This window comes from Sphingobium sp. TomTYG65 (genome assembly GCF_055395525.1).
Window position 1 is genome coordinate 270,667 of sequence record NZ_AP027330.1, and the last position, 112,284, is coordinate 382,950.

General features: G+C 63.1%; 108 protein-coding genes and 2 tRNA genes (1 of these 110 only partly in view). 64 read left to right on the forward strand and 46 right to left on the reverse strand.

Features of this window, described 5'->3' with window-relative positions; genetic code table 11:
- The 9 genes from ACZ5Y5_RS01425 to ACZ5Y5_RS01465 all read right to left on the reverse strand — a co-directional run.
- A protein-coding gene (locus ACZ5Y5_RS01425) for a DMT family transporter (RefSeq protein WP_464810438.1) crosses the window boundary here: on the reverse strand, positions 1–79 show its start. 758 nt of this gene lie to the left of the window's left edge; only the first 79 of its 837 coding nucleotides appear in the window; the start codon lies at positions 77–79; its stop codon lies off the left edge, out of view.
- A gap of 147 nt (positions 80–226) precedes the next feature.
- Positions 227–1,048, reverse strand: coding sequence for a class I SAM-dependent methyltransferase (locus tag ACZ5Y5_RS01430; protein ID WP_464809442.1), 822 nt, complete (start codon positions 1,046–1,048; stop codon positions 227–229).
- Positions 1,049–1,149: 101 nt separating this feature from the next.
- Complete coding sequence (locus tag ACZ5Y5_RS01435; protein WP_464809443.1) at positions 1,150–2,676, reverse strand: CpaF family protein; 1,527 nt, start codon at positions 2,674–2,676, stop codon at positions 1,150–1,152.
- 207 nt (positions 2,677–2,883) lie between these two features.
- A complete protein-coding gene (locus ACZ5Y5_RS01440; RefSeq protein ID WP_464809444.1) occupies positions 2,884–3,138 on the reverse strand; it encodes an ATP synthase F1 subunit epsilon in 255 nt (84 codons plus the stop codon).
- A 182-nt stretch (positions 3,139–3,320) separates the two neighbouring features.
- Entirely contained in the window at positions 3,321–4,766 is a 1,446-nt protein-coding gene (atpD, locus tag ACZ5Y5_RS01445; RefSeq protein ID WP_464809445.1) for a F0F1 ATP synthase subunit beta, read from the reverse strand.
- Between the two features lie 24 nt (positions 4,767–4,790).
- Positions 4,791–5,675, reverse strand: coding sequence for a F0F1 ATP synthase subunit gamma (locus ACZ5Y5_RS01450; RefSeq protein WP_464809446.1), 885 nt, complete (start codon positions 5,673–5,675; stop codon positions 4,791–4,793).
- 114 nt (positions 5,676–5,789) lie between these two features.
- On the reverse strand, positions 5,790–7,319 hold the full coding sequence (gene atpA / locus ACZ5Y5_RS01455) for a F0F1 ATP synthase subunit alpha (RefSeq protein ID WP_464809447.1): 1,530 nt from the start codon (positions 7,317–7,319) through the stop codon (positions 5,790–5,792).
- 2 nt (positions 7,320–7,321) lie between these two features.
- The gene (locus ACZ5Y5_RS01460) at positions 7,322–7,876 is read right to left on the reverse strand and encodes a F0F1 ATP synthase subunit delta (protein WP_464809448.1); all 555 of its coding nucleotides are present in this window, start codon (positions 7,874–7,876) and stop codon (positions 7,322–7,324) included.
- Between the two features lie 181 nt (positions 7,877–8,057).
- On the reverse strand, positions 8,058–9,605 hold the full coding sequence (locus tag ACZ5Y5_RS01465; protein WP_464810439.1) for a S1C family serine protease: 1,548 nt from the start codon (positions 9,603–9,605) through the stop codon (positions 8,058–8,060).
- Positions 9,606–9,710: 105 nt separating this feature from the next.
- Between ACZ5Y5_RS01465 and ada the strand changes: the two genes are divergently transcribed.
- Together ada and ACZ5Y5_RS01475 are read left to right on the forward strand one after the other, a co-directional pair.
- Positions 9,711–10,772 (forward strand): bifunctional DNA-binding transcriptional regulator/O6-methylguanine-DNA methyltransferase Ada, encoded by a 1,062-nt coding sequence (gene ada, locus ACZ5Y5_RS01470; protein WP_464809449.1) that lies wholly within the window; start codon positions 9,711–9,713, stop codon positions 10,770–10,772.
- Positions 10,773–10,849: 77 nt separating this feature from the next.
- Positions 10,850–12,364 (forward strand): hypothetical protein, encoded by a 1,515-nt coding sequence (locus tag ACZ5Y5_RS01475; protein WP_464809450.1) that lies wholly within the window; start codon positions 10,850–10,852, stop codon positions 12,362–12,364.
- Here ACZ5Y5_RS01475 and ACZ5Y5_RS01480 read toward each other — a convergent pair.
- Genes ACZ5Y5_RS01480 through ACZ5Y5_RS01490 form a run of 3 tightly spaced genes read right to left on the reverse strand, consistent with a single transcriptional unit; the run spans position 12,336 to position 15,385 of the window.
- Positions 12,336–12,488, reverse strand: a complete 153-nt coding sequence (locus ACZ5Y5_RS01480) for a DUF1289 domain-containing protein (RefSeq protein WP_464809451.1) — start codon at positions 12,486–12,488, stop codon at positions 12,336–12,338. The two genes, ACZ5Y5_RS01475 and ACZ5Y5_RS01480, sit on opposite strands and share 29 nt — an antisense overlap.
- A gap of 14 nt (positions 12,489–12,502) precedes the next feature.
- A complete protein-coding gene (locus ACZ5Y5_RS01485; protein WP_464809452.1) occupies positions 12,503–14,674 on the reverse strand; it encodes a primosomal protein N' in 2,172 nt (723 codons plus the stop codon).
- A gap of 45 nt (positions 14,675–14,719) precedes the next feature.
- Positions 14,720–15,385, reverse strand: a complete 666-nt coding sequence (locus ACZ5Y5_RS01490; RefSeq protein ID WP_464809453.1) for a DUF2490 domain-containing protein — start codon at positions 15,383–15,385, stop codon at positions 14,720–14,722.
- 141 nt (positions 15,386–15,526) lie between these two features.
- On the opposite strand from ACZ5Y5_RS01490, the gene fsa reads away from it, so the two are divergent.
- Together fsa and ACZ5Y5_RS01500 are read left to right on the forward strand one after the other, a co-directional pair.
- Positions 15,527–16,180 (forward strand): fructose-6-phosphate aldolase, encoded by a 654-nt coding sequence (fsa, locus tag ACZ5Y5_RS01495; RefSeq protein WP_464777802.1) that lies wholly within the window; start codon positions 15,527–15,529, stop codon positions 16,178–16,180.
- A gap of 87 nt (positions 16,181–16,267) precedes the next feature.
- Positions 16,268–16,618, forward strand: coding sequence for an antibiotic biosynthesis monooxygenase family protein (locus ACZ5Y5_RS01500; RefSeq protein ID WP_464809454.1), 351 nt, complete (start codon positions 16,268–16,270; stop codon positions 16,616–16,618).
- A 103-nt stretch (positions 16,619–16,721) separates the two neighbouring features.
- Here the strand turns inward: ACZ5Y5_RS01500 and ACZ5Y5_RS01505 are convergent.
- Positions 16,722–16,798, reverse strand: a tRNA-Arg gene (locus ACZ5Y5_RS01505).
- Positions 16,799–16,885: 87 nt separating this feature from the next.
- Here ACZ5Y5_RS01505 and ACZ5Y5_RS01510 point away from each other — a divergent pair.
- Entirely contained in the window at positions 16,886–17,605 is a 720-nt protein-coding gene (locus ACZ5Y5_RS01510) for a queuosine precursor transporter (RefSeq protein ID WP_464809455.1), read from the forward strand.
- 38 nt (positions 17,606–17,643) lie between these two features.
- Here ACZ5Y5_RS01510 and truA read toward each other — a convergent pair whose 3' ends face one another.
- Together truA and fmt are read right to left on the reverse strand one after the other, a co-directional pair.
- A complete protein-coding gene (gene truA, locus ACZ5Y5_RS01515) occupies positions 17,644–18,381 on the reverse strand; it encodes a tRNA pseudouridine(38-40) synthase TruA (protein ID WP_464809456.1) in 738 nt (245 codons plus the stop codon).
- Positions 18,382–18,522: 141 nt separating this feature from the next.
- Positions 18,523–19,431, reverse strand: coding sequence for a methionyl-tRNA formyltransferase (fmt, locus tag ACZ5Y5_RS01520; protein ID WP_464810440.1), 909 nt, complete (start codon positions 19,429–19,431; stop codon positions 18,523–18,525).
- A 185-nt stretch (positions 19,432–19,616) separates the two neighbouring features.
- Between fmt and recR the strand changes: the two genes are divergently transcribed.
- The 4 genes from recR (at position 19,617) to ACZ5Y5_RS01540 (ending at position 21,561) form a co-directional block, all read left to right on the forward strand.
- A complete protein-coding gene (recR, locus tag ACZ5Y5_RS01525) occupies positions 19,617–20,213 on the forward strand; it encodes a recombination mediator RecR (protein WP_464809457.1) in 597 nt (198 codons plus the stop codon).
- A gap of 31 nt (positions 20,214–20,244) precedes the next feature.
- On the forward strand, positions 20,245–20,775 hold the full coding sequence (gene def / locus ACZ5Y5_RS01530) for a peptide deformylase (RefSeq protein ID WP_464809458.1): 531 nt from the start codon (positions 20,245–20,247) through the stop codon (positions 20,773–20,775).
- A 162-nt stretch (positions 20,776–20,937) separates the two neighbouring features.
- Complete coding sequence (locus ACZ5Y5_RS01535; protein ID WP_464809459.1) at positions 20,938–21,327, forward strand: four-helix bundle copper-binding protein; 390 nt, start codon at positions 20,938–20,940, stop codon at positions 21,325–21,327.
- 15 nt (positions 21,328–21,342) lie between these two features.
- Positions 21,343–21,561, forward strand: coding sequence for a hypothetical protein (locus ACZ5Y5_RS01540; protein ID WP_464809460.1), 219 nt, complete (start codon positions 21,343–21,345; stop codon positions 21,559–21,561).
- Between the two features lie 9 nt (positions 21,562–21,570).
- Here the strand turns inward: ACZ5Y5_RS01540 and phoB are convergent, their stop codons facing one another.
- The 7 genes from phoB to ACZ5Y5_RS01575 all read right to left on the reverse strand — a co-directional run bounded on the left by phoB (position 21,571) and on the right by ACZ5Y5_RS01575 (position 28,892).
- On the reverse strand, positions 21,571–22,272 hold the full coding sequence (gene phoB, locus ACZ5Y5_RS01545) for a phosphate regulon transcriptional regulator PhoB (protein WP_464809461.1): 702 nt from the start codon (positions 22,270–22,272) through the stop codon (positions 21,571–21,573).
- Between the two features lie 2 nt (positions 22,273–22,274).
- Positions 22,275–22,970 (reverse strand): phosphate signaling complex protein PhoU, encoded by a 696-nt coding sequence (phoU, locus tag ACZ5Y5_RS01550; protein ID WP_464809462.1) that lies wholly within the window; start codon positions 22,968–22,970, stop codon positions 22,275–22,277.
- 17 nt (positions 22,971–22,987) lie between these two features.
- Entirely contained in the window at positions 22,988–23,776 is a 789-nt protein-coding gene (gene pstB / locus ACZ5Y5_RS01555) for a phosphate ABC transporter ATP-binding protein PstB (RefSeq protein ID WP_464809463.1), read from the reverse strand.
- A 5-nt stretch (positions 23,777–23,781) separates the two neighbouring features.
- Positions 23,782–25,026 carry a phosphate ABC transporter permease PstA gene (gene pstA, locus ACZ5Y5_RS01560; RefSeq protein WP_464809464.1) on the reverse strand — a complete coding sequence of 415 codons (1,245 nt, stop codon included), beginning with the start codon at positions 25,024–25,026 and terminating at the stop codon, positions 23,782–23,784.
- Complete coding sequence (pstC, locus tag ACZ5Y5_RS01565; RefSeq protein WP_464809465.1) at positions 25,026–26,420, reverse strand: phosphate ABC transporter permease subunit PstC; 1,395 nt, start codon at positions 26,418–26,420, stop codon at positions 25,026–25,028. Before pstC ends, pstA begins: the two co-directional genes overlap by 1 nt.
- A 9-nt stretch (positions 26,421–26,429) precedes the next feature.
- Positions 26,430–27,485 (reverse strand): substrate-binding domain-containing protein, encoded by a 1,056-nt coding sequence (locus ACZ5Y5_RS01570; protein ID WP_464809466.1) that lies wholly within the window; start codon positions 27,483–27,485, stop codon positions 26,430–26,432.
- A gap of 153 nt (positions 27,486–27,638) precedes the next feature.
- On the reverse strand, positions 27,639–28,892 hold the full coding sequence (locus ACZ5Y5_RS01575; protein WP_464809467.1) for an ATP-binding protein: 1,254 nt from the start codon (positions 28,890–28,892) through the stop codon (positions 27,639–27,641).
- 98 nt (positions 28,893–28,990) lie between these two features.
- Between ACZ5Y5_RS01575 and ACZ5Y5_RS01580 the strand changes: the two genes are divergently transcribed.
- Genes ACZ5Y5_RS01580 through ACZ5Y5_RS01595 form a run of 4 tightly spaced genes read left to right on the forward strand, consistent with a single transcriptional unit; the run spans position 28,991 to position 31,605 of the window.
- Positions 28,991–29,425: a hypothetical protein gene (locus ACZ5Y5_RS01580; protein ID WP_464809468.1), complete on the forward strand. Its 435-nt coding sequence runs from the start codon at positions 28,991–28,993 to the stop codon at positions 29,423–29,425.
- A gap of 58 nt (positions 29,426–29,483) precedes the next feature.
- Positions 29,484–29,762, forward strand: a complete 279-nt coding sequence (locus ACZ5Y5_RS01585) for an HPr-rel-A system PqqD family peptide chaperone (RefSeq protein ID WP_464809469.1) — start codon at positions 29,484–29,486, stop codon at positions 29,760–29,762.
- The gene (locus ACZ5Y5_RS01590) at positions 29,759–30,622 is read left to right on the forward strand and encodes an HprK-related kinase A (protein ID WP_464809470.1); all 864 of its coding nucleotides are present in this window, start codon (positions 29,759–29,761) and stop codon (positions 30,620–30,622) included. The genes ACZ5Y5_RS01585 and ACZ5Y5_RS01590 overlap by 4 nt, the downstream gene beginning before the upstream one ends.
- Positions 30,619–31,605 carry a nucleotidyltransferase domain-containing protein gene (locus ACZ5Y5_RS01595; RefSeq protein WP_464809471.1) on the forward strand — a complete coding sequence of 329 codons (987 nt, stop codon included), beginning with the start codon at positions 30,619–30,621 and terminating at the stop codon, positions 31,603–31,605. The genes ACZ5Y5_RS01590 and ACZ5Y5_RS01595 overlap by 4 nt, the downstream gene beginning before the upstream one ends.
- Positions 31,606–31,674: 69 nt before the next feature.
- Here the strand turns inward: ACZ5Y5_RS01595 and ACZ5Y5_RS01600 are convergent, their stop codons facing one another.
- The 5 genes from ACZ5Y5_RS01600 to ACZ5Y5_RS01620 form a co-directional block, all read right to left on the reverse strand.
- Entirely contained in the window at positions 31,675–32,247 is a 573-nt protein-coding gene (locus tag ACZ5Y5_RS01600) for an arsinothricin resistance N-acetyltransferase ArsN1 family B (RefSeq protein WP_464809472.1), read from the reverse strand.
- A gap of 24 nt (positions 32,248–32,271) precedes the next feature.
- Positions 32,272–33,627 (reverse strand): amidohydrolase, encoded by a 1,356-nt coding sequence (locus ACZ5Y5_RS01605; protein WP_464809473.1) that lies wholly within the window; start codon positions 33,625–33,627, stop codon positions 32,272–32,274.
- A 197-nt stretch (positions 33,628–33,824) separates the two neighbouring features.
- Complete coding sequence (locus tag ACZ5Y5_RS01610; protein ID WP_464809474.1) at positions 33,825–34,379, reverse strand: opacity protein; 555 nt, start codon at positions 34,377–34,379, stop codon at positions 33,825–33,827.
- Between the two features lie 114 nt (positions 34,380–34,493).
- Positions 34,494–35,285 carry a 3-hydroxybutyrate dehydrogenase gene (locus tag ACZ5Y5_RS01615; RefSeq protein ID WP_464809475.1) on the reverse strand — a complete coding sequence of 264 codons (792 nt, stop codon included), beginning with the start codon at positions 35,283–35,285 and terminating at the stop codon, positions 34,494–34,496.
- The gene (locus ACZ5Y5_RS01620) at positions 35,282–36,460 is read right to left on the reverse strand and encodes a patatin-like phospholipase family protein (RefSeq protein ID WP_464809476.1); all 1,179 of its coding nucleotides are present in this window, start codon (positions 36,458–36,460) and stop codon (positions 35,282–35,284) included. The genes ACZ5Y5_RS01615 and ACZ5Y5_RS01620 overlap by 4 nt, the downstream gene beginning before the upstream one ends.
- Before the next feature lie 144 nt (positions 36,461–36,604).
- On the opposite strand from ACZ5Y5_RS01620, the gene ypfJ reads away from it, so the two are divergent.
- Positions 36,605–37,468 carry a KPN_02809 family neutral zinc metallopeptidase gene (ypfJ, locus tag ACZ5Y5_RS01625; protein ID WP_464809477.1) on the forward strand — a complete coding sequence of 288 codons (864 nt, stop codon included), beginning with the start codon at positions 36,605–36,607 and terminating at the stop codon, positions 37,466–37,468.
- 12 nt (positions 37,469–37,480) lie between these two features.
- On the opposite strand, the gene ACZ5Y5_RS01630 is transcribed toward ypfJ, so the two are convergent.
- Entirely contained in the window at positions 37,481–37,816 is a 336-nt protein-coding gene (locus ACZ5Y5_RS01630; protein WP_464809478.1) for a hypothetical protein, read from the reverse strand.
- A 67-nt stretch (positions 37,817–37,883) separates the two neighbouring features.
- Positions 37,884–38,069 carry a hypothetical protein gene (locus ACZ5Y5_RS01635; protein ID WP_464809479.1) on the reverse strand — a complete coding sequence of 62 codons (186 nt, stop codon included), beginning with the start codon at positions 38,067–38,069 and terminating at the stop codon, positions 37,884–37,886.
- A 74-nt stretch (positions 38,070–38,143) separates the two neighbouring features.
- On the opposite strand from ACZ5Y5_RS01635, the gene ACZ5Y5_RS01640 reads away from it, so the two are divergent.
- The 7 genes from ACZ5Y5_RS01640 (at position 38,144) to ACZ5Y5_RS01670 (ending at position 44,768) form a co-directional block, all read left to right on the forward strand.
- On the forward strand, positions 38,144–40,864 hold the full coding sequence (locus ACZ5Y5_RS01640) for a bifunctional [glutamine synthetase] adenylyltransferase/[glutamine synthetase]-adenylyl-L-tyrosine phosphorylase (RefSeq protein WP_464809480.1): 2,721 nt from the start codon (positions 38,144–38,146) through the stop codon (positions 40,862–40,864).
- Positions 40,848–41,309, forward strand: coding sequence for a thioredoxin-dependent thiol peroxidase (bcp, locus tag ACZ5Y5_RS01645; RefSeq protein WP_464809481.1), 462 nt, complete (start codon positions 40,848–40,850; stop codon positions 41,307–41,309). Before ACZ5Y5_RS01640 ends, bcp begins: the two co-directional genes overlap by 17 nt.
- On the forward strand, positions 41,306–42,115 hold the full coding sequence (locus ACZ5Y5_RS01650) for a ferritin-like domain-containing protein (RefSeq protein ID WP_464809482.1): 810 nt from the start codon (positions 41,306–41,308) through the stop codon (positions 42,113–42,115). The genes bcp and ACZ5Y5_RS01650 overlap by 4 nt, the downstream gene beginning before the upstream one ends.
- Before the next feature lie 108 nt (positions 42,116–42,223).
- Complete coding sequence (locus ACZ5Y5_RS01655) at positions 42,224–42,946, forward strand: M23 family metallopeptidase (protein ID WP_464809483.1); 723 nt, start codon at positions 42,224–42,226, stop codon at positions 42,944–42,946.
- A gap of 79 nt (positions 42,947–43,025) precedes the next feature.
- Positions 43,026–43,352, forward strand: a complete 327-nt coding sequence (gene erpA, locus ACZ5Y5_RS01660) for an iron-sulfur cluster insertion protein ErpA (protein WP_464809484.1) — start codon at positions 43,026–43,028, stop codon at positions 43,350–43,352.
- A 66-nt stretch (positions 43,353–43,418) separates the two neighbouring features.
- Positions 43,419–44,192, forward strand: coding sequence for an exodeoxyribonuclease III (gene xth, locus ACZ5Y5_RS01665; protein WP_464809485.1), 774 nt, complete (start codon positions 43,419–43,421; stop codon positions 44,190–44,192).
- Positions 44,193–44,258: 66 nt separating this feature from the next.
- On the forward strand, positions 44,259–44,768 hold the full coding sequence (locus tag ACZ5Y5_RS01670; protein WP_464809486.1) for a DUF2239 family protein: 510 nt from the start codon (positions 44,259–44,261) through the stop codon (positions 44,766–44,768).
- Between the two features lie 6 nt (positions 44,769–44,774).
- On the opposite strand, the gene ACZ5Y5_RS01675 is transcribed toward ACZ5Y5_RS01670, so the two are convergent.
- On the reverse strand, positions 44,775–45,656 hold the full coding sequence (locus ACZ5Y5_RS01675) for a metallophosphoesterase family protein (RefSeq protein ID WP_464809487.1): 882 nt from the start codon (positions 45,654–45,656) through the stop codon (positions 44,775–44,777).
- A 72-nt stretch (positions 45,657–45,728) separates the two neighbouring features.
- Here ACZ5Y5_RS01675 and ACZ5Y5_RS01680 point away from each other — a divergent pair, with 72 nt between their 5' ends.
- Positions 45,729–46,619, forward strand: a complete 891-nt coding sequence (locus ACZ5Y5_RS01680) for a diacylglycerol/lipid kinase family protein (RefSeq protein WP_464809488.1) — start codon at positions 45,729–45,731, stop codon at positions 46,617–46,619.
- Between the two features lie 89 nt (positions 46,620–46,708).
- On the opposite strand, the gene ACZ5Y5_RS01685 is transcribed toward ACZ5Y5_RS01680, so the two are convergent.
- Entirely contained in the window at positions 46,709–47,866 is a 1,158-nt protein-coding gene (locus ACZ5Y5_RS01685) for a GNAT family N-acetyltransferase (protein WP_464809489.1), read from the reverse strand.
- Positions 47,867–48,010: 144 nt separating this feature from the next.
- On the opposite strand from ACZ5Y5_RS01685, the gene ACZ5Y5_RS01690 reads away from it, so the two are divergent.
- On the forward strand, positions 48,011–49,078 hold the full coding sequence (locus tag ACZ5Y5_RS01690) for a fatty acid desaturase family protein (RefSeq protein WP_464809490.1): 1,068 nt from the start codon (positions 48,011–48,013) through the stop codon (positions 49,076–49,078).
- Positions 49,079–49,181: 103 nt separating this feature from the next.
- Here ACZ5Y5_RS01690 and lptG read toward each other — a convergent pair whose 3' ends face one another.
- Both lptG and lptF read right to left on the reverse strand, forming a co-directional pair.
- The gene (gene lptG / locus ACZ5Y5_RS01695) at positions 49,182–50,282 is read right to left on the reverse strand and encodes an LPS export ABC transporter permease LptG (RefSeq protein WP_464809491.1); all 1,101 of its coding nucleotides are present in this window, start codon (positions 50,280–50,282) and stop codon (positions 49,182–49,184) included.
- A 4-nt stretch (positions 50,283–50,286) separates the two neighbouring features.
- Positions 50,287–51,498 carry an LPS export ABC transporter permease LptF gene (gene lptF, locus ACZ5Y5_RS01700; protein ID WP_464809492.1) on the reverse strand — a complete coding sequence of 404 codons (1,212 nt, stop codon included), beginning with the start codon at positions 51,496–51,498 and terminating at the stop codon, positions 50,287–50,289.
- Between the two features lie 136 nt (positions 51,499–51,634).
- Between lptF and ACZ5Y5_RS01705 the strand changes: the two genes are divergently transcribed.
- Both ACZ5Y5_RS01705 and ACZ5Y5_RS01710 read left to right on the forward strand, forming a co-directional pair.
- On the forward strand, positions 51,635–52,132 hold the full coding sequence (locus tag ACZ5Y5_RS01705; RefSeq protein ID WP_464809493.1) for a DUF2141 domain-containing protein: 498 nt from the start codon (positions 51,635–51,637) through the stop codon (positions 52,130–52,132).
- A 4-nt stretch (positions 52,133–52,136) separates the two neighbouring features.
- The gene (locus tag ACZ5Y5_RS01710; RefSeq protein WP_464809494.1) at positions 52,137–53,105 is read left to right on the forward strand and encodes a diacylglycerol/lipid kinase family protein; all 969 of its coding nucleotides are present in this window, start codon (positions 52,137–52,139) and stop codon (positions 53,103–53,105) included.
- A 96-nt stretch (positions 53,106–53,201) separates the two neighbouring features.
- Here the strand turns inward: ACZ5Y5_RS01710 and ACZ5Y5_RS01715 are convergent, their stop codons facing one another.
- A complete protein-coding gene (locus tag ACZ5Y5_RS01715; RefSeq protein ID WP_464809495.1) occupies positions 53,202–54,050 on the reverse strand; it encodes a methyltransferase domain-containing protein in 849 nt (282 codons plus the stop codon).
- A 44-nt stretch (positions 54,051–54,094) separates the two neighbouring features.
- Here ACZ5Y5_RS01715 and ACZ5Y5_RS01720 point away from each other — a divergent pair, with 44 nt between their 5' ends.
- From ACZ5Y5_RS01720 to ACZ5Y5_RS01740, 5 genes are all read left to right on the forward strand, one after another.
- Positions 54,095–54,844, forward strand: a complete 750-nt coding sequence (locus ACZ5Y5_RS01720) for a double zinc ribbon domain-containing protein (RefSeq protein ID WP_464809496.1) — start codon at positions 54,095–54,097, stop codon at positions 54,842–54,844.
- A gap of 44 nt (positions 54,845–54,888) precedes the next feature.
- Positions 54,889–55,146 carry a glutaredoxin 3 gene (gene grxC, locus ACZ5Y5_RS01725; RefSeq protein WP_464809497.1) on the forward strand — a complete coding sequence of 86 codons (258 nt, stop codon included), beginning with the start codon at positions 54,889–54,891 and terminating at the stop codon, positions 55,144–55,146.
- A 5-nt stretch (positions 55,147–55,151) separates the two neighbouring features.
- Complete coding sequence (locus tag ACZ5Y5_RS01730; protein WP_464810441.1) at positions 55,152–55,982, forward strand: carbon-nitrogen hydrolase family protein; 831 nt, start codon at positions 55,152–55,154, stop codon at positions 55,980–55,982.
- Positions 55,979–56,455, forward strand: a complete 477-nt coding sequence (locus tag ACZ5Y5_RS01735; RefSeq protein ID WP_464809498.1) for a DUF1178 family protein — start codon at positions 55,979–55,981, stop codon at positions 56,453–56,455. Before ACZ5Y5_RS01730 ends, ACZ5Y5_RS01735 begins: the two co-directional genes overlap by 4 nt.
- A 34-nt stretch (positions 56,456–56,489) precedes the next feature.
- Positions 56,490–56,566: transfer RNA gene (locus ACZ5Y5_RS01740), tRNA-Arg, on the forward strand.
- 191 nt (positions 56,567–56,757) lie between these two features.
- On the opposite strand, the gene ACZ5Y5_RS01745 is transcribed toward ACZ5Y5_RS01740, so the two are convergent.
- Positions 56,758–58,089 carry a recombinase family protein gene (locus ACZ5Y5_RS01745; RefSeq protein WP_464809499.1) on the reverse strand — a complete coding sequence of 444 codons (1,332 nt, stop codon included), beginning with the start codon at positions 58,087–58,089 and terminating at the stop codon, positions 56,758–56,760.
- A 326-nt stretch (positions 58,090–58,415) separates the two neighbouring features.
- On the opposite strand from ACZ5Y5_RS01745, the gene ACZ5Y5_RS01750 reads away from it, so the two are divergent.
- The 4 genes from ACZ5Y5_RS01750 (at position 58,416) to ACZ5Y5_RS01765 (ending at position 63,795) form a co-directional block, all read left to right on the forward strand.
- Positions 58,416–59,123, forward strand: coding sequence for a hypothetical protein (locus ACZ5Y5_RS01750; RefSeq protein WP_464809500.1), 708 nt, complete (start codon positions 58,416–58,418; stop codon positions 59,121–59,123).
- A 349-nt stretch (positions 59,124–59,472) separates the two neighbouring features.
- Positions 59,473–59,781, forward strand: a complete 309-nt coding sequence (locus tag ACZ5Y5_RS01755; protein WP_464810442.1) for an alkylphosphonate utilization protein — start codon at positions 59,473–59,475, stop codon at positions 59,779–59,781.
- A gap of 527 nt (positions 59,782–60,308) precedes the next feature.
- Positions 60,309–61,154, forward strand: a complete 846-nt coding sequence (locus tag ACZ5Y5_RS01760) for an SMP-30/gluconolactonase/LRE family protein (RefSeq protein ID WP_464809501.1) — start codon at positions 60,309–60,311, stop codon at positions 61,152–61,154.
- Between the two features lie 172 nt (positions 61,155–61,326).
- A complete protein-coding gene (locus ACZ5Y5_RS01765) occupies positions 61,327–63,795 on the forward strand; it encodes a TonB-dependent receptor (protein ID WP_464809502.1) in 2,469 nt (822 codons plus the stop codon).
- A 232-nt stretch (positions 63,796–64,027) separates the two neighbouring features.
- Here the strand turns inward: ACZ5Y5_RS01765 and ACZ5Y5_RS01770 are convergent, their stop codons facing one another.
- The 4 genes from ACZ5Y5_RS01770 to ptsP are packed head-to-tail and all read right to left on the reverse strand — an operon-like array spanning position 64,028 to position 70,634.
- Positions 64,028–65,413, reverse strand: a complete 1,386-nt coding sequence (locus ACZ5Y5_RS01770) for a carbohydrate porin (RefSeq protein ID WP_464809503.1) — start codon at positions 65,411–65,413, stop codon at positions 64,028–64,030.
- Positions 65,414–65,458: 45 nt separating this feature from the next.
- Positions 65,459–67,150 (reverse strand): PTS fructose transporter subunit IIC, encoded by a 1,692-nt coding sequence (locus tag ACZ5Y5_RS01775; RefSeq protein ID WP_464809504.1) that lies wholly within the window; start codon positions 67,148–67,150, stop codon positions 65,459–65,461.
- A gap of 23 nt (positions 67,151–67,173) precedes the next feature.
- Entirely contained in the window at positions 67,174–68,115 is a 942-nt protein-coding gene (gene pfkB, locus ACZ5Y5_RS01780; RefSeq protein ID WP_464809505.1) for a 1-phosphofructokinase, read from the reverse strand.
- A complete protein-coding gene (gene ptsP, locus ACZ5Y5_RS01785; protein WP_464809506.1) occupies positions 68,115–70,634 on the reverse strand; it encodes a phosphoenolpyruvate--protein phosphotransferase in 2,520 nt (839 codons plus the stop codon). Before ptsP ends, pfkB begins: the two co-directional genes overlap by 1 nt.
- Before the next feature lie 148 nt (positions 70,635–70,782).
- Between ptsP and ACZ5Y5_RS01790 the strand changes: the two genes are divergently transcribed.
- The 3 genes from ACZ5Y5_RS01790 to ACZ5Y5_RS01800 all read left to right on the forward strand — a co-directional run bounded on the left by ACZ5Y5_RS01790 (position 70,783) and on the right by ACZ5Y5_RS01800 (position 73,990).
- On the forward strand, positions 70,783–71,793 hold the full coding sequence (locus tag ACZ5Y5_RS01790) for a LacI family DNA-binding transcriptional regulator (protein WP_464809507.1): 1,011 nt from the start codon (positions 70,783–70,785) through the stop codon (positions 71,791–71,793).
- Positions 71,794–71,888: 95 nt separating this feature from the next.
- The gene (locus tag ACZ5Y5_RS01795) at positions 71,889–72,911 is read left to right on the forward strand and encodes a class 1 fructose-bisphosphatase (RefSeq protein WP_464809508.1); all 1,023 of its coding nucleotides are present in this window, start codon (positions 71,889–71,891) and stop codon (positions 72,909–72,911) included.
- A gap of 842 nt (positions 72,912–73,753) precedes the next feature.
- The gene (locus ACZ5Y5_RS01800) at positions 73,754–73,990 is read left to right on the forward strand and encodes a hypothetical protein (RefSeq protein WP_464809509.1); all 237 of its coding nucleotides are present in this window, start codon (positions 73,754–73,756) and stop codon (positions 73,988–73,990) included.
- 681 nt (positions 73,991–74,671) lie between these two features.
- On the opposite strand, the gene ACZ5Y5_RS01805 is transcribed toward ACZ5Y5_RS01800, so the two are convergent.
- Both ACZ5Y5_RS01805 and ACZ5Y5_RS01810 read right to left on the reverse strand, forming a co-directional pair.
- Positions 74,672–75,184, reverse strand: coding sequence for a DinB family protein (locus tag ACZ5Y5_RS01805; RefSeq protein ID WP_464809510.1), 513 nt, complete (start codon positions 75,182–75,184; stop codon positions 74,672–74,674).
- A gap of 392 nt (positions 75,185–75,576) precedes the next feature.
- On the reverse strand, positions 75,577–76,683 hold the full coding sequence (locus tag ACZ5Y5_RS01810) for a Coq4 family protein (RefSeq protein WP_464809511.1): 1,107 nt from the start codon (positions 76,681–76,683) through the stop codon (positions 75,577–75,579).
- A 358-nt stretch (positions 76,684–77,041) separates the two neighbouring features.
- Between ACZ5Y5_RS01810 and ACZ5Y5_RS01815 the strand changes: the two genes are divergently transcribed.
- Entirely contained in the window at positions 77,042–77,536 is a 495-nt protein-coding gene (locus ACZ5Y5_RS01815) for an aminoacyl-tRNA deacylase (protein ID WP_464809512.1), read from the forward strand.
- Positions 77,537–77,638: 102 nt separating this feature from the next.
- Here ACZ5Y5_RS01815 and ACZ5Y5_RS01820 read toward each other — a convergent pair whose 3' ends face one another.
- On the reverse strand, positions 77,639–78,082 hold the full coding sequence (locus ACZ5Y5_RS01820) for an SPFH domain-containing protein (protein ID WP_464809513.1): 444 nt from the start codon (positions 78,080–78,082) through the stop codon (positions 77,639–77,641).
- Positions 78,083–78,183: 101 nt separating this feature from the next.
- On the opposite strand from ACZ5Y5_RS01820, the gene ACZ5Y5_RS01825 reads away from it, so the two are divergent.
- Complete coding sequence (locus ACZ5Y5_RS01825) at positions 78,184–78,867, forward strand: response regulator transcription factor (RefSeq protein ID WP_464809514.1); 684 nt, start codon at positions 78,184–78,186, stop codon at positions 78,865–78,867.
- Positions 78,864–80,201 carry a HAMP domain-containing sensor histidine kinase gene (locus ACZ5Y5_RS01830; protein ID WP_464809515.1) on the forward strand — a complete coding sequence of 446 codons (1,338 nt, stop codon included), beginning with the start codon at positions 78,864–78,866 and terminating at the stop codon, positions 80,199–80,201. The genes ACZ5Y5_RS01825 and ACZ5Y5_RS01830 overlap by 4 nt, the downstream gene beginning before the upstream one ends.
- A 54-nt stretch (positions 80,202–80,255) precedes the next feature.
- Here ACZ5Y5_RS01830 and ACZ5Y5_RS01835 read toward each other — a convergent pair whose 3' ends face one another.
- The gene (locus tag ACZ5Y5_RS01835) at positions 80,256–82,817 is read right to left on the reverse strand and encodes a TonB-dependent receptor (RefSeq protein ID WP_464809516.1); all 2,562 of its coding nucleotides are present in this window, start codon (positions 82,815–82,817) and stop codon (positions 80,256–80,258) included.
- Positions 82,818–83,476: 659 nt separating this feature from the next.
- Here ACZ5Y5_RS01835 and ACZ5Y5_RS01840 point away from each other — a divergent pair.
- The 6 genes from ACZ5Y5_RS01840 to ACZ5Y5_RS01865 are packed head-to-tail and all read left to right on the forward strand — an operon-like array spanning position 83,477 to position 88,196.
- Positions 83,477–84,235 (forward strand): DUF2334 domain-containing protein, encoded by a 759-nt coding sequence (locus tag ACZ5Y5_RS01840; RefSeq protein WP_464809517.1) that lies wholly within the window; start codon positions 83,477–83,479, stop codon positions 84,233–84,235.
- An 8-nt stretch (positions 84,236–84,243) separates the two neighbouring features.
- Positions 84,244–85,404, forward strand: a complete 1,161-nt coding sequence (locus tag ACZ5Y5_RS01845) for a glycosyltransferase (RefSeq protein ID WP_464809518.1) — start codon at positions 84,244–84,246, stop codon at positions 85,402–85,404.
- Positions 85,401–86,348, forward strand: a complete 948-nt coding sequence (locus tag ACZ5Y5_RS01850; RefSeq protein ID WP_464809519.1) for a hypothetical protein — start codon at positions 85,401–85,403, stop codon at positions 86,346–86,348. The genes ACZ5Y5_RS01845 and ACZ5Y5_RS01850 overlap by 4 nt, the downstream gene beginning before the upstream one ends.
- On the forward strand, positions 86,345–86,848 hold the full coding sequence (locus ACZ5Y5_RS01855; protein ID WP_464809520.1) for a DUF2141 domain-containing protein: 504 nt from the start codon (positions 86,345–86,347) through the stop codon (positions 86,846–86,848). The genes ACZ5Y5_RS01850 and ACZ5Y5_RS01855 overlap by 4 nt, the downstream gene beginning before the upstream one ends.
- 3 nt (positions 86,849–86,851) lie before the next feature.
- On the forward strand, positions 86,852–88,024 hold the full coding sequence (locus ACZ5Y5_RS01860; protein ID WP_464809521.1) for a glycosyltransferase: 1,173 nt from the start codon (positions 86,852–86,854) through the stop codon (positions 88,022–88,024).
- A complete protein-coding gene (locus tag ACZ5Y5_RS01865) occupies positions 88,014–88,196 on the forward strand; it encodes a hypothetical protein (RefSeq protein WP_464809522.1) in 183 nt (60 codons plus the stop codon). Before ACZ5Y5_RS01860 ends, ACZ5Y5_RS01865 begins: the two co-directional genes overlap by 11 nt.
- 32 nt (positions 88,197–88,228) lie before the next feature.
- Here the strand turns inward: ACZ5Y5_RS01865 and ACZ5Y5_RS01870 are convergent, their stop codons facing one another.
- Both ACZ5Y5_RS01870 and ACZ5Y5_RS01875 read right to left on the reverse strand, forming a co-directional pair.
- On the reverse strand, positions 88,229–90,448 hold the full coding sequence (locus ACZ5Y5_RS01870; RefSeq protein WP_464809523.1) for an amylo-alpha-1,6-glucosidase: 2,220 nt from the start codon (positions 90,446–90,448) through the stop codon (positions 88,229–88,231).
- Positions 90,449–90,458: 10 nt separating this feature from the next.
- Positions 90,459–91,559, reverse strand: coding sequence for a glycosyltransferase family 4 protein (locus ACZ5Y5_RS01875; protein WP_464809524.1), 1,101 nt, complete (start codon positions 91,557–91,559; stop codon positions 90,459–90,461).
- A 272-nt stretch (positions 91,560–91,831) separates the two neighbouring features.
- Here ACZ5Y5_RS01875 and ACZ5Y5_RS01880 point away from each other — a divergent pair, with 272 nt between their 5' ends.
- From ACZ5Y5_RS01880 to epsC, 9 genes are all read left to right on the forward strand, one after another.
- Positions 91,832–92,395, forward strand: a complete 564-nt coding sequence (locus ACZ5Y5_RS01880; RefSeq protein WP_464809525.1) for a hypothetical protein — start codon at positions 91,832–91,834, stop codon at positions 92,393–92,395.
- 77 nt (positions 92,396–92,472) lie between these two features.
- Complete coding sequence (locus tag ACZ5Y5_RS01885; RefSeq protein ID WP_464809526.1) at positions 92,473–92,910, forward strand: hypothetical protein; 438 nt, start codon at positions 92,473–92,475, stop codon at positions 92,908–92,910.
- Complete coding sequence (locus ACZ5Y5_RS01890) at positions 92,907–93,617, forward strand: response regulator transcription factor (RefSeq protein WP_464809527.1); 711 nt, start codon at positions 92,907–92,909, stop codon at positions 93,615–93,617. The genes ACZ5Y5_RS01885 and ACZ5Y5_RS01890 overlap by 4 nt, the downstream gene beginning before the upstream one ends.
- A gap of 133 nt (positions 93,618–93,750) precedes the next feature.
- Positions 93,751–94,449, forward strand: a complete 699-nt coding sequence (locus ACZ5Y5_RS01895) for a carbonic anhydrase (protein WP_464809528.1) — start codon at positions 93,751–93,753, stop codon at positions 94,447–94,449.
- Positions 94,450–94,452: 3 nt separating this feature from the next.
- Positions 94,453–95,949 carry a SulP family inorganic anion transporter gene (locus ACZ5Y5_RS01900; RefSeq protein ID WP_464809529.1) on the forward strand — a complete coding sequence of 499 codons (1,497 nt, stop codon included), beginning with the start codon at positions 94,453–94,455 and terminating at the stop codon, positions 95,947–95,949.
- 300 nt (positions 95,950–96,249) lie between these two features.
- Positions 96,250–97,086, forward strand: coding sequence for a TorF family putative porin (locus tag ACZ5Y5_RS01905; RefSeq protein ID WP_464809530.1), 837 nt, complete (start codon positions 96,250–96,252; stop codon positions 97,084–97,086).
- Between the two features lie 196 nt (positions 97,087–97,282).
- Positions 97,283–97,993, forward strand: a complete 711-nt coding sequence (locus tag ACZ5Y5_RS01910) for a response regulator transcription factor (protein ID WP_464809531.1) — start codon at positions 97,283–97,285, stop codon at positions 97,991–97,993.
- A complete protein-coding gene (locus tag ACZ5Y5_RS01915; RefSeq protein WP_464809532.1) occupies positions 97,990–99,321 on the forward strand; it encodes an ATP-binding protein in 1,332 nt (443 codons plus the stop codon). The genes ACZ5Y5_RS01910 and ACZ5Y5_RS01915 overlap by 4 nt, the downstream gene beginning before the upstream one ends.
- A gap of 110 nt (positions 99,322–99,431) precedes the next feature.
- On the forward strand, positions 99,432–100,430 hold the full coding sequence (epsC, locus tag ACZ5Y5_RS01920; protein WP_464809533.1) for a serine O-acetyltransferase EpsC: 999 nt from the start codon (positions 99,432–99,434) through the stop codon (positions 100,428–100,430).
- Positions 100,431–100,527: 97 nt separating this feature from the next.
- On the opposite strand, the gene ACZ5Y5_RS01925 is transcribed toward epsC, so the two are convergent.
- The gene (locus tag ACZ5Y5_RS01925; RefSeq protein ID WP_464809534.1) at positions 100,528–102,177 is read right to left on the reverse strand and encodes an alkaline phosphatase family protein; all 1,650 of its coding nucleotides are present in this window, start codon (positions 102,175–102,177) and stop codon (positions 100,528–100,530) included.
- A gap of 79 nt (positions 102,178–102,256) precedes the next feature.
- On the opposite strand from ACZ5Y5_RS01925, the gene ACZ5Y5_RS01930 reads away from it, so the two are divergent.
- From ACZ5Y5_RS01930 to ACZ5Y5_RS01970, 9 genes are all read left to right on the forward strand, one after another.
- Positions 102,257–104,278: a protein-disulfide reductase DsbD family protein gene (locus ACZ5Y5_RS01930; protein ID WP_464809535.1), complete on the forward strand. Its 2,022-nt coding sequence runs from the start codon at positions 102,257–102,259 to the stop codon at positions 104,276–104,278.
- Positions 104,278–105,015, forward strand: a complete 738-nt coding sequence (locus ACZ5Y5_RS01935) for a TlyA family RNA methyltransferase (protein ID WP_464809536.1) — start codon at positions 104,278–104,280, stop codon at positions 105,013–105,015. The genes ACZ5Y5_RS01930 and ACZ5Y5_RS01935 overlap by 1 nt, the downstream gene beginning before the upstream one ends.
- Before the next feature lie 89 nt (positions 105,016–105,104).
- Complete coding sequence (locus tag ACZ5Y5_RS01940; RefSeq protein ID WP_464809537.1) at positions 105,105–106,169, forward strand: efflux RND transporter periplasmic adaptor subunit; 1,065 nt, start codon at positions 105,105–105,107, stop codon at positions 106,167–106,169.
- Positions 106,170–106,184: 15 nt separating this feature from the next.
- On the forward strand, positions 106,185–109,289 hold the full coding sequence (locus ACZ5Y5_RS01945) for an efflux RND transporter permease subunit (protein WP_464809538.1): 3,105 nt from the start codon (positions 106,185–106,187) through the stop codon (positions 109,287–109,289).
- Positions 109,290–109,312: 23 nt separating this feature from the next.
- Positions 109,313–109,861 (forward strand): TspO/MBR family protein, encoded by a 549-nt coding sequence (locus ACZ5Y5_RS01950; RefSeq protein WP_464809539.1) that lies wholly within the window; start codon positions 109,313–109,315, stop codon positions 109,859–109,861.
- Between the two features lie 47 nt (positions 109,862–109,908).
- Positions 109,909–110,208: an accessory factor UbiK family protein gene (locus tag ACZ5Y5_RS01955; RefSeq protein WP_066524502.1), complete on the forward strand. Its 300-nt coding sequence runs from the start codon at positions 109,909–109,911 to the stop codon at positions 110,206–110,208.
- A gap of 109 nt (positions 110,209–110,317) precedes the next feature.
- Complete coding sequence (locus ACZ5Y5_RS01960) at positions 110,318–110,824, forward strand: type III secretion system chaperone family protein (RefSeq protein WP_066528600.1); 507 nt, start codon at positions 110,318–110,320, stop codon at positions 110,822–110,824.
- Positions 110,825–110,835: 11 nt separating this feature from the next.
- Positions 110,836–111,648 (forward strand): pyrroline-5-carboxylate reductase, encoded by an 813-nt coding sequence (gene proC / locus ACZ5Y5_RS01965; protein WP_464809540.1) that lies wholly within the window; start codon positions 110,836–110,838, stop codon positions 111,646–111,648.
- Between the two features lie 70 nt (positions 111,649–111,718).
- On the forward strand, positions 111,719–112,219 hold the full coding sequence (locus ACZ5Y5_RS01970) for an asparaginase domain-containing protein (protein ID WP_464809541.1): 501 nt from the start codon (positions 111,719–111,721) through the stop codon (positions 112,217–112,219).
- The last annotated feature ends 65 nt before the right edge of the window (positions 112,220–112,284 follow it).

Below are 112,284 nucleotides of genomic sequence, written 5' to 3' on the forward strand. Positions count from 1 at the left end.
AGAAGAGCAGCTCGCCAAGATGCACGCCGCGCGTGCCCACGACTTTGCCCAGCGCGAACATCGCCGCCAGGAAGGCCATGGCGACGAGGCGCAGTCCGATGCCGGTGAGTGGCCGCTCCTCCCGCAGAGGGGGGGGCGGCGGAAGCTCCTCCGGGGGGCTGGTGGGGGCAGGCGGTTGCACGCGCCCGCTTTAGACATGCGCCGAGATGAGGCAACCGCCGAGATGTTATTTAGCGGGTTTCCGGAATTTCAATGTCATGCGGTCGCTTTCGCCGATCGCGAGATATTTCGCTTTGTCGACTTCGCCGTTGGTAAGAGAGGGAGGCAGGGTCCAGACGCCCTTCGGCCAATCGGCCGTATCCCGCGGATTGGCGTTGATTTCGGACGCGCCCACATATTCGAAACCGGCCGCTTCGGCCAGGCGGCGAATGGTCGAGACCTTAAGATAGCCGCTGCTCTTTTCCAGCGCGACGTCCCGGCCTTCGGGCAGGCGGTGATCGACGATGCCGAGCGTGCCGCCGGGTTTCAGGAGATCGTAGAAGGTCTTGAAGGTCGCTGCCTCTGTTCCCGCCATCACCATATTGTGGACGTTGCGGAAGGTGAGCAGCGTATCGACGCTGCCGGCCGGTATCATCGCGGTCTGGTCGGGGAAGGGGACCAGCTTCACCTTGTCATAGACGTCAGGCTTGGCGGCAAGGAAGTTCCGATAGCCGTCGAGATAGCGGCCGGAGGGTTGGAGGGCATAGAGGGTGCCCTTCTCGCGGAGGAGCGGGGCCAGGATTTCCGTGTACCAGCCGCCGCTGGGGCTATATTCCACCACGGTCTGCCCGGGCGAGACGCCGAAGAAGGCGAGCGTTTGCGCCGGATGCCGATATTTGTCGCGCGCCATGTTGGCCGCGCTCCGGGTGGGCGCGGCGACTGCGGCGGCGATGGGATCGGCTGGCTGGGCAGGCTGGTGGCCTGCATGACCGGCATGCTGTGCGGCGAGCGGCAGGGCGGGAACAGCGATAGCGGTCAGCAGCAGACCGGCGCGCGCGATACGGTTCATCGGAAATCCTCTCCTTCATCGGCGAGGGAAACAGATGTGCCGTTTGCGCTGGCGGAGCGCAAGCTGCTGGCGGGACCCTAAGCCCCGCCAGTCATGATTTGTTACAGGCAGGCTTCGAGGAAGGGCTGGTCGAAGCCGAACTGCCGCGCTTTGTCCAGCGTGTAGGGACGCAGGCCCATGGAGCGATATTCGCCGACGATGCGGCCGCTGTCGTCCTCGTCATGATATTCGAATTTGAACAGTTCCTGGGTGACGATGACGTCGCCTTCCATGCCGATGACTTCGGTCACATTGGTGACCCGGCGCGAGCCGTCGCGCAGGCGCTTGACCTGGACGATGAGGTCCACCGAGTCGGCGATCTGCTTGGAGATGGCTTCCTTCGGGATTTTGATGTCGCCCATCAGGATCATGTTTTCCATACGGCCCAGGCACTCGCGGGGCGAGTTGCTGTGGAGCGTGCACATGGAGCCGTCATGACCGGTGTTCATCGCGGCGAGCAGATCGAAACATTCCGCACCACGAATTTCGCCCAGGATGATACGATCGGGGCGCATACGCAGGGCGTTCTTGACGAGATCGCCGATGGTGATCGCCCCTTGCCCTTCCAGGTTCGGGGGCCGGGTTTCGAGCGGAAGCCAGTGCGGCTGCTGCAGGCGGAGTTCGGCTGCGTCCTCGATGGTCAGCACGCGCTCGCCCGGGTCGATCATCTTCGACAGGGCGTTGAGCATGGTGGTCTTGCCCGAGCCTGTGCCGCCCGAGATGACGATGTTCATGCGGCAGGCGCCCGCGATCTTGAGCGCGGTGCACATTTGCGGGCTCATCGCGCCCCATTGCGCCAGCATGTCGAGCGTGATCGGCTTGGCGGAGAATTTACGGATCGAGATGGCGGTGCCGCGCAGCGAGAGCGGTGGCACGATCACGTTGACGCGGCTTCCGTCGGGCAGGCGGGCGTCGGCCAGCGGCGTGGTCTGGTCGACGCGGCGGCCGACCTTGTTCACGATGCGCTGGGCGATCTGGAACAGATGCTCTTCGTCGCGGAATTTGATGGGCGCGATCTGGAGCTTGCCCTTCTTTTCGATATAGGTCTGTTCCGGGCCGTTGACCATGATGTCGCTGACGTCCGGGTCGGCCAGCAATTCCTCTAGCGGGCCAAGGCCGAGCAGTTCATCGACCAGCACCTTTTCCAGGGCGAACTGTTCACGCCGGTTGAGGGTGAGCTTGAGTTCGGCAAGCACCTCCATGATGATCGGGCGGAATTCTTCCGCCAGTTCATCCTTGCTGAGCGTGGCTGCTGCTTCGGGATCGACGCGTTCGAGCAGGCGAGGAAGGACCTGTTCCTTGATCTTGTGGACCGATGCTTCAAAGCCCTGCGGCCCCGCGTCGGGCACATGTTCGGCATTGGCGCGATCGGACAGGCGCTGCAAGGCGTCGGCGTTGCGCTGCATCTGGCCGGTAGGCGCGGAAAGCGGATCGATCGGTGTTTCGGCGGGCAAGGGCGCCATGTCCAGCGGCGGGAACTGATCGCCTCCCCGCGCTTCGTCGCGAGGCGCTCCGCCCTGCATCGGCCGGGCTACGCCGAATCCCGGCTTGATGCCGGCAGCTCCATTTTTCCGTCCAAACGCGCTCATAATTCTCCGCCGGGATGTTCCAATCGGTCCAGCCAACCACAAAGAGACCGATCAAATATGGCTGGAAATGGTGAATAGGGCGGAAACTTTGACAAATGGCTAATGGATCGGGAGGCTCGTGTCCCAGGCGCGCCACAGCAAAAAGGCCGCGCTCCGAGGTGTGGAGCGCGGCCTTCCCAATTTACGTGAGAGCAGTTGTTGCGGCCGTCAGCCGGCATGCTCCGCAAGGACGGTAAGACCCTTTTCATTCACTTCCGCAAAGCCGCCCTGGACAGGGATGATTTCGGGTGTGGAACCGGCGCTGGCGAAGATCTGGATCGCGCCGTCGCGGACGGTGGACATGAAGGGGGCGTGGCCTTCCAGCACGCCGAAGTCGCCATCGGTGCCGGGGACGACGACCTGATAGACCTCTTCCGAACGGACGAGCTTTTCGGGGGTCACGAGTTCGAAATGCAGTGCCATCTTTAACTCTCCCCCCTCCCTTTCAAGTCTTAGGAGGGGCACGGGACCCTCCTAAGAGGGCAGGGGGTGGGTGCGATTGCGTAAGCAATCGCCTGCAGCCTGTCGGGATGGGTTAGAAGCTCGCTGCGCGAGCTACCCACCCCAACCCCTCCCTTGAAAGGGAGGGGTTAGTTTTGTTCAGCTTACGCCGCTTCAGCGGCCAGCTTCTTCGCCTTTTCGATGGCTTCGTCGATGCCGCCGACCATGTAGAAGGCGTTTTCGGGCAGATGGTCATATTCGCCTTCGACCACGGCCTTGAACGACTTCACCGTGTCTTCGATCTGGACGAACTTGCCCGAGATGCCGGTGAAGACTTCGGCGACGTGGAAGGGCTGCGACAGGAACTTCTGGATCTTGCGGGCGCGGGCGACGGTCAGCTTATCTTCTTCGCTGAGTTCGTCCATGCCCAGGATCGCGATGATGTCCTGAAGCGACTTGTACTTCTGCAGGATCGACTGCACCGCGCGGGCGGTGTCATAATGTTCCTGGCCCACGGTGCGCGGCTCCAGCACGCGGCTGGTGGAGTCGAGCGGATCGACCGCCGGATAGATGCCCAATTCCGAAATGGCGCGGTTGAGAACGGTGGTGGCGTCCAAGTGCGCGAACGAGGTCGCGGGCGCCGGGTCGGTCAAGTCGTCCGCGGGGACGTACACGGCCTGCACCGAGGTGATCGAACCCTTGTTGGTCGAGGTGATGCGCTCCTGCAGCGCGCCCATGTCGGTCGCGAGGGTCGGCTGATAGCCCACGGCCGAAGGAATACGACCGAGCAGAGCGGACACTTCCGCGCCCGCCTGGGTGAAGCGGAAGATGTTGTCGACGAAGAAGAGCACGTCCTGGCCTTCCTGGTCGCGGAAATATTCCGCGATGGTGAGGCCCGACAGGGCGACGCGAGCGCGGGCGCCCGGGGGCTCGTTCATCTGGCCGTAAACCAGCGCCACCTTCGAACCTTCGCTGATCGCGTTGCCGTCGGCGTCCTTGGCGATAACGCCGGCGTCGAGGAACTCGTGATAGAGGTCGTTACCTTCGCGGGTACGCTCACCGACGCCCGCGAAAACCGAGGTGCCGCCATGGCCCTTCGCGATGTTGTTGATCAGTTCCTGGATGAGCACGGTCTTGCCGACGCCAGCGCCGCCGAACAGGCCGATCTTGCCGCCCTTTGCGTAAGGGGCGAGAAGGTCGATGACCTTGATGCCGGTGACCAGGATCGAGCTGTCGGTCGACTGATCGACGAACTCGGGAGCCTTGGCGTGGATCGGGGCGGAGAGGGTGGTTTCCACCGGGCCGCGCTCGTCGATCGGCTCACCGACGACGTTCAGGATGCGGCCGAGGGTAGCCGGGCCGACGGGAACGCTGATCTGCGCGCCGGTGTCGGTCACTTCCTGACCGCGGGTCAGACCGTCGGTCGAGTCCATCGCGATGGTGCGGACGGTGTTTTCACCCAGATGCTGGGCGACTTCCAGCACAAGGCGCTGGCCGTTGTTGCTGGTTTCCAGCGCCGAGAGAATGGCGGGGAGTGCATCGGGGAAGGTCACGTCGACGACAGCGCCGATGACCTGCGAGATGCGGCCTACATTGTTGGTGGTTGCCATGACTGCTTCCTTGCGTGCGTGATCTTAGAGGGCTTCGGCGCCCGAAATGATTTCGACCAGTTCGGTGGTGATCGCTGCCTGACGGCTGCGGTTATACTGAATGGTCAGCTTGTTGATGAGGTCGCCGGCATTGCGGGTCGCATTGTCCATGGCGGTCATCGAAGCGCCCTGTTCGGACGCATTGTTTTCGAGCAGCGCCTTGAAGAGCTGGACCGTGATGTTGCGCGGCAGCAGGTCGTCGAGAATCGCTTCCTCGCTCGGCTCATATTCCACCGTCGCGCCGATGGCGTTGCGGTCAGCGTCTTCCGGGATCTTGACCGGGATGATCTGCTGTTCGGTCGGGATCTGGGCGAGAGCCGACTTGAACTGCGAATAAAAGAGATGCGCAACGTCGAACTTGCCGTTCAAATACATCTCGGTCAGTTCGCGCGCGATTTCCTGCGCCTGGTCAAACCCGGGCTCCTTGGCTCCGGTGGTGTCGAACTGGGCGACGATCATGCCGGGGAAGGCGCGGTTGATGACCGGACGGCCCTTGCGGCCGATCAGGTAGAAGCGGACGGTCTTGCCCTGCTCGATCAGCTCATCAGCCTTGGCACGCGCGGCCTTGACGATGTTGGCGTTGAACGCGCCAGCAAGGCCTCGGTCGGAGTTGGCGACGACCAGCAGATGGACATCATCCTTGCCGGTGCCCGCGAGCAGGGGCGACGCGCCTTCGCCCGAACCACCCGCGATCTTCGAGGCGAGGCTGGCGACGACCGCTTCGAGACGGCTGGAATAGGGGCGAGCGGCTTCAGCAGCGGCCTGCGCCTTGCGCAGCTTCGCCGCGGCGACCATCTGCTTCGCCTTGGTGATCTTCTGGGTCGATTTCACCGACCCGATGCGGAGCTTCAGTTCCTTGAGGCTGGCCATGTACCGTCTCGTTCAATCCTGTTCCGTCATGCCAGCACAAGCTGGCATCTCACGCCCCCAGGTCGGACCTATCCGGCCTGAGACCCCAGCTTGCGCTGGGGTGACGGCTAAATATTAGGCGAAGGTCTTGCCGAAGCTGTCGAGCGCGGCCTTCAGCTTGCCCTTGGCATCGTCGCCCAGATCCTTGCTGTCGCGGATCGCGGCGAGGACGTCGGCATGGTCGTGGCGCAGATAGGCGAGCATCAGCTCTTCGTAACGCGTCACATCCTTGACGGCGACATTGTCCAGATAGCCGTTGGTGCCGGCGAAGATCGACGCGGTCTGCTCTTCGAAGGGCAGCGGCGAGAACTGGGCCTGCTTCAGCAGCTCGGTCAGGCGCGCGCCACGGTTCAGCAGCTTCTGGGTCGAAGCGTCGAGGTCCGAACCGAACTGGGCGAAGGCCGCCATTTCGCGATACTGGGCCAGCTCCAGCTTGATCGAGCCGGAAACCTTCTTCATCGCCTTGGTCTGCGCGGCGGAGCCGACGCGCGACACCGACAGGCCCACGTTAATGGCCGGACGGATGCCCTGGTAGAAGAGGTTGGTTTCGAGGAAGATCTGGCCGTCGGTGATCGAGATCACGTTGGTCGGAATGTAGGCCGACACGTCGCCCGCCTGCGTTTCGATGATCGGCAGGGCGGTCAGCGAGCCAGCGCCGTTCGCGTCGTTCATCTTGGCTGCACGCTCCAACAGGCGGCTGTGCAGGTAGAACACGTCGCCGGGATAGGCTTCGCGGCCCGGAGGACGACGCAGCAGCAGCGACATCTGACGATAGGCGACGGCCTGCTTGGAAAGGTCGTCATAAACGATCACGGCGTGCATGCCGTTGTCGCGGAAGAATTCGCCCATGGTGACGCCGGTGTAGGGCGCCAGATACTGGAGCGGAGCGGGCTCCGAAGCAGTCGCGGCGACGACGATCGAATATTCCATCGCGCCATTTTCTTCGAGCTGCTTGACGATCTGCGCGACGGTCGAGCGCTTCTGGCCGACGGCGACGTAGATGCAGTAGAGCTTCTTGCTCTCGTCATCGCCCGCGTTGATGCCCTTCTGGTTGATGAAGGTATCGATCGCGACGGCGGTCTTGCCGGTCTGGCGGTCGCCGATGATCAGTTCGCGCTGGCCACGGCCGACGGGGACGAGGGCGTCGATCGCCTTGAGGCCGGTCTGCACAGGCTCGTGCACCGACTTGCGGGGGATGATGCCCGGCGCCTTGACTTCAACGCGCTTGCGCTCGGTGTAAGCGATCGGGCCCTTGCCGTCGATCGGGTTGCCGAGGCCGTCAACGACGCGGCCGAGCAGGCCCTTGCCGACCGGAACGTCGACGATGGTGCCGGTGCGCTTGACGGTGTCGCCTTCCTTGATCTCGGCGTCCGAGCCGAAGATCACGACGCCGACATTGTCGGCTTCGAGGTTGAGCGCCATGCCCTGCACGCCATTGGCGAACTCGACCATTTCGCCCGCCTGGACGTTGTCGAGGCCATGGACGCGGGCGATGCCGTCACCCACGGTCAGCACGGAACCGACTTCGCTCACCTGCGCTTCGGTGCCAAAATTGGCGATCTGGTCCTTGATGACCTTCGAAATTTCTGCGGCGTTGATATCCATGTTCAGCCTTTCATCGCCAGGGCGAGACTATTCAAACGGGTGCGGATGGAGGAATCGATCATCTGGCTGCCGATCTTGACGACCAGCCCGCCGAGGATCGCGGGATCGACCTTTGCATCGACCGCGACTTCGCGGCCGACACGGGCCCGCAGGCTCTGCTGCAGGGCGGTGAGCTGATTTGCGTCGAGCGGATGCGCGCTCGTCACTTCGGCGCGGGTTTCGCCCTTGTGATTCGACAGCAGCGTCTCATAGGCGCGGATGACGGCAGGCAGCTGCGCGAGGCGGCGGTTCTGCGCCAGGACGCCCAGGAACTTGGTGGTGAGTGAGTCGAGGCCCATCGACGCCGCAACGGCCGCAACCGTCTTGCTCGCGGTATCGCGGCTCAGCACCGGATTATTGATGAGGCCCTTGAAATCCGCCGATTCGGCGAGTGCCGCCTTGATCGCGCCGAGGCTGCCCGCCACGGTGTCGAGGGCGTTGCCGTCGCGAGCCAGATCGAACAGCGCAACCGCGTAGCGGCCGCTGAGGCTAGCCTGAATGCCGCCGGTAGTCTCCACGCGCTTACCGTCCTCCACTTGATTTGCCGGTCATGCAAAAAGAGGGGAGCAGTAGCTGCCCGTTCCCCTGTTGCCGGGCCGGTTAGCAGCGGGATTATGACTATGCAAGTCATGGAACGCGATTCCGTCACAAGGATGGAATCAAGGCGATTTGCCGGCGCGTCCTGCCGCCGGATTCCCGTCAGTTGGATAGATCGGACGGGGCGAGGCGGCCCTTGCGGCAATGATAGACTAGCCGCTCATTGGGCTGGGCAGGCAGGAGCGTGGCGAGATCGGACCGCAGTCCGGCGATTTTCGCGAGCAGGTCGGATTCGCTGCCGCATGCTTTGATGGGGCCATCCTTCAGCAGCGCGCGTGCCTTGTCCATCGTGTCGCTGTCCGGCAGCCAGCGCTGGACGCGCAATGTGCCCGTTGCAGGGTCAAAGCGGCTGACCGTGATGAAATTGCCGGAATCGGGCACGCTGGCCCGTTCCCACTCATTGCCTGCGGCAATATATTGGCTGTTGCCGTTGACGCAGCCGCTCTGGCTCCAGTGGAAGGGAATGTCGTTTGCTTCGGAGATGGTGAGGCGGCTGCGGTTGAGATCGATGCGGCAGATATTGTCGCCCTCCCACGCATAGGCATTGTTGCCCGTGACGCGGTTGTCGTCGGGTAGCTTCACCCTATCGTCGATGCTGGAAAAGCTGGGTTTCAGGAAGAAGATGGCGAAGGCGCCCAGCAATAAGAGGCCACCGCCGGCCAGGAACCAGGTTGCGCGCCGTTCACGGCCCTGGCTGTAGAAAAGCCCGCCTGCGCCCAAGCCGAGGACGGCGAGGGCGAGGAGGACCGCTGCCCCAGCCATCGCATTTTCGCGCGCGGAGATGACGTCGCGCTCGGCGGTGTCGCGGGCTTTTTCGAGGGCGGCTTCGCGCGCATCGGCCTTGGCGCGTTCGGATTGTTCGCTCTGCTGCGCCTCACGCTGGGTGAGGGCTGCCTCGGCTGCGTCGGCTTCGGCCATGGAGCGGCAGGGCACGACCGTGTGGAGGGAGGAGACTCCCGCCTGACGGAGGAAGGAGGCGACTTCGCGCCAGGAGACGGCGAATCCGAACTCGGCGTCATTGCCGTCCGATACGGAGCCGAAGCTGTTGACGCCCAGCACCCGGCCGCAATCATCGACCAGCGGGCCGCCGCTGTTCCCGGCGGCGAGCGGCGCGGTGTGGAGGATGGTGTCGAAGCTCTGGCTGGAGCGGCCGGAGGATATGTTGCCGCTGGTCTTTACCGTGCTGAGCGGCTCTACCATCTGCTTGAGGCCAAGGCCCTGCGCGCGATCGACGGTGCCGGGGTAGCCGATGGCGGTGACATGCTGCCCATCGCTGACCGCGCCTGCATAAAAGGTGCTGACGGGAAGGCGGCCTTCCTCCAGCTGAATGAGCGCGAGGTCGTTGCCGGGCGAATAGGCGATGACGCGGCCGCCATAGCTTTTGCGGCCTTCGGACGGGATGACGCCGATGACGAGATTCTTCTCCTCGCGTGTCAGCTCCACCACATGGGCGTTGGTGATGACCTTGTCCGGCGCGATGGCAAAGCCGCTGCCATGGCCGACGAAATAGGCTTCGCTGCCATCGGTCGCGACGATGGCGATGCGGACCACGCCACGGGCGGCAGCGGCGATATCCTGCTGTTCCGCCAAGGCCGTAGCAGGCAAGGCGAGCGCGAGCAGGAGGCAGAGGCGACGAAGAAGAGCGACCATGGTTGCGCGCATTCATATGCGATGCCCGCACATAGGCAATGGGTGAAATGCTTTGACCGCAAGCCGCGGGAAGGCTGGCCCGCGCCGCTCTGCTACTCCATAAGCATGAACCAGATGACCGACCTTTACGCCTCGACGAAGACGCCGATCGATCCTGAAGCCTGCTGGGACGCTTTTCTGCGCCGCGACCGGGCGATGGACGGGCAGTTTGTCGGCGCGGTGCTGACGACCGGCATATATTGCAAACCCAGTTGCGCAGCGCGGCATCCGCGGCGGGAGAATATGATCTTCCTGCCCGATCCGGAAGCGGCGCGGGCGGCGGGATTTCGCGCCTGCCTGCGCTGCCGGCCCGATGAAGTGGGACGGGACAGGCTGGCAGTGGAGGCAGCAAAGCTGTTCATCGGTGCGGCAGAGACGCCGCCTTCGCTGGAGGAGGTTGCGGCCCATGGGGGCTATGCGCCGCATCATTTCCATCGGCTGTTCAAGCGCGAGACGGGGCTGACACCGGCGGCTTACGCCAGGTCGCTGCGCGCGGAGAGGCTGAAGGCCGCGCTGGAGGAGGGCACCAGTGTGACCAGCGCGATCTATGATGCGGGCTATAATGCGCCGAGCCGCGCCTATGCGGATGCGGAGCGGCATCTGGGGATGACGCCCAGCGCGTGGAAGGATGGCGGACGGGGCGTCATGATCCGCCATGTGGTGGTGAAGTCGAGCCTAGGTCCGGTGCTGGTCGCTGCGACCGCCAAGGGGCTGTGCCGGATCAGCTTCGACGAGGATGAGACGGATTTGCGGCGTCGCTTTCCGAAGGCAGAGATAGCGGGCGGCGACGTAGCGTTGGAGGGGCTGGCTGCGCAAGTCGTCCGCTTGATCGAGGAGCCTGGGCAGCCGATCGATCTGCCCCTCGATGTGTGCGGCACCGCGTTCCAACAGGCGGTGTGGGCGGCCCTCCGCGCGATTCCTCCGGGCGAAACGCGCAGCTATGGCGAGATCGCGGCGGCGGTCGGGAAGCCCGGCGCCGTGCGGGCGGCGGGCACGGCCTGTGGCGACAACGGCCTCGCGGTGCTGATCCCCTGCCATCGCGTCTTGCGGAGCGACGGGAGTTTGGGTGGCTATGCCTATGGGTTGGAACGGAAGAAGGCGCTGCTGAAGCGGGAAGGGCGCGATTGAGGGCGCTGTTTGTTCTTCCATTTGGGTCATGAGTGCGGCAGAAAATAGCGGGGATAAACGCCTTTGGGGGTAGGGTGATGAAGAGGGGATATAAGGGGCTGCTGGCCCTGCTTTTGTGCCTGTCGGCGGTGGTGCCCGGAGCGGCGCATGCGGCCTGGTTGCAGGCGAAGAGCAAGCATTTCATCATCTATAGTGAAGGCAGCGAGGGCAAGCTGCGCGATTTTGCGCAGAAGCTGGAGAAATTCGATTTCCTGCTCCGCCACATCACCCGCATCGATGATCCCGAGGCGGGCAGTCCGGTGCATGTCTATCTGCTCAACAGCGACCTCCAGATCATGCAACTGGCGCGCAATCGCAACGCCCGGGGCCTTTACGACACGTCAGACCGCTTCGCTTACGCGGTGCTGCCGCGGGACGGGAAGGCCGACGAGTTCGACCTGGGCGCGCAGGAGATCCTGTTCCACGAATATGCCCATCATTTCATGCTGCACCATTTCCCGGCCGCTTACCCGGCCTGGTACATAGAGGGGTTCGCCGAGTTCTTCTCAGCCATCAAATTCCCGAAAGATGGCGCAATCGAGTTCGGCAACATCCCCATGTATCGCGCGCCGGGCCTGGTATATGCGTCGCCCTATCCTCTGAAATTGCTGCTGGCCCGCAATGCCGAGAAGCTCGGGGCGATGGACGGCGACCGCTATTATGGCACTGCCTGGCTGCTGACCCATTATTTTCAGTATCGGCCGGATCGGCGGGCGGAAATCTCCCATTACCTAATGGATATCGCCAAGGGCGTGCCGGACATGAAGCTGGACAGCTACTTCGCCGGCGGCATCAATGGTCTGGAGAAGGATCTGCGCGCCTATATGAAGAAGCCGCTGGCAGCGTCCCGGTTGGCGCCGCAATCTCGGACGATCGAGGAAATTACCATCGGCCCGGTTGATCCGGTACAGGGTGCCCTTGTCGACAATGAGTTGCGGCTGATGCGCAAGGCGAAGCCCGAAGAGCTTACCGGCATCATCAGTTCCATCCGCCAGACTGCTGCGAAATATCCCGGCAATGCCTATGCGCTTGCGGTACTGGCGGAAGCCGAAGCTGCGGCGGAACAGAATGATGCTGCGCTGGCCGATGCCGACCGGGCGATCGCGATCGATCCCGCGCTGTCGCGCGCCTACAGCACGCGTGCGCGGCTGTTGCTGAACAGGGCGAATGACAGTGGCAAGGAGGAGGATTGGGCCGCGGCGCGCGCGTCGATTGTCAAAGCCAACCGGGCCGATACCGAAGACCCAGTGCCGCTGGACCTATATTACCGTTATAATGTGATGAGGGGTGGGCCGGTGCCGGAAGTCGCCATCGATGGGTTATACAAGGCATTCGAATTGTTGCCGCAACATGATGACTATCGTGTCGCCCTGTCCCATGCACTCGCGGGGCAAGGGAAATATGTGGCAGCTTCAAGGCTGCTCGACCCGATTGCTTATTCTCCACACGCGTCGGAGTCGCGGGACGCCGCGCTGCAGTTGAAGGCGCAATATGATGCGGCAGCCAAGGCGCAGCCCGAACCGGCTAAGAAGAGCGCTTCAGCCGCTCAATGATGGCGCGGCGTTCGGCCTTGCTCATGCCGCGCCACCGGCGGATTTCGTCGATGGTGCGGCCGCAGCCGGTGCAGATGCGGCCTGCCTTGTCCAGCTTGCAGATGTTGACGCAGGGGCTTTCCACGGGCGTTCAGGCCGTCACATGAAGCTGTAGGGATCGACGTCCACGGCGACGCGGGTGCCAGATTTCCAGGTGAGATCGCCGAGCCATTCGCGGATGGCGGCCTGCACGTCCATCGCCCTCGTGGCATGGATCAGCAGGCGGTGGCGGTGGCGGCCGCGCAGGACCGAGAGGGGGGCGGGCGCGGGGCCATAGATGCGCATGCCGTCGATCATCGGGGCGGACTTGCCGATCAGCCGGGCGACCTGGGCAGCTTCATCGGCATCCTCGCTCGACACGATGATCGCGGCGAAGCGGCCGAAGGGCGGGGCGTTAGCGCGGCGGCGATTTTCGGTTTCGACTTCGTAGAAGCGTTCCGAATCGCCTGCGATCAAGGCCTTGATGACTTCGGCTTCGGGCATGCGGGTTTGGATGAAGACGCGGCCCGGCTTCTGGCCCCGGCCAGCGCGGCCTGCGACCTGGACGATCTGCTGGAAGGTGCGCTCCGACGCGCGCAGGTCGCCGCCTTCCAGGCCGAGGTCTGCGTCGATCACGCCTACCAGCGTGAGGTTGGGGAAGTGATAGCCCTTGGTGACGAGCTGGGTGCCGATGATTATATCGACCACGCCCGCTTCGACCGATTTCACGAATTCGGCGACCTTGGCGGGGGACCAGAGCGTGTCGGAGGTGACGATGGCGGTACGGGCCTGGGGCCAGAGCGCCTTCACCTCGTCCGCGATGCGCTCGACACCGGGGCCGCAGGCGACCAGGCTGTCCTCTTCCTTGCACTCCGGGCAGAAGCGGGGCGAGGGGATGACATGGCCGCAATGGTGGCAGGCGAGGCGCTTCGTCAGGCGATGCTCGACCATCCAGCTGGTGCAATTAGGGCATTGGAAGCGGTAACCGCAATGGCGGCAGAGGGTGAGCGGCGCATAGCCGCGGCGGTTGAGGAAGAGGAGGCTTTGTTCGCCCTTTTCCATCGTCTCGTCGATCGCCTTGACGAGCGGCGGCGCGATCCAGCGGCCCCGTTCGGGCGGGTCGGTGAGGAGGTTGATGCCTTCTATCCCCGGCATTTCCGCGCCGCCGAAGCGGGAGGGAAGCTTGATTTCCTGATAGCGGCCAAGTTCGACCTGATGGCGCGTTTCGATCGCGGGCGTGGCGGAGGCGAGGATGACGGGGAATTTCTCAATGAGGCCCCGCATTACCGCAACATCGCGGGCATGGTAGTGTACGCCATCCTCCTGCTTGAAGCTGGCTTCATGGGCTTCATCGACGACGATCAGGCCAAGATTGGGATAGGGGAGGAAGAGAGCGGAGCGGGCGCCGACGACCACGGCGGCTTCCCCGGCCGCTATGGCGCGCCAGGCGCGGCGGCGCTCGGATTGGCGCAGGCCGCTGTGCCAGTTGACGGGGACCGTGCCGAAGCGCTTTTCGAAGCGTTCGAGGAAAGGTTCGGTGAGCGCGATTTCGGGGAGCAGGACGAGGACCTGACGGCCCTGCCGGATGGCGGCGGCGATGGCCTCGAAATAGACTTCCGTTTTGCCGGAGCCGGTGACGCCGTCGAGGAGGAAGGGTGCGAAGTTGCGATCCTCGACCGACTGGACGAACTGGTTCGCCGCTTCCGCCTGCTTGTCCGACAGGACGGGCGGTGCGTGGTCCGGGTCGGGCGCGGGGAAGGGCGTGTCCACGCTGACCTCCACCGCTTCGAAAGCCCCGGCCTTGACGAGACCGCGGATGACGGCGTCGCTGACGCCGCCGATCATCGCCAGTTCGCGGATCAGGCCCTGCCGCTCGCCGATGCGCTCCATCGCCTGTGCGCGTTGATCGGTCATGCGATCCGGAAGGTCGCCGGTGGCGCGATATTCGATGACCGTGCGCGCACCCTCGAGCGCGCTCATCGAGGCGAGCGTCATGCGCAGCACAGCGGCGATCGGGGCGAGATAATAGTCGGCCGTCCATTCGATCAGGCGGCGGAGCGTTTCCGGGACGGGCGGGGCATCGACGACGCTGGCGAGGTTGCGGAGGCGGTTGTCGCCCACGGTTTCGATTTCGGGGAAGGCGTCTTCATCCCACACCACGCCGATCAACTGGCGCGGGCCAAGCGGGGCGACGACGATGCTGCCAGGCTTGACGCTCATGCCGTGCGGCACGCGATAGTCGAGCGGGCCCAAAGCAGCGTTCAGGAGGATGACACGGGCGCGCGAACTCATCTGCCCCTCCCTATCGCCTGGGGGGCGGGAGGCAAGGCGGCGCGTTCAGATTTTCCAGTTGAGGGTCAGCCAGGGGACGTACGCTACGGCGTCGGGGCGATTGTCGCGGAAGGTCTGCTGGCGCATGAAAAGCAGCTGGGCGTCGAGCTTTTTGGCAAGCGGCTGACGCAGGCCGATCTGCTGGCGCATGACCGCGAGCCCGGTCTTGTCGCTGGGACGGGCGCGGTTCAGGTGGAAGAAAAATTCGGTGCCGGCGATCAGGGTCGGCGCTTTGGGCGAGCCGAGTGGAATAGCGGCTTGAAGCCGCTGGCGCAGGCGCCAGCTTGCGCGATCGGCGGTGTCGAAGAAGCGCTGCTCCATCCGTGTGCGGGCAAGGAAGACGCCGCGGGTGAAGGTGGCTTGCTGGAACAGGCGTAGTTCCTGTTCCGGGCCGGAGTGGAAGAAGGAAAAACCGCCGCCGATCTGGACTCCCTTTGCGATGCGATGATCGAGCAGGACGCGGGCGGTCTGCTGGTCGCCGTTCGAACTGTCGCGGCGGAAGCGTTGGCTGACGTCGAGCGAAACGGTGTCAGCGGGGGTTGCGGCTATGGTGAGGGACTGGGTGACCCAAGCCTGCGTTTCCTCGGTTTCCGCGGCGGCGGGCATGGCGGCTGTTGCGGCCGATAGGGCGAGCGCGCCCGGGATGTGGCGTGGGCGCAGGAAGCGGGGCATGGATGGGTCCTTTGGAAAGGTGCCGCCGTCATAATGTTGCGAAGCTGTTTCCGTAAAGCCTGGGCGCTGGCAATAATGGCTTATCGGGACATCAGCGGCTAAAGGGGTGGCGATTCGCACATCCCGCCCGGAGCTATTCCCATGAAGTTCTTCGTCGATACCGCCGACACCAACGAAATCCGCGACCTGGCCGCCACCGGCCTGCTGGACGGCGTCACCACCAACCCGTCGCTGATCCACAAGTCGGGGCGCAAGTTCATGGAAGTGGTGGAAGAAATCTGCGGCATCGTCGACGGCCCGGTGTCGGCCGAGGTCGTCGCGCTCGACCATGAGACGATGATGAAGGAAGCCGAAGTGCTGCGGAAGATCGCGGACAATGTCTGCATCAAGGTGCCGCTGACCATCGATGGCCTCAAGACCTGCAAGGCGCTGACCAGCGAAGGCACGATGGTCAATGTGACGCTCTGCTTTTCGGCCAATCAGGCGCTGTTGGCTGCCAAGGCGGGCGCGAGCTTCATCTCGCCCTTCGTCGGGCGGCACGATGACAATGGCTTCGATGGCATGAAGCTGATCGAAGATATTCGCCTGATCTACGACAATTATGCGTTCGACACCGAAATCCTGGTGGCGAGTGTACGGCACCCGATCCATGTGCTGGAAAGCGCGAAGATCGGCGCAGATGTGATGACGGCGCCGCCTTCGGTGATCAAGGCGCTGTTCAACCATGTGCTGACTGAAAAGGGCATCGCGGGCTTCCTGGCGGATTGGGAGAAGACCGGGCAGTCGGTTCTCTGAGCCATTGACGGGGGAGGAGAGTTCGATCTCTTTTCCTGTCGCAACCTCTGGCCGCGCGCGTCATTCTTTCCATAAAGGAGAGAGGCCATGTTCGTCGCGGTCTATTGGTGGCGGGTCCATCCGGGGAAGGAAGAGCAGTTCCGCGCGGCGTGGCGGCGTGGGACTGATCTGATCCGCGAGAAATATGGGAGTTACGGGTCCCGTCTGCATCGCGATGCGGAGGGGCGCTTCGTCGGCTATGCGGAGTGGCCGGACGAAGAGACGTGGCGCGCCGCGTTCGACCAGAAGATGGTCTATGATGAACCGGAAACGCGCGCCGCCTTTGTCGATGCAATCGCCGAAGTGCCGCCGGATGCGGACCCGATCTTCACGATGACAGTGACGGACGACCTGCTGATGCGGGGGCGGCCGTTCGACAGCGCGCTCGATGGCGAATAGGGATGGCCCGGACTGGGGCTTTGGCTTCCTGGCCTTCACGATACTGATCGCGGGGCTCATCATGTTGATGATGGGCTGGCGCCTGTGACGTGGCGAAAGCAGGTGGCGACCCCGACAGGATTCGAACCTGTGACCATTCGCTTAGAAGGCGAATGCTCTATCCAGCTGAGCTACGGGGCCGCACTGGCGCTTCGATAGCGGGGCTTGCGGGCGCGCGCAATCATGCGCGGCATTGCATTTGCGCGCCGGGCGGATATGCAAGTGGCCATGACCGATATGGGGGTTCGGAAAATCGATGCCGCGGCGCTTTCTGAGCGGCCAATGCGCTATTTCGATTTCTTCATCGCAGCGTTCGTCGCGATCCTGCTGCTGTCCAACCTGATCGGCGCGGCGAAGCTTTCGACGCTGTTCGGCTTCACCTTTGGCGCGGGCATCCTGTTTTTTCCGCTGGGCTATGTGCTTGGGGACGTACTGACCGAGGTCTATGGCTATGCGCGCGCGCGGCGCTGCGTGTGGGCCGGCTTTGGCGCGATGCTGTTCATGGCGCTGATGAGCTGGGTGGTGGTGAAGCTGCCCCCGGCGGAAGGCTGGCCCGATCAGAAAGCCTATGAGGCTGTGTTCGGCAGCACCTGGCGGATCGTCTTCGCTTCGCTCGCCGCCTTCTGGGCGGGGGAGTTCGCCAACAGCTTCGTGCTGGCGAAGATGAAGCTGCTGACACAAGGCAAGCATCTATGGATGCGGACGATCGGATCGACAGTCGTTGGGCAGGGGGTGGACAGCCTGCTGTTCTATCCGCTTGCTTTCTACGGCACCTGGACCACGGATCAGGTGCTGACGGTGATGGTCACGAACTGGATGCTGAAGGTTCTGTGGGAAGCGGTGCTGACGCCGGTGACCTATATGGTGGTCAATGGGCTGAAGCGCGCCGAGGGGCTGGATGTGTATGATGAGCATACCGACTTCACGCCGTTCCGGACGCGGCTCTAGGATTTGAGATCCCAGCTTTCGCTGGGATGACGAGAGCTTTAATAGGTGGCTCGCACGAAATAGAGGCCGTCAGGCGGGGCGTTCAGGCCCAGCGCGGCGCGGTTCTTGGCGTCTCGGGCGGCGCGCATGTCGTCGATCGACCAGCGGCCCATGCCGACCAAAGCGAGGCAGCCTACCATCGAGCGGACCTGATGATGGAGGAAGGAGCGCGCTTCGGCATGGATGGCGATGCGGTCGCCCTGGCGCTCAACATCCAGCCGGTCGAGTGACTTCAGCGGGCTTTCGGCCTGGCAATGGGCGGAGCGGAAAGTGGTGAAGTCATGGCGGCCGACGAGGAGTTGCGCCGCTTCCTGCATGGCGTCCATGTCGAGCGGCTGGATGACGCGCCATAGGAGGCCGCTCTCCAGCGTCAGCGGGGCGCGGCGGTTGGCTATGCGGTAGATATAGGCGCGGCCGATGCAGGAGAAGCGGGCGTGCCAGTCGTCGGGTACGACCTCGCAGGCGAGGATGGCGACCGGATGCGGGCGCAGGCGGGCGTTCATCGCTTCCATCAGGCGGAAGGGCGTGAGTGGCTTTTCTATATCTGCGTGCGCGCGCATGGCGAGGCCGTGGACGCCCGCGTCGGTGCGGCCAGCCGCGTGGATCACGGCCTGTTCGCCGGTGATGGCGTGGATGGCGTCTTCCAAGGCTTGCTGGACGCTGGGGCCGTGCGCCTGGCGCTGCCAACCCATGAAGGGGCGGCCGTCAAATTCTACGGTGAAAGCGAAGCGGGTCATTGGAGCAAGCCGTGTGAGCGGAAGTGTTTCTCGACTTCGCTCGAAACGAACGGGTGACGGGTGAAGAGGCTGGGGTTCAGGCTCGCTGCGCTCGCACCCACCCCAACCCCTCCCTTGAAAGGGAGGGGCTTGATATGGGGGCTAATCATCAACGCGACTGCCCGCTGGCATGTCGTAACCGCGCAGCAGTTCGCCCGGCGACATCGCGCCCTTGCCTGCGCGCTGGATGAGGGTGGGGCGGATGGCGCCATGGCCGCAGCCGATGAGCAGGCTGTTGTCGAGCAATTCGCCCGGCGTGCCGTCATGCTCCTCCACATGGGCGGCGAGGATGCGGAAGCGTTCGCCGCGATATTCGAAGAAAGCGCCGGGGAAGGGATTGAAGGCGCGGACCTGCCGCTCGATCTGGTGCGCGTCGCGGGAGAAGTCGATGCGGGATTCGGCCTTGTCGATCTTCGACGCATAGGTGACGCCTTCTTCGGGCTGAGGCACGCGAGGATGCGCGGTAAGATCGTCCAGCACTTCAACCATCAGCTCCGCTCCCGCCAGCGCCAGTTCCTCGGTCAGCGCGCCTGCGGTCTTGTCTTCGATCGGCGTGACGTGCTTTGCGCGCATCGGGCCGGTGTCGAGCCCGGCTTCCATGTCCATGATGGTGACGCCGGTGACATTGTCGCCCGCCAGGATGGCGCGCTGGATCGGTGCTGCCCCACGCCAGCGCGGTAGGAGGGAGGCGTGGATGTTCAGACAACCAAAGCGCGGCGCTTCCAATATGGGCAGGGGAAGGATCAGGCCATAGGCGGCGACTACCGCTACATCGGGCTTGAGCGCGGCGAAGGCGGCCTGCACCTCGGCGTCCTTCAGGGAGAGCGGGATGCGCACTTCGATGCCCATCTTTTCGGCCTGGCTGTGCACGGGGGAGGGGCGCAGCGCCTTGCCGCGTCCGGCCGGGCGGGGCGGCTGGCTGTAGACCGCCGCGATCTCATGGCCCGCCTTGGCCAGCGCGGTGAGCGCGGGGACGGCGAAATCAGGGGTTCCCATATAGATGATGCGCATGGCGGGCCTTTTATTGGGTTCCGGCACCGGCCCGCTCCCCCACCCGGCCACCCATATGATGCTGCCGTTGGGTGGCCGGGTGGGGGAGCGGGCAGGCGCCGCATCCGAAATACGCTTGAGGCGCATTTCCAAGGACGTCTCTCAACTCTTTTGACCCCGGACTTGCAAGCCCCTATCTCGGTTCCATGGCTTCTCCCGAGATCGAAGCGCTGACGCAGGCGCTGTCCCGCCTGCCCGGCCTTGGCCCGCGTTCCGCGCGGCGCGCTGTGCTGCATCTGCTCAAGAAGCGCGAAAGTGCGCTGGAGCCGCTGTTGCGCGCATTGGACGCGGTGAATGACCGGCTCGTGACCTGCGGTATATGCGGAAATGTCGATACGGTCGATCCTTGCGGCATCTGCGCCGATCCACGGCGGGACGCGCGGGCGCTGTGCGTTGTTGAGGATGTCGCGGACCTGTGGGCGCTCGACAAGTCGCGGCTTTTCCCGGGGCGCTTCCACGTGCTGGGCGGCCGCTTGTCGGCGCTGGAAGGGGTGCGGCCGGAGGACCTTTCCATCGACGGACTGGTGGCGCGGGTCGAGGCGGGCGGCATCGACGAGGTGGTGCTGGCGATGAACGCGACGCTGGAGGGGCAGACGACCGCGCATTATCTGGCCGAGCGGCTGGAGCGCTTTCCAGTGCGGCTGACGCAGCTGGCCCATGGGGTGCCGGTCGGGGGCGAGTTGGACTATCTGGACGAGGGCACCTTGGCGCAGGCATTGCGCGCGCGCCGTCCGGTCGCTTGAAAAAGCCCGTCGTTGCGGCTATTTTAACCACATGGCCATTCTTCCTATCCTGGAGGCGCCCGATCCGCGCCTGCGTACGATTTCGTCTCCGGTGGAGGCGATCGATGACGATCTGCAGCGTCTGATCGATGACATGTTCGAGACCATGTATGACGCGCCGGGCATTGGGCTGGCGGCGATTCAGGTCGGCGTGCCCAAGCGCGTATTGGTAATCGACCTGCAGGAACCCGAATCGGATGAAGAGGGCGCGCCAGCGGTCAAGAAGCCGATGGTGTTCATCAATCCCGAGATTCTCGAAACGTCCGAGGACCTGTCCGTCTATAATGAGGGCTGCCTGTCGGTGCCCGAACAGTTCGCCGAAGTGGAGCGTCCCGCGACCATCCGCGCCAGCTGGATGGATCGCGATGGGCGTATTCATGAGGAACGGCTTGAGGGCCTGCTCGCGACCTGCCTGCAGCATGAGATGGACCATCTGCAGGGCGTGCTGTTCGTCGATCACCTGTCGCGGTTGAAGCGGGACATGCTGCTCAAGAAGCTGAGCAAGGCGCGCAAGGCGGCCTGACTGAAACTACGATATCGCATGACATGCCCTGGCCGAAAGGCTGGGGCATTTCTGTTTGGAGCGGGGCCATTATCCTGGATCAGTCATTGGTCGCGCGGGAGGAACCCTCACCGAACGGGGCGGTTGCCGTGGGATCGGGCACGAACCACGGGACGCCAAGCCATGTCGATTCACAAGATGATCGCTCTTCACCCTGATGTCGCCGGGCAGCTGAACGAGCAGCTCGCCAACGCGGCGCGCCACGCCATGTTCTGCAGCCTGATGTGCACATCCTGTGCGGATGCCTGCGCCGCCGAGCAGATGGATATGCGGCAGTGCATCCGCAGTTGCATGGATTGTGCGGACATCTGTGCCGCCACGGCGAAGGTCGCAACGCGCAGGACCGCACACAATGTCGAGGTTCTGCGGGCCACGCTCGAACTATGCGCCCGGACTTGTGAATTATGCGCTGAAGAATGTGCGCGTCACGAGCATGAGCATTGCAAGCTATGCGCGGACATGTGCCGGGAATGCGCGCAGGATTGCACGACCGCAGTACCGACGGTGCAATAACATGAGGAGAGTGTGTTGCGCGACAATAGCGGTAAGGGCAAAGGCGAAAACAACCTGCGTGACCCCACGCTTAGGGAGCATGAGGGCAAGGGCCACCATGAACCCCAGCCCGCACCGGGGGATGAGGCACAGATCGGCGGGAATGTTCGCCAGCGGGGTGAAGATCCGTCGCCAGATAACCGCAAGAGAGGCGAAACGTCCGGTGCGGACAAGGCACCGCCGGTGGATCGTTGAGGCGACGCGTCAGCCCACCCCATCCGTATCCAGCGCATAGCCCGCAGATCGGACCGTGCGGATGATGTCGCGATATTTGCCGTCCGCGTTGATCGCCTTGCGCAGGCGGCGGATGTGGACGTCGACCGTGCGCAGTTCGATGTCGCTGTCCTGCCCCCACACGCTGTCCAGCAGCCGTTCGCGGGAGAAGACCCAGCCGGGATGCTCCAGGAAATGCTTGAGCAGGCGGAACTCGGTCGGGCCGAGCGGGATCACCTGACCGCCGCGCCGGACCTTGTGCCCAACCGTATCCATTTCCACGTCGGCGAAGGTCAATGTCTCACCGGCGAGGGCCGGGCGCACGCGGCGCAGGACTGCGCCGACGCGGGCGACCAGTTCGCGGGGGGAGAAAGGCTTTGTGACATAATCGTCCGCGCCCGTTTCCAGGCCGCGCACCCGATCTTCCTCTTCACCACGAGCGGTGAGCATGATGATCGGGATATTGGCCGTGCCATTCATGCGGCGCAGGCGGCGACAGACTTCGATGCCGGACAGGCTTTCCACCATCCAGTCGAGCAGGACGATATCGGGAACATTTTCCTGTGCCAGGAGCAGAGCCTCCTCACCATCGACGGTGTGGGCGACCTCGAAATCCTCGCGCTTGAAGTGCCAGATGAGAAGTTCTGCGAGCGCCGCGTCATCTTCGACCAGAAGCATCTTGGCTCTCGCCATAATCAGTTCTCCAGGGGCTGGGTGCCGCCGCGTTCGCGCTCCGGAGCCATCTGGCCGGTCGCGGCGTAATAGACCATCTCGGCCACGTTGGTGGCGTGGTCGCCGATCCGTTCGATATTCTTGGCAATGAAGAGCAGGTGCGCGCACTCGCTGATGGTCTTGGGATTTTCGACCATGTAGGTGACGAGGCTGCGGAAGACGCTGTTGTAGAAATCGTCCACCACCGTGTCGCGCTCGATCACTGCGGTGGCGAGATCGGCATCGCGGGCGGCGAAGGCGTTGAGGGCGTCATGCACCATTTCCGCGGCAACCTGACCCATGGAGGGCAGGAGCGAGACCGGCTCCAGCGTGCGCTGGTTGGCGGCGATCAACGGCACGCGCTTGGCGATGTTCTTGGCATAGTCGCCGATGCGCTCGACCACGCCGACGATCTTGAGCGCGGCGATGACATCGCGAAGGTCGTTGGCCATGGGCGCGCGCAGGGCGATGACCTGGATCACCAGCTTTTCGACTTCCGCCTCGATCGCGTCGATGCGCTTGTCGTCGGCGACGACCTGGGCCGCGAGCGACTTGTCCTGACGCTGCAGGGCCAGCATCGCATTTTCGATGGCGGCTTCCGCGCGCCCGCCCATTTCGGCGATGAGGCCGCGCAGCTTGTCGATTTCTTCGTCGAACGCCTTGATCGTATGTTCAGCCATGTCTCGTCTCCCCCGGTTCAGCCGTAGCGTCCGGTGATATAGTCCTTGGTCCGCTCCTGGCGGGGATTGGTGAAGATGTCCGATGTCACGCCATATTCGACCAGTTCGCCGAGGTGGAAGAAGGCGGTGCGCTGCGACACGCGGGCGGCCTGCTGCATATTGTGGGTGACGATGACGATCGCGTAGCGCCCGCGCAATTCGTGGATCAGTTCCTCGATCTTTGCAGTGGCGATCGGGTCGAGCGCCGAGCAGGGCTCGTCCATCAGGATCACTTCCGGTTCGACCGCGATGGCGCGTCCGATGCAGAGGCGCTGCTGCTGACCGCCCGAAAGCGCGGTGCCGCTGTCGTGCAGGCGGTCCTTGACCTCGTCCCAGAGACCTGCGCGGCGCAGCGACTTTTCGACGATGACGTCCAGGTCAGCCTTGCCATGGGCCAGGCCGTGAATGCGCGGGCCGTAGGCGATGTTCTCGTAGATCGACTTGGGGAAGGGGTTGGGCTTCTGGAAGACCATGCCGACCCGGGCGCGCAGCTGCACGACGTCCATGCTGGCGGCGTAGATATCTTCGCCATCCAATGTGATCGTGCCTTCGACCCGCGCCGAAGCGACGGTGTCGTTCATGCGATTGAGCGTGCGCAGGAAGGTCGACTTGCCGCAGCCCGAGGGGCCGATGAAGGCAGTGACATTGTCCATATCGACGTCGATGGAGACGCCCTTGATCGCCTGCTTTTCGCCATAGAAGACCTTCACATCGCGCGCGGTCATCTTGGTTTGGGTGGCTGGCACCAGGGTTTGCGGTTCGTGCATCATTGTTACCACCGTTTTTCGAACTTGTTACGCAGGTAGATGGCGAGGCCGTTCATCGCGAGCAGGAAGACCAGCAGGACGATGATGGCGGCGGAGGTCTTTTCGACGAAGCCCTTCGAGACTTCGTCGGACCAGAGGAATATCTGCACCGGCAGCACGGTCGCAGGGTCAGTGATCCCGCCCGGCGGCGTCGCGATGAAGGCGCGCATGCCGATCATGAGCAGCGGGGCCGTCTCGCCAAGCGCGCGGGCCATGCCGATTATCGTGCCGGTGAGGATGCCGGGCAGCGCGAGCGGCAGAACATGGTGGAACACCACCTGAACCGGGCTTGCCCCGATGCCGAGCGCCGCGTCGCGGATGCTGGGCGGCACCGACTTGATCGCATTACGTCCCGCGATGACGATGACGGGCATGGTCATGAGCGCCAGCGTCATGCCGCCGACCAATGCGGCGGAGCGCGGCAGGTGCAGGAAATTGAGGAAGATCGACAGCCCCAGCAGGCCGAAGATGATCGACGGGACCGCGGCAAGATTGTTGATAGACACTTCAATGATGTCGGTCAGCCAGTTCTTGCGCGCATATTCCTCCAGATAGAGGGCGGTCGCGACGCCGATCGGGAAGCTCAATGCCAGCGTCACCAGCATGGTCAGCAGCGACCCTTTGAACGCGCCCCAGATGCCGACCTGCGTCGGATCGGTGCCGTCGCTGGCCGACAGAAAGTTCCAGTTGATGCCGGTCGAGAGCAGGCCAGCCTTATTGAGACGATCCACGGCCGTTTCCGCTTCGGGCGAGCCATTGCCCTTCGCGGCAAGATCGATTCCGGTGGAGGCGGGCAGGGCGATCGTTTCCGTGCGGGAGAGGATTTTGGGGTCCGCCTTGATCCGGTCGCGCAGGACAGTCCAGGCGGTGGGCGATACCCATTCCTCCGCGTCCGCGCCCAGCGCCTTCTTCACCACCTCGCCCGTCACCATCGGCAGGTTGGCGTTGGACAGCGACTGGTCGGTGATGGCGTTGGGGTCGAGCAGCAGCGGCGAGGCGGGGAAGTCGATCTTCACCGCGATTTCCGTGCGGGTGAAGCCGCGCAGGCCATTGCCTAGCATGGTAAAGAGCAGGAAGGCGAGGAATGCGGCGGACAGCATCACGGCAAAGAGGCCGGCCAGCTTGAAGCGGCGCTCGGCCGCATAGCGGCGGGCGATCCGCTTGCGCATTGCGTCCGACTTCCAGTCGGTGGGGAGGCGCTTCACGCTCATTATTCGTAAGCCTCGCGATATTTCTTCACGACCCGCAGGGCCACGATGTTGAGCAGCAGGGTGACGATGAAGAGCACAAGGCCGAGCGCGAAGGCCGCAAGCGTCTTGGCGCTGTCAAATTCCTGGTCCCCGGTCAGCAGCTGGACGATCTGGGTCGTGACAGTCGTGACGCTGGCGAACGGGTTCAAGGTGAGGTTGGCGGACAAGCCCGCCGCCATCACCACGATCATCGTTTCGCCGATGGCGCGGCTGACGGCCAGCAGCACGCCGCCGACGACGCCGGGCAGCGCCGCGGGGATCAGCACCTTGCGGATCGTCTCGCTGGTCGTCGCGCCCATGGCGAGGCTGCCGTCGCGCATCGATTGCGGAACGGCGGCGATGCTGTCGTCGGCCATGGAGGACACGAAGGGGATGATCATCACGCCCATTACGAGGCCCGCTGCCAGTGCGCTTTCCGAGCTTGCACTGTGGATGCCGATGCTGACGGCGAAATCGCGGAGCGCAGGGGCGATGGTGAGCGCGGCGAAATAGCCGTACACCACGGTCGGCACGCCAGCCAGAACCTCCAGGATAGGCTTCATCCACTTACGAACCCGGGGCTGCGCATATTGGGTGAGATAGATCGCGCTCATGAGGCCGAGAGGGATCGCGACGATCATGGCGATGATCGCGCCGATGAAGATCGTGCCCCAGAAGAGCGGCACTGCACCGAACGCATCGTCATTGCCATAGCCGAGCGCAGCCGACTGCGGGCTCCATTTGGTGCCGAAGAGGAAGTCGATCGGGCTGACCATGGAGAAGAAGCGGAAGCTTTCCCACAGCAGCGATGCGACGATGCCCAGCGTCGTGATGATCGCCAGCAGCGAAGCGATCAGCAGCGCCGCCATGACAAGCCGTTCGACCCGCGTGCGAGCCCGGAAGTCAGGACGCACGCGGGTGAAGGCATAGGCGCCACCGGCAAAGGCGAGGGCCAGCGCAAGGGCCGCGCCAGCCATTCCATATTTGCCGAGAGCGTTTTTATAAGGTTCGACAAGGCCCTGCGAAAGCGGGTTGAACGCCCCGGCTTGCTGGCCCGTCGCGATCGCCCGCGCCTCACCCAGGATGGCGGAGCGGGAGAAGGCGTCGGCGGGCAGGCTCTGCGCTGCCGGGCTGCTCAGCACATCCTGAGTGACGAGGCCGGGGGCGACATTCGCCCAGACCGCCAGGAAGATGGCGGCAGGGATGAGCGTCCACAGCGCGACATACCAGCCGTGATATCCGGGCAGGCTGTGGACGGCGTCGCGGCGGCCGGACGCCCGGGCTGCGGTTTGCAGCCGCAGCGCACGGGCGCGGGCGCTGACCCAGGCGATCGCGCCAAGGCCCGCCAGCAGCAGGAAGATTGCAGGACCTGTCATCTGTCTTTCTTATTTCAGCTGCGAACCGTCGAGAACGGCCAGCGACTTCACCGTTTCGGCGCTCGCCTTCCGGACATCGTCAGGCGCCGCGACCATGCCGCGCTTGGTCAGCGCGCCATTGGGGTTCCAGTTGGCCGCGAAGCTATTCAGATAAGCCTGAAGACCGGGGATCGCGGTCATGTGCGCCTTCTTCACATAGATGTAGAGCGGGCGCGCGCCGGGATATTTGCCCGTGGAAACGGTTTCGTAGGTCGCTTCGACGCCGTTGATCGAGACGTCCTTCAGCGTATCCTTATTCTCTTCCAAATAGCTGAAGCCGAACACGCCCAACGCGTTGGGGTTTGCCGCCAGTTTCTGGACGATCAGATTGTCATTTTCGCCCGAGTCCACATATTTGCCGTCCTCGCGGATGCGGGTGCAGGTGGCCTTGAACTCGTCCTCGCTCTTCTTCTTGAGCTCTTCCATCGCCGGATCGGTTTCGCAGCCCTTGGTCAGGATCAGCTCAGCAAGAGAGTCGCGCGTGCCGCTGGTGGACGGCGGGCCAAAGACGCTGATCGGCGTGGCGGGCAGGCTGGGATCAACGTCTTTCCAGGTCTGAGCTTTGTTCGGTCCCTTGCCATAGGGGTTGGCGGCCAGCGCTTCATAGACGATCTTGGGCGTCAGCTTGAAGCCGGGGCCCTTGTTCGATTCGGCGAAGGCAAGGCCATCGACGCCGACCTGGATTTCGACGATGTCCTTGACGCCATTCTTCTGGCAGTCCTCGAATTCCTTCTTCTTCATGCGGCGCGAGGCATTTTCGATGTCGGGATATTGGGCGCCGACGCCCGCGCAGAACAGCTTCATGCCGCCGCCAGTGCCGGTCGATTCGATGATCGGCGACTTCATGCCGGGATTACCCTGCACGAACATTTCCGCGATGGCAGTGGCGAAGGGATAGACGGTGGAGGAGCCGACCGCGCGGATTTGGTCACGGGTGCCGCCGGCCGAACCGCCGGACTGGTCACCGCATCCGGCGAGAGTGAGCGCAGCCGCGGCGGTCGCGGCGAGCAAGGCGAAATGCTTCACGGGGTAATCTCCTTTGTCAAAAGGCCGCGATTCGCAGTCGCCGCCCCCCTCTGGGCACGCGCCGTAGCCGCGGTACGTCGCGCCTTTGTGACAATCCAATTGCACTTTTATGACATAGCGGGCTGGAGCCATAGCCAAGGCGCAAATTTTTATTCAATGCTTTGAGGCGACGGCCTTTTCTTCAGCAGGCATCGGCGGCAGCAAAACCGTGATGCTCGTGCCCTTGCCTAATGTGCTGGCGATATCGAGCCGGCCACGATGCCGTTCCACGATATGCTTGACGATGGCGAGGCCGAGTCCGGTGCCGCCAATGGCTCGGCTGCGGCCCGAATCCACACGGTAGAAGCGTTCTGTCAGGCGCGGCAGGTGATCCGGCCCGATGCCTTCGCCTTCATCGGCGACGCTGAGCCGGGTCATGCCGCTTGGTCCTTCGGTCAGGGTGACGCGGATCGGCGTGCCTGCCTTGCCATATTTGACGGAGTTTCCGATCAGATTGTGAAGCAACTGTGAGAGCTGCGCCCGATCGCCGGCCACTGCGGGGAGGCCGGTAGCGATTTCCATCTCTACATCGCGACCGCGATCGCCATGGCTGGTGCGGAAAACGCCGACCACCTCCGCCACCAGCCCGGACAGATCGACGGGACTGTCGGGAATACGATATTTCTCTGCCTCGATGCGCGAGAGAGAGATGAGGTCGTCGATCAGCCGCTGCATGCGGCGGGCCTCGCCGTCCATGATTTTCAGGAAGCGTTGCCGGGTTTCGTCATCCTTGCCGAGATCCGGGTCGGCCAGCGTTTCGATAAAGCCCAATATCCCGGCGAGCGGCGTGCGCAGTTCGTGGCTGGCATTGGCGACGAAATCGACGCGCATCTTTTCGGCGGCATGCGCACCGCTATGGTCGGCGAGGTGGACGAGGCGTCGGACGGAGTCGCCGCTGCCTACTGGCGCGATCCGCATCTGCCAGCGTTGGTCGCGGGTTCCCAGGCCCACCAGTTCCAGCATCACCGGCTCTGCCATCGGGGCGAGGCTGGCCAGCCGTTCCGCAGCAGCGGGGTGGCGGATGGCGATGCGGGCGTCTTCCCCTTCGATATGAGTGCCTAGCAGGCGCTGCGCTGCGCGGTTGGCGCGAATGATCCGTCCGCGCTCGATCAGCATCAGCGGATCGGCGATGCCCTCCAACAGGTCCGGAAAGTCGGGATGGGTCACGATATCGGCCACATCGTCGGCAGGTGACGGCGGGCCTGGCTTGGGCGCAGGCCCTTGCGCCGCGATCAGGAGGACCGCGAATCCCGCAAGGACCGGCAGGGCGATGGCCCAGAGCGCTGCGCCGGTCAGCAACGCGCTGCCAGTCGCCAGAAAAAGCACGGCGAGCGACGCGGTGATCTGCGAAATGGTCAGTCGATTCATGGTTACCGTGCTGGATTATTGGCCGTTTTGCTGCGATGGCTGGCGCAATAGCGTGGATTCTTTACGCTTTGGCAAGGGCGATAGCGGATCAACAGGATATGAGCGAGCAATTGCCAGGAGCGAATGTTTCCGATTCTGCCCCCGTCGACGCGGTGGACGAAAGCAGCTTCGTGCCGTCCCGCCGTCAGCTGCTGATGGGCGGAGCAGTGGCCGCGTCCGCGATCGTGTCCATTCGTCCAGCGCTGGCGAATACGGCTGCGTCCGTACTGAACTGCACCATCCCTGTGCCGGATCAGGGCCGGGCGGGCAATTATGTCGCCCCGAACGGCCAGTTGGTCCCCGCGGGAACGGCCGGCGCTTTCCCGGCGCAGGGCCGCAGCTATACGGGTGAGCAGGTCAAGCAAGCGCTGCGCGGCGGACGGCTGCCCGGCACCAGCTATGAACAGAATCAGGCTTATCTGAACTATATCCGCCGCCTTCAGTCGGGAACGAGCGGCTTTACCTGCTACGCTTCATTGCAAATGCCGCGTTAGGCACCTGCTTACTCCTGTGCTGTAGAGCGAACGCAGCCAGGGAGTTCAAGGGCAGGCCGTGACCGCAGAGCGCCGTTATCATCAGGACAGCAATGCCGCGCTTTGCGTGCTGGAGGATATCACCCTCCTCTACCATCGCGCGTCGGGGCAGACGCATATGGTCATCAGCCCGGTTCCGGAGATATTGGATGCGCTGGGCGATAACCCTGCAACCGCGGCAGAGCTGCATACGCGGTTGGAGCAGCGCTTTGATCTGGGGGAGCCGGAGCAGGCTATAAGGGAGATTGAGGAGCATCTGGCCGGGCTGACCGCGCTTGGGATGGTGTGGCGGGCGTGAGGCATCAGCTTTCCCTGAAAATCGGTCCTGCGTCCTTTCGTATCGGATCGGCTTGGCGGCAGCCGGTTGAGCAACTGGCGCGGCTCTATGCAAACTATCCTTCCGCAGATAGCGAGGTGGCCGATTTTACGGTGCGTCTGGAGCCTACCAGCCCGCTGCGGCGGTGGGTGAGGCCTTCAATCTTCATCACCGGCGACCATGGTCTTGCTGACGCGGCGCCGATGAGCCTGGCCCACGGCCTGCTGGCGGCGGAGATGGGCATGAACCTGCAGATGGCGCTCGGATGGCGGCGGCATCTTCTGTTGCATGCTTCGAGCGTGGAGAAGGACGGGCGCGCACTGGTGATGACCGGCGAATCGGGGTCGGGCAAGTCGACGCTGGCAGCGCAGTTGGGCGAGCGGGGCTGGCGGTTGATGGGGGACGAGTTCGCCCTGCTGGACCTTGTCACCGGCGCGGTATTTCCTTTCCCCCGCCTGATCTCGCTGAAGAATGGCGCGATCAGCGTGATCGCGGGAGAGGCGTCGGACGAACGGATGGGGCCGTTGCTGGCGGGAACGGCGAAGGGCGACATTCGGCATCTGGTGCCGCGAGGAGATGCGGTGGCGCGGATGCGGGATGGGGCGAAGCCTGCACTGCTGCTGTTTCCTCGCTTCGGCCATGGGGCGGACGTGCGGCCGGTGGGTCAGGGCGAAGTCTTCATGCGGCTGACCCAGGCGTCCACCAATTATGTGGCGCTGGGGGAGGCAGGTTTCGGCGCGCTGACCCGCTTCGTGCAGGATGTTCCGGCACGGGCGATCGACTTTCCTTCTGGCGAGGCGGCAATTGCGCTGGTCGAACGGCTTTGGGAAGAGCTGGCGTGAGCGGGGCTGCGCTGGTGCGTGTTCTGCGGCAGCCTGGAACGGTGGCCGAGCTGGATGCGGCGGGGTGGAACGCCCTGATCGCGGCTGCGCGGGCGGAGCGGTTGATCGGGACGCTGGCGTTGCGGGTGCAGGATGTGCAGGCGCCCCAAGCGGTCGCGCCGATATTGGCGGATGCGCGGCTGGATGCGGAGCGGGAGGCGCGGCAGGCGCTTTGGGAGGCCGATCGGGCGGCCGAGGCGCTGGGCGGGCCGGTGCTGCTGCTGAAGGGCACAGCCTATGTCGCGGCGGGACTGTCGGCGGGTGAGGGGCGGTTCATCGGTGACCTGGATATACTGACACCGCGCGAAACACTGAATGAAGTAGCGGATAGATTGATTGCGGCGGGTTGGGAGTGGGTGAAGGAGGACGCCTATGACGACGCCTATTACCGGCAATGGATGCATGAACTGCCGCCGATGATCCATCGAGAGCGGGACCGGATGATCGATGTGCATCATACCATCCTGCCGATGACGGCGCGGCAGAGGCCGGATGCCGCGGCGATGCTGGCCGACGCCGTTTCGATAACGGAGCGGTTATCGATGTTGTCGCCGGAGGACATGGTCTGTCATTCGGTGGCGCATCTGCTCGCCGACGGGGACATGGCCGGAGGTTTGCGCAACCTGTGGGATATTCATTGTCTGCTGGGAAAGGCGGACCTGCAGCGGCTCGCGGAGCGGGCTGAGCGGCATGGGATCGGCCGCCATGTTGCACAGGCTCGGCGGTTGGCGGCGGCGGTTTATGGGGACCGGCGGGGCGAGCGGCTCAGCTTATGGGACCGGGCGGTGATGTGGCGCTTGATGGCGCGCGATGGTTGGGGGCGTGAGACGCGCAAGCTGCTGCGCTTTGCTTTTTATGTGCGGTCGCATTGGCTGCGCATGCCGCCGATGATGTTGGCGCGGCACCTGTTCACCAAATGGCGCAAGGGGCACCGGCCGGTTTAGATTGCCCCGGTCCTTTAGACGGAGTTGTTGAAGCTGCCCTTCGACAAGCTCAGGACGAACGGGAGTCTTTCAGCCGGCCAGATGGAGCAAGATGTCCTGAAGGTTGGTCAGCGCGGAAAAGGGCGTGGGCGGCGCTGTCGGCTCGGTGCGCGGAGAGATGGTCATGCCCATCCACATCACATCATGCCACTGGCCGAATTTGAAGCCGACTTCCCGATAGACGCCGACTTCGCGCATGCCGATCGCGCTGTGGATGGCGACGCTCGACTGGTTGGGCAGGGTTATGCCTGCGAATAGCGCATGATAACCCTGATGTCGCAGCAGCGCGATCAGGGCGTCATAGAGGCTGCGGCCGATGCCGCGGCGGTGATGATCGAGCGCGAGATAGACAGATATGTCCGCCGACCAACTATAGGCGGCGCGGCCACTATGCGGGCCAGCATAGGCATATCCGGCAGGTTGCCCGTCCACCTCGGCAACGAGCCAGGGATAGTTGGGCAGGCAATTTGCTATCCGGCCGCCAAACTCTTCAGCGGTGGGCGGTACGGCCTCGAAGGAGATGACGGTGTCCGAGACATAGGGAGCGTAGATCGCGGCCAATGCGGCGCCATCCTCCACCACGGCCTTGCGTAACGTCAGCATCGCATCTTGCCCCCCCGTTCCGGATCAGCGTTTCAATATATCGAGCGCCATCAGGGCCATGGCTTCGCTGGCGGTCGCGATGACTTTGTCGGCTTCCGGCGCCCAGAAGGGGCTGTGGAGCGAGGGAAGCGTCAGTTGGCCGGCGGCGGCCTTCGCCATCTGGTCTGCGGGGACGCCGCCGACCCAGAAGATGAAGCTGTTGATGCCCTTGTCGGCCCGATAGTAGCGGCCGAAATCTTCGCCGCCCATGGAGGGTTTGGCTTCTACGACGCGGCCTTCGGGGAAATGGGATTTGAGCAGGGACGCCATCTGATTGGCGAAGGCGGGCGGGTTGTAGGCGGCGGGGGTGAATTCGTCCTTTACCGACACGATCGGCATGCGGTTTTCGGGCACGCCTGCGGCAATCGCTTCGCCGCGCGCGATGCGTTCGATCCCGCGCAGGAGGCGGTCGCGCGTTTCGTCCGAATAGCTGCGGACGGTGAGCAGCAGCTTCGCCTCGTCAGGGATGATATTATGCTTGGCCCCGCCCACGAAGCTGCCGACGGTGACCACAGCGGGATCGAGAGGGTCCTGTTCCCGGCTGACCAGCGTTTGCAGCGCGCCGACGATGCGCGCACCCAGCACGATGGGGTCCTTGGCCGTTTGCGGATAAGCGCCATGGCCGCCCGTGCCGCGCACCACTATGTCGACGCTATCGACATTGGCGAGGGTATAGCCCGGCGTATAGCCGATCACGCCCGCTGGCAGATTGGCCGCGTCGTGGAAGGCAAGGGCGTGGGTCGGGTGCGGGAAGCGGGTGAACAGGCCGTCCTCCAGCATCAGGCGCGCGCCACGGCCGACTTCCTCGGCGGGTTGGAGGATCATGACTAGCGTGCCCTGCCACCGATCCTTCATCGAGGAGAGGAGGCGCGCGGTTTCGATGAAAGCGGTCATGTGCGTGTCATGGCCGCAGGCGTGCATGACGCCGGTCTCTATGCCCTCGGCCGTCTTCGTGCGGACCCTGGAAGCGAAGGGAAGGCCGGTCTGTTCGGTGACGGGAAGCCCGTCCATGTCCGCGCGGATGAGGAGGACGGGACCTTCGCCATTCTTCATGACGGCGACGACGCCGTTGCCGCCGACCTTTTCCGTAACATCGAACTTCATCGCCTTGAGACGGCGGGCGAGCTTGGCGGCGGTTGCGCTCTCCTGCTCCGACAGTTCGGGATTGGCATGAAGATCGCGGTAGAGCGTCATCAGGCCATCCATATCGCGGGCGATGGTGGCGGCGATCTCGCCGGATGGCGCAGGGGATGGGGCCGGAGCGGACGAGGTTCCGGTCTGCGCCGTGGCGGCAGACGAAAGGCTGGCGGCGGCCATGATGGCCCACAACGCATGACGCACTGGCAATTCTCCCTGTTATGCGGGGAGCATAGGGGGAATTTTCCGGCTGTTAAGGGGGTGATGGCGTTGGCGCGCGCGGCAGCTTCGACATGCTCAGCCCGAACGGAGGTTGGGGAGCAGCCAGTTGCATGCGCTGCATGAAAAAAGCGTCCGCCCCGTGCAGGACGAACGCTTTTCCCTGATCGCTATGGGAGGGATCAGAAGTGGAAGATCACGCCAGCGGTCGGACGGAAGCTGTCGAAATCGTAAGTTTCGGTCTGGAAGCGCAGGCGGATGCCGCTGTTGCCGGTAACGCCGCCCAGGCCAATGTCCTTGGGGCCGACTTCAACGCCCAGGCCATACATCCAGTCGGCGCGGTCGGGCCAGCCCTGCTTGCCCTTGACCCACTGATAGCCCGCCGAGGCGAAGATCATACCGCTTTCACCAGCACGCGCGCCGAAGCGGCCCTTAACGCCATATTCCCAATCGATGTCGGACCAACCCTTGGTCGCATTGCCTTCGACACCGACGAAGACTGGGCCGAGCGGCACGTTCACGCCTGCCACGCCGCTGAGGATCGCGCCGCTCATGATGGTTTCGCCGGGTACGCTGCCGAATTCGGAACGGCGATCGAAGCTGTGCCAGCCGCCAAGGACGCCGACATAGGGTTCGATGCCGAAGGCGGGGGTGCCGTCAGGGGCGGTTTCTTCCTGCGCGTGGGCGAGCGAGGGCAGCGCCGCGAGCATCGCGGCTGCGAAAATATATTTCTTCATGTGAGGCGACTCCCTTGAGCCTTGTTCAAATCGCTGGAGGGAAACGGAGCCACAGGCGATAGTTTCCGCCCAACAAAACAAAAGCTTCCGGGCGTGGCATATTTGCCACTTTGTTTATTGCGCGGTCCAGCCGCCGTCGATGCTCATATTGGCGCCCGTAATATTGGCCGCAGCGTCGCTGCACAGGAACAATGCCATGGCGGCGACTTGATCGACTGTGACAAATTGTTTCGTTGGCTGACCGGCGAGCAGCACATCATTCATGACCTGCTCCCGCGTCATGTTGCGCGCCTTCATCGTGTCGGGAATCTGGTTTTCGACGAGCGGCGTCCAGACATAGCCAGGCGAGATGCAGTTGGCGGTGATGCCGAAGGTCGCGAGTTCCAGCGCCAGCGTCTTGGTGAAGCCTGCCAAGCCATGCTTGGCGGTGACATAGGCGCTCTTGAAGGGCGAGGCGGTCAGCGAATGGGCGCTGGCGGTCTGGATGATGCGGCCCCATTTTTTCGACTTCATATAGGGCACGGCGAGGCGCGATGTGTGGAAGGCGCTCGTCAGGTTGAGCGCGATGATGAGGTCCCATTTGTCGACCGGGAAATCTTCGACCGGGGCGACATGCTGCATGCCCGCATTGTTGATGAGGATATCGACGCCGCCAAATGTGTCGGCGGCTTCCTTCATCATCGCCTCGATCTCGGCGGCTTTGGTAAGGTCATGGCCGCTGTAGAGGGCCTTCGCGCCGCTCGCCTGCTCCAGCGCCTGACGTTCCTGCTCGATCGCCTGCGCGTCGCCAAAGCCGTTGATGACGACGTTCGCGCCCTCGGCCGCCAGCGTCTTCGCATAGGCAAGGCCGATGCCGGAGGTGGAGCCCGTGATGAGGGCGGTCTTTCCAGCGAGGGACTTGCTCATGCGTTTTTCTCCTTGAGATGATCGGGCGCGTCGAGGTCGAAGGTAGCGCTTTTGCCGTTCATGATGTTGCGGGCGATAAGGTCGCCCTTGTGCATCACTTCCTCCACCGCGTCGCGGCCCTGGCTCCAGTGATCGAGCATGGTGGAGCGGGAAAATTCGAAATCGCGCGCGCCGCTTTCCCAGGCGCGGCTGCGGTAGATGAGGTGGACGATGTTGATCGAGCCGCGATCCAGATATTGGCGCAGGCGCTGGGCGTCGGGATCATCCTTGAGGTCGGGCGGCAGCTTGTCGAGCAGGGCCTTGATCGCCTTATGCTCCCGGCGCAGGCGCAGATATTGATCGGGCACCTGACGCGTGCGGCTGGAATATTGAATGTCCTTGGCGCGCGAATAGACGTCCGTCATCTGGCGCGGTTTGGGACCTTCGGCGGGGAAGAGATCGACCTGGAAGACGAGCATGTCCTCTGTCTGATGTTCCAGCACATGGGCAAGCGGCGTGTTGGAGACGAGGCCGCCGTCCCAATAGCAGCGGCCGTCAATTTCGATCGGCGGAAGGCCCGGCGGCAGCGCGCCCGAAGCCATGATATGGCGCGCGTCGATGCGGGTACGGCCATGGGGGCCGCGCGTGTCCCAATAAGCGAAATTGCCGCTTTCCACATCCACCGCGCCGACCGAGAGGCGTACCGGGCCATCGTTCAGCAGGTCCCAATCGACACAGGCGTTCAGCGTGTCCTTCAGCGGGGCGCTGTCATAGAAACTGATCGCGCCCGATGTGCCCTCCGGCATCATCATGGACGGCCAGAGGCGCGGGCGGAACATGCCCGGAACGCCGAAGGTCGCGACCGCGCCAGCCGCCATCAGATGGGCGGCTTCGCGGATATGATCGATTTCGGGCAGGACGATATTGGGAAGCCCGCCCGAAACCGTGAGCCAGAATTTCTTGAGGCGGCCGAGGCGGCGGTGCGGCGGGTTGCCCGCGATGATCGCGGCATTGACCGCGCCGATCGAAATGCCTGCGACCCAGCTGACGTCGATGCCCAGCTCGTCGAGGCGCTGATACACGCCCGCCTGAAAGGAACCGAGCGCGCCGCCGCCCTGGAGCAGCAAGGCAACTTCGCTTGGCAGGGGAAGGGGCGTGCCCGCGCGCCGGGGAAGGGTGGGATCGATATCGGCCATGTCGCAGTGCAATATAACGATGTGTCGGCAGGGCTCAACTTAATGTGCTGTAACAATCGGATGAAGCGAGGCAACCAATGCCATATCGCAACCGTTCCAACCCTCCCGCTTATGCGGTAGGCAGGGGAGGAAAGCGAGGGCGCCATGCGGTTGGACGACGAACGGGAAAGCTCCAATTTCGAAGTGCAGGATGGCCGCGGTGGCGGTTTCGGCGGCGGGCTGGGCATGCTGCTGCCCTTCATCGGGAGCCGTTTCGGCTGCGGCGGCATCGTCGTGGCGCTGATCATACTGGCGGTGATGGGCGTCAATCCGCTGAGCCTCATCGGAGGCGGCGGCGGGCCGCAGCAGAATGTCGAGGTCAGTCGCGATCCCCAGAAGCTGAGCGATATCCAGCATTGGTCGCTCAAGGTACTCGGCTCGACCGAGCGGGTGTGGGGGCAGGTTTTCCAGCAGGCGGGGCAGCAATATCAGCCCACCGTCCTGTCCTTCTATTCGCAGGCAGGCGCTTCAGGCTGTGGCGCGGCACAGAGCGCGATGGGGCCGTTTTACTGCCCCCTCGACAAGAAGGTGTATCTGGACACCGATTTCTTCACTGAACTGCGCCAGCGGTTCGGTGCGCCGGGCGACTTCGCGCAGGCTTATGTGATCGCGCATGAAGTTGGCCATCATGTGCAGGATCTGGAGGGCACGCTGGGCCAGGTGCAGCAGCGTCAGCGGAGCGTTGGCGAGGAAGAGGGCAATGCGCTGCAGGTTCGCGTGGAACTGCAGGCGGATTGCTATGCGGGCGTGTGGGCCAAGCGCACCGGCCTCATGGAAGCGGGCGACCTGGAGGAAGGCATGACCGCTGCGCAGGCGATCGGTGACGATACGCTGCAGAAGGCGGCCGGGCGTCGCCCTGTGCCCGAAAGCTTCACCCATGGATCAAGCGAACAGCGCATGACCTGGCTGCGCAAGGGGTTGGCGAGCGGCGATCCGGCGCAATGCGATACCTTCGCTGCGGCGCGTTGAGGGCCTAGGCGATCAGGACGGTACGGTGTCGGAGGTCGTTTCTACGGCGCCCTCGCCGGTTGCGCCTTCGGCGGGCGCGGGAACGCCCGGAAGACCGCTGCCGGGCGCAAGGAAGGGCTTGCCGGCATCGGGCATGGGCTGGCCAAAGGCGGCAGCGTCCGGCTCAGCAGCGGCAGGTGCGGCGATCGGCGCGGGCGGCGCGACCATGGGGGTCTGCGCCATTGGGGCGACAGCGGGCAGCGGAGCCGCCGTTGGCTGCACCTGCGGCGCGGGTGCGACGCTTTGTGCGACAAGTACGATGATCGGCGCGGCGATCAGGGTGATTGCGGCGAAAGCCTTGTAGAGCATGCAGGCGCATCCTGAAGAATGATGCGCCTTTCATAGCCTTGGCTGGTAAATAAAATGCTGCGGCCGATCAGTTGTGATCGAGCTTGTTCAGCAGTTCCAGCATATCGTCGGGCAGGCTGTCCCGCCCCGCGCGAAAGGTCGATCGCAGAGCATTCCCAACACCTTCATAGGGTTGAGGCAGGCCGACGGTCAGGTAGCTGCGATGAGTGCCCTCCCGCCCTTCCGTCGATCGATTGACCGATTTGCGCTGCATTTCCATGTTCGTACAACGGGCGGAGCAGGGAAAAGTTTCTGGCCTTCATCGCAGCCAAGAGCGATAGCGCCGATATGACAGGAGAGATTGTGGTGACGGATTGGACCGGGACGGCGGCGCGGATACGGGCGCATTCGCCGTTCCTGGCAAGGCAGATGGACCGTTTTCCGGCGGTGACGGATTTGCTGTCGAGCGGCGATTTCGACGCGGCCTTGGCCGCTGCGCAGGCGATCGCCGGGCCGGACGATGGCGTCGCGAAGTCGTTGCGGCGGCGCAAGGGCGCGCTGGCGCTGGTAACGGCGGCGGCGGACCTGTCGGGCGTATGGGATCTTGACCGGGTCACACGGACATTGTCGGATTTCGCGGATCGGGCCCTGGAAGAGGCGATCGCCGCCGCTTTCGCCGAACGCTATCCAGAAGCCGAGGCGAAGGGGTTCGTGGTGCTGGCGCTGGGCAAGCATGGCAGCCGGGAGCTGAATTATTCGTCCGATATCGACCCGATCCTGCTCTACGACCCAGCCACCCTGCCACATGGCGAGCGGGAAGACCCGGCCGATGCGGCGGTGCGGATCGGGCGGCGGGTCAGCGAACTGCTGAACGCGCGTGATGGCGACGGCTATGTGTTTCGCGTGGACTTGCGGCTGCGGCCCTCCCCCGAAGCGACGCCGATCGCGCTGCCGGTGGAGGCGGCGATCGGCTATTATGAATCGATGGCGCTGGGATGGGAGCAGGCGGCCTTCATCCGGGCCCGCCCGGCGGCGGGCGATCTGGCGCTAGGCGACTATTTCATGCAGCAGATCCGGCCATTCGTCTGGCGGCGTAGCCTGGATTTCGGTGCGATCGACGCCATCACGGATATTTCGCGCCGCATCCGCGACCATTATGCGCAGGGGCAGGCGTTCGGGCCGGGCTATGACCTGAAGCGGGGCCGGGGCGGCATCCGCGAGGTCGAATTTTTCGCGCAGGTGCACCAGTTGATCCATGGCGGACGCGATCCTGCGCTGCGATCAGGAAACACGCGTGAGGCGTTGCGGGCGCTGGCTGCGGCAGGGGTATTCGATCAGGATGCGGCGCGCAGGCTAGATGAAGCCTATGTGCTGTTCCGCACGATCGAGCATCGACTGCAGATGGTCGAGGACCGGCAGACGCATGAACTGCCCAAGACAGCCGAAGCGATGGACAATGTCGCGCGGCTGCATGGACTGGAAGACGGCACGGCGCTGCTTGACCTGTTGCGGCCGCATGTGGAGTGGGTCGGCAGCAATTATGATCAGCTGACCCCTGCGGAGAAGGACGAGTCCCTTCCGCATGATGAGGAAAGGCTGGCGGAGCAGCTTACCAAGATCGGTTTCGCCGATCCGCAAGCGCCGGTTGCGCGCATCGGCGGCTGGCGGACGGGCAAGATCAGGGCGCTGCGCAGCGCGGCATCGCGTGAGGCGCTGGAGGAATTGCTGCCCGGCTTGATGCGCACGCTCGCCGCGGCGCCTGATCCCGTGCGGGCGCTCAACCGGTTGGACGACCTGATCGGGCGGCTGCCCAGCGCGATCAACTTTTTCAAGCTGCTCGCGGCGCGGCCTGGACTGGCCGAATTGATGGTCGAATTGCTGAGCCACGCGCCGACCTTGGCCGATGCGCTGGGGCGGCGCGCGGAGCTGCTGGACGGGCTGATCGATACGTCAGCCTTCGACCCGCCGCCGCCGGTAGCGCAATTGGCGGAGCAGTTCGCGCTGCTGGAGAAAGGCGAGGATTATCAGGCGCTGCTCGACCGGGTGCGGCAGCGGGTGAACGACAGGCGTTTCGCTCTGGGTGCGCAGATCATTCGCGGCGGCGATCCGCTGGAGGCCGGGCGCGGCTATTCGCGGGTGGCCGAAGCGGCGATTGAGGCGCTGGCCAGCGCCACCATCGCCGAGTTCGAAGTAGCGCATGGCAAGGTGCCGGGTGGCGAGATGGTCATATTGGCGCTGGGGCGGCTGGGCGGCGGCGTGCTGACCCATGCGTCTGACCTGGACCTTGTCTATCTTTTTACCGGCGATTTCCTGACGGAGTCCGATGGGCCGAAGCCCTTGGGCGCGACGCAATATTTCAACCGTCTGGGGCAGCGGATCACCAACGCCCTGTCGGTGCAGACGGCGGCGGGGCCGCTTTATGAAGTGGATACGCGACTGCGGCCTTCGGGCGCGCAGGGCTTGCTGGCGGTCAGCCTGGATAGCTTCGCCAAATATCAGCGTGAGGAAGCCTGGACCTGGGAACATCTCGCGCTGACGCGGGCGCGGCCGGTTTTCGGTTCGGCCAAGGCGCGTGCAACGCTGAGCGCGATCCTGACCGAAACGCTGGAGCGGCCACGCGATTTCCCCGAGCTGGCGCGCCAAGCGGTGAAGATGCGCGGCGATATCGCCAAGCATAAGCCGCCTGCGAGCGAGCTGGATGTCAAGCTGGTGCCGGGTGGGCTCGTCGATCTGGAGTTCCTGATCCACGTGACCCAGTTCCAGCACAATATGGCGTTCAACCCCGATCTGCGCGCCGCGTTGGAGCAACTGGCGGCGGCAGGACATCTGCCGGGCGAACTGATCTCCGCGCATGACCTCATCACTCGGTTTCTGATCGTGTCGCGGCTGGTGTCGCCCAAATCGACAGAGCCGCCCGAAGCCACGCGGCAGGTGGTCGCGCGTGCCTGCGGCGTCGAAAGCTGGGACGCGCTGCTTGAAAGCTATGGCGAGGCCCGGCAAAGGGTTCGGGGTGCCTGGGTGGGGCTGGCCGCGCCCTATGTGGAGGACGATGATGCTGGAAGCCGGTGACAAGCTGCCCGAGGTGGCGTTGAAGGATGCCGATGGCGGCGATTTCACGTTGGCGCGCTATCGCGGCAAGCCGGTGGTCGTCTATTTCTATCCCAAGGCGGACACGCCCGGCTGCACCAATGAGGCGAAGGATTTCACCGAATTGGCGGGTGAGTTCGCTGCATCGGGCGTGCCGGTGGTCGGCGTTTCCAAGGACAAGCCCGCCAAGCTCAAGAAGTTCGCTGACAAATATGGTCTGTCGGTGACCCTGGCTTCGGACGAGCCGGGCGAAGCCTGCGAAGCCTTTGGCACCTGGGTCGAAAAGTCGCTCTATGGCCGCAAATATATGGGGATAGAGCGGGCGACCTTCCTGGCGGACGGGGATGGGAAGATCCGGCGCGTCTGGCCCAAGGTGAAGGTGAAGGGCCACGCAGCCGAAGTGCTGGAGGCTGCGAAGGCGCTTTGAGCCTGCCTGCGGAGATTGAAAGCGTAGGCGTGGCCTGCGCTCATGTGCTGAAGACGGCTGAGCCGCTGGCCAAGTTGATGGCTGCGCGCGCGGTGGCTCGCGCCTGGCGGCAGAGGCGGCTAGCGCATCGGTTCGATGTGGCCATGCCGGACCGGCCAGCGCGGCCCGAAGCGCCGCAACTGCTGCCACCGAACCAGATGCCCAAGCGCGGCAAGATCGGTTCAGAGCGGGCCCGCGTGGCCATGCTGCATGCGTTGGCGCATATCGAATTTGTGGCGATCGACTTGGCCTTCGATCTGATCGGGCGGTTCGGCGGGGAGTTTCCGCGGGAATTTACCGATGATTGGATGCGCGTGGGGGCGGAGGAGGCGATGCACTTCGCGCTGCTGGATCGTCGGCTAAGGCAGATGGGCAGCGGATATGGCGCGCTGCCCGCGCATGACGGGCTGTGGCAGGCGGCGAGCGAGACGGCGCATGATGCGATGGCGCGACTGGCGATCGTGCCGATGGTGCTGGAGGCTCGGGCGCTGGATATCACGCCAGCGACGATCGAGCGGTTCGAAGGAGCGGGTGACAAGCATTCCGGGCGGATGTTGCAGCGCATAATGACCGATGAGATTCGGCACGTTGCGGCAGGGACGACATGGTTTGGTCATGCGACCAAGCGAGCCGGACTGCACCCCGCAAATCATTACCAAATCCTTGTAAAACGCCATTTTCGGGGGGCTTTGAAACCTCCGTTCAACGACTCGGCGCGTCGGCAAGCCGGTTTAACGCTGGATTTTTACAGCGCGCTTGCACAATAAGGCGCGAGATGTCCTTTTGTTGATGCGGGTGGCGACTTCTGGTCGCAATTGGTCAACACGGGGAGCGCCGAGAGGCTTAATGCCTCCGGTGAAAAAGTCGGGGTCGGCATGTTGTTTCTTCGTTCAATGAATGCGCGTGGCGCGCGATGGTTCCAGTCTGCGTTTAAAATGGCCGGAGCAGTTGGTATGGCAGGCGCGCTTTGCGCCGCTGTTCCGGCTCAGGCCAAGAATGTCGAAGACGATCCTTATGGCGACGCTTCGGAAATCAACAGCAGCACGCTGGGTCCGGCAGACGTCGGCTTTTCCAACCTGTTTTCCAGCCTGCAGCGGCTGGATGGCGATGCGAAGGTCGCGAACAACATTCCTTCGGGCCGTCCCGTCCAGAAGCTTTCGCTGACATCTAATTTCGGCGTCCGTTCCGATCCGTTCAACGGCGGCGCGCGGATGCACAAGGGTATCGACATCCCCGGTCCGGTCGGCACGCCGATCTATGCGACCGCCGATGGCATCGTCAGCCGCGCGGGTTGGGCCAGCGGCTATGGCAATCTCGTCCAGATTTCGCACGGTGGCGGTCTTGAGACCCGCTATGGCCACATGTCGAAGCTGATCGCTGCGCCGAACAGCTATGTGCGTCGCGGCCAGCTGATCGGCCTGATGGGTTCGACCGGCCGTTCGACCGGCAGCCATCTTCATTATGAAGTGCGCGTCGATGGGCAGGCGATCAACCCGATCCCCTTCGTCGTTGGCCCCGATGTCCTGGTGGCGATGAACACGAAGCCGCCCGTCGCCATGGGTGGTCCCACCAAGGCGCAGGAAAAGGCTGCGGAATAATCCGCATCACATACACTGCATTGCAAAGGCTCGGCGCCGATGGGTTGCCGGGCCTTTTGCTTGATCCTATCTAGGCGCCATGGCTGATATTGACCTTACCTCCTCCGCGGCTGCGCGTGTCGCCACTATTGCCGCCAAGCAGGGCAAGCCTGCGATCCTGCGGCTGGCTGTCGAGGGCGGGGGCTGTTCCGGATTTCAGTATCGCTTCGGGCTTGCCGATGCTGTCGAGGCTGACGATGTGGCGGTGGAGCGTGACGGCGTGACGCTGGTGGTGGATGATGTCAGCCTGGACCTGGTGCGTGGCGCAGCGGTTGATTTCGTGTCCGACCTTGGCGGCTCCGCATTCAAGGTGACCAACCCCAATGCGACCGCCGGTTGCGGCTGCGGGTCCAGCTTTTCGATTTAATCTCCGACGCTCCCTTGTGGAAGGGCTGCACTTCTCTCTAGGGATGCGCGGGAGGAGAAACCGCCCATGCGCATCGCGACCTTCAACATCAACGGCATCAAGGCGCGATTGCCGCGTCTGCTGGAATGGCTGAACGAAACCCAGCCCGATGTCGCCTGCTTGCAGGAGATCAAGACCTCCGACGAAACCTTCCCCATCAAGGATATCGAGGACGTCGGCTATGGCGCGATCTGGCATGGGCAGAAGGGTTTCAACGGCGTCGCTATATTGGCGCGGGGTGAAACGCCGGTGGAGGTGCGTCGCGAGCTGGAGGGTGAGCCCGAAGACGAGCATAGCCGTTACATCGAAGCCGATGTGAAAGGGGTGCGCGTCGCCAGCATCTACCTGCCCAACGGCAATCCGCAGCCGGGGCCGAAATTCGACTATAAGCTGCGCTGGATGAAGCGGCTGCGCGACCGCGCGTCGGAGATCTGGGCGGAGGAAGTGCCCGCGATCCTGGCAGGCGACTATAATGTGATCCCGCGCGACCGGGACGTCTATTCCGTGAAGGCCATGGCTGACGATGCGCTGATGCAGCCGGAAAGCCGCGCTGCCTACCGGCGGCTGCTGGGCGACGGCTGGGCCGACGCGATCGCAAGCCGCCACCCTGCCGGCGGCGTGTGGACCTATTGGGATTATCAGATGAACGCCTGGCCGCGCGATGCGGGATTTCGCATCGACCATCTGCTGCTGAGCCCGGCTGCTGCCGACCGGCTGGTGGATGCGCAGGTGGACAAGGATTTTCGCGGCCGGGAAAAGGCGAGCGACCATGCGCCGACCTGGGTGGAGCTAAGCGAATAATTTTATCCGGGTCTTATTGACTCTATATTATCCGGGTAATATTCATCGCGTCGAAGGAGATTCGGCGTGACGCGGACATATACGGCCTTTTCAGGGGAACTGTGGATCGCCACCGGCGATGAGGATGAAGTGCGGGCCGCGCTGCGGGCGATGGGCGCCGATGCCCAAAATCTGCTGCTGTTCGATGATGCCACGGGCCGCCAGATTGACCTCGACCTGCGCGAACCTGCGCAGCGGGGGCGGGGTCGGCCCAAGATGGGCGTGCAGGCGCGGGAAGTCACGCTGTTGCCCCGCCATTGGGAATGGCTGGCCGCGCAGCCGGGCGGCGCGTCTTCCACGCTGCGGCGGCTGGTGGAGCAGGCGCGCAAGGCGTCTGAAGGGCAGGTCACACCCCGCGCCGCCATGGATGCGGCATATCATTTCTTGACGGTGATGGCGGGCGACCGACCGGGCTATGAAGCGGCCATCCGGGCGCTTTACGCCAAGGATCGGGCGGCGTTCGAGGCGCAGGCGGCCGACTGGCCCGCCGCTATTCGCGACCATGGGCTGGCGCTGGCGGGTCCCGCCTTCGGCTAGGCGAGATCAGGCGCGGGCAGCCTGGGCAACGCGGATGCCGGGGCGGGCGGAGGCGTCTGGCATTTCATGCGCCTGCCATCCCGCAGCATCCCTGCGATATTCGACATGATGGCCGCGCTGAAAGCTGGCGCCATCCCAGACGACGACCTGCAGCTCGATCCGGTCGTTACGGTGGACATGGAGCCAGTTGAAGCTTTGCGGCTCCGCATTGCGCAGGCGTGTTGAGGTGGCCGTGCCTGCCTGGATCACCAGCGCGCCGCCGGCATCCGCCACCATCTTGTGCGCGGCTTCGGCATAGGTGCGATGGAAATGGCCAGCCAGAGCGATGTGGATGCCCGCGTCAGTAGCGGCTTCGACAGCATCGTCATGGCGGCCGACCGCCTCGCTCAACTCGCCGCCCTTGCCGATGGGCATGGAAAAAAGCGGGTGGTGGGTTACGAGGATACGGGTCTTGCTTGGGGCCACCGGCGCGAACCTTTCCCGCAGCAGCCGCATCTGGTCATGATTGATGCGGCCGTCCTTGATGGTCAGCGAGCGCGCGGTGTTGAGGCCGAGGATGGCGACTTCCGCGTCTTCGTACCAAGGGCAGAGGTCGTTGCTGATATAGCGTTTATAGCGTCGCAGCGGCGCGGCGAACCGGCGCATGACGTCATAGAGCGGCACATCATGATTGCCCGGAATGACGAGCAGACGCATGCCTGCCGCACGGAGTCGGTTGAGCCAGGCGGAGGCTGCGCGGAACTGTTCGACCCGCGCGCGTTGGGTGAAGTCGCCGCTGATGATGACGAGGTCTGGCTGACTTCGTTGCAGCCAGGCTTCGGTGGCTGAGACAATCTTTGGATCATTAGCGCCGAAATGGACGTCGGATAGGTGAGCAATGCGAGCCATGGCTTTCCAACGACCGCAACGCCCGATTTGTTGCGGGCAGGAGCCGATGAAGCGCTGGCGTGTTGTTGGGGCATGGAAACGAACTCCCTGCCCCGCGAAGCGGCGCTGATCGTCAATGTTCACAGCCGCAAGGGCGAGGCGTTATTCGCCCAGGCCAAGGAAAAGCTGGAGCAAGCCGGGGTGCGGTTGATCGCCGCTCATGCGGTGCATGATCCGGATCGGCTGCAGGACGCGGTGCGCGAGGCGGTGGCGAGTGGGGCCCCCATGGTGATCGTCGGTGGTGGCGATGGATCGCTGTCCGGTACGGTTGATGAACTGGTAGGGAAAAAGTGCGTGTTCGGGGTCCTGCCGCTCGGCACGGCGAACAGCTTTGCCCGCACGCTCGGCATTCCGCTGGACCTGGATGGTGCGGTGAAGGTGATCGCCAGCGGGCGGCGGCAGCGGATCGACTTGGGCATGATCGACCATGATTATTTCGTCAACGCAGCGTCGCTCGGGCTGTCGCCGATGATCGGCAGGACGGTCCCGCACAAGCTGAAACGCTATCTGGGGCGGGTCGGCTATCTCATCTGGGCGGTCAAATGTTCGGTCGGGTTCCGCGCCTTTCAACTGATGATCGATGATGGACGGACGCAGCGGCGCATGTGGTCCACCGAAGTGCGGATATTGAACGGCTCCTATCATGGCGGCGTCGAACTGTCAGAACGGGCAGACGTCCAGAGCGGCGAGCTGGTGATTCAGGCGGTGGTGGGACGGAGCCATGCGCGGCTCGCCTGGGATTGGTATGCGAAATTTTTCAAGCTGCGCGACCGGGATGCGCAGACGGAGGAGTTTCGCGGCCGGTCTTTCCGGATCGAGACACGGCCCCGGCAGCGGATTTCGATTGACGGCGAAGTGCTGGCCAGGACGCCGGTCACCGCTGCGGTCGCGGCGGGAGCGATTGATGTGGCTGTGCCTGAGTGATGCGATTCGTCATCCCAGCGAACGCTGGGATCTGTCGCGATCCGGCCGGAGATCCCAGCGTTCGCTGGGATGACGAAGAATGGGGGGCGTCAAAGGTCCTTTTCGTAAATTTGATAGACCTTGTTCACCTTGCTATCGATGGCGTCGGCGATCGCGTTCATGCCCTGATTATCGTCCAGCACCCAGCCGATCTCGCCCCGCGTGGCGCCATAATGGGTGGTCGCGCTGCGGCGGATATATTCGATCATCATGAAGGCGAGCTGGCTGGCGAGACGGGACGCCTGAAGGCGCTGGACCACGCCCATCAGCGGCACGCGCATCGTGCGCACCTGGGGCTTGCGCAGCCACCAGAGCAGCTTTGCCCAGCCGAAGGGGAAGAGGGAGCCGTTAAGCGGGCCGGTCGCTTCGTTGAGGTCGGGCAGCGTCATCATGAAGGCGACCGGCTCGCCTTCCAGCTCCGCGATCATGATCAGGTCTTCGAACACCAGCGGCTTCAGCTTCTTGCCGATGAAGGCGATCTCCGCATCCGTGATCGGCACGAAACCCCAATTCTTGCCCCAGGCGTCATTGAGGATGTGGAGGATGATCGCTGCTTCCTCGTCGAATTTCGACTTGTCGACCTTGCGCACGGTGATGCGATCGCTCTTCTCGCCCGACGAGACGATGCGTTGGATCAGCGGCGGGAACGGCTTGGTGATGTCCAGTTCATAGGTTTTGAGCTGCTTGACCGGCTGATAGCCTGATCCTTCGACCATCGCCTGATAAGTGGGGCTGTTGTGACCCATCATCACCGTGGGGGGATGGTCATGCCCTTCGATCAGCAGGCCGGGCTCTTCCCAGATGGAAAGGGAAATCGGGCCCAGGACCCGGGTCATGCCTTTGGCGCGCAGCCAGGCTTCGGCCGCGGCGATCAGCGCCTTGCCCGTGTCATCGTCTTCCGCTTCGAACAGGCCGAAATTGCCGGTGCCCGGTCCCATCCCCTGTTCTGCGGGCTGGGCGAGCGCCAGATGATCGATATGTGCGGAAACCCGGCCGACGACGCGGCCGTCCCGGCGCGCCAGGAAATATTGCGCCTCTGCATGGCCGAAGAAGGGGTTCTTGCCCGGGGTGATGAGGCCGTAAACCTCATCCTTCAGCGGCGGCACCCAATTGGGATCATTGGCGTAGAGCCGCCAGGGAAGCTCGACAAAGGCCTTGCGGTCGGCCTTGGAAGAGACGGGGGTGATTACCAGATCGGAATGAGCCACGGGCACAGCTTTCGCTAAAGGACCGCAGCAGTTCGGCGCTTGTTTCGCGATTGTCAATCCGGACCTCGTCGGATGGCGCGACCAAGGCGGAACTGTCATGTCGCTGCCACGATTTCAGCGCAATTGCGGTATAGGAGCGCCTGCATGACTGTGCATGATCCCATCATTGCGGGCGCAGCAGCCAAGCGCCTCGCGATTCCCGACGACACGGCGATGCTGCGCGCGGCCGCGGAATTGGCGCGCGAATATGCGGTGGCGAACCCGAAGATCTATTGGCCGGACATGCTCGCGTCGGCGCTGTTGGGCTATGCGGCGCTGGCGGGCGCTATCCTGATCGACAATGTGGCGCTGGCGGTCGCCTGTGGGGTGGTCGCCATGCTGGCGCTTTATCGCGCGGCGAGCTTCATCCATGAGCTGACCCATATCCGTAAGGATGCGCTGCCAGGCTTCCGGCTCGGCTGGAACCTGATCGTGGGCATTCCGCTCATGATCCCGTCCTTCATGTATGAGGATGTGCATACGCAGCATCATGCGCGTACGCGCTATGGCACCGTCAATGATCCGGAATATCTGCCTCTGGCGTTGATGAAGCCCTGGTCGCTGCCGTTGTTCATCCTGGTCGCGACGCTTGCGCCGGTGGGGCTTATCCTGCGCTATGGTGTGCTGACGCCCCTCAGCCTGATTGTCCCGGCGCTACGGCGGAAAGTGGTGGCCGAGTTTTCCGCCCTGTCGATCAATCCTGCCTATCGCCGCCGGTCGCCCGAAGGGGCTTTCCGCCGCCAGTGGCTGTGGCAGGAAGCGGGCGCTTGTCTGTTCGCGCTGATGCTGGTGGGCAGCGTGTTTGTCTGGGGATGGAAGCCGCTGCTGGTTTACGTGGCGGTGCATTCGGCGATGACCGTCATCAACCAGCTGCGCACGCTGGTCGCGCACCTCTGGGAAAATGAGGGCGAGGCGATGACGGTGACCGCGCAATATCTGGACTCGGTGAACGTGCCGCCGCCTTCCCCTCTTGCGGCGATCTGGGCCCCCGTCGGCCTGCGCTATCACGCGCTGCACCATCTTCTGCCGAGCGTGCCTTATCATGCGCTGGGCAAGGCGCATGTTCGCCTTGTCGCCGCCCTTGGCGAAGAGTCGCCTTATCATCGCGGGAATTACACCGGCATGTGGCCGCTGGTGGGGAAGATCGCGCGGAGCACCATGGTCCGGCGGTGAGCTGATCTTCCTCCGTCATCCCAGCGAACGCTGGGATCTCAGGTGAGGCCGCGGAACGTCTGAGGCCCCGGCTTTCGCTGGGGTGACGGTGAGTTTCTGGAGCTTATTCTTCCGTCCGGAACAGGACCGTTTCGCCTACCAGCAGGAACAGGAAGAAGGGCGCCCAGGCGGCCAGGATCGGCGGGTAGGCGCCCAGATTGCCCATGGCGAGCGAGAAATTGTCGGCGACGAAATAGGCAAAGCCGAGCGCCATGCCCAACACCGCCCTGACGAACAGCTGACCAGATCGCGCCAGGCCGAAGGCGGCGACGGAGCCCAGGATCGGCATCAGCAGCGCGGAGAGCGGCCCGGACAATTTGTGCCAAAGGCTGCCTTCCAGCTCCGCGGTCGGGCGGCCCGCGTCGCGCAGGTCGCTGATGGCGGCGCGCAACTCGTTGAACGTCATTGCATCTGGGTCGACCTTCGCCAGAGTGAACTGGTCCGGGCGGATAGCGTGGCCGAAACGAACGGTGCCGACCTGCCGCTCTGTCCCGCGCGCGACGTCGAACTGGCGGGCATTCTCCAGCACCCAGCTTTTCGTCGCCGCGTCATAATGGCCCCTGGGCGCCTGAACGATGGTCGTCAGGCTGTTGTTGACCCGATTGAATATCTCGACCTTGCGCAGCTGTACGGCAGTGCCACGGCCCGCGACGATGGCGGCAGTGACCAGATTATTGCCGTCGCGCACCCATGGATTGGCCTTGATGCCGCTGTTGGGCGGCACGGGGCCATATTCAACCGCCTGCCATGCGCTGAGCGCGGCGGTCGAGCGGGCGACGACGCGCTCGTTGAAGGCATAGCTGACGATCGCGACCCCTAGCGCTGCGGCGATGAGCGGTGCCAATATCTGGTGCGCGGACAGCCCCGCCGCCTTCATCGAGATGATCTCGCTATTCTGGTTGAGGCTGGCCAGCATGATGAGCGTGCCGAGCAGCACGGAGAAGGGGAGGAAACGCGCGACGATCTGCGGCACGCGAAGGCCGACATAATGCCAGAGCTGCGCGTCGCCATTGCCCGCATAGGCCAGAATGTCGCCAGATTCGCCCAGCAGGTCGAGCGTCTGAAGCACCACGACGAGCAGCGCCAGCACGGCGAAGGTCCGTGTCAGGAACAAACGCGCCATGTACCAGCTGATCTGGCGCGAGGGGAAGAAGTCGAACTGCATGGGGTCAGGCTGCTCCTTGCGCCACGGCGTTGCGCTTCCTGCCGAAGCGCAGCAGTTTCGCGATCTGCTTGCCGAGCTTGGCGAAGGCATATTCCAGCGCGCCGATCGGCTGCCCGCCGGGCCGATGCGCGACGACATGATACATCCAGAAGATCAGCGCAGCGGTCAGCAGGAATGGCCCCCAGAGCGCGATGATCGGATCGACCTTGCCCAGCGCGCCGACGCCTTGGCCATATTCGTTGATCTTGTGATAGGTCACGATGAAGACGATCGAGAGAAAGACGCCGAGCGCGGAGGTGGACCGTTTGGGCGGGATGGCGAAGGCCAGCGCGGCCAGCGGCAACAGCAGCATCATCGCCACTTCGACCATGCGGAAATGGAAATTGGCGCGGATTTCGTTGCGTAGCTTTTCGGGTGTGCCGGGGTCATGGCCGATCACCGCCAATTCCGGGATCGTCTTCTCCCGATCGACATTGCGGCCACGGAAGCGCTCAATCTGTGGCAAGTCGATGGGAAGGTCGTGGCTGGAGAAGGAAAGGATGCGCGGCGATTTATATTTGGGAGCATCGTTCACCAGCACGCCGTCGCGCAGGCGGAAGATGATGGTGTCTGGGTCGTCCGTTGCGAGGAAGCTGCCCTGCGCCGCCGTGACCGCTACCGTCTGCCCATCCTTGCCCACGGCGCGCACGAAGATACCCTGAAGGTTGCGGCCTTCTTCCAGGCTGCGTTCAATCCGCAGCGTCATGCGTTTGCCCAGGCTGGTGAACTCGCCGACCTTGATAGATGCGCCGAGCGCGCCTGACCGCAGTTCGAAGCGAAGCGCTTCATAGGCGTGGCGGGACAGCGGCTGGACGAAGCCGACGATGCCGAAATTGAGCAGCGCCAGCGCGATGGCGTACATGTAGGGCACGCGCAGCAGACGGCCGTAGGACAGGCCGACGGCCCTCATGACGTCCAGTTCAGACGAGAGGGCGAGCTTGCGGAAGGCGAGCAATATGCCCAGCATCAGCCCGATCGGGATGCCGAGCGAAAGATATTCCGGCATCATGTTGGCGAGCATGCGCCACACGACGCTGACGGGGCCGCCCTCCGCCGCGACGAAGTCGAACAGGCTGAGCATCTTGTCGAGCACCAGCAGCATCGCGGAAATGACCAGCGTGCCTAGCATCGGCAGCGCAATCAGGCGGGCGAGATATCGGTCGGTGGCGGTCAGCATTCTCTATGTGGTCGTCCCATCACCATGATTTGGCCGCAAACCCCGCCCATAGCAGAATCACGGAAATGAAGTTCGCGGGGGCGAACAGGGGCTCGCCGTCCGATTTCCTCGGGCGGCTATAGCTTCACGGAGTTGGATGGTCATGTTCAAAGTTGCGATGGGTCTGTTGTCGGCAGGGGTGCTGTTCGCCGCTGTTCCGGCCCTGGCCCATGGACAGGAAATCAGCAACGATCTGGATCGGTGCGGCGCATCTGCCAAGGGCCCCGCGCTTCTGGTCGATGTGCGTGGCTTTGCCGCAGCGACGGGCAAGGTGCGCGTGCAATCCTATCCCGCCACCAAGAACGCCTGGCTGGCGAAGGGCGCCTGGCTCAACCGTATCGATACTGTGGTGCGGCCCAGCAATGGCGGCATGCGTTTCTGTGTGCCGGTGCCTGAACCCGGGCGCTATGCGATCGCCGTGCGGCATGACCGCGACGGCAATGGCAAGACGAGCATTTCGCGCGATGGCGGCGGATTTTCCAACAATCCTGCCATCAGCATCTTCAACCTGGGCAAGCCGTCGGTTGACAAGGCCGCTGTGAAGGTCGGGCCAGGCGTGACCCGCATCACCATCAAACTCCAATATATGTCCTGATCCCATGGTCCGCGTCGCGCTCCTGTCCAATCCCAAGTCCACGGGCAACCGGCAGACGCTTCCGCGCGTGCGCAGCTATTGCGCCAGCAACCCCGACATTTTCCATTATGAGGTGGAACATGTCGATCAGATCGGCCGGGCGTTGCAGACCATCGCTCGCGTCGATCCGGTCGTCATCGTCATCAATGGCGGCGACGGCACGGTTCAGGCGGCGCTGACCGAATTGTATCAGGGCGAGCATTTCACGGGGCGGGTGCCGCCAATCGCGGTGCTGCCCAATGGCAAGACAAACCTTATCGCGCTCGACCTTGGCATCCATGGCGATCCGATCAAGGCGCTGGAACGGATCGTGCAGATCGCCAAGGCTGGCGTCGATGATCATGTGGTTGCGCGTGAGCTGATCGCATTGTCGGACGGGCGTGCGGAATCGCGCCCGGTGCTGGGCATGTTCCTCGGCGGCGCGGGCCTTGCCGACTACATGCTATATTGCCGGAACCAGATTTATCCGCTCGGCCTGTCGAACGGGCTCAGCCATTTCCTGACGGTGATCGCCGTGCTGGTGTCGCTGATCTTCGGCATCCGCGCGCGGTTCCTGCCGCAATCAAGCCATCCCGTGCGGATCAGCCTGATCCGTGAGGGGCAGCTTGCCGGGCGTTTTGCGGTGCTGATCGTCACGACGCTCGATCGGCTGTTGCTGGGAGTGCAGGCGGGTGACAGCCGCCGGGGCAATATGAAGCTGATGGCCGTCGATCAAAGCCTGCCCGCGCTGCTGCGGCTGGGTTGGGCGAGCATCACGCGCCGCGTGGGTAAGTCGCAGGTGCAAGGCGTCCATCTGGAACAGGGCGACGTCATCCGGATCGAAGGCGATCATAGCAGCGTCATCCTGGACGGCGAACTGTTCGAGGCGTCCGAGGGCAAGCCCATCGTGCTGCGATCGACAGAGCCGGTGCCGTTTTTAAGGCTGGCGGCTTAGGTTTTCTTACCGTCGCCCCAGTGGAAGCTGGGGGTCTCGATCCGGGCGCGTGCTTCAACCCAGATTCGGACTTTCGCTGGAATGAAGAGTTTGGAGTCATTCTTTCCGCTTGAGCGCCTCCGCCAGCGAAACGGTGGCGCTGCCCCGGCGCGCGGGCTTGGGCTGGCTCGGGTCCGGTTTCCAGCCGCTCAGATATAGGATCGCCATTTGCTCTGCCGTCCGCCCATCCGCGTCGGCCGCGGCGGCGAAATGCTGGCCCGCGCCGATCAGGGTGTCGCGCCGCAGGGCGGGGGGGTGCGACGCCAGCACATTTCCCGCGCCCATGCCGCGCAGATCGTGCATCAGGCGCACCATGTCGCCATAGCGCACCGTCAGCGTCTCGCTGTCCGCCACCGGCATCGCGAAACCGGCGCGGCTCAGCAGGTCGCCTGCCGCGCGCACGTCGACTTGCGGATGGATATGCTGGTGCGGCCGGTCGCCTTCGCCAGCCATCAACGCCGCGCGCAGGCGGAGCAGGGTGCCTGCTCCGGTAAAGGCCGCCAGCACCAGGCCGTCGGGCCGCAGCACCCGCCGCATCAGGATGAGCGCGCCGGGCAGGTCATTGACGCTGTCGAGCGTTCCGCAGGCCAGAACCAGGTCGAAACTGTCATCGGCAAAGGGCAGCGCGTCCTCTTCCGCCTGCACTCCCCCTTGCGCGCGAGCGGCGACGAAGCCGGGATCGGCGCAGATGACCCGCTTCCCCATCGCCTCCAGCGCGGTGCGGGCGGTGGCGTCGGGGCTTCCGATGACGAGCGCCTCAGGCAAGTCGCGCTGAACGTCGGTAAGCCGATCGAGCAATTCGTCCAACATGGCCCGGTAGAGGAAGTCATGATCTGCAAATCGGGCCATCATACGATCCCGCCGCCGGGCGCGCAGGGATCGATCGAAGATGTCGGGCTGGGTCATGGGGGGCCTTGTGCATCGGGGGCGGAACGGGAACAAGGGAGATCATGCCGCTTGCTGCCATTCTCAAGGGCGCGTTACGCCCCGTGCTGGATTATGCCCTGCCGCCGCGCTGCCCCGGTTGTGGGGCGATCGTCGAGGCGGACGACGCCTTCTGCCTGCCCTGTTGGGGTGGAATGCGTTTCCTGAGTGAGCCTTGCTGCGCCCGCTGTGGCGTGCCGTTCGAGCATGATCGTGGCAAGGACGCGGCCTGTGGCGCGTGCCTCGCCGATCCACCGCCCTTCGATAGTGCGCGGGCTGTGCTGGCCTATGGCGATGTCGCGCGAAAGGTTGCGCTGCGGCTGAAATATGGGCGGCGCATTGGCCTCGCGCGGCTGATCGCGCGGCATATGGAGCGCAGGTTGCCCGCCCTGGACACGCCCCCGCTGATCGTGCCGGTGCCGCTTCACCGCTGGCGGCTATGGTGGCGTGGCTTCAACCAGTCGGCCCTGATCGCTGATCATCTGGGACGGGCATCGGGGCTGCCGGTGGACAAGCATGGTCTGCTGCGCACCCGCGCCACCCAGCCATTGCGGGGCATGCATGCGGGGCAACGGGCAAAGGCGGTGCGCGGCGCGTTCGCATTGTCGCCGGGGCATCAGGTGAAAGGGCGGGCGGTGCTGCTGATCGATGATGTGCATACCAGCGGGGCGACGGCTGCGGCCTGCGCTCGGGTGCTGAAACGGGGCGGCGCTTCCAGCGTTCACCTGATGTGCTGGGCGCGGGCCTTGCCGGAAGGCGCGGAAGGCTCCGATTGACAAAGGATCGTTCAGCCACAATTTCAGCCCGCAAGGAGTATGTAATGGCGAAGGTGGAAATCTATACAAAGGCATGGTGCGGCTATTGCGCGCGAGCGAAGTCGCTGCTGGAGAGCAAAGGCGTGCTGTTCGACGAATATGACATCACAATGGGCGGCCCTCAGCGGACCGAAATGCTGGAACGCGCCAATGGCGGGACGACCGTGCCGCAAATCTTCATCGACGGCAGGCATATCGGCGGAAGCGACGACATGGCGGCGCTGGACCGCCAGGGCAAGCTGGACCCGTTGCTGGGCCTGTGAGCAAGATGCGCGCCGCGATCTTCCAGATGACGAGCGGCATCGATCCCGCCGCCAATGGTGCAGCGATTGCCGCGATGGTCGCGCGCGCTGCGGCCGAGGGGGCGGACATGCTGTTCACCCCCGAAATGGCGGGCTATCTGGACCGCGACCGCTCTCGCGCTGCCGCCACCCTGCACAGCGAAGCGGACGATCCGGTCCTTGCCCAAGTGCGTGACGCCGCGGCGAGGCACGGGCTTTGGGTGCATCTGGGATCGCTGCCGCTGAAAGACGAGCGTAGCGACGGGCGCTGGGCCAATCGCAGCTTCATGATCGATGCGGATGGAGCCATTCGCGCGCGCTATGACAAAATTCATCTGTTCGACGTTGATCTCGCGACGGGCGAGAGCTGGCGGGAATCGTCGGTATATGGGCCGGGCGAGCAAGTGGTGGCGGTAGATACGCCCTGGGCGCGCATGGGTCTTTCCGTCTGCTACGACATGCGCTTTCCGGATCTGTACCGAGCCCTCACCAATGCAGGCGCGACAGTGCTGCTGATGCCTGCCGCTTTCACTGTGCCGACGGGCCAGGCGCATTGGCACGTCCTGCTGCGCGCCCGAGCGATCGAGGCGGGCTGCTTCGTCATCGCCGCAGCGCAGACGGGGCGGCATGAGGATGGGCGGGAGACTTACGGTCACAGCCTGATCGTCGACCCCTGGGGTGAGGTTGTGCTGGACATGGGCGCTCTGGCTGGGCTTGCCCTTGCGGAAATCGATCTGTCGCGCGTAGAGGAGGTGCGCGGGCGGGTGCCCGCGATCGCCAACCGGCGCATCCTACCTGTGGACGTGACGCTTTCGTGATTGTTTTCGACCTTAAATGCCGTGCCCATGGGCATGTGTTCGAAGCCTGGTTCGGTTCAAGCGGGGACTATGAGGATCAGGCTGCGCGCGGGTTGTTGATGTGCCCCATCTGCGGCGATCCTGATATTTCCAAGGCGCTGATGGCGCCAGCTGTTGCCGCCAAGGGCAATCAGCGCTCTGTTGAGCCTCCTCCAGCCGCCACGCCGACTGCGCCGGTGGCGCTCGCTGGCGACGAGGCGCGGATGCGCGAGATCATTCAGTCTCTCGCCCAGGCGCAGGCAAAGGTGTTGGAAGATTCAACCTGGGTCGGCAGGAGCTTCGCCGAACATGCGCGCGCGATGCATTACGGCGAAAAGGACCGGGAAAGCATCCACGGCGAAGTGGCACCGGAAGAAGCGCGGGCTCTGCTTTCGGAAGGCGTCGAGGTCGCGCCCCTGCTGTTTCCCGTCATACCCCCCGAAGCGAAGAATTGACCGCGACAGCCGCGCAGCATAGAGCCGTCACCGGGCACCCGTAGCTCAGCAGGATAGAGCATCAGATTCCTAATCTGAGGGCCATGGGTTCGAATCCCGTCGGGTGCACCACGCATTCTCGTATTTACGAGGCCTTTTAGGCAGTGCCTGTGCCGGGCCTCGAAAATGGCGCAGTTCCGCGCCATTCTGTCGAGGTGCCGCAGAACCGAGTGCCGCAGAGACGTGCTTTTGGGCCTCAGAGCCACAAAAAAGACCCCGCGTCTAACGGGGCCCCTTTGGGTGGTACACGGTTTTGCCAAGGCTCACTGGAAGTCGAGCGCCTCGCGCTGCCCTTTCCAGTCCAGCGGAATGGCAGCATGCTTCATGAGTCGCCGGGACGTGAGTGTCGCCGGTTGTCGGCCTTCGAGAATGGCGGTGATGATGTCCGGCGCGAGGAAAGCCAGTCGCGCGACCCGCTCGGCTTTGCGATCGTTCGTCGCGGAAGTTTGCGTGAAGAGCTGCTGCCGAGCCACTTCCGCTTTGCGGATCAGAGCGATCAGCTCCAGATCGACGTTGGGCTTCTGCTCTTCGCCTGATCGCACCACCAGCTTGAGATTGCGCCCACGCCGATCCGGCGCGGTTTCGATGTGGAGCGGCAGGCGGTGGCCGTCGTCTTCCACGATTGGCGCCGTGCCATCCAGCAACGCAACATGACGGAGGCGGCTGATCGAGGCGTCGATTCTGTCGGCGTGGACCATAATAGCAAGATCGAGAGCTTGCAGCGTTCTACGAACCTCGCTCTTCCGTTTGCCGCGCATCGCCGATCCAAGTGCCTGGCCGGCATCGATCCGGCACCTGGTCGTTTGGGCTTCAACCTGCTGCAGCACCATGATGGTTTGCGGATCGGCCAGGAGCGCAGCGGCTGCATCAACTGCGGCTTGCTCCAGATCGATAGCTAGCAACCGCAGAGCAGGGGCCCTGATCGCTGCCTCGTTCGTGGCGGATGCAATGTTGGACACACAATAACGATAGCGGCGCTTCTGCTTCACGGCATGGCTGGGCGACATTGGCCGATCGACATGGTCTCGAATCATGCCCGTGAGCAGGCTGCTATGTTCGCTATTGCCGCCTGCGCGGCGGGTGCCGATCGCTCCTGCGCGTTTCGCTTGCACCGCATCCCACAGCGCCTGATTGATGATCGGCGGATGCTCGCCGTCATAGACCTGGTCGCGATGCCGGATCTTGCCGATGTACATGGGATTGGCGATAAGATGATGGAGCGGTCCACGCACGAATGACTGGCCGCCGCGAACGGACCCGTCGCGCATGGTCTGCCGCTTGGTGACGATGCCCGCCGTCTTCAACTCCTCCATCAGCACCATGATCGAAGGCACCGCCAGATAGCGGCGGAAGATATGCTCGACAGTCTTTGCCTCCTGTGGATTGGGCACGAGCTTGCGATCGACGACATAATAGCCGAGCGGCACCGGGCCGCCCATCCAGATGCCCCGGGCTTTTGACTGGGCGATCTTATCGCGGATGCGCTCGGCGATCACCTCGCGCTCGAACTGGGCGAAGCTCAGGTTTGAGAAGCATTTGGAAGCCTTGGCCGAGGCGGATCGCTCCCGCGCTCTAGCCGTCTTTGACAGGGTCATCGCCGTTTACGGCGCGGCCCCGGCAGAGGTAACTAAGAGCGGTATAGGACATACGACCGTCGGTGGCGTCGTCCAGGATCGCTCTGAGGTGTCTGTCAGCAAGGCAATCAATAGCCCGATAGGTGTACTGACGGAGGCGCTTTGGGATCTCATGCCGGACAAGGCAACGGCAAAGGGGCCAATGCCGGACGGTGTGGGGCGAACGCTTTGAAGCGCTATTTGGAGCCACTGGCGACGGAGGCGGACACGCTGCCTGTGTAGTGGCGCGGCATCTCCCTTGGCTCGATCATTGGTTCCCGGAATGGACAAATCGAGTTGTTCAGCCAATGTTCGCGATCGATCACCCGCTGTCTGAAGCGGTCTGGCATAGCTTTGCCGTTAATTCCCATTGGCCATCGAAACCAACACAGCGCGTCCTCTGTCCATCGCTATTAGCGATACTGAGAAGCGAACCAACTTGGTCGCTCGATGAATCTGAAAGGCGGCACTTGGTTCAGAAAATGGTGCGGCTAAGCGAACCGGTAGGAGTCGATGCTCCTCTAGTCTCGTTCCGGCAGGCACGCGATGTTCTGGCTGCTCTGGATGATAAGGGGAGAAGCGATGCGCTTTGGCTGTTGAGTCAAATCGTGTCTGAAGAAGGCAGATGGCAAGCTTTCGCAAAGCCCTTCATTGAGCAGGCTTGGCCACGTCAGGTAAAGTTCCGCACTGAAAGCGCGTCTCGTGGCTTCGTGCATTTGGTCGAACAATCCGGTGACAATTTCCCGGATGCCGTTCGAACCGTTGTCAGCCTGCTTCGACCTGTGCCGCATCTCGACATGATAACCTACCGCCTTTCAAAAGAGCCGGAGGAAGTGACGATGGATTTTGCCCAACGATTCCCGGCAGAGACCCTTCTTCTTCTTGATGCGCTAATCGCAGACGACCGATCTCAAATGCCCTACGAGATGGGGAAGGCCTTGGCAGTCATTATCGATGCTGATCCCGCGTTGCGACACACCCGCGAATGGAAACGGCTGTATGATCTTACTGTGTGAAGTTTTTGGTGTTGATAGCACCTGCTGCCAAGTGAATTCGTGGCACGTTGACTTCGTTCTATCGCCATACGAACCAGACTGAAAAAGGCAACCACGTCGCGGGCGCCCTGAGAAAAAGCGGACCGACCGGACCTAGGCGCTCAAAATTCGCTCCTGAGCGTCTGAGAAAGGTCGAAAGCAGCCATTCACTGGCCAGAGGGGTCGGGCCAGATTGGGGAAATCTTACAGCTTGGCCAATGCTGCGCGCCATGCCGCTATATTCAGACGATTGGCCCCGCTTATATCGTGGAGGAGCTGCAACGGCTGCGGCCGCAAAGCTGAACTGATCAACAACCAGATGGATCTTGAAATGAACCCAACGGACGAAGACTATGTCTATGACGAAGCTTCGGGTGAATGGCTCTCCGCAGAAGAGGCTGCCACGAATGCCCAGAAGGCCGTCCAAATCGAGGTACGTGATTCCGCCGGCAACCTTCTGGCCGACGGCGACAGCGTCATCACGATCAAGGACCTGAAGGTCAAAGGCGCCGGCCAGACGTTGCGCAAAGGCACCGTGATCAAATCGATCAGGCTCACCGGTGACCAACAGGAAATTGATTGCCGCTATGCAGGCATCAAAGGCTTGGTTCTTCGGGCTGAATTCGTGCGCAAACACTGATATAGGATAACATTTTAGAGCGCGGTGAGGCCGGCTTCGTCGGGAGCAGAATAACCGCCTTAGTTCATATGCACGCGTTGCGGGCGATCACACGCCGTGGCGAGCAAGCCGCTCCTGCTCACAAAAATGGCAGCGACAAAGATGATCCCAAGCGCATACGCTACTCGCGGGGAATGCTCCAAGACTTGGCGCTGACCAAGACGGAGGAATTCCTCTGCGTCCTTATCTGCACTGGTAGGCGCCAGTGAACGAGGGTCGATCAGGCCGGACCTGCAACCGTAGCGCTTCAAAAAAATGCGCATGATGAATATGTCATAGTTACGCGTATAACAAGATATTCAGCCCTGAGCAGCGATCTGCATGACAGGAGTCAATTCGCGTTCCGCAAAAATGACATGCCATATTGCCAAGAATTGCCGATGTGCGTAACGTTGCGGCAAGGCGCAAACGATAGCGCGACAGTGGGGAGGTAAGAGCTTGGTTATAACCAAAGAACTCACCGCGGTCTTCGCGTGGGTGCGCCGCTCATGATCCGAACCATCGCCAGCGGTTTTGCCTTTCCGGAAGGGCCGCGCTGGCATGAAGGGCGTTTGTGGTTTGCCGACCAGCACGGCGGAACCGTGTACGTCCTTGATCCTGATGGTAATGTTCACGAACATTTCGCTGTGCCAGGCGGGCCGTCCGGCATGGGCTGGCTGCCAAATGGCGACCTGCTGGTAGTGTCGATGGACGAGCGTCGGCTTTATCGCAGAGGCTCCGATGGGCGATTGGTGGTGCATGCCGACTTGGCGGATATGCATTCCGGGCAGAGCAACGACATGGTCGTTGATCATCGGGGCTGGGCTTATGCAGGCAATGTCGGATTTGATTATTTCAGTGGTGAAGCGCCCCGACCAACATGCATCGCTGCAGTCGCTCCCGATGGGACCGTGGAGATGGCGGCGGATCATCTGCATTGCCCAAACGGCAGCGTAATCACAGCAGATGGTCGGACATTCATCGTTGCCGAGACATTCGCGTTCCGCCTGACCGCATTTGACATCGATGAGGAAGGGCGGCTCTCCAATCGGCGGACATTTGCTGATCTGGACGGCTATTCACCCGATGGCATCTGCCTTGATGCGGAAGGCTGCGTTTGGGTGGCCGTTGCCCTTGCGAACTGCGTGATACGTGTACGCGAAGGCGGCGAGATCTTAACGCAAATCCCGATTGAGGGCGCCCAGCCATATGCCTGTATACTGGGCGGAATGGATGGGCGCGACCTGTTCATCTGCTGCGCTTCAGATCATGATCCAACAGTGACCGTTAAGATCAGGAGCGGGCGTATCGATGTTGTTCGCGTGGATGTGGGATCATCGGGAGGAAGGCCCTGAATGAATTGATACCAGATAAAGTTCATGTGGGGGAAGCTGTCATCGTTCCTAAATGGTCATTTCGGTGACGCCAGCGCTCCTCAGGTCGGCATGACGGTAACTGTCGGCGGCAATTTCCATCGTTTTTCCAATATAGAACGGTTCTCGTACGAGAAGATAAGGAGAGGATGACATGGGGGCTGAATTTGTAGCGTTTCGTCGGCATGCAGGCCGACTGTTATTTACGGGTGTTGCTGCAGGTGCGCTGATCGCACCTGATATCGCACTGGCGCAGACTGCAATCGATGAGATTGTCGTAACGGCCACGCGGCGTGAGGAACGTGCGCAGGACGTTCCCATCGCCATTACCGCGGTTTCAGGTGAAGGGCTGCGGGAGCGTGGCGTCACGAGCCTCCAGGACATGCAGGCATCGGTGCCATCGTTGGTCATCGCACCCAATGGTCAGGCGTCGCGCGACGTCATGTCGCCTTCCATTCGTGGCCAGTCGGCATCGTTTCAGGGATCGCCCGCAGTTGTCGTCTACATGAATGAAGTACCTCTGCCATCCGGCTACACGTTGTCGAACCAAGGTGGTCCGGGTAACTTCGTCGATCTTCAGAGCGTGCAGGTCTTGTCGGGTGCACAGGGCACTTTGTTCGGCCGCAACACTACTGGTGGCGCGATCCTGCTTACTCCGGCCAAGCCGACAGATCAGCTTGAAGGCTATATCGGCGGCGGCGTCGGTAATTATAACATGACCGAGTTGGAAGCCATGCTCAACGTTCCGGTCACGGACAAGGTGAGCATCCGCCTGGTCGGTGCGACGCGCGATCGTGACGGTTTCACCTATGACGTCAATTGGCGTAAGGATCGCGACGACACACACTGGCGCATGGCTCGCTTCGGCCTGTTGTTGAGCCCGACCGAAAATCTCCAGAACTATACGATGGCTTATTACGGCTATTCCCGGACAAACGGTTCCGGCTCGATCGCGAAGGGGTTTAATACGGGATATTTTCGGGCGCTCGACAGTTTTGTGCCGTCATTCGATTTCTGTCGTTCTGCTGGGAACTGCAATTATTACACTGACCTGATAGCGCAAGCCAACGCCCTTGGTCCCCGCAAGACCGCTCATGGCGTGGATGATTTCGCTAAAACAGTGACCTGGGGGATCACAAACACCACTGACTTCGATGCGACTGACAATATAAAAATCCGCAACATCATCAGCTATGCACGTTTCAAATCCTATTATTCGAACGATCAGGACGGTACGATCGCTCCGATCTACAACACCGGTACGACGGTCGAGAGTCGCCGGTCGCCGCGTGATTACTACAAACTGTTCACCGAAGAACTACAGTTGCAGGGCAATGCGCTGGACAACAGGCTCACCTACACCGTGGGCGGATTCTACTTCAAACAGTCTCCTGCAGGCCTGATGGAGTCCTTCTCCATCAACGTTTGCAGTAGAAAGACCGAAGCCGGCTGCGCCCTGGGCACCAGTCAGGTCGGGGTTACCAATGAATCCAAGGCGCTCTATGCTCAAGCGAGCCTTGATCTCGGAGCGTTTGTGCCAGCGCTGGATCGTGTTCGACTGACTGGAGGGTATCGCTACACCTGGGATCATGTAGAGGGCTTTACGGCGTCGTGGTCGGCGATCCCGATCGGCGGGGGTGCCGTAATCAACCTTTGCTCCTGGAAGTCCCAATTTACTGCGACGCCGCTGGCGGATTGCCGGTTTACCGGCAATCTCAAAAGCTCGGCGCCGAACTGGACGGTGGGTATCGATTATCGGCCGAATGACGACCTGATGCTCTATGCGAAGGTAACGAAGGGCTACAAGGCAGGCGGGTTCAACGCCTATGCAGTGTTTCCGAACACCCGGACCTTCGGGCCGGAATACCTCACCGACTATGAAGCGGGCTTCAAGTCGGACTTCGAGGTCGGCGGTATGGCGACGCGCCTCAACGTCAACGGCTTCTATCTGGATTATTCGAACATCCAGCGCGCCGCAGGTGACCGCAACAGTGCCACGGGCGGCAACGGCGCGATCACGCTCAGCACTGCTTCGGCCGTTATAAAGGGTGTGGAAGTAGAGGCCATGATCCGGCCGATTCGCGAAATCGAACTGGGTTTGAACTACAGCCACACCTCTTCCCATTATAAGTCATTCAAGTTCGACTCGAACTCGGGTGTCTGGGATTGCACGGCTCAGTCCATCACTTCGCCTAAGGTCTTTGCCGGGGCAGACATGACCTGCCGTCCATTGCAATATCTGTCGCCCAACATCCTGTCCGTCTATGGTCGCTTCACCATTCCGACCGCTGAGAAGTTCGGCAACCTCAGCCTGTTCGTTAGCTACAACTGGACGGATGCGCAGGAAACCGCGCCGTTCTCGACGGAGAAATTCCCGGACGGCACGACCAACGAACCGGGCGTGCGTCTGCCGGCATTCGGCTTGCTCAACGCCACGCTGGACTGGAAGAATGCTCTTGCCAGCGGGCTGGACCTGTCACTGTTTGCCACCAACCTAACCAACAAGCTCTACGCTATCACCAATACCGGCACTTACCAGACGATCGGTGCCTGGACACAAATGTATGGTGAACCGCGAATGTTCGGCCTGCGTGCGCGTTACAAGTTCGGCGGTTCGGATTAAGGGTGTGATGATCGGCTCGTAACGGCTTCGGCCTTCGCGGGTAAAAAAGGAAGGCTCCGACGCTCACACGCGGCGGAGCCTTCCTTGCAGAAGGGAGACGCTGGTCCAATGATTATTTGGATGTGGGCCCACCGATTTGCCGCGATACCGGTGACGCTATCTCAACGGCAGCTGGCCCCGCTGGACAGCCATGCTGGCGACCTGTCGCGCTGACGACAAGCTGCAACAGGCATCAGCGCAGCGCTCCGAGCAGCGTTGGCGCATCGATCGTGAACTTGAAGCCGAAGACGAAGGCGTTGCCGATATCCTTTGTGCGGAAAGGTGCGCCGGTCTGGTCGGGATGCAAGATATATTGGATATTGGGCGAGATGCGGATGGCGGCATTGATCTGCGCGCCATAAGCCAGTTCCATCATATATTGGTGGCGACGGATATTGCCGTCGCCGCCCACCGAGAGGCGCGCGGCGCGCATCCGCTCCACGGCCAGATCGCTGAACCGCTGATCATTGATGAGGAACCCGATCGTGTCGGCGTCGCGCCCCTTGAAGGTGCCGGTCTGGACCAGGCCGAGCTCGAGAAAATGGCTTTCCTCGACGCGACCCGATAGATTGGTCATGGCGACCCCGAACAGGGCGAGGCCTCGCTTCGAATTGGGATCGGGACGGGTCAGCATCTGGTCGAACCGGAAATAGATGCCCGAACGCCCATGGCGTGTTGCCGCCGGCTTGCCGGTCAGGATGGCGATCCCGCCCGTCTCGTCACGCAAGGGGTCGGCATAATCGCCGCGATCGAACCAGCCGCCGAGAATGTAGTGGCCCGGCAGACGAGTCTTACCAGCATCGTCGCCATAGCCGGCTTCCCATGGCACGATAACGCCGGTCGCGTTCCTAGTGCTGAAGCTGAATCCGTTGTCACTGGCGCGCTTGCGATCAGGGTTCACTTCATAGACCCCGGTGTGGAGGAACCAGCGCGGTGTGAACTGGACGCGGGCGTGCGCCATCCAGCTGGAAGCCGGGAAGTAAGTGAAATTGCTGTTCTTGAAGACGAAGGTCGGATTGCCGCAGGCCGAGTTCGTCTGGAAATTGCAGTATAGCGGGGAGTTCAGAAAATGAATGTTCGCCTGGCTGCGGCCGGCCTCGATGGTCAGATGGTCGCCCAACAGCTTCTGCTCCCAAGTCAGGATCGCAAGATGCGTGTTTTGCGTTCCGAATACCTCCTGTACCGACGTGTTGTTGCCGATGGCGATCGCCGAGAGACTGTCGCCGTGCCGATTGGTGACCGCGGAATGGATCACGCCGCCTTTGACTCCCAGGATGCGATCCATGTCGAAGTCGGCGCCGACATAGAGCTGTCCGGTGTAGGCGGCGTCGCGCCGCAGGCCACCGCTCACATTGCCGGCGGCTTCGCCGGTGTAGCTCAGCGCGAGCGTGATCCCATCCTCGGCCAGCGGTTGGAAAGCGCGCGCCATATCGGCCTTCGGTTCAGGCAGGGCCGGCGGCGGCGGTGTTGTGGGATCGGCGACGTTGCTGTCCTGCGCGTGAGCCACGGGAGCCAGCGCAAAAGCCAAAGCGAGGGCGGTGACGCCCGCGGTGCAGGCGTGTTCAAGCGATTTGAACATGGGAGCTTCCTTTGGGCCGGGCGCGCCGGCGTTAGTGTCGAGATGTCACGCGGTAGCGGGCGCGGCGGCGCGAGACTGCTTGAGCATCCCCACCAGCAGCGCCGTCACCACCGTTCCGGACAGGATCGCGGCGGCGTAAGCCAAGAGGTGCGTGACCGCACCGGGGATCGGCAGCACAAATATGCCGCCATGCGGCACCTTGAGTTCAACGCCGAAAGCCATCGAGATCGCGCCAGCCAACGCCGAACCGACCACCATTGAGGGGATGACCCGGAAGGGATCACGCGCGGCGAACGGGATCGCGCCTTCGGTGATGAAGGAAAGACCCAGCACCCCGGCGGCTGCCCCTGCCTCCCGCTCTTCGACCGTGAAGCGATCGCGGAACAGGAAGGTCGCGAGCGCAATACCGAGCGGCGGCGTCATCCCGGCCGCCATGGTCGCAGCCATCGGAGTGTAGATCTGGCTCGCGACGAGGCCGACCGAGAAGGCATAGCTTGCCTTGTTGACCGGCCCGCCCATGTCGACCGCCATCATTCCGCCAAGCAGCGCTCCCAACATTAGGGCGCTCGACCCCTGCATCGAACGCAGCCAGTCGGTGAGGAAAGCGAGCGCGGCGGCGACAGGCGCGCCCACGGCGTAGAACATCAGCAGTCCGGTCAGCAGCGTGCCGAGCAGCGGCAGGATCAACACCGGCTTCAAGCCCGTCAAATTCTTCGGCAGCCTGATCCAGCGGTTGAGCTGGTCGACACCATAGCCGGCGATGAAACCAGCGACGATGCCGCCAAGGAAACCTGCGCCGAGCGTCGCGGCGATCATGCCCCCAATCATGCCCGGCGCGATGCCCGGCCGGTCGGCGATCGAATAAGCGATATAGCCGGCGAGCGCGGGCACCATCAGCGCGAACCCGCCCTTGGCGCCGACGACGAAGAGCGTATGCGCGAGCGTACCGGCGGCGGCATCGTCATTGGCGTGGATGCCGCCCAGCGCGAAAGCCAGCGCGATCAGGAGGCCGCCCGCCACAACGAAGGGCAGCATGAAAGACACGCCGGTCATAAGATGCTTGTACGGCCCGGCGCGCTCCTTCGCGGCCTGTGGCGCGGCGTCCGCCGCGGCAAGATCGCCACCCTGAACGGCCGCTTCGGCGAGCGCCTTCTCAATGAGCTTCGCGCCGCCGGTGATCGCTGGCTTGGTGCTGCTTGCAAACACCCGCTTGCCGGCGAAGCGCGATCGATCGACTTCGCGGTCGGCGGCGATCAGCACGATCTCGGCCCCAGCGATTTCGTCAGGCGTGAGCGGCGTGCCGGCTCCGACCGATCCCTGCGTCTCGACCCGGATCGGGTAGCCAAGTTGCTTCGCGCCCTCCTGCAAGCCCTCGGCCGCCATGAAGGTGTGGGCGATGCCAGTCGGGCAGGAGGTGATCGCAACGATCGAGGGAGCATGCGAGGCAGGTGCCGGGGTGCTGGCGTCCGCATCGCGGAGTGCGCCAGCTGGATCGGACAGCACGGCATCCAGGCTGAGGCGCCGATCTGCCTTCCGACTGAGCGCGGCATCGTCATCGCCGACGAACAGCAAGGTGGCGCCATCGTCCGGCAAGGCGTCGAGCGGCTGATGGCTCTCGCGAACCTTGATCTCAAGAGCACGCCCTTCCGTCCGCGCGGCCTTGCGCAAGGCTTCCGCCGCCAGCACAGCCTGGACATCACTATTCCCGGCGTCGATCACGGCCAATATTCTTTTCATGATCCGTTCCCTCGTCGCTATCATCAGGCCGTCTCGAGCCCGGAGATGGAAACTTGCGCGGCGAGCGCTTCCACCGCGCCGCGCGCAGGCAGGTTCGGCCCGGCCATGCCGAGCTTGCCGCCGGCGAAGGCGGTCGCGAGGCTGGCAAGACGTTCCAAGCCCGCGCCCTCGTCGAACGCCGCGGCGATCCCCGCGACCATCGCATCACCGGCGCCGACCGTGCTGGTCACGTTGCCAAGCGCCAGTCGCGTCACGACCGAACCTTGAGCCGACAGAAAAAGTGCGCCTTCCGCACCCATCGAGATCACCACTAGCTCGACACCGCGATCGAGAAGCCGCCGGGCAGTCTGGACCAGCTCCATCCGGTGCATGAGGGGGCGCCCGAGCCAGGCGGCAAGCTCGTCGCGGTTCGGCTTGATCACATTCGGCAGCACATCGGCCTTGAGCGCGTGAGTGAGCGGTACACCGCTCGTATCCAGCAGAACCCGACAACCTATGCCCCGCAGCCGCCTGACCAGCAGCGCATAGATGTCATGCCGGCATCCAGGCGGAACGCTGCCCGACAGGATGACGAGGTCGCCCGCCTCGACCGCGGCGCTGAGTGTCGCGACGACCATATCGACGCGGCTCTCGTCGACCGCGATGCCATCGAGGTTGATGTCGGTGGTGCCTTGCCTGTCGACGAGCTTCAGATTGACGCGGGTCGAGCCGACCACACGGATGAAGCGATCGTCGATCGCCTTTGCCGCGAAGAGCTGGTCGAACGGAGCGGCATTGTCACTGCCGAGCAGGCCATGCGCGATGACCCCCAGCTTCCAATCAGCGAGACAACTTGCAACATTGACGCCCTTGCCGCCAGCATTCTGGCGGACGGAAGTGGCGCGGTGGACCTCCCCCGGAACCAGCCTGTCGAGCGCCACTGTCTGGTCGATCGCGGGGTTGAGCGTGACGGTATGGATACGCATCAGGCCGGCTCCTCGTCCAGCGCACGCACCTCGGCCGCTCCCTCCATCTCAAGCGCGCGTCGGGCCAGCGCTTCTAAAGCGGCCAGATCGGAGGCGCGAATGCGGGCCTTCACCGCCGGAACGTCGCGCGGGGTCATCGAAAGTTCGGTGACGCCCAGCCCGACGAGCAAGGCCGCGCCGAACGGATCGCCCGCGATGCCCCCGCACACGCCGACCCAGCGACCATGTGCCTTGGCGCCTTCGACCGTCATCGCGATCAGCCGCAGCACCGCCGGGTGAAGGCTGTCGGCCTCGCTGGCGAGATCTGGATTCTGGCGGTCAATGGCGAGCGCATATTGCGTCAGGTCGTTGGTGCCGATCGAAAAGAAGTCGGCATGGGAGGCGAGCGCCTTTGCATGCACGGCTGCCGCCGGCACCTCGATCATGATCCCGATCGGCACGACAGGCGCATCGACTTCGACGCGGATCGCCTCGCACCGTTCACGCAGACGTACGAGTTCCCAGGCTGAGGTAATCATCGGAAACATGATCGACAGGTCACCGCCCGCCTTCGCCGCGCGATAAAGCGCGCGTAGCTGCGGATCGAGCAAATCCGGCCGGCGCAGCAACAGGCGCGCCCCGCGCACGCCCAGGAAGGGGTTCTCCTCCTTCGGCAGATCAAGGTGCGGCACCTGCTTGTCGCCGCCGATATCAAGTGCGCGGACGATCAGCGGCCGCTGCTGTCCATCGGCGCCCAACGCGTCGATCATGCCGCGATAGATCGTCTCCTGCTCCTCCTCGTCGGGCGTGTCGCCGCGTTCGAGGAACAGGAGTTCGGTACGCATCAGGCCGACGCCTTCGCCGCCCTGGGCGAGCGCGAACGCCACCTGATCGGGTCGATTGACGTTGGCGGCAACCGCTATTTCGCAACCATCACGGGTCACCGCCGGGCGGGTGCGCTCTGCGGCCTCGGCGGCACGCTTGTCCGCCAAATCGGCAATCCATGCTTTTGCTGAATCAAGGTCCGCGTCGGACGGATCGAGCCAGACACGCCCGCTATCGCCGTCGACGATCACGGTTTCCCCAGGCGGCAATGCGAGAAGATCGGCGCCGCCTGCGACGATCGAGGGTAGGCCCAGGGTGCGTGCCAGGATGGCGCTGTGCGAGGTGGGACCGCCAAGCGCAGTAGCGATGCCGACCACACGGGTGGTATCGAGCGTTGCGGTGTCGGACGGCGAAAGATCGGGCGCAATCAGGATCGAAGGCGCGTCCGGCAAGTCGGCGAGCGATCCCGTGGCCAGCGACGGGTCGATCGCGGCCAGGACGCGTCGGCCGACATCGTGCAAATCAGCCGCTCGCGCCGCCAGAACCGGATTGCCGAGCGCTGAGAGCTGCCCTGCGATCCGTCCCACTGCCTGGTCCCATGCCCAGGCGACGCCATGCCCTTCGACCATCAATTGGCAGGTCAGGGTTATGAGATCGGTGTCATCGAGCAGGTCAGCCTGCGCCTTGAAGATCGCCGCGTCGCCAGCGCCTAGCCGGCGCGTGGTATCGTCGATCAACGCCTTCATCTGTGCGCGCGTGCGCTTGAGCGCAGCGTCGAGCATCGCACCGCCAGTCACGAGATCGACTGGCTCGTCCTGCACGACAAGCTCGGCCGCCGCAATGACATGAACCTTGCCAATGGCAAGACCCGGGCTGGCCGCAACGCCGATAATCGCCTTCAGGTCGCTAACCGGTTTCCAGCCGCGCACGATGCCCGCAACCTTGGCGGCAGCGCGCTCGGCATCCTCCCTTTCGCGGGCGGTCAAGCGGCGAACCACAGTCACGAAGGTGTCGAGCGCCACGCGCGCATCAGGTCCATCGGCCGAGAAGACCACCTTGTCTCCGGCTTTGAGCCCCAGCTGGAGCAACGATACGAGACTGCGCGGATCGGCGGTCTCGCTGCCGTGGCGGACGCGCAGCCGCGCCGCTGCCCCACGCGCCGCCTCGCCCCAGACCGATGCTGGCCGGGCATGGAGGCCCGCCGGATAGTCGACTGTCCACGTCGCGGTCTCGATATAGTCCTCGGCCGGCGTTGCCGGGGCAGATGGACCGTCTTCGCGTAGCGCAGATGTGATCGCATCCACATCGTCGGTAGCGACCAGCGCCTGGATTCGGGCATCGTCCTGGATAAGCCGTGTCAGCCGACGCAGGATGGAAATATGGCTGTCTGAATTCGCGGCAATGCCGACGACGAGGTGCGCCTTCTGCCCTGGATTCCACTCGACGCCGTCGCGCAACTGCAAGATCGCGATGCCGTCGTGGCGAACGAGTCCCTTGTCTTCGCCAAGCCCATGGGGAATGGCGACACCCGCACCCAGGAATGTGTTGGCCACAGCTTCGCGGCGAACCATGCTCTCATCATAGCCAGGCGCGGCGCAGCCGGCAGCGATGAGCAACTGTCCGACCTGACGAATCGCGTCTTCCTTGTCGGCGGCGCGAGCGGCGATGCGCACAAGTTCGTCGGCGCGGCGCAACGGTGCAGCGGAAGCAAGCATTTCAGACGACTCTCCAATTTATCTCGTTAATATGAGAAAACGTTTTCTATAGCCTTTTGTCAAGAGGGTTGCACATAATGATGGAAAGGATGCATGATATACGTCCTATAAATGGGCGTCGCCCGATCAAACGAGAGATCGATTTCTGATGGCTGTGGGTATCAAGGATGTTGCGAGAGTCGCGCAGGTTTCTCCCGCCACGGTGTCGCGCGTATTGGCCGGGCGCGCGGTCGATCCTGCCATGCAGGCTCGGGTGCAGGCGGCCGTCAAGTCAACCGGTTACCGGCCCAATCTTGCGGCGCGGAGGTTGCGATCGCAGCATACCAAAACGATCGGTCTCATCGTCGCCGACATCCGCAATCCCTACTTCACCGCTGTATCCCGCACGATCGAACGTGTTGCGGCGGAGCGCGGATTCAACGTGATTCTCAGCAACACCGATGAGGATCCGGCTCAGGAGGCGAAATATCTCGACCTCATGCAGCAGGAGCGAGTGGCCGGCGTCATTCTTGCGCCGTCGCGCCAGCGAGTCGAGCGAGCAAGTAAGCTATCGCTCGATTGCCCGGTCGTACTCATCGACCGCGCGATGCCGCAGGCGGGGCATGACTGTGTGCTGCTCGACAATGAGGCGATGGCGACTTTGCTCGTAGAGCATCTCCATGACGCCGGACACCGGCGGATCGCAGGTCTGTTCGGCGCAGCGAGCAGCACGGGAATCGAGCGACGAGCCGGGTTCGAGCGCGCGGCGGGGCGGCTCGGCATGACCGCCCACTCCCTCGCGATACCCCACGCCTCGGGCGAGGCGGAGCGCATTGTCGCCGAACTGCTGAATGGACCGGAACGGCCGCAGGCACTCGTCGCCAGCAACGGCGTCATGCTGCTCACCATATTGCGCGCGCTCCGCACTCTTGGCCTGGATGTTCCGGGCGATATCGCACTTGCCGGCTTCGACAATAATGACTGGATGGAGTTTGTCGGCGAAGGGCTCACGGTGATCGAGCAACCGGTCGAGGAGATCGGTCGCACGGCGATGACCATGTTGTTCGACCGCTTTGATCATCCCGACGGTCCTGGGCGCCGGGTTGTTCTTAACGGACGACTGATCGCGCGCGGGTCGAGCGCGCTTGCTCGCCCCGCCCTGACCGCCACCCGAGCCTGAAGCAATGTCCGAACCATCGATTGACCACAACTTAAAGCTTCGCATGTCGCTGTTCGCGCATGGCGGCAACGCAGCATCGCGCAGGAGGATATCCGATGAACGGAACAAATAACCGGATGAGCGCACGGGCGCCGACGCTGTCCCGTTTCCTGATCGATCAGCAGCGCCAGCCCGACAGTCGGTGTCCCGCCGAGTTGCGTTTGCTCATTGAAACGGTCGCGCGAGCGTGCAAGGCGGTGGGATGTGCCATCTCGAAGGGTGCGCTCGGCGACTTGCTGGGGACGCTCGGCAGCGAAAATGTTCAGGGCGAGGTCCAGAAGAAGCTGGATGTCATCGCCAACGAACTGCTGCTCGACGCCAATGAATGGGGCGGCCACCTTGCCGGCATGGCATCGGAGGAGATGGAGACGATCCACCCCATTCCCAACCGCTACCCCAAGGGTGAATATCTCCTACTGTTCGATCCGATCGACGGATCGAGCAATGTCGATGTCGATCTTTCGGTCGGCACGATATTTTCGGTACTCCGTGCGCCTGCAGGCTGCGCCGGGCGAGACGTGACGGAAGAGGACTTCCTGCAGCCGGGTCGCGATCAGGTCGCTGCCGGCTACGCGATCTACGGTCCGCAGACCCTGCTGGTGCTGACGGTCGGGACCGGCGTCTATGAGTTCACCCTCGATCGCGAGGTCGGCTCTTGGCGCCTGACTGACGGTCCGATGCGCTTGCCCGACGGCACGCGAGAATTCGCGATCAACATGGCGCGGCGGCGGCAATGGTCGTCAGCAATCGCCCGCTATGTCGAGGAGCGCATCGAGGGTTCGGAAGGGCCGCTTGGTGTCGATTATAACATGCGTTGGACGGCCTCGATGGTGGCCGACATCCACCGCATCCTCAAGCGCGGCGGCGTGTTCCTCTATCCGTTTGACCAGCGACACGCCGGCGCGGCGCGGCTGCGCCTACTCTATGAAGCCAATCCGATGGCATTGCTCATTGAACAAGCCGGAGGGGCGGCGAGCAATGGCTCGCAGCGCATTCTCGATGTGATGCCCGCTGGACTGCATCAACGGGTCGGGTTCATTGCCGGTGACGCCCGAGAGGTCGCGGAGGCAGCAGGTTGAGCCGATGCGATCCGGTGGCAACCCGTTGTACGAGGTCCGTTTGACTTTGCCCCAGATTGATGCCCGCCAGGCCCGCTCCCGCATTGATGCGAGCGCAGCGTTGGCTCAACTATGCAGAATGCTAGCAAAACTGAGGTGCGCCGGCGCCTGTTAGCCCTTGGCCTGTCAATACTGTCACCCCCGACCGGATCGACGCTCTAGATGTTGAGAGATTTGGAAATGTGTGGTGCAGTTCGCAGTCCGGAGCGAACCCGTCTCTTCCCTGCATTTCCCTGTATTCGGCCGTCATCTCCTTTTTAGGGGGAAGTCAGCATATCCGGCGCCAGAAAGTGGCAGAAAACGGCCGTTGTTCGGTTGAATTCCCTGCCTGCGGTTGCAGGGAATTTGTCGGCATCCTGCAGGGAATTTCACAGATACCACAGCGAACCCCCCTAGCCAGCTAGTTCCATTCGATTTGACCTGGCATTTCTGTGCCGGGGGTTACCCAAATGTTCGGCGTTTTGCGGGTGCAAGCAGGTCAGCGCAGTTTTCCTCATACCGCACGGTCGCGCCTGCCAAGAACAATGCGTATCAAGGTTGGTGACGGATCCAGTGCGAACGCTGGGCTCCCCGAGCCGTCAAAGGTGCCGTTCAGCGACCGACCAATTGCAGACGTACCTTCGACACGCTAGTTGTTCAAAATGCAGACTGACGGCAGTTTAGACCTTAATGGCGAGCGTGGCCTTGCCGTTGTAGGGCGGTGGGCTGCGTTACCATTTGTGATTATCGGCGGCATCGCTGCGATCATCGCTGGCTAGTTCAATTCGCTTGCCGTCGCTGAAGGCATTGGCCTGACAGTTGTGATGACGCTCTACGCAGCGATGCTTTGGTGGCCCGTACGTCGATTTGCCATTGCTTGGACCGTTACAGCATTAGTTTTGATTATCCATTTGCTTGTCGTTTTCGCAATCCCTTGGCCGTACCAAGAGCGAGCAAGCAAGATTATCATCCTCATTTTGGTGATCGATGTTTTCGGCATCACTGCCCTTTCTGACCGGCTGGAAAAGCGCACCCGGGCGAACCGCCTGGTTGGTCTTTGAATAGCAGTAACAGCTTACATCCTGACGAAAGCCGCCCATCGGCAGCGACCAGAATCGAACTAAGCCGGAGTTTGTTCTGGCCCATGTAGGGGATCAGGGACAGTCCACGCAGAGGGCAAATCGGAGAAGTTGCCCCACAGGTGCCACTCACCATTAGCTGTATTAAAAGATGCCAGTCCCCACTGCGGTGGGTCAGGCCAGCCAAACCAATCCCGATCAATCAAAAACAAGACTTCCTTACCAAACTCGGCAACGAACCCCGTTCCCATCTTTCGCGCCCAATCATGGTCGTCCCCGAGTGCGGATATCGCTGGCCAGTCGTTTAAGCCCGCGCGCCGCCAGATAAGTGGCCATCTTGCGCGTTCGCGATATCCCTTCTTCATAGAACGAGATCGCAGAAATCCCGATTTCCATGGGTTAGATTCCCAAAACATCGATGATTGGGCCTCTCATGTCTTGTCCGGTTCTCCCCTTTATGCTCCGAAAGCAGACAGGCCGCAAACCGCCCGCCATCGTCGTTCCCAGCCCCCGAACCACGCTGCGCCGCCGATAACCTGCTGGTCCGATTGAGATTGGAAAGCCGCCCAGCGGCAGGCGACCATTTTTGGCCATTCAAGAGAGGATTTGCCGCCCCCGTACCGGTCGCTCGTTTTTGGGCGGCGCAGCGAGGCAAAGCCTCCGCTACGCGAGTTTCGAGTAGATTAATTGAGGCAAGTCGAGTGGCTCATATTCGAAGCCCATCATCGACATCGCAGCGGTAATCTGCCCCCTATGGTGGGTGGCATGGTTGAAGACATGGAAGAGCGCGGCCGCCATTGGTAGAATGCGAGGCTGCCCCGTAGTCATGACAAAATGCAGGTCACCGGTCAGCGCGATCTCATCGAGGCTTTCAATTAACCTCGGCCATTGTGCCGTCGCTATGATCAGGCGGGATTCAAGGGCGGCTCGATCGCTTTCAATTTCGGCGTCGAGCGGGCGGCTAATCACTGAACCTCCGCTGAGCCGTGGGTACCAGATAAGACTATCAGCCAACAGTAGATGGTTAAGGCTGCCATGCACAGAGCCGAAGAACAGGCCGCATTGCTTCCTGTAAAGATCGTCCGGCATCGGAGCTATGGATTTCAAAAGCCGTTCGGTCGCCCAGCCGTGGTACCGCGCCATTAGAGCAATCTGGTCTCTGGCTGAAACGATCATAATTGTCCTCCCCTGACAGTCACCACGTCGATCTGATCGAGCTAATCCAATTCATTTGGCATTGCCAACAACCTGGAGCCAAGCCAACTTGTCGTCTATCCACCCAGCCATTCTTCGTGATTGGCCACCGCAGCGCTCTAGGAGCTGCCGGACCGCCCTCGACCACCGCGGGCGGTCGGGATGGGAGCCTGACCGCCCGCAGTTGGGTGCCAGAAGTTGGCTGCTGAGCGGCTGGGAGGGGGTGGGGTGGGAAATCCTCGCGACACCAGCGGCAGCCGTAAAACGTGCCCAACAAACGGCATTGCGATGCGACAAGTTTCAGTCGCGAATATCCTCGGTCACAGTGCATCTACGAGGTCGCAATCCTGAACCGAAGAAAGGCGGTCGGAAGTTCACTCGACGGGGCTGCGAATAAAAGACGGCATTTCTCCGTCCACCTTTGCTGCGCGGCCTGGGACGGGCTGGTTTATTAGCCTTGGCGCATCATGATCGTTGGACGTTGCAAATGAGTCAGCGGGTCTTGGTTTATGCAGGCCGGTATCAGATTGTTTTGCCAGAAATGCATGAGGGTCGACTCCCTCGGATTTCCAGACATCATGCACCTTCTTATACCAAAAGGGCTCTGGGACGTTGAACCGCGCTCTTACTTCTGACAGCGGCATTGGCAATATTTCTCGGATCGATTGTTCGACAATCCTCGTGCAAAGCCTGCCATGGCGATGTGCTTCAAAAACAGCACGGAGGATCGGTGCCTTTGTCTTAAGCTGAACTTTCATCAGCAGCGTTCCTGCTGTAGACACTGCCAAGTGCCCGGGGCTAGGACGTTGATGAAATAAATAGGCCAGCAGGCACTGTTCACCTAAGGGATCCCGTTCATATCCCGTCAGAATGTGTAGAATGTCATGGATATCGCGCAAGCGGTCATTATACCATTCGACCCCATCCTTGAACAAAGGCTGGCCATTGCGATCATTGCCTGTAGCCGCAACGAGTCCTGCTGCGCTTAGACCTTCACGCTCCATAAAGTCGCAATAGGCATGCGCAAAGCTTCCCTTGGGAGTTTTCCGCAAGGCAACATGGTCATCGAGTATGTGGGGGAGATAGGGTTCGCTTTGGTAGATTGCCTGTCCCTGTGGGCTTGTAAGAAAATTACTTGCCGCTTCTGCCGCTGCGCGCCAAGGCAGCGCGTCGAAAACTCCGATGATTTCGTCAGTCTGTTCCTTGTCTTTTCGCACATTGCTGAAGTGGCGCCACGCTTTGACAAAATTCCATTTTGGCCGCTGCCTGTCGGGATGGACCAAGGGTATGACGTTCACTGCATCGCCTTGTCTGCGGGCGACTATACTCGCGTCGAAATATCCGTCTTTATAGAAACGGAAGGCATCAGCAGGTAATGCCTGATCATTGCAGTTTTCCGCCGTAGGCAGCTCTGGAAAAGAAGACATATCGGTGTCCAAGTCTTTGACACAAGATAAGAATTTTTCCATGTGCAGGCCCATCCAAAATTTTTAATCGGATATTAACCTAGAATGTCATTGTCAAATGATCTGCTCCTTTTCAGGGCCCATTGACCCTTATAAGCGTAATAAATCCAGACCCGGTTTGCAGACCCGCGAGGGTCAGCAGTCCCTGCCCGCCTCAACAGTAGCCGGATAGGCGACTGCAACCGACCGACGTCGGTACATCAATTTGTAATTACAGCGCCGGATTCATCCAAAGCTTCATCTCGCCATGTGGCGGTTCTCTTATTGGCCTGCCTAGCCAGATGCGCTATTATGCAGCACATGGGCTGTCCCTGAGAATGGGACCGCAATGCGCTCCCTGGAGACGCGTATTTCTGCAGTCAGGGTACATGCCATGACCGCAGATGAGGGCATGGAGGATGCCATGACGATCTCAAATAAGCTGCGCGACTATATGGACCGATGCGGCACCCAATATGACGAAATCATCCATGAACCGGCGGTTGAGATGGCTAGGGCGGCCGAAGTTGCCCATGTTCCCGGCCGGCAAGTGGCAAAAGGGGTGCTGATACAAGGCCGTGACGACTTCATCGTTGCCGTTGTTCCTGCGTCGAAGCATGTCGGCTTCGAATTTCTCAATCGCTGGTTCTCGCAGAAGGTCGACTTAGCGGAGGAAGTCAGTGCCTCAATCCTGTTCCCGGACTGTGCGCCGGGCGCAGTCCCGCCAGTCGGTGCGGCCTACGGCCTGAAGACGATCATCGATGATGAGATGTTGACTAACGAGGACGTTTATTTCGAAGGTGGCGATCACCGCACGCTGGTCCATATGAATGCCGAAAACTGGCGGCGCCTGCAGACGGGCGCTGGACATTGCGCTTTCAGCATTTGAATATGGCGCGGCTTCATCATGAGGGCGGCTTCTTCAGCCATTGAGCGAATTCCATCGGGAAAGAAAAAGCCACGGTCGAATTCTTGTCGCCCGCGATGAAGTTCAGGGATCCCAAATAACATAGTTGCATGGCTTCGGAGCGCTCGCCCAGAATGGCGGCTGCCTCCAGCAGTTGCTGCACCGCCTGCCGTTCACCTTCGGCATTGATGATCTTGGCCCGCCGTTCGCGCGTATCATGGTCTCGGTGATATCGACCTGCTTGATCTCGACATTGGCAACCTTGATGCCCCAGGTTGCGATCTGGGCGTCGCGTATCTCCGGCACGCTATTGTTGAGCCTGTCTCGCTCGCCGAGCATTTCGCCCAGTTCATGTTTGCCGAGGACCGATCGCAGCGTGGTCTGCGCCAACTGGCTCGTCGCCATGAGGAAATCCTCAGCCTGAATGATCGTGTCTGGATCGATAATCCGGAAGAGGTGCGGCGCGAGGGAAAGTGCATCCTCCTGCAGCCGCGCGAGTACCGTTTGCTTGAGGAACTGATGCGCCATTCACGGTGACAGGATCGAGTGAAACGGCTTCAAACCGTCATGGAGATGAAACCTAGCCGTCATATCCCGTTCCCGCTTCAATCTGGCTTCGGAACGAATCATTGTCTCTGCAACTGTTGATCGTCGAAGATGACGAAGATCTGGCGGCGCAACTTGACGAACAGATGCGCCATTTCGGTCATGAGCCGACGATCGCGCCGGATGGCCGCAGCGCCAATCTTCTGGTCGGACACCATCATTTCGACGCCATCATTCTGGACCGCATCCTTCCGATGATGGATGGCGTCACGCTGCTCAAGAAGCTGCGCGAGCACAATGTTCTGACGCCGGTCATAATGATGACGGCGCTTGGCCAGTCACGGCAGAAGATCGAAGGTCTGGAAAGCGGCGCCGACGATTATGTCGTAAAGCCGATCGACCCGGCCGAACTGAACGCAAGGCTTCAGGCAGTGACGCGGGCCCGGGCCTGGACCGATCAGGTTGCGGACGAAACCCTGCGCGTCGGCGATCTGGTGGTCAGCCCCGCTCGGCATAGCGCATGGCGTGACGGCAAGGCTCTCCAGATGCAAAAGACCGAATTCAAGGTCCTGGTCGAACTGGCGCGCAATGCGGGTACGCCGGTCACGCGCGCCATGTTGCTGGAGCGGGTGTGGAATTATGATTTTGAGCCGACGACCAACCTCGTCGATGCCTATATCCGCAGGCTGCGCATCAAATTGATGGAATTTGGCGGCGATGATCCGATCATGACCATCCGGGGGCTTGGCTATATGCTGCGGGGGTGATTCCCCTTCGATCCTTGCGGGCGCTGACGCTCACCTTCCTCCTTTTCTTCCTCTGCGCCACGCTGGCGACGGCGTTCGGCATCTATTTCTCCACGTTGCGCACGATCGACCATCTGGTGGTGCAGCGTATAACGGGCGCGAGCGTGATGATCGCTCCCCATGGTCAGAATGTGGATGCGAGCCGTATCGGCAACCGCATCATGATCGCATCGCGTGATCGCGACACGGCGGATTTGGGGTTCATCCTCTTTGAAAAGGGCCGGCAGATTGCCGGAAATGTGCGTGTCGCCCGGCCCTTGCCTTTGGGCCTGTCGCGGGTGGATGCGGTGGACGGGATCAAGGGCCTGTCGCATGGTCGGGCTCTGGTTCGCGATCTGGGTGCGGGCTTGCGACTGGCAGTGATCGGCGAAACGGAGCCGTTCGACGACTATAATGCCGCTCGCAAGCGCATCTATTTCTTCGGCTTCGGTTCGATCATCGCCATCGCGCTTGCGGCCGCCACGACTTTCATGCTGATCTTTCGCCGCCGCCTGCTGGAGATGCGCCGCACGGCGGACGCCATCTTCGAAGGCGACCTGTCCCGGCGTGTGCCTGTTGATGGGACGGGCACGGCCTTTGACCTGCAGGCGCAGGGCTTCAACCGCATGCTGGACCGGATCAACGAACTGATGGACGAGGTGCGCAATGTCACCAACGGTGTGTCGCACGAGTTGCGAACGCCGCTCGCGCGGCTGCGCAATGAGCTGAGCCTGATCGCACAGGATCCTGGTGCGCAGGCCGTGAAGTCCAGGATCGAAGGGGCGCAGGCGCAGGCGGATGGGCTGCTTGCCCTTTTTTCCTCGCTATTGCGCATCGCTGAAGTTGATAGCGGTGCGCGCAGGGCAAATTTCACGTCCATTGACCTTGCCGGTCTGGTCCGTGAATGCGCCGATACATTGGCAGCGGTCGTGGAAGAGAGCGGGCACGAGATTACCGCTTTGTCGCTCGACCCTGTCGTCGTCGATGGCGACGAGCAGCTGCTGTCGCAGATGATCATCAACCTTATCGAAAATGTCGTGCGGCACACGCCGTCAGGCACGCATATCCGCATCGCGCTTTCCGGCAGCGCCGCGGGCTGGGCGACGCTGGTGGTGGAGGATGATGGACCGGGCATCGCTTCCGCAGATCGAGACAAGGCGCTGGACCGCTTTGGCCGGCTGTCCGGCCGTCAGGCGGAGGGACATGGGTTCGGGCTGCCGCTGGTTGCGTCCATCGCCCGCCTGCATGGGGGTTCGATCGAACTGGGCGATGCGCAGCCGGGGTTAAGGGTCACGGTGCGGCTGCCTAGCGCATAAAAAAATGGCGCGCCGCATTGAGCGACGCGCCAATCTTCTTGCAGGAAGTTTCTTTTAGAACTTGATGCTGGCTTCGACGCCGTAGGTACGCGGCGCGTTGAAGTTGCCATAGTCGCCCAGCACGTTGGCGATGCTGCCGTTGGAGACGCTGCTGGTCGGTGCGGCGGGCAGGCTGTTCGACGGATCGCGGCGGAACACATATTGTTCGTTGAACAGATTGCGACCCCAGAGGCTGAGCGTCAGGCTGCGGCCGTTGCCGGTCCCGATGTCAGCCAGCGAGATACGGCCGTTGAAGATCAGCGAGCTGTCGGCCTTCGTGGCGAACTGGTCGAACGCCTGAGTGGCCTGCGCATAGTTGCCGTCGAAGTGGAACTTCAGCTTCGTGTCGCCGCCACCGACCGGAACCACGTAATCGATCGATCCGCTTGCGGCGTTGCGCGGGGTGAAGACGATGTAGAAGTTCTGGTAAACGCTGGTCGAGGCGCCCGTCGAGTCCCTTGCGGTGATCAGCACCGGCGGAATCTTCGTGTAAGTGTAGGCGTATGACGCGTTCAGGGTCAGGCCGTCGATCGGCTCAAGGGTCAGGTCAGCTTCGACGCCCCGGATCTTGGTGGTGCCAGGCGCATTGATGGTGACCAGGTTGTTGAAGCTGCTCGTTCCCACGAACTGGATCGAGCTGATGTCGACCTGGCTGTCCTTGCGGTCCATGATGTAGCCGGCGATGTTGAAGCGGCCGCGGCCGTTCCAGAAGTCCGACTTCAGGCCGACTTCGTAGGACTTCACGTCCTCAGGATCGAATGCCAGATAGTTGGACGTGCGCGAGCTGGCGCCGCCAGCGCGATAGCCGGTGGCATATTTCGCATAGACGTGCAGGTCGTTGCTGACGTCATAGGCGACCGTCGCCATCGGGTTGAACCGGTTCCAGTTCGCATCCAGCGGCTTGTAGCCGATGCCGGACAGGAAGGCGGGCGTCGCCGTGTCGTAGTTCACGTTGCGCGAGAAGTGCAGCACGCCCTTCTTCTCGTCACGCGTGTAACGGCCGCCCACAGTGATGTGCAGCGCGTCGGTGGCGTTCCAGGTCAGCTGACCATAGGCGGCGTAGCTCTTCGACCAGACTTCCGAAGCCCGGTCGATCGAGCAGCCGTTGACGGCCTTGCCCACGAACAGCGGCGTCGATCCGGTGCAGAAGGGGATCGGAGCATAGTTGTAGCCGGTGATCACGCCAGCGCTGTTGCGAATGGCGACCGCACCCATTGAGCTGGGCGTCGCGGCATCGTCGCTGACATGTTCGTTGAAGTAGAACAGGCCCGCGACATAGTCGATCGAACCGACCGTGCCGACAGCCTGCAATTCCTGGCTGAACTGGCGCTGGCGCAGGTCGGCGAGGCTGTAGCGGCTGAAGGCGCAGGGCGAAGCCGTGGTGCAGCCGGCGGCGGAGCTGCCGAGTGACGGGCTCACCAGCGGCGGACGGTGCGCGCCGCCCGAATTGTCCCACTGGGTTGCATCGACGCCGCGCCATGCGGTGATGGAGCGCAGTTCGAATTCATCGCCCAGATGCCATTTCAGCGTGTTGGTGAAGCCGTGGGTCTTGTCGACGCTGACCTGCTGCGGCACGCCGATGTCCGCTTCGCCCATGCGGCTGTTGCCGTTCACGACCACGCCCGGCATGAGCGGCTTCACCGGACCGCCGGTCAGATTGGTGTAGGCGGTGCCGGGCAGGGTGCAGGCCGGCTGAGACGCCTGGGTGCCGTTGGCGCAGTTGTTGGGATTATAGTTCAGCAGCTGGCTGTAGAAGGGCGTGTTCTCGTCCTTCGCCACGTCATAGGCGAAATCGTTGGTGATGGTTTCGGTCGGCTGCCAGCGGACCGCGGCGCGCGCGCCCTTGCGGTTGTAATAGTTCCAGCCGGCCTGACCAGCGAGCGGGTTGTCGGTGGTCGCGTCCTGATGCTGGATCACGCCGTCCAGCTTGATGGAGAAGCCGGCGATCGAGGGCAGGTTGATATGGGCATTGGCGCTGCGGCTGCCATAATTTCCTGCGCCCGCTTCGATACGGCCGCCCCATTCGCCGGTCGGCGCCTTGGAAACGATGCTGAGCGCGCCGCCTTCGGTGTTGCGCCCGAACAGCGTGCCCTGCGGGCCCTTGAGAACTTCGACACGCTCAATGTCGAACAGCGCGGCGTTCAGGCCATGCTGGCGGCCCATATAGACGCCATCGACATAGATGCCGACGCCCTGTTCGCGGGCGGGCTGGTTGGCATCGAGCGGCACGATGCCACGGATACCGATGGTTAGCGCGGACTGACGCGCTTCGAAGGTCGCGATGCGCAGCGAAGGAACAGCGCCGTCGGCCAGATCATAGAGGCTGGCGACGTGACGGTCCTTGAGCGCTTCCGTGCTCATCACTGCCATGGAAATCGGCGTTTCCTGCAGATTGGTCTCGCGCTTGGTCGCGGTCACCACGATGGTGCCCAGGCCGGAATCATCGGCAGCGTCCGCTGCGGGAGCGGCTTCAGGCTGTTGTTCGGTTGCAGCGCTCGCCAGCGCAGGTGCGGAAACCGACGCAAGCAACAGCGCGCACAGCGGCGCACGCAGCAAGGTGGTGGAAGAGCGAATCATGGTTTACCCCTTTTCAAATCCATCAAGTGGATGCTTTGCGGGGCCGGCCACTAGGTGCTTATCGCAACAGTTTTGTTACATCCATTGTAACAAGACTGACGCATATATTTTCATTTTCGTTTCATGATACGTACTTTGGTTGAAAAATTTAAGATTGTTGGGACGAAGGAAACCTAATTCAATTACGATACTTCAAAAAAATGGTTCAACATTTGTCGTTATTTTCAAGTTTTCATTTTAGAATTCTGAAATTTCCGCGTTGTTCTGGCGGCAACGGATGATTTTTTAATATCTACTTTCACTACCCCTTCGGAAATACATTGATGATGATAGGGTGCAGCAGGATATGCTGTCCCGTGACTGGGTGGGGTCAGAAACGGTGAAAGGTGGAAACGTCTTGACGCACGCAGATTATCAAAAATTTCAAGAGGCAAGAGGTGGCGCCTTTCTCTTGCCATGCATGCCAGCGAAATGATCAGCCTAATTCTATTTCTTTCGATAGAGATGAAGTGAATATTGTATGACAGTCCAACGCGGATGTTTATTGTTCATTATAGTGAACAGGGTGAATGGTTACATCCACTCAGTTGGCCGGGATTAATTCCTTGTAATAAACCCGTCATGACAAGCGGGAATAGGGCGATCATAATTCCACAGTCATGATCGGCACCGGCCTTCCCGTGAAAAAGCTTCTCCTCTCGATTCACGATGTTGGTCCATGTTTCGAGACGGAGGTCGATCGGCTGGTCGAGCACGTTTCTCCCCATGTTGAACCGCGCCATCTCGCGATGCTGGTCGTGCCCGATCATTGGGGCCGTCATCCGATAGAAGCCAACTCGTCCTTTGCGAGCCGCTTGCGAGCATGGGCGGATCTAGGCGTCACCATGTTCGCGCATGGCTGGTTCCACAAGGATATGGCGGTGCATAGCCGTGCCAGTACCCGTTTTAAGGCGCGCTATATGACGGCCGGGGAAGGGGAGTTTCTTGGGCTGGACGAGGTGACGGCGGCGCAGCGCATGGATGATGCGCGCGACCTGATCCAGCAGATTACCGGGCGACCGGTCGCGGGCTTCGTGGCGCCAGCCTGGCTCTACGGCGAGCCTGCGCTTCGTGCGCTGGCAAAGACGCATTTCGCGCTGGCGGAAGATCATATGAAGGTGTGGCATCCACCGTCGGGCCGTGTGCTGGCGCGCGGCCCCGTGATCACATGGGCGAGCCGCAGCAGGACGCGGATCGCGTCATCACTGGTCGCCGCCCGGCTGCTGCCGCCTGTGCTGCGGCATGCGCCCGTCGCGCGTGTCGCCGTTCATCCGGGAGACGCCCATGTGCCCGCTCTGACCGCCAGCATCGACAGGGTCCTGCGCCGGTTGGCGCACACCCATATGCCTGCGCGCTACGATGCGCTGTTGGATCACTGAGGCGAGGCATGCGCATCCTCACCTTTTTGCACAGCTTCGAGCCGGGCGGAGTCGAACGGACCGCGCTTCGGCTGGTACGGCAATGGCGCGCGCAAGGCGTCGACGCACCGTTGTTCATAGGGCGCACGGATGGAGCGATGCGGCATGAGCTAGGCTCCGGCCTCGCCTGCCATGTGCCTCGCCCACCGCGTTTTTCGGTCGCCCGCTTCGAAACGCTGTGGATGATCGTCACCTTGCCGGCCCTGATCCGCCGCTTGCGACCGGACATTCTGTTTTGCGCTGGCAACAGTTATGCCGTCGTCGCCGTCGCGATGAAATTGCTGCTGGGCCGGGCGTGCCCGCCGGTGCTCGCGAAGATCAGCAACGATCTGGAGCGGCGCGCCATGTGGTGGCCAACACGCCTGCTCTACCGCCTCTGGCTGCTGATCCAAGGGCGGTTCATCGACCATTTTGTGGCGATGGCTCCGGATGTGGAGCAAGAAATCGCCTCTTTCATCCGGCCTCGCGGCGGTATCAGCGTGATCCCGTCGCCGGCCCTGTCCCATGATAAGATCGAAAGATTGCGTGCGGCTGGGTCGGGGGCCGTGGAGCGATATGGATCTGGACGCCGGTTCATCGCGATCGGCCGTCTGGCGCGGCAGAAAAATTATCCTTTGATGCTGCACGCCTTCGCTGCCGGCGCAGGGGCCGATGACCGGCTGTTGATCGTGGGCGAAGGGACGGAGCGGCGAGCGCTCACCGCGCTGGCGGGACATCTTGGCATTGCGGAACGGGTCGTGTTCGCGGGGCATGTCCCGGATGCCGCGGCGACGCTGCGAGCGGGGGATATATTGCTGCTCTCCTCGGATTTTGAGGGCGTTCCGGCGGTGATATTGGAAGCGCTTGCGGCAGGCGTGCCGATCATCGCGACCGACTGCAGCCGCGCGATGCACTCTGTTCTGCGTGACGGTGCGCTCGGCCGACTGGTGCCGACAGGAGATGTCGGCGCTTTCGCTCAGGCGATCGCGGGGGCAGGCGCGCTGGTCCAGGACCCTGCCGCGAGCCTAACCCAAGCGCGATGCTTCACGCTGGAACATGTCTCCGGCCGCTATCTCGACACATTCGCAAGCCTGCAGGCTGCCCCCAGCCTGCGCCAGCCCACCCGCTTCACCATGACGAGCACGACATGACAAGCGACACTTCTACCGGCATCCTGCCGTCTTCCGCTGCGCCTTCGCTGGACGCTGATCACTTCGATCCTGCGCCTCTCATCCAGACCGGGCGAAACTGGACCCGGTGGGCCGGTCCTCTGGTGTCCGCGCTGATCCTGGTCGTGGCGCTGGCGCAGTTCCGCGATCTCAATCCCCGCAGCCTGTGGGCACTGATGCCGGGATCGCTGATCTTCTGGCTGCTGTTCGGCCTCAATTATCTCGTTGGACCGTTCGCGGAATGGATCATCTTCCGCCGTCTCTGGTCCATCCCGGCGGAAGGTTTCGTGGCGCTGCTCCGCAAGCTGGTGAGCAACGAGATTCTGCTGGGCTATCTCGGCGAAGTCTATTTCTATGCCTGGGCCCGGCGCAGCAGCAGGATCACCACCGCGCCCTTTGGGGCGATCAAGGATGTCGCGATTCTTTCGGCGCTGGTCGGCAATGCCGTGACGCTGATCATGGTGGCGATCGCATTGCCGTTGCTGGGGGCGGTGGATGCCGGGCTCGATCGTTGGGAAGTGGCCGGATCGATCCTGTTCGTGGTGGCGACGTCGATGGTTCCGATGCTGTTGCGGCGGCGGCTGTTCACATTGCCGCGGCAGGAGCTGTGGATTGTCGCGGGCATCCATTTCCTGCGCGTCGCCGTGAAGATCATCCTCTCCGCTTTCATGTGGCACATGCTGCTGCCTGCGGTCGCGCTGAGCTGGTGGATATTGCTGGGCACCTTGCGGCAACTGATTTCGCGCCTGCCATTCCTGCCGAACAAGGATGTCGTGTTCGCGGGCATGGCTGCCTTCCTGATCGGCCGCGACAATGACATCGTGTCGGCCATGGCGCTGATGGCGTCGCTGACGCTGGCCGTGCATCTGTGCCTGGGCATCGGCCTGGGTGTTGCGGAACTGCTGCGGGAGGGGCGTTCACGATGATCGCGCTGCTCATGTTGGCGGTAGCCGCCATTCCATCCACGCCTGATCTCGGGAAGGCGGAGGGCCAATGTCGTCCGAATGAGAAGGGACCGGCCTTCCTGGTCGATGTGGCTGGACTGAAGGATCGCAAGGGCCGGTTGAAGCTGGAATTATATCCAGCAGACGACACGGATTTTCTGGCCGACGACAATGTCCTCATCTCGCGAGGCAAGGTTTTCCGCCGCGTCGAAGTGCCGGTGCCCGCATCCGGGCCGGTGGAGCTGTGCATCCGCGCGCCTGCGCCGGGAAGCTATGCGCTCAGCCTGCTCCATGACCGCGACGCCAATCGCCGGTTCGCGCTGTCCGTCGATGGCGTCGGCTTTCCTGGCAATCCCAGACTCGGCCTGTCGAAGCCCAGGGCGCGAGCCGCGAGTGCCGAGGTTGGCACAGGCCTCGCTCACATCACCATCATCGTCAATTATCGCCGGGGGCTGTTGTCCTTCGGCCCCTTGGGGAGATGACGGATGCGGATCGTTGATGTCTGCGCCTTTTATTCGCCCAGCGGCGGCGGGGTGAAGACCTATGTCGAGCGCAAGCTGCGTGCGGGCGCGATGGCGGGCCATGAAGTCATCATCCTCGCACCGTCGGACAGTGAGCAGGTGCAGGAGGCCAATGGAGGCAGGATCGTCATGATGCCCGCCCGCCGCTTCCCGCTCGACCGCCGCTATTCCTATTTCCACGACGAACAGTCGCTTCACGCCATGCTCGACCGGCTCCAGCCGGATCTGGTCGAAGCGTCTTCACCCTGGGCCAGCGCGGCAATGGTCGCGCGCTGGCGAGGAGGTGCGCCACGTTCGCTGATCATGCATGCGGACCCGCTCTCCGCTTATGCCTATCGCTGGTTCGGGCCGGTACTCAGTCGCGAAGCGATCGATCGGGGGTTCGACTGGTTCTGGCGGCACTTGCGGCGGCTGGACGAAAGCTTCGATCTGGTGGTCAGCGCCAGCGACAGCTTGTCGCGGCGGCTGGTCGAGGGCGGATTGCAGCGGGTGGCGACGCTGCCCATGGGGGTGGAGCCCGGCTGTTTCAGCCCGGCGCTGCGCAATGAAGCGCTACGCGCGCGTCTGCTGGAGCGCTGCGGCTTGGGCGTGGACGCGACGTTGCTGCTGGGCATCGGGCGTCATGCGCCGGAAAAGCGCTGGCCGATGGTAATCGATGCGGTGGCCTCCGCTGGATATAGTAGTCCGATCGGGCTGGTGCTGGTCGGCGACGGCCGCGATCGGGCAAGGGTGCGCCGCGCGGCCGCGAACAATCCACATATCCAGTTGCTTGCGCCTATTCGCGACCGGGCCATGCTGGCCGAACTGTTCGCCAGCGCCGACGCCCTGATCCATGGTTGCGAGGCGGAAACCTTCTGCATGGTGGCCGCTGAGGCCCGTGCGAGCGGCGTCCCGCTTATCCTGCCCGATCAAGGGGGCGCGTCCGATCAGGCGCGCGCGTCTGGCGGGCTCCTCTATAAAGCCTGCCAGGCCGACAGCCTTGCAGCGGCGATAACAGCCTTTGCCACTGGCGACCGCCAGGCTCAGCACCGTCATGCCAGCGAAGCTGCTGCGTCGGTGGTGACGATGGACGATCATTTCAGCCGCCTCTTTTCCATATATTCGGATCTTGCGGAGGGACAACGCCATGTCGCCTAGAACGCATGTTCAGATCGCGTCGCCTGCCGCGTTCGATGAACCTCGCAAGGCTGCCCACGCCCGCCGTCTGCCGCCCAAGGGGCGAGCACATCCTTGTGGTTTGCGGCATTGTTCCGTCAGCGACAGCTGGTCGCCCATCGCCGCCTTGCTGTGGTGGATGCTGCGGCGTTAGATCGGGGAAGCATCTGCAGGTGACGATCGCCCTCAGGCGATCGTCACCACCCGTGCCGAACCCGTTCGGTCGAGCGGCTTTACCACCACCTTGTCGCCCATGCGGTCGAAGGCGATATCCACCGACGCATCCCCGACGCGTAGCCCATAGAGCCGCAATTCGTCGAGAAAGCGGGGCAGGGCCGGTTCACACAGCGAGATTTCCGCCGCCGCGACATCGAAGCCGATGCCAAGGCTGGACTGGACCAGGGACAGCGGCGCGGCCGCCGACCATGCCTGCGGACTGCAGGCTACGGGGTAGAAGGTCGGCCCCTGAGCCCTGCGGCGCGGGAAGCCGCAGAAGAGTTCGGGCAGGCGCATGAGATCGACATAGGTAGCCGCCGCGAAGAGTCCTTCGAAAATCTTCGCCGCCTCCTGCCGGAAGCCATAGCGCGAGAAGCCCGCCGCGATGAGCGCATTGTCGTGAGGCCAGATTGAACCATTATGGTAGCTCATCGGATTATAGCGGGCTTCTGTCGACGCAATGGTGCGCACCCCCCAGCCGGAGAAGGAGGCCGGCGCCATCAGCGTGCGGACGACAGGCTCTGCCCGTTTCTCCAGCGCAAGGCCGGTGAAGAGCACATGGCCCGCATTGGACGAGCGCACCCGGCAGGGCCGTTTTTCTCCGTCGAGCGCCAGGACATAGGTGCCCAGTTGCGCGTCGAAGAAAGCTGCGTCGAACAGGTCGCGGAAACGATCCGCCCGCGCGCCGAAGTCCAGGCCGCGCGCAGCGTCTCCCAGTGCGCAGTGGATCGCTTCGGCCGCTCGCCATGCGCCATAGACATAGGCTTGCACCTCTGCGAGCGCGATCGGTCCGCGTGCGATCGACCCGTCGGCGTGGAAGACGGAATCATGGCTGTCCTTCCAGCCCTGATTGGCGAGCCCCTGATCCGTCAGCCGCCCATATTCGACGAAGCCGTCGCCGTCCCGGTCGCCATGTTCGTCGATCCAGCGCAGCGCCGCATCGATGTGCGGCAGAAGGCTGGACAGGAAGGCGGTGTCGCCGGTCCGTTCAAGATAGGCGCCCGCCAGCATGACGAACAAAGGCGTCGAATCGATGCTGCCATAATAATGACGGAAGGGGACTTCCCCCAGCTCGGCCATCTCGCCATGGCGGACTTCGTGCAGAATCTTGCCCGGTTCGGCGTCGGCGGCTGGGTCAAATTCAGTTGCCTGATGTTTTGCCAGATAGCCCAGCACGCCCCGGCTGATCGCGGGGTCAAGCCAAAGCGTCTCCAACGCCGTGATAATGGCGTCGCGGCCAAAGACGGTGCTGAACCAGGGGATGCCCGCATAAGGGTAGGGCCCATATTCCGTGTCGGTCGACAGCATGGTGATGTCCGCCACCGACCGCCGCGTCACTTCGTCGAACAGGGGATTGGACGATCGTACCGTCGCGGCCCGCGCCCGCGCTTGCTTGAGCGACTGCATGGACTCGCGCAGCGCCTTCAGGAACTGGCGCGAGAAGGGGCCGGGCTGAAGGTCGATACGCTCGCAAGCGGCGCGCATATAGAGCGTGCGCCGCTCGCCCGGCGGAATGGTGACTTCGAACGTCGCCTGACTGTCGGTCAGTTCCTGCGGCTGGGGATCGAAGCAGAGGTGAGTTTCGCGCGTAAGGGCGTCGCGGCCTTCATAGGCCAGCAGCACATCGGTTGCGCCGATGACCGGCGCCTTCATCTCACCCTTGCGCAGGCGGGTCATGCCGCGAATTTCGAACAGGTCGGCAAAATCGGCGGCAAAGCTGATATTGACCGTGACCGTCCGGGGCTCCGTATCGAAATTGCGGATGGTGATCCGTTCATGGATCGCGCTTTCCCAGAGAAAGCGGGTGCGCCGTAGGTGGATGAGGTCATGCTCCACAGCCACCCGGCCATCATCCCCTGAAAAATCGGGATTGGTCAGGTCGCAGGTCAGCATCGCATTGTCGTCGCGCAATGCTGAACTCAGCAGGATGGGGCGCAAGCCGTTGATCGTCAGATAGAGGTGCGACAAATGCCGCGTGTCGCGGTGATAAAGCCCCTCGGGACTGCCCGGCCCGGCGATAGCATCTCCGCTGTGATCGAAGACGGCAAAGCTGTCCCCATGCTTCAACGTCCGCGGGCGGCGCTCATGCAGGGACGCCGTTGCGGGGATGAAGAATTGGGTCTGCTGCTGGGACAGGGACTTTGCCGGTTCGGTAGCCAGGGCTTCTGGCTTCAACTGGCTCGCCGTCATGCGACTCTCCTTATCCGACGACTTGAAGATGCAGCTCTGCTTCCGCTCCGCGCTCCCGGCGTAGCCGCGCGGCATCGGTGCGCGCGCCGGGCAGAGCATGATAGAGCCCGACATAATCGGCCGCCATCCGGTCTGCCGTGAAGCGTGCGTCAAAGGCGGCGCGCACCCGGCGACGGTCGAGATCGCCCAGACGCGCTACCGCTTCGACGGCCTGGTCTTCGCTATCGACGATGAAGCCCGAAACGCCATGGTCGATCACTTCGGGCACCGATCCGCAGCGGAAGGCAATGGTCGGAGTGGCGCAGGCCATCGCCTCTATCATCACCAGGCCAAACGGTTCGGGCCAGTCGATCGGGAAGAGCAGGGCGCTGGCGCCGCCCAGGAACTCAGCCTTCTGCGCCTCGTTGATTTCGCCGATGAAGTCGATGTTGGGATAGAGATTGACGAGAGGGGCTATCTCTCTCTCCCAATATTCCCGATCCACATTGTCGATCTTCGCCGCGATCTTGAGCGGCTTGCCTGAGCGAGCGGCGATGCGGATCGCGCGGTCGGGCCGCTTTTCCGGCGAAATGCGCCCGAGGAAGGCGAGATAACCCTCATCCCCGCCGATCCGGGGCGGCAGCAGGTTTGACGGCAGGCCATGATAGACCGTGCCCGCCCAATTCACCGGCGGCATGGGCAGGCGCTGGTGATCGGAAATGGATACCAGGCTGTGGTGTGGGAAGGTGCGGTAGAAGGCCGGAAGATCGGGCAAGTCGAGCCGCCCGTGCAAAGTCGTGATGCAGCGGCCGGCAATATCCTGGAACATCGGCATGTGGATCAGATCGACATGGAAATGCAGAGCGTCGAACTCATCCGCACGCCGGCGGACGGCCTCCAGCAGCATCACATGGTAGGGAATGGGATCTTTCACGTTCGGATTGAGCCGCAGCGCCATTTCCGTGACCGGCACCAACTCTGCGCGCGTCACGGAATCCCCGCTGGCGAACAATGTTACGTCATGCCCCTGATCCACCAACGCCTCGGTCAGATAGGACACGATGCGTTCGGTGCCGCCATAGAGTTTGGGCGGCACGCTTTCGGCCAGAGGGGCAATTTGAGCGATTTTCATGCAGCGATCCTCATGAGCATTGAGACCGTAGCCATCGCCACGGGGCGCGACTGACGTGGGTTAAAAACGCAAATGATGATCGGGTTGCATGCATTTGCCTCTTGCCGAGATAATTCGACGCAAAGCCCCGCCCATCGCCCGAGCGGAGCGTCTCATGTCCTTTCATCGGACCCTGACTTTGAAGTGACATAGTCGATGGGCATAGACGGCCACGAACTGGCTGGACGTCCGGGTAGGGGGCGGACAACGGCCGTGACTGACAGGAGAATGCCTTGACCGTCGTGGCGATCGATTTCGAAGCGTCATGCCTCCCCCGGCACGGACGATCCTTCCCGATCGAGGTGGGAATTGCCGCAGATGGCAGAAGCCAGAGCTGGCTCATCCGTCCCCATGAAAGCTGGGCGGGGTGGGATTGGACTGCCGAAGCCCAGGCGTTGCACGGCATCGCGCGAGACAGGCTGTATCGCGAGGGATTGCCAGTAGAGGCCGTGCTCGACCGGCTGGTTGCTGCAATGGAAGGCCGCCGGGCGGTCGCCGACAGCATCATCGATCAATATTGGCTCGAAACGCTCGCCCATGCTGCCGGAGAGCAGGCGCCTTTCATGATCGATCATGTGTCGATGTTGCTCAACGAACATGGCGCGGGCGAAAGCCGCATCGCCTCCGCCGTCGCCTATGCCGATGTCCGGCACCCTGAACGCCATCGGGCTGCGGCGGACGCTGCCTGGCTATCTGCCTTGCTGGACCATATTGCAGGCGACGTTCAAATGCTGCCGGCGTTGCCCATGGCGGCAATGCACCGGCATGCCTCAATGAGCTGCAGCAATAATTTGTAACATCCGGCAAATTTCGGAGACATTTGCCGCGCCTAGAGCCTTCGCAGTGCACTGGCACGCGAAGGAGATATCTTCCCATGTTGCTCATCATTGCTTCGGCCGCGGCTCTGTCCGCCACCGCCCCTGTTCATAGCGCCGACATCAGCCACGCCTCAAACGCCTATCAGGCAAGCTATGAAACGGTTTCGACCGTCCGCTTTCAGCAGGTCGAACCCCGCTTCGCCAGCCGTCCCGCGACCCCGGTCTGCCGCTGGCAGGCTGAGCTTGTCGTCAATCGCGGCGTAACGACGCAGGGCCGCTCGCTCTCCGCCGTCGCCAAGCCGATCCATCGTTTCGCGCCCATCGCGGGTAGCCATGCGGGTTCCTGCGAAGCCGCGCGCAGCCAGGTGACTGCCGAGATCGCCCGCTATTCACGCGCTCGCTCGGCCGAGGCGCTGACGGTGGCGCAGCAGGACCGCGCCGTCCTGCTGAACGAGCTTGACGGAATTCACAGCCTGTCCGTGAAGGGCGGATGAGTCCACCGCTGGTCCTGATCGCCGAGGAACAGCAGGATTTGCGCCATCAGGTGCGCGAATATCTGGAGCAGAGCGGGTTCCGCGCTCTGCCCGCCGCCTCGCCATCGGACATATGGAATGCCATCAAGACCATGCCGATCGGCGCGCTGGTGCTGGATGCAGCGCTGCGCGGGCCGGACGGCATGGACCTGTGCCGCGACGTGCGCGAGCGCAGTGACGTGCCGATCATCCTGGTCGGCGCGAACAGCAGCGAAGTCGATCGGGTCGTCGGACTGGAACTGGGCGCTGACGATTACATGGCCAAGCCCTATTCCAACCGCGAGCTTGCCGCCCGGCTGCGCGCGGTGTTGCGGCGCGGCAGAAATGAACGGGCCATAGGGCAGCGTGCGCGCAGCGAGGTCCAGTTCGACGGCTGGCGAGTGGATTTCGCCCGGCGCGAGGTGGCCGACGATCAGGGTGATCTTGTCGAACTCACCGCCGCTGAATTTTCGCTGCTCGCCGTGTTGCTGGATCATGCGCAGACGGTGATTGCGCGTGCGCGATTGATGGAATTGGCTGGCGTTCGCGATGCTCCCTCGTCCGACAGGAGCGTCGATGTGCTTGTCAGCCGTCTGCGCCGAAAGCTCAGCCGTGGCGGCCGTCCGGCGCCGATCGTCACCGTGCGCGGCGCGGGTTATATGCTCAGCGCTGTCGTGGAACGACGCTGAAATCCGAAAAAAACCAAGCAGACATACTATTTAACAAATCCGCTGCGACGCAGCAAAAGCAGCTTTCTATCCTTCATGATCAGGCCGGTCTGCCTCCTGACCGGCGAGAAACATCAAGAAGGATAGAGAAGCCATGAACGAGCTTATCGGTCGCGTGTTCAGCTTCGAGACGCATGTCTTCCCGAACGAGAGCGCGCTCTACAATCAGCTGGCGAGCCACGGTCAGAGCCCTAAGGCGCTGATGATCTCCTGCGCCGATTCCCGCATCGTGCCGGAACATATCATGCAGGCGCAGCCCGGCGACCTGTTCGTCTGCCGCAATGCCGGCAACATCGTCCCGCCCCACGCCACCCAGAATGGCGGCGTCACCTCCACCGTCGAATATGCGGTGATGGTGCTGGGCGTGCGCGACATCATCGTGTGCGGCCATAGCGACTGCGGCGCGATGAAGGCGCTGTCCACCAATGCCGACCTGACCAACATGCCGAACGTCGCGGCCTGGTTGCGGCACAGCCATGCCGCGCAGAAGGTTTGCCGCGAAAGCTATCCCGACGATCTCACCGACGCGGAAAAGCTGCGCAACATGGCGTTGGAAAATGTGGTCGCGCAACTCGCTCATCTGCGGACCCATCCGTCGGTGGCATCGGGCATCGCGCGCGGCGAAATCGCGCTGCATGGCTGGTATGTTGATATCCACGCCGGACAGGTGCTCGGCCTTGACGGCGAAACCGGCCGCTTCCTGCCGCTGCGTGAAGGCCAGCCCATGCCGATCGCGCTGCCCCATGGCCGCCGCCTCGCGGCTGAAGCGGTTTACGCCCAGGCGGCGGAGTAAATCATGCTCAAGGCTCTTTCCGGCGGCACGTTCAGCCGCGACTTCACCGCATCCATCGTCGTGTTCCTGGTGGCGATGCCTCTTTGCATGGGCATCGCCGTCGCCTCCGGCGTGCCGCCGGAAAAGGGACTGATCACCGGCATCATCGGCGGCATCGTCGTCGGACTGCTCGCTGGCTCGCCGCTGCAGGTCAGTGGCCCCGCGGCGGGTCTTGCCGTCATCGTCTTCGAAATCGTGCGGGAACAGGGGCTTTCCGCCCTTGGTCCCATCCTGATCCTGGCAGGCGCGATCCAGGTCGTCGCCGGATTGCTGAGGGTAGGCGGCTGGTTCCGCGCCATTTCACCAGCGGTGGTCCACGGCATGCTCGCGGGCATCGGCGTGCTGATCGTGGTCGGTCAGTTCCATGTGCTGTTTGATGACAAGCCGCTGTCCAGCGGTCTGGCGAACCTGCTGGCGATGCCTGGCCAGATCTTCGGCCTCAGCAACCAGGACGCCGCAACTGCCTTCGCGGTGGGTCTTGTCACCATCGGCGGCATGCTGGGCTGGGAAAAGTTGCGGCCTGCTTCGATGAAGCTGTTGCCGGGCGCTCTCGTCGGCGTGGTGCTGGCGACGCTCGTCGCATTCATCCTCGGCCTGTCCGTCGCGCGTGTCGTGGTGCCGGAATCCATCGTCGCCGCCGTGTCGCTGCCGGAACAGGGCTTGCTTCAGCAGCTGATGAACCCCGCCATCCTGACCACTGCTGTGGCGATCGCCTTCATCGCCAGCGCCGAAACGCTGCTCTCTGCGGCGGCGGTTGACCGCATGCATGACGGCGTGCGCACCAACTATAATCGTGAGTTGAGCGCGCAGGGCGTCGGCAACCTGCTCTGCGGCTTTGCCGGTGCGCTGCCGATGACCGGCGTCATCGTCCGCAGTTCGGCCAACGTCCAGGCAGGCGCGAAGACCCGGCTGTCCACCATCCTGCACGGCATCTGGATTTTGGGTTTCGTCGCATTGCTTCCCTGGCTGCTGCGTGAAATCCCCATGGCGGCCCTGGCGGGCATCCTTGTCGTGACCGGCATCCGCCTGGTCAGTGTCGATCATGTGAAGCATCTGCTGCATCGCTACGGCCCGCTGCCGGCCGTGGTGTGGGCGGCGACGCTGATCATGGTGGTGACCACCGATCTCCTGACCGGCGTGCTGGTCGGCATCGGCCTGTCGCTCCTCGAATTGCTGCCGCACGCGCGTCGTCTGGGGCTGGGTCTGGACGAAGATCATCGGGACGGCGCGCATGAAGTGGCGCTGCATGGCACCGCCACCTTCCTGACGCTGCCCAAATTGTCGGCAAAGCTGGAGTCCGTTCCCGCCGAGCGCCCCGTCATCCTGAATGTCGAGCGGCTGTCCCATATCGACCATACTTGCGCCGAAATGGTCCGGGAGTGGATCGATCGCCGTCGCGGCACGGGAGTCAGCGTTGAGCTGTCCGGTGCCGCCGGGAGGTTGCGTAACCTCGTCGCCTGATCCCCATCCCCTCTAAGGCGACGTGAGCCGCCGCGCCAAATCCCGATGGCGCGGCGGCTCTTTTTTGCATCCTGTTTCGAGACAGCAATCGAATAGACATAATCAGAAGCGCATCAGCTAATAACAGTGACCCCCAAGGCACAGCCTTCAAGCCGCCTTCGCACCTGCGGTAAAAGTCCATTCCTCTTTGTCCAGCAGCGCCATAGCGTGGGGTCAATCCGCGGGTAATCGAAGGCGTTCAGACCTTTGAGCCGGTGCGGACGCAGGACGGAACATTCTTACCAAAAAGGGGAATGTTTCATGAAATATCAGATCGCCTGTGCTGCCCTCGCCCTGTTGTCGAGCGCGCCGGCATTCGCCCAGGAAGAAGCCGAAGGTCCCGTCACCGTGTCGGGCAGCGTCGCGCTGGTTTCTGACTATCGCTTCCGTGGCGTGTCGCAGACCGACAAGGGCATGGCCATTCAGGGCGGCATCACCGCCACGCATGAAAGCGGCCTCTACGCGGGCACCTGGGCTTCGAACCTCGCTGGCTGGGGCCAGTTCGGCGGCTCCAACATGGAACTCGACCTGTTCGCCGGTTACGCGATCCCGCTGGGTGGAGCGACGCTGGACGTCGGCCTTACCTGGTACATGTATCCGTCGGGCTCGGACAAGACCGACTTCGCCGAACCCTATGTGAAGCTGTCGAGCGAGTTCGGCCCGGTCAAGGGTCTGCTGGGCGTCGCCTATGCACCCAAGCAGCAGGCGCTGGGCAACTGGTGCAGCGACGCGGCTTGCACGGTTGCCGATCCGGGTGACAAGGAAGACAATCTCTACATCTGGGGCGACGTAAGCGGCGCTCTGCCGGGCACCCCGGTCACGCTGAAGGCGCATCTGGGCTATTCGGACGGCAACCCCGGCCTTGGCCCGAACGGCACCTCGATCGCTCCGACCGGCAAATATCTCGACTGGCTGGTGGGCGCGGACGTCGCCATCCCGGGCACCCCGCTGACCTTGGGCGTCGCTTATGTCGATACCGACATCAAGCGGTCGGACGAAACCTATCTTCGCCCGAACTTCATGGTTCAGGATGCCGATGATTTCGGTGAATCGATCGCGCGCAGCCAGATCGTCTTCTCCCTGACTGCAGCTTTCTAAGCTGATCGTGCCGGGCTCTGCTTCGCGGGGCCCGGCACTATAATCTTGCTGGCGAAGGTCCCTGATTGTCCTTCGCATGACAAATTGTTGCTGATCTGATTTCAACGGGTTTCTGCGGCAACGTCCGGTTGACCCCTCCCACAGCGCTCCCTATCCGTTAACCCATGATCCGATTTTGTTGCGTGAACTTGCTGGGATGACCGCTCCCACGATCATTCTGGTGGAGGACGACCCGCCGCTGCGCACCCTGACGGCGCGAGCGCTTCAGGAGCATGGCTATCAGGTCCGGCCTGCATCATCGGGACCTGAAATGTGGGTCGCGTTCGATGCCGGGCCCGTTGACCTTGTCGTACTCGACGTCATGCTTCCCGGCACCAACGGCATCGACCTGTGCCGCCAGATCCGCCGCAAGAGCGACGTGCCGATCATCTTCATCAGCGCGAGGGGCAGCGAAACCGATCGGATTGTCGGTCTGGAACTGGGCGCCGACGATTATCTGCCCAAGCCATTTGGCACGCGCGAACTGATCGCCCGCATCCGCGCGATCCTGCGCCGCGTCGGCGTGGAGCGCGGCCCTGACGAACATCGGGAAAATGAAGCGCGTTTCGACGGCTGGATCGTCAACTTTCCCCGCCGTGAACTGCGCTCCCCGACCGGCGCGATCGTCGATCTTACCGGCGCGGAATTCGACCTGCTCGGCTCCTTCCTCAGCCACCCGCAGCGCGTAATCGCCCGCGAACGCCTGATCGAATTGTCGCGCACGCGCATGGGCGACAGCAGCGACCGCAGCATCGACGTGCTGGTCAGCCGCCTGCGCCGCAAGCTTTCGACGGAGGGCAGGGCAGCGCCGATCACGACGGTGCGTGGCGTCGGCTACATGTTCAACGCAGAAGTCAGCCGCGCTTGAGATTCCATGTCAGCCGGTCGCTGGGTCTGGTCGGCCGTCTGCTGGCCATTCTGCTGCTGACCCTGACGCTGGAATTTGCGGTCGGCACGCTGATCTACGAGCGCGCAGGCCATCTTTCCCTGCAGGATGACGAAGCGCGGCGGCTGGCCGAGCATCTGGTCATCGCCCGCAAGCTGGTGGCGGAACAGCCGCCGGGCGAACGGCATGCGATGGCGATTCAACTGACGACGGACCGTTACGACGTCCACTGGACCCCGGCCTCGCCGCCGCCCCCGACATTGGCGCCGGAGCTGGAGCGGATGCGCCGCCAGATCATCACCTGGGAACCCAGCCTCGAACAATCGCGCCTGTGGCTGCGGCTGGCGTCGCCGGGACGCGTGGCGCAGATCAATGGCGGGCTGCAGCTGCCCGACAGGAGCTGGCTCTATTTCGGGATGCGGCATACCGGCGGCCAGTGGACCTTCACCGTCGGCCGCATGGGTCTCGCGCTGATACCCCTCGTCGCTCTCATGGTGGCGGGCGGGATGCTGATCCGCCGGACGCTCGCGCCGCTGAAGGACCTGACCAAGGCCACTGAACATATCGGCCTTAGTGACGAAGTGATCGTCGCGGAAGGCGGGACCAGCGACGTCCGCGACCTGATCCGCGCCTTCAATGCCATGCAGAAGCGCATCCATCGCCTCATCACCGAGCGCACGGAGACGCTGGCGGCGGTGGGACACGATCTGCGCACGCCGCTTGCCCGCTTGCAGCTTCGGCTGGAGGGGATAGGGGATGCCGAAGCACAGGAGGCGATGGCCGGGGACCTCGCAGAGATGGGCGCGATGATCGATTCCCTTCTGGCCTTCCTTGGCGGCGAGAAAAATGGAGAGCCTGTCGTTCGCACCGATGTGGCCGTGACCGTGGCGACGGTCGTCGACGCCTTTCAGGATCAGGGCGCTGACGTCACGTATGAAGGTCCGGACCATCTGGAAATGAACGCGCGGCCGATGCTGCTGCGCCGTGCCGTGATGAATCTGGTCGAAAATGCGCTCCACTATGGCCATCGCGCCGATGTCGGCGTCGAGCGCCGCGGTAACGAAGTGCTGATCCGTGTCGAGGATGATGGCCCGGGCATAGCTGACGACAAGCTGGAAGAAGTGCTGAAGCCCTTTGCGCGTCTGGATGAGGCGAGGCAGCGGAATACGCGGGGCCTTGGCCTGGGCCTTGCCATCGTCGCCAAGGCTGTCGAGCAGGAGGAGGGGACCTTGACCCTTACCAACCGGCCAGAGGGCGGTCTGCGCGTCGAAATCCGCCTTCACATCGCGCCTGCGGCGGAAAAGCGCTGATCCGCGTCGCGCCCCGCGCAAAAGAGAAACTGTGGGGGTGCAAGCAAAACTCGTTTATCGGGACCCGCCAAGCCGGTCTATGCCGGTTTCCCGTTGAACAAGAGGCGCATATGACGGCAGACGGCGAAGGCGAAGACCAGCTTCTGGAAGGCTATTGGGATATTGGCCGGCTGGTCAGCGATCTGGGCGCGATCCGCAGCCGCTGGCGCCAGGCGCAGCAGCACCATGCCGAATATGGCGCGGAAGGCTTTCCTTCGCGGGCCAACCTCACGAAGATCATGACGTCGCTTTGCGGCGCGCTGTTTCCGCTCCGGCTCGGGCCGAGCTTCGTGCGCATCCATAATGAAGATGCGTTCGTCGCCCAGACCTTGCAGACGGCGCTCAGCCGCCTCTACGGCCAGATCCGCCTCGAACTTCTTTATGTCATGCACGCCCAGCCCGCGGAGGAAGTCGACGCGGAGGCGGCCCGCATCATCAGTGCCTTCGCCGAAAGCCTGCCTGGCCTGCGCGAATTGCTCGACAGCGATGTGGAGGCAGCCTTCATGGGCGATCCCGCCGCGCGCAGCGTGGACGAGGTGTTGATCTGCTACCCCTCGATGCTGGCGATCATCCATCATCGCATGGCGCATCGCCTCTATGATCTGGGCGCGCCGCTCGTGGCCCGGATCATTTCCGAAATCGCCCATTCGCGCACCGGCATCGACATTCACCCCGGCGCGCGGATCGGCCGCAGCTTCTTCATCGACCATGGCACCGGCGTCGTAGTCGGCGAAACCGCGATCGTTGGCGATCGGGTGCGGCTGTATCAGGGCGTGACGCTGGGCGCGCGTAGCTTCCCCGCGGACGAGAAGGGTGCGCTTGAAAAGGCCTTGCCGCGCCATCCGATCATAGAGGATGACGTCGTCATCTATGCCGGCGCGACCATATTGGGCCGGATCATCATCGGCAGCCGCTCAGTGATCGGCGGCAATGTCTGGCTGACCGACAGCGTGCCCGCCGACAGCAATGTCCGCCAGGCCAAGGCGCAATATGAAGTAACGAGCCGAGTGGAGGTCTCCGCCCCCCACCGCGTTCACGCACTGCGCGATGGGTTTGCGGAGAATATCTAGCTCGAGTTGAGCGCCCTGTCACACGCCGCAAATCTCAACATCCGTTCGGGCTGACGGCGAACGGATGTTGAGGGTTTCCTACGGGAAGCCGATAAGGCTATTTGCCCGCGCAACTATCCCCTTCGCCCGCGATCAGGTCCAGGCACCGCCCGTCAATCTCGCCCTTGGGCACCGGCAGATCGATGAGCGCGGCGAGGGTCGGCAGGATATCCACCGTCTCCACGCCTAGCGGCTGTTCAAAGTGTCGCATTCCCTTGCGCCAGAAGAGGATCGGCACGCGGCGATCCGTATCCCATGGCGATCCGTGGGTGGCCACTGCCCCCTTGATGGGATCGGGGATGGGGGTGATGCGCGGCTTCAGCAGCAGGAGCAGATCGCCGGACCGTTCCGCATCATAGCTCGCGCGCGCTTCCTGCAGCAGGCTCCAGCTTTCGGGCGGACCCGAGGGGGAGGGAGCGGCGGCGATCTGCGCCTTGGTGAACACGGTTTCCACCTGAGGATGCGCGCGCAGCAGGGCGAGCGTAGCTGCCTCTACCTTGGCCCGCTGAGCACGGGTCAGGCTGCGATCGAAATAAAGGTCGCCCGACGGACCGTCTCCCCGGATCAGATCCTTTCCGCCAATGCCGGTCCGCGCCGCAACAGCCTCTGACAAGGCGCGCGGCATCAGCGCGCGGTCCACACGCTGCTCCATCGGGATCGCGTTCTGGCGGTGCCGCTCCGGCAGGTCATGGCCGCCATGGTCGGCGGTCAGCACGACCACATAGTCGATGCCCTGCTTGTCCAACTGGTCGAAGAAAGCGCCCAGTTCCCGGTCCAGCCGATCGATCTGGATACAGCTTTCGGTGCCTTCCGTGCCATAGGCGTGGCCGATCAAGTCGGTCGCCGACAGGCCGATCGAAACGATGTCGGTCTGCCCATGCCTGCCGAGGCCCATATTTTCGATGGCGGCTGCAGCAAAGGCCAGCGTCATCGCATCCTGTTCGGGCGAGGTGCGGAAAGCGCTGAAACTGTCGGCGGCGCGGGCGAAGCGGCCGGTGCCGACGCTCTTGTCCGCTCCTATGCCCACGGGAAAATCCTTGGCCGCGCATTGCGGCGGCAGTTCGAAACCCGGATTGGCGGTGGCGAGCCGTTGCGCGAAAATCTGGTTCACGCGCTGGACCAGCGGCGGGGTGGGCACATTGGGATAGCTGACATAGCCCTTGGGACCCAGCCACCAGACCTGGTCCGCCTTACTGCCGCCCATCATGATTGCCGCGCGATCCTTACCCGCTATGGACACGACCCGCGTCGCCGGGTTGGCCGCCTTCATGCGTCCCCCAAGCGTCGGCACGCGCAGATGGACCGGAGAAGCGACATAATTGGAGCTGCTGCTGGCTGGCTTGCTTTCATCCTCGGCACAGTAGATCGTCTTGTCCGCCCGCGCGGCGTTCAGGTCTATCCAGCTGTTGGCGATTATCCCGGTCCGTGACGGGCGGCTGCCGGTCAGGATGGTGCTGTGACCAGGGCAGGTTTCAGTCGCGGCATGGCTTTGATAGCCGCGCGGAAACACCGCGCCTTCGCTGAGGCGCTTGAGGCCGCCGCTATAATAGGGACGATATTCGCTGAAGAGATCGGCGGAAAATTGATCGACCGAAATCGCGACGATCAGCCGGGGCGATGCCGCCGATGGCGCGGCCGGAGCGGGCACCTGAGCACATATGGGTAGCGGTGCAGCCAGCAGCAGGGCGGCGAGCGCTTTCTTCAACATCTATCCTGACCCCTTCTGATGCCTTGACGGCGGGTGCAGCCGGACCTAGCCCGCTCTGATCCACCCGACCAGAGGCCCGATGCGGATTTTCCATGTCCTTCTGATGACGCTGGCGCTCTTTTTAGCGCCTGCCGCAAAGGCCCAGGGGGCGTTCGGAACGGGCGCGCCGCACATCGCCGCGCAGCTGGTGCCGGAAAGCGCAGCGCCCGCGCCGGGCCGCACGACCAGCATCGCCTTTGCCATGACTCCGGAGGCAGGCTGGCACGGCTACTGGCAAAATCCGGGCGACGCAGGGCTTGGCATGACCGTCAAATGGGTGCTGCCCAAGGGCGTCAGCGTGGGTGAGCTTCGCTATCCTGTGCCGGAAACCTTGCTAATCTCCGGCCTCATGAACCATGTCTATGAAGGCCCATATGCCATCCTCGCGCCGCTCAGGATCGCGCGGGACGTCGCGCGGGGAACGCGCCTGCCCATAACGGGCCGGGCGGAATGGCTTGCCTGCACGGACAAGATCTGCGTGCCGGAGAGCGCCGACATCTCGCTCGATCTGGTGGCTGGCGACGGCGCGATCACGCCAGCTGCACAGGCGCGCTTCGATGGCTGGCGCGCCCATTTGCCCCGGCCCCTCGGCAGCCGCGCGACCTACGCGGTCAAGGACGGCAAGTTGCGGCTCTCCGTCCCCTTTCCGGCGGATGCGGCGGCGGCAGATATTCACCTCTTCCCGCTGGAAGATGGCCTTACCCGCTATGCCGCGCCGCAGACCGTCAGCCGTGAGGGCGATCGCCTGCTGATAGAGACCGAGGCGGGCGAGGGCTTCAAGGGCGGCGCGGTCCAGGCGGTCCTGCGCACAGGCGATCATGTCGGCTTCCTGCTCACCGCTGCGCCGGGCGTGGTCGAGGCCGCGAATGGAGGCATGCTGCGCACCGCCCTGATCGCCTTGGGGGGCGCGATCCTGGGCGGACTGCTACTCAACATCATGCCCTGCGTTTTCCCGATCCTTGGCCTCAAAGCGCTGAAACTCGCCCGCGCTGGCGGTGAAGAAAGAAACGTCCGGCGGGAAGCCCTGGCCTACGCGGCCGGCGTCATCCTCACCTGCCTGGCGCTTGGCGCGCTGCTGCTGGCGGTGCGGGCTGCGGGCGTTGCAGTCGGCTGGGCCTTCCAGTTGCAGGACCCGCGCGTGATCCTGCTGCTGTTGCTGCTGGTGACGGCAGTGGCCTTCAACCTCGCCGGACTGTTCGAACTCAGCGCCTTTGGCGGCGGCGACAAGCTTGCGGGCAAAGCCGGTGTCGCGGGCGCATTCTGGACCGGCGCACTCGTCGCCTTCGTCGCGACGCCCTGCACTGGACCCTTCATGGGCGCGGCGATGGGCGCGGCGCTGGTTCTGCCGGTTACGGCGGCGCTCGCCTTGTTCGCGGGCCTCGGCTTCGGGCTCGCCCTGCCATTCCTGCTGCTCGCCTATATTCCAGCGCTCCGCACCCGCCTGCCGCGCCCGGGCCCCTGGATGGGCACGTTCCAGAAGATCCTGTCCGTCCCCATGTTCCTGACGGCGCTTGGTCTCGCCTGGCTGCTCGGCCAGCAGCGCGGCGTCGCGGCGATGACGATCGGGCTCGGTGCCGCACTGCTGCTGGCGCTGCTGCTCTGGTGGCTGGGGGTGCGCCAGCATCGCGGCAAGCGGGGCGGCCGGATCGCCGCGCTGCTCTCACTGCTTCTGCTGGGCGCAGGCGCGGTCCTGCTTCCCGCTCGCGCCGCCAGCGTCGCGCAAGGGGAAGCAGGGACGGTGCCCTTTGACGAAGCCCGGCTCGCCAGCCTGCGCGCGGCGGGCAAGCCCGTCTTCCTCTATTTCACCGCCGACTGGTGCCTGACCTGCAAGGCGAATGAAGCCGCCGCCATCGATCGAGCCGAAACCCGCGAAAGCTTCGCCAAGGCGGGAGTGACCGTCATGGTCGGCGACTGGACCAATGCCGATCCGGCGATCACCCGCTTCCTCGAAGCGCAGGGCCGATCCGGCGTGCCGCTCTATCTCTGGTATGCGCCTGGACGGCCGCCGCAGGTGCTGCCGCAACTCCTGACCGTTTCCACCCTGACGGCGCTGGTCCGCTGATGGCGAAGGTGCGCGCCGACCAGCTGCTCGTCGATAGCGGCCTTGCCGAAAGCCGGGCGCGCGCGCAGGCGCTGATCCTTGCCGGTCTCGTTTTCCTTGGCGACCGGAAGATAGACAAGGCTGGCCAGCAAGTCGCCGAAGATGCAGCGCTGGAGGTTAAGGGCCGCGACCACCCCTGGGTTTCGCGTGGAGGCATCAAGCTGGCCCACGCCATCGATCATTTCGCGCTGGACGTGACCGGCATGATCGCCATCGATGTGGGCAGTTCGACCGGCGGCTTTACCGATGTGCTGCTGACCAAGGGCGCGGCGCGCGTCTATGCCGTCGATAGCGGCACCAACCAGCTTGCCTGGAAGCTGCGATCGGACCCCCGCGTCGTCGTCCATGAACAGACGAGCGCGCGCATCCTTACCGCCGATCATATCCCGGAACCGGTGGACGTCATCGTGTGCGACGCCAGCTTCATCTCGCTCGCCAAGGTGCTGGAGCGGCCGATGAGCTTTGCCCGGCCCGGCGCGCATCTGGTCGCCCTTATCAAGCCGCAGTTCGAGGCGGGCCGGGAGGAAGTGGGCAAGGGCGGCGTCGTGCGCGATCCCGCCATCCACGCCCGCGTCTGCGAAGAAGTGCGTGAGTGGCTGACCGCGCAGGGCTGGACGGTCAATGGCGTGACCACCAGTCCGATCACCGGACCGCAGGGTAATGTGGAGTTTCTGATCCACGCCACGCTTGGCGGATAATCGGGTCGCATTCGTTATGTCGGGTGCAGTTACATTTCGCGACAAATGCCCCGGTTGTATCCTTCGCAAAGGCCCGATAGCCCTTCATCATGCGTTCATCCCTGATCCTCAGTCTTGCCCTGCTGACCCTTTCCGGCTGCGGCGCGGAAAAGGAGAAGAAGGCGCGCCCACCCGCTCTGGTGGAGGCCGCGCCGATCCGGCACGCGACCTTCACCGACAATCTGGACGCCGTTGGCACCGCGCTCGCCAATGAGCAGGTCATATTGTCCGCCCCGGTGACGGAGCGGATCACTTCGATCAACTTTGCCGATGGCGGCTTTGTCAGCCGCGGACAGGTGATCGCCACCCTCGCTGTGGGACAGGAACGGGCTGAACTGGCGTCGGCCGAGGCGCAGGCATTGCAGGCGACGCAGCAGCTTGAGCGGATACAGGCGCTTAAGAAGCGCGGTTTCGCCACCAGCGCCAGCCTTGATCAGCAAGTTGCGGCGGCCAATTCCGCCCGCGCCAATGCGCAGCTTGCTCGCGCCTCCATCGGCGACCGCGTCATCCGCGCACCGTTCGCCGGTTGGGTCAGTCTGCGCACGGTTTCGCCTGGCGCGATCGTCTCGGCTGGTACGGCCATTGCAACGGTCAGCGATATTTCGCGCATAAAGCTCGATTTCACCGTGCCCGAAACGCGGCTGTCGATGATCCGTCAGGGGCAGGCGATCAAGGCGATTTCGTCCGCCTACCCTGACCGGCCCTTCACTGGCACGATCGCCACCATTGATCCGGTAATCGACCCCGCCACGCGCGCGGTCAGGGTGCGGGCGATCCTGCCCAATTCGGATCGTGCATTGAAGCCCGGCATGCTCCTGACCGTCAGCGTTATCGCCCGTGAACGGCAATCGCTGGCCGTGCCCGAACTGGCGCTGGTCGGGGAGGGGGAGGATCGCTTCCTGTTCCTCGTCGAAGATCGCAAGGCGAAGCGGGTGAAGGTCGATACCGGTATCCGGCAAAATGGGCTTGTCGAAATCATCGGCGGCGTGAAGCCCGGCGCAAAGGTCGTGACGGATGGCGTCGTCAAGCTGACGGACGGGGTTCCAGTGCGCTTGCCAGGTGACAAGGGCGGGCCGACCGCCAAAATGGCGGACCGCTCCGCTACCGGCGCCTGATCGGGGCCGGGCGCGATGCAGCTGTCCGACCTTTCCGTCCGCCGCCCGGTTTTCGCGGCGGTCATCGCTGTGCTGCTCTGCATCGTCGGCGTGGTCGGATATCTCAGCCTGTCGGTCCGCGAATATCCCGATACCGATCCGCCGATCGTCTCGGTGGAAACCAGCTACACTGGCGCTGCGGCCTCGGTCGTCGAAACCCGAATCACCCAGATCATCGAGGACGCCGTCGCGGGCGTTCAGGGCATCCAGACCATCAGCTCCACCTCGCGCGATGGCACATCGGCGATCAGCATCGAATTCGATCCGTCCCGCGACATCGATTCGGCCGCCAATGACGTGCGGGACCGTGTCGGCGCGGTCATCGAAGATCTTCCCGAAGACGCGCTCGCCCCCGAAATCCGCAAGGTGGATGCCGATGCCCGCGCGATCCTGTTCATCGTGTTTACGCGCCCCGGCTGGACCCCGACGCAGATTGCGGACTATCTCGACCGCAACGTCATCGATCGTTTCTCCGCGATCGACGGCGTCGCCCGCGTCAATGGCGGCCGGGACGAGCGGCCCGCCACCCGCATATGGCTCAACGCGGAAAAGCTTGCAGCCTTCGCTCTGACGCCCGCCGACATCGAAAACGCCTTGCGCGCGCAGAATGTCGAACTGCCCGCAGGCCGCTTTGAATCAAAGGATCAGAACCAGACCCTGCGCGTGGAGCGCGCCTTTTCCACCCCAGAGCAGTTCGCCCAGCTTGTCGTTGGTCGCGGCCAGGACGGCTATCAGGTGAAACTGGGCGACGTCGCCCGGATCGAACAAGGCGCGGAAAATCCCTATACCTCCTTCCGCTCCAATGGCGGGACCGGCATCGGCGTCGGCATCATTCGCCAGTCGGGCGCGAACACGCTGGAAGTAGCCGAGCGCGCCAAAGCGCTGATCGAGGAACTGCGCCCCGACCTGCCGCAGGGGATGAGCGTTAATGTCGGCTCGGACGAATCCCTGTTCATCAGCAGGGCGATCGACAATGTCTATGACACGTTGCTCGAAGCGGCGATCCTGGTCATCCTTGTCATCTTCCTCTTTCTGGGATCGCTGCGCGCGACCATCATCCCATCGATCACGGTGCCCATCTGCCTCCTCGCCACCTGTGCGGTCATGTGGCTGCTCGGCTTGTCGATCAACCTGCTGACGCTCCTCGCCTTCGTGTTGGCGATCGGTCTGGTGGTGGATGACGCGATCGTGGTGCTGGAAAATGTCTATCACCGCATCGAACAGGGCGAAGACCCGCTGCTCGCCGCCTATCGCGGTACGCGGCAGGTCGGCTTTGCGATCATCTCGACCACGCTGGTCGTTTGCGCCGTGTTCGTGCCGGTGATGTTCCTCGCGGGCCAGACAGGCCTGCTCTTCCGCGAACTGGCCATAGCGATGATCGCCGCGATCGCCTTCTCCGGCTTCATCTCCTTGAGCCTCGCGCCGATGCTTTGTTCCAAGCTGTTGCGCCATAGCGAGCGCGGACGGCTGGCGCGTTGGGTGGATGATCGATTCCAGCGGCTGGAGCGCGGCTATGCGCGCCTGCTCGACCGTGTGCTGCGGCGGCCTGCTCTGGCCCTGGTTGCGCTCGCCCTTTTCCTGGGCGCGGCCGGCGCGCTTTTCACCACGTTGCCGACCGAGCTTGCCCCGGCCGAAGACACTGGCGTCGTTGACGGGCAGGTCACCGCGCCCGAAGGCACCGGCTTTGACCGGATGAAAGCCTATATGCGCGACTTGGAGGCTGACCTTGAGCCGCTGCTGAAGGATGGCAGGCTCAAGGTGCTGAACATGCGCACCCCCGCCGGGTTCGGCGCGAGCGACGATTTCAACGGCGGCAACATCATCGCTTTCCTCCGCCCCTGGGAAGAGCGGACGATCACCACGGCGCAAGTGGCTGACGCGATCAACAAGGCCCTCGCCAACCAGACCGGCGTGCGCGGCAATGTCGCGCCGCGATCGGGGCTTGGCCGGGGCCGGGGCCTTCCCGTCAACCTCGTACTGGCGGGTTCCACCTATGAAGGGCTGGTTGCCGCGCGCGACCGGATCATGGCGGCGGCAGCGAGCAATCCCGGCCTCATCAACCTCGACAGCGATTACAAGGAAACCAAGCCGCAGATGCGGATCGAGGTGGATCAGCAGCGCGCGGGCGACCTTGGCGTATCGGCCAATGACATCAGCCAGGCGCTGCAGACGCTGCTCGGTTCGCGCCGTGTAACCACCTATGTGGATCGCGGTGAGGAATATCGCGTACTGATCCAGGCGGAGCGGGAGGGGCGCCAGACGCAGGCGGACCTTGAACGCATCCAGGTGCGCACCCGCACCGGCTTGCTGGTCCCTCTCTCGTCGGTAGTGACCGTGCGCGAAGTCGCCGGGCCGCGTCAGCTCAACCGCTTCAACAAGCTGCGCGCGATCACCCTGACCGCCGCCCTCGCCCCCGGCTATTCGCTGGGCGAAGCGCTGTCCTATCTGGAAGATCAAGCCCGCCAGTCGCCCGAGGTGCTCGCCATCGGTTATCGCGGGGAAAGCCAGTCGCTGCGTGAAACCGGCGGATCGATCTGGATGGTCTTCGGACTGACCATCCTCATCGTCTATCTGCTGCTCGCCGCGCAGTTCGAAAGCTTCATCCATCCGGGCGTCATCATCGCCACCGTCCCGCTCGCTGTCGCGGGTGGCGTGCTGGGGCTGGCGTTGACCGGCGGCTCGATCAACCTCTACAGCCAGATCGGCATCGTCATGCTGGTGGGTCTCGCCGCCAAGAACGGCATCCTCATCGTCGAATTCGCCAACCAATTGCGCGACGAGGGGCTGGAGATCGCAGAGGCGATCCGTCAGGCCGCCGCCCGCCGCCTACGCCCCATCCTCATGACCTCCATCGCCACCGTGATCGGCGCGGTGCCGCTCGTCATCCGCGGCGGGGCAGGCGCGGCGGCTCGCCAGTCGATCGGCGTCGTCGTGGTCTTCGGCGTCTCGCTCGCCACGCTGATCACGCTATTCCTGATCCCCATCCTCTATTCGCGGGTTGCGGGACGAACCGTTTCACCGCAAACCGTAGGACGGCGGCTTGACACGGCTTTGAAGGATTCGCCCGAGGCCGCCGAGTGAGGATTAGTGGAGCTGCGCCGACGATGAATGAGATCGCGTCCCCGGGTCAGTTGCGGCTGGCCTATCTCCGCTGGGCGCTAGTCACTGTCCCGGCTATCGTTTTTCTGGGCTTCCTGTCGGGCAGGCTCGCCAACAGCGGCTATGGCAATCGCTGGTTCGACGCGCTGCTGAAGCCTGACTTCATGCCGCCGGGCTGGGCATTCGGCGTCGCCTGGACGATCCTCTACATCCTCATGGGACTTGCGCTGGCGATCATCATCCACGCGCGCGGCGCGCGGGGGAGGGGGCTTGCTATCACCCTGTTCCTCGTCCAGCTGCTGCTCAACCTCACCTGGTCGCCGCTTTTCTTCCGCGCGCATCAGGTGGATAATGCGCTCGCCCTGATCCTGCTGCTGTTCGTCCTTGTGGCCGTCACCACGGCCCTTTTCTGGCGCATCCGCCAGATGGCGGGGCTGCTTTTACTGCCCTATCTCGCCTGGCTGGGCTTTGCATCCGCGCTAAATTATGAGATCGGGCGGCTTAATCCCGACGCGGAAACCCTTGTCGCCCCCGCGCTCAAGACCCAAATATAGATTCGAAGGGCGCGTCCCACATGCGCCGGCAATCAAGGAATTAGCACATGCAGAGCGAAAACCGCTTTTTCGACGACCTCGCCAAGCTGGTGAACGGCGCCGCTGGAACGGTCGCAGGCATGAGCCGCGAGTTCGAAACCAACGCGCGCGAAAAGGCCAAGCAGTGGATCGGCGGCATGGACTTCGTCAGCCGCGACGAATTCGACGCGGTGAAAGCGCTGGCTGCGGCCGCGCGCGAAGAAGTCGAATTGTTGAAGGCCCGCATCGACGCGCTGGAGGGCAGGTCGGCTGAACCGGTGACGAAGACCGTCCGTTCGCCCAAGGGCGGCACGCCGGGCGCAGAATAAGCGGGCTTCGCCGCCTGTCCGTTTTATTTCTGCAACGAAGCCCTAATTTGACGCGTTTTCCCGATTCGGATGGTTTCCCTGCCATCGGGAAATGCTCTATGGCCAGCAGATGATGGACAGCGACGAATTTGAAAATGGCGGCCAGGAAGCCGCGCCGATCGATATGCTGGCCGCCTATTTTGAGGCGAATGGCTGGAGTTTCGATCAGGTCGGCGAAGATGAGATCGTCGCAAGCACGCAAGGGTCATGGGCGCAATATGAACTGCGCGGCATCTGGCGCGATGAGGATCAGGTGCTGCAGTTGCTGGCGCTTCCCGACATTCGCGTGACCGAAGACAAGCGCGCCGCAGTGTACGAGACGCTGGGCCTCATCAACGAACAGCTTTGGCTCGGCCATTTCGAACTCTGGTCGTCGAGCGGCATCGTGCTGTTCCGCCACGGCGCACTCTTGGGCGCGGGCGGGGTTTTGACGCTCGACCAGGCGCAGATTCTCGTCGAAACCGCGATCGACGAGTGTGAACGCTTCTACCCCGTTTTCCAGTTCGTCCTCTGGGGCGGAAAGAGCCCGACCGAGGCCATTTCCGCCAGCCTGATCGAGACGCGCGGCGAAGCCTGAGGGCCATCCCCATGAATGATATCTGGCCGGAGCAGCTGTTCCTCGTCGGCTGCGGCAACATGGCAGGACAGATGCTGACCCGCTGGCTGGCCTGTGGTCTGGACCCGGCCCGCGTTACCGTGCTGCGCCCCAGCGGCCGCGCGGTGGCGGACGGGGTGCGGGTCGTAACCGCCTATCCTGCGTCGCTCTCGCCCGGCACGACCGTGCTGCTCGGCATGAAGCCCTATCAGCTTGGCGACGTCGCGACGGCGCTGGCGCCACTATGCGGAGAGGGGACGACCTTGCTCTCCATATTGGCGGGCACGCCGCTGGCGGACCTTCGGCGGCAATTCCCCACAGCAGGCCAGATCGTCCGCGCCATGCCCAATCTGCCCGTCGGGTTGGGGCAGGGCGTCACCGCGCTCCATGCCGAGGCTGGAACATCGGAAGCGGGGCGCGTCGCCATTGCCGCACTGATCGCCCCGCTCGGGCTCGCCGAATGGATCGCCGACGAAGGGCAGTTCAACGAAGTCACGGCGCTGTCGGGATGCGGTCCCGCTTTCCTGTTCCGCTTCATCGATGCCCTGGCGCGCGCCGGCGAGGCGATCGGCTTGCCAGCGGAGCAGGCGGCCCGCATGGCGCTTGCGACCGTCCACGGCTCGGCCAATATGGCGGCCCAGGCGAGCGATAGCCCGGCTGTGCTTGCAGACCGTGTCGCAAGTCCGGGCGGCATGACGCGCGAAGGGCTCAACGTGCTTGATGCCGACGACCGGCTGCTCAAGCTTCTCATCGACACGCTGACCGCAGCCCGCGATCGTGGCGAGGAAATGGCGCGCGGCGGCTAGGCGGCGGTTTCTATCCGGATGGGAAGCGCCTAAATGGAGTGGCTGACCCTCTCGCCTTCCGGAGCTTGCCATGCTGCCCGCCGATACGCCCATCCTTCTCCTCACCACCGGCGGCACGATCGACAAGATCTATTTCGATGCCCTGTCCGACTATCAGGTCGGCGAAACGGTGATGGCGAAGCTGCTGGACATCGCGCGGGTCAAGCGGCCCTTCCGCATAGAGGAAGTCACGCGCAAGGACAGTCTGGAACTGGATGATGCCGACCGTGCCCTGATCCGGGATCGCGTCATGACCGCTCCGGAAAGCCATATCATCATCACCCACGGCACCGATACGATGACCGACACGGCCGGGGTGCTGCACGGCCTCCCTGGCAAAACGATCGTGCTGGTCGGCGCGCTTGCCCCCGCACGCTTCGGCGAAAGCGACGCCAGCTTCAACCTCGGCATGGCCTTCGCCACGGTCCAGACGGCAGAACCGGGCGTTTACATCACTATGAGCGGATCGGTGTTCCGCGCCGATCAGGTGGTCAAGGATCGCGCGAAGGGCGCCTTTGTGGCGCGGGGTTGAGCGAGAAGGACGAACGAAGGTTTAAACTGCCGTTCGGGCTGAGCTTGTCGAAGCCCGCGTGCGCC

Bases quoted from the DNA above. Each gene is read 5' to 3' on its own strand.
- lptG (WP_464809491.1), bottom strand. From the start codon at position 50,282: ATGCAGTTCGACTTCTTCCCCTCGCGCCAGATCAGCTGGTACATGGCG.
- phoU (WP_464809462.1), bottom strand. From the start codon at position 22,970: ATGGCTGAACATACGATCAAGGCGTTCGACGAAGAAATCGACAAGCTG.
- recR (WP_464809457.1), top strand. From the start codon at position 19,617: ATGGCTTCTCCCGAGATCGAAGCGCTGACGCAGGCGCTGTCCCGCCTG.
- ACZ5Y5_RS01970 (WP_464809541.1), top strand. From the start codon at position 111,719: ATGCTGCCCGCCGATACGCCCATCCTTCTCCTCACCACCGGCGGCACG.
- ACZ5Y5_RS01790 (WP_464809507.1), top strand. From the start codon at position 70,783: ATGGCTGTGGGTATCAAGGATGTTGCGAGAGTCGCGCAGGTTTCTCCC.
- ACZ5Y5_RS01795 (WP_464809508.1), top strand. From the start codon at position 71,889: ATGAACGGAACAAATAACCGGATGAGCGCACGGGCGCCGACGCTGTCC.
- ACZ5Y5_RS01635 (WP_464809479.1), bottom strand. From the start codon at position 38,069: ATGCAGCGCAAATCGGTCAATCGATCGACGGAAGGGCGGGAGGGCACT.
- ACZ5Y5_RS01835 (WP_464809516.1), bottom strand. From the start codon at position 82,817: ATGATTCGCTCTTCCACCACCTTGCTGCGTGCGCCGCTGTGCGCGCTG.
- ACZ5Y5_RS01925 (WP_464809534.1), bottom strand. From the start codon at position 102,177: ATGTTGAAGAAAGCGCTCGCCGCCCTGCTGCTGGCTGCACCGCTACCC.
- ACZ5Y5_RS01955 (WP_066524502.1), top strand. From the start codon at position 109,909: ATGCAGAGCGAAAACCGCTTTTTCGACGACCTCGCCAAGCTGGTGAAC.
- ACZ5Y5_RS01900 (WP_464809529.1), top strand. From the start codon at position 94,453: ATGCTCAAGGCTCTTTCCGGCGGCACGTTCAGCCGCGACTTCACCGCA.
- ACZ5Y5_RS01860 (WP_464809521.1), top strand. From the start codon at position 86,852: ATGCGGATCGTTGATGTCTGCGCCTTTTATTCGCCCAGCGGCGGCGGG.
- ACZ5Y5_RS01620 (WP_464809476.1), bottom strand. From the start codon at position 36,460: ATGGCCGATATCGATCCCACCCTTCCCCGGCGCGCGGGCACGCCCCTT.
- ypfJ (WP_464809477.1), top strand. From the start codon at position 36,605: ATGCGGTTGGACGACGAACGGGAAAGCTCCAATTTCGAAGTGCAGGAT.
- epsC (WP_464809533.1), top strand. From the start codon at position 99,432: ATGACGGCAGACGGCGAAGGCGAAGACCAGCTTCTGGAAGGCTATTGG.
- ACZ5Y5_RS01935 (WP_464809536.1), top strand. From the start codon at position 104,278: ATGGCGAAGGTGCGCGCCGACCAGCTGCTCGTCGATAGCGGCCTTGCC.
- ACZ5Y5_RS01710 (WP_464809494.1), top strand. From the start codon at position 52,137: ATGGTCCGCGTCGCGCTCCTGTCCAATCCCAAGTCCACGGGCAACCGG.
- ACZ5Y5_RS01750 (WP_464809500.1), top strand. From the start codon at position 58,416: ATGTTCGCGATCGATCACCCGCTGTCTGAAGCGGTCTGGCATAGCTTT.
- fmt (WP_464810440.1), bottom strand. From the start codon at position 19,431: ATGCGCATCATCTATATGGGAACCCCTGATTTCGCCGTCCCCGCGCTC.
- phoB (WP_464809461.1), bottom strand. From the start codon at position 22,272: ATGGCGAGAGCCAAGATGCTTCTGGTCGAAGATGACGCGGCGCTCGCA.
- ACZ5Y5_RS01485 (WP_464809452.1), bottom strand. From the start codon at position 14,674: ATGAGTTCGCGCGCCCGTGTCATCCTCCTGAACGCTGCTTTGGGCCCG.
- ACZ5Y5_RS01475 (WP_464809450.1), top strand. From the start codon at position 10,850: ATGAAGAGGGGATATAAGGGGCTGCTGGCCCTGCTTTTGTGCCTGTCG.
- erpA (WP_464809484.1), top strand. From the start codon at position 43,026: ATGGCTGATATTGACCTTACCTCCTCCGCGGCTGCGCGTGTCGCCACT.
- ACZ5Y5_RS01960 (WP_066528600.1), top strand. From the start codon at position 110,318: ATGATGGACAGCGACGAATTTGAAAATGGCGGCCAGGAAGCCGCGCCG.
- truA (WP_464809456.1), bottom strand. From the start codon at position 18,381: ATGACCCGCTTCGCTTTCACCGTAGAATTTGACGGCCGCCCCTTCATG.
- ACZ5Y5_RS01895 (WP_464809528.1), top strand. From the start codon at position 93,751: ATGAACGAGCTTATCGGTCGCGTGTTCAGCTTCGAGACGCATGTCTTC.
- ACZ5Y5_RS01950 (WP_464809539.1), top strand. From the start codon at position 109,313: ATGAATGAGATCGCGTCCCCGGGTCAGTTGCGGCTGGCCTATCTCCGC.
- ACZ5Y5_RS01510 (WP_464809455.1), top strand. From the start codon at position 16,886: ATGACCGATATGGGGGTTCGGAAAATCGATGCCGCGGCGCTTTCTGAG.
- ACZ5Y5_RS01800 (WP_464809509.1), top strand. From the start codon at position 73,754: ATGACGCTCTACGCAGCGATGCTTTGGTGGCCCGTACGTCGATTTGCC.
- atpA (WP_464809447.1), bottom strand. From the start codon at position 7,319: ATGGATATCAACGCCGCAGAAATTTCGAAGGTCATCAAGGACCAGATC.
- ACZ5Y5_RS01440 (WP_464809444.1), bottom strand. From the start codon at position 3,138: ATGGCACTGCATTTCGAACTCGTGACCCCCGAAAAGCTCGTCCGTTCG.
- ACZ5Y5_RS01430 (WP_464809442.1), bottom strand. From the start codon at position 1,048: ATGAACCGTATCGCGCGCGCCGGTCTGCTGCTGACCGCTATCGCTGTT.
- ACZ5Y5_RS01855 (WP_464809520.1), top strand. From the start codon at position 86,345: ATGATCGCGCTGCTCATGTTGGCGGTAGCCGCCATTCCATCCACGCCT.
- ACZ5Y5_RS01715 (WP_464809495.1), bottom strand. From the start codon at position 54,050: ATGACCCAGCCCGACATCTTCGATCGATCCCTGCGCGCCCGGCGGCGG.
- ACZ5Y5_RS01890 (WP_464809527.1), top strand. From the start codon at position 92,907: ATGAGTCCACCGCTGGTCCTGATCGCCGAGGAACAGCAGGATTTGCGC.
- ACZ5Y5_RS01580 (WP_464809468.1), top strand. From the start codon at position 28,991: ATGAGCGAGCAATTGCCAGGAGCGAATGTTTCCGATTCTGCCCCCGTC.
- ACZ5Y5_RS01770 (WP_464809503.1), bottom strand. From the start codon at position 65,413: ATGTTCAAATCGCTTGAACACGCCTGCACCGCGGGCGTCACCGCCCTC.
- ACZ5Y5_RS01945 (WP_464809538.1), top strand. From the start codon at position 106,185: ATGCAGCTGTCCGACCTTTCCGTCCGCCGCCCGGTTTTCGCGGCGGTC.
- ACZ5Y5_RS01730 (WP_464810441.1), top strand. From the start codon at position 55,152: ATGCGCGCCGCGATCTTCCAGATGACGAGCGGCATCGATCCCGCCGCC.
- grxC (WP_464809497.1), top strand. From the start codon at position 54,889: ATGGCGAAGGTGGAAATCTATACAAAGGCATGGTGCGGCTATTGCGCG.
- pstB (WP_464809463.1), bottom strand. From the start codon at position 23,776: ATGCACGAACCGCAAACCCTGGTGCCAGCCACCCAAACCAAGATGACC.
- pstC (WP_464809465.1), bottom strand. From the start codon at position 26,420: ATGACAGGTCCTGCAATCTTCCTGCTGCTGGCGGGCCTTGGCGCGATC.
- ACZ5Y5_RS01705 (WP_464809493.1), top strand. From the start codon at position 51,635: ATGGTCATGTTCAAAGTTGCGATGGGTCTGTTGTCGGCAGGGGTGCTG.
- ACZ5Y5_RS01815 (WP_464809512.1), top strand. From the start codon at position 77,042: ATGACCGCAGATGAGGGCATGGAGGATGCCATGACGATCTCAAATAAG.
- def (WP_464809458.1), top strand. From the start codon at position 20,245: ATGGCCATTCTTCCTATCCTGGAGGCGCCCGATCCGCGCCTGCGTACG.
- ACZ5Y5_RS01840 (WP_464809517.1), top strand. From the start codon at position 83,477: ATGATCGGCACCGGCCTTCCCGTGAAAAAGCTTCTCCTCTCGATTCAC.
- lptF (WP_464809492.1), bottom strand. From the start codon at position 51,498: ATGCTGACCGCCACCGACCGATATCTCGCCCGCCTGATTGCGCTGCCG.
- ACZ5Y5_RS01845 (WP_464809518.1), top strand. From the start codon at position 84,244: ATGCGCATCCTCACCTTTTTGCACAGCTTCGAGCCGGGCGGAGTCGAA.
- ACZ5Y5_RS01630 (WP_464809478.1), bottom strand. From the start codon at position 37,816: ATGCTCTACAAGGCTTTCGCCGCAATCACCCTGATCGCCGCGCCGATC.
- ACZ5Y5_RS01690 (WP_464809490.1), top strand. From the start codon at position 48,011: ATGACTGTGCATGATCCCATCATTGCGGGCGCAGCAGCCAAGCGCCTC.
- ACZ5Y5_RS01615 (WP_464809475.1), bottom strand. From the start codon at position 35,285: ATGAGCAAGTCCCTCGCTGGAAAGACCGCCCTCATCACGGGCTCCACC.
- ACZ5Y5_RS01765 (WP_464809502.1), top strand. From the start codon at position 61,327: ATGGGGGCTGAATTTGTAGCGTTTCGTCGGCATGCAGGCCGACTGTTA.
- ada (WP_464809449.1), top strand. From the start codon at position 9,711: ATGAACCAGATGACCGACCTTTACGCCTCGACGAAGACGCCGATCGAT.
- ACZ5Y5_RS01820 (WP_464809513.1), bottom strand. From the start codon at position 78,082: ATGGCGCATCAGTTCCTCAAGCAAACGGTACTCGCGCGGCTGCAGGAG.
- ACZ5Y5_RS01810 (WP_464809511.1), bottom strand. From the start codon at position 76,683: ATGGGCCTGCACATGGAAAAATTCTTATCTTGTGTCAAAGACTTGGAC.
- ACZ5Y5_RS01575 (WP_464809467.1), bottom strand. From the start codon at position 28,892: ATGAATCGACTGACCATTTCGCAGATCACCGCGTCGCTCGCCGTGCTT.
- pstA (WP_464809464.1), bottom strand. From the start codon at position 25,026: ATGAGCGTGAAGCGCCTCCCCACCGACTGGAAGTCGGACGCAATGCGC.
- ACZ5Y5_RS01675 (WP_464809487.1), bottom strand. From the start codon at position 45,656: ATGGCTCGCATTGCTCACCTATCCGACGTCCATTTCGGCGCTAATGAT.
- ACZ5Y5_RS01435 (WP_464809443.1), bottom strand. From the start codon at position 2,676: ATGAGCGCGTTTGGACGGAAAAATGGAGCTGCCGGCATCAAGCCGGGA.
- ACZ5Y5_RS01490 (WP_464809453.1), bottom strand. From the start codon at position 15,385: ATGCCCCGCTTCCTGCGCCCACGCCACATCCCGGGCGCGCTCGCCCTA.
- ACZ5Y5_RS01655 (WP_464809483.1), top strand. From the start codon at position 42,224: ATGTTGTTTCTTCGTTCAATGAATGCGCGTGGCGCGCGATGGTTCCAG.
- ACZ5Y5_RS01865 (WP_464809522.1), top strand. From the start codon at position 88,014: ATGTCGCCTAGAACGCATGTTCAGATCGCGTCGCCTGCCGCGTTCGAT.
- ptsP (WP_464809506.1), bottom strand. From the start codon at position 70,634: ATGCTTGCTTCCGCTGCACCGTTGCGCCGCGCCGACGAACTTGTGCGC.
- ACZ5Y5_RS01610 (WP_464809474.1), bottom strand. From the start codon at position 34,379: ATGAAGAAATATATTTTCGCAGCCGCGATGCTCGCGGCGCTGCCCTCG.
- xth (WP_464809485.1), top strand. From the start codon at position 43,419: ATGCGCATCGCGACCTTCAACATCAACGGCATCAAGGCGCGATTGCCG.
- ACZ5Y5_RS01755 (WP_464810442.1), top strand. From the start codon at position 59,473: ATGAACCCAACGGACGAAGACTATGTCTATGACGAAGCTTCGGGTGAA.
- ACZ5Y5_RS01930 (WP_464809535.1), top strand. From the start codon at position 102,257: ATGCGGATTTTCCATGTCCTTCTGATGACGCTGGCGCTCTTTTTAGCG.
- ACZ5Y5_RS01680 (WP_464809488.1), top strand. From the start codon at position 45,729: ATGGAAACGAACTCCCTGCCCCGCGAAGCGGCGCTGATCGTCAATGTT.
- atpD (WP_464809445.1), bottom strand. From the start codon at position 4,766: ATGGCAACCACCAACAATGTAGGCCGCATCTCGCAGGTCATCGGCGCT.
- pfkB (WP_464809505.1), bottom strand. From the start codon at position 68,115: ATGCGTATCCATACCGTCACGCTCAACCCCGCGATCGACCAGACAGTG.
- bcp (WP_464809481.1), top strand. From the start codon at position 40,848: ATGCTGGAAGCCGGTGACAAGCTGCCCGAGGTGGCGTTGAAGGATGCC.
- ACZ5Y5_RS01760 (WP_464809501.1), top strand. From the start codon at position 60,309: ATGATCCGAACCATCGCCAGCGGTTTTGCCTTTCCGGAAGGGCCGCGC.
- ACZ5Y5_RS01535 (WP_464809459.1), top strand. From the start codon at position 20,938: ATGTCGATTCACAAGATGATCGCTCTTCACCCTGATGTCGCCGGGCAG.
- ACZ5Y5_RS01910 (WP_464809531.1), top strand. From the start codon at position 97,283: ATGACCGCTCCCACGATCATTCTGGTGGAGGACGACCCGCCGCTGCGC.
- fsa (WP_464777802.1), top strand. From the start codon at position 15,527: ATGAAGTTCTTCGTCGATACCGCCGACACCAACGAAATCCGCGACCTG.
- ACZ5Y5_RS01870 (WP_464809523.1), bottom strand. From the start codon at position 90,448: ATGACGGCGAGCCAGTTGAAGCCAGAAGCCCTGGCTACCGAACCGGCA.
- ACZ5Y5_RS01745 (WP_464809499.1), bottom strand. From the start codon at position 58,089: ATGACCCTGTCAAAGACGGCTAGAGCGCGGGAGCGATCCGCCTCGGCC.
- ACZ5Y5_RS01720 (WP_464809496.1), top strand. From the start codon at position 54,095: ATGCCGCTTGCTGCCATTCTCAAGGGCGCGTTACGCCCCGTGCTGGAT.
- proC (WP_464809540.1), top strand. From the start codon at position 110,836: ATGAATGATATCTGGCCGGAGCAGCTGTTCCTCGTCGGCTGCGGCAAC.
- ACZ5Y5_RS01465 (WP_464810439.1), bottom strand. From the start codon at position 9,605: ATGGTCGCTCTTCTTCGTCGCCTCTGCCTCCTGCTCGCGCTCGCCTTG.
- ACZ5Y5_RS01775 (WP_464809504.1), bottom strand. From the start codon at position 67,150: ATGAAAAGAATATTGGCCGTGATCGACGCCGGGAATAGTGATGTCCAG.
- ACZ5Y5_RS01850 (WP_464809519.1), top strand. From the start codon at position 85,401: ATGACAAGCGACACTTCTACCGGCATCCTGCCGTCTTCCGCTGCGCCT.
- ACZ5Y5_RS01600 (WP_464809472.1), bottom strand. From the start codon at position 32,247: ATGCTGACGTTACGCAAGGCCGTGGTGGAGGATGGCGCCGCATTGGCC.
- ACZ5Y5_RS01905 (WP_464809530.1), top strand. From the start codon at position 96,250: ATGAAATATCAGATCGCCTGTGCTGCCCTCGCCCTGTTGTCGAGCGCG.
- ACZ5Y5_RS01640 (WP_464809480.1), top strand. From the start codon at position 38,144: ATGACAGGAGAGATTGTGGTGACGGATTGGACCGGGACGGCGGCGCGG.
- ACZ5Y5_RS01805 (WP_464809510.1), bottom strand. From the start codon at position 75,184: ATGATCGTTTCAGCCAGAGACCAGATTGCTCTAATGGCGCGGTACCAC.
- ACZ5Y5_RS01885 (WP_464809526.1), top strand. From the start codon at position 92,473: ATGTTGCTCATCATTGCTTCGGCCGCGGCTCTGTCCGCCACCGCCCCT.
- ACZ5Y5_RS01500 (WP_464809454.1), top strand. From the start codon at position 16,268: ATGTTCGTCGCGGTCTATTGGTGGCGGGTCCATCCGGGGAAGGAAGAG.
- ACZ5Y5_RS01875 (WP_464809524.1), bottom strand. From the start codon at position 91,559: ATGAAAATCGCTCAAATTGCCCCTCTGGCCGAAAGCGTGCCGCCCAAA.
- ACZ5Y5_RS01940 (WP_464809537.1), top strand. From the start codon at position 105,105: ATGCGTTCATCCCTGATCCTCAGTCTTGCCCTGCTGACCCTTTCCGGC.
- ACZ5Y5_RS01450 (WP_464809446.1), bottom strand. From the start codon at position 5,675: ATGGCCAGCCTCAAGGAACTGAAGCTCCGCATCGGGTCGGTGAAATCG.